Below are 112,152 nucleotides of genomic sequence, written 5' to 3'. Positions count from 1 at the left end.
CGTCAGGGGCTGTGCGCGACAGCTTGATCTTGCCTTCGAGAACGACGTAGAGCCGGTCACCGGTCTCGTTCTCACTGAACAGGGTCTGTCCCTTGGACAGCTGAACCTCGGTGATGCTCGTGCGCAGCGCGGCGGCGCTCTCGCGGTCGAGCGCGGCGAACAGGGGGGCCTTGCCCAGCACGTCTTCGGTGTTCACTCTGCCTCCTCAGCAGCCATTGTGACCTACCCCACTGCAGAGGTCAGGAGTGACCCATGCGAAAAGGCTCAAGGGGACGCCACCTGCTGGTCGCCACGAAGTTCCCTGGACGGAGTTTACGGACTGAACCCCCTGAAGCGTTACTCAAAGGATCGTTTCCCCGGCACGAAGCCGCTGGCCATACGCTTGCGGGATGGAGACCCGGCTGGCGCTGGTACGGCGGGCGCGACGGATGAACAGGATCCTCGCCGAGACCTACCCCGACGCGCACTGTGAGCTCGACTTCACCAACCCCCTCGAGTTGCTGGTCGCCACGATCCTGTCGGCCCAGTGCACCGACAAGCGCGTCAACATGGTCACCCCCACGCTGTTCGCGAAATACCCCACCGTCGAGGACTACGCGGCGGCCGACCCCTCCGAGATGGAGGGGATCATCAAGTCCACGGGCTTCTTCAGGGCCAAGACCAACAGCATCATCGGCATGGCCCAGGCGGTCTCCGCCAAGCACGGCGGTGTGGTGCCGCGCCGCCTCGCCGACCTGGTCGCCCTGCCGGGCGTGGGCCGCAAGACCGCCAACGTGGTGCTCGGCAACGCCTTCGGCGTGCCAGGGCTCACCGTCGACACGCACTTCCAGCGCCTGGTCCGTCGCTTCGGCTGGACAGACGAGACCGACCCCGTGAAGATCGAGCGGGTGGTGGGTGAGCTGATACCCAAGCGCGAGTGGACCGTCTTCTCCCACAGGGTGATCTGGCACGGCAGGCGCATCTGCCACGCCCGCACCCCCGCCTGCGGGGTGTGCCCGCTGGCGGCGCTGTGCCCCTCGTACGGCACCGGCCCCACCGAGGCGGCCAAGGCGGCCAAGCTCGTCAGGCCGGGCCCCTTCTCGTAGTGATACTCGTAGGTGTCATGGCCGGGCGCGGGAAGCCCGGAGAGGCGCGAGGTGTTGGAGTCTGATGTGACCGACGTCCCCGAATGGCTGGACAGGCTGGCCGCCCGAGCCGTCCACACCCCCGTCCCCCACGGTCTGCGCCCGCCCGCGCGCGGCGGCAGGCCGGCCGCGGTGCTGATGCTGTTCGGCGAGGGGCCCGACGGCCCCGACCTGCTCCTCATCCAGCGCAGCTCCCGGGGCCGCAGGCACGCGGGGCAGCCTGCCTTCCCCGGTGGCGGCGTCGACCCCGAGGACGACGGGCACGTGGGCGCGGCGCTGAGGGAGGCGGCGGAGGAGACGGGGATCGACCCCGCGGGGGTCAAGGTGCTCTGCACGCTCCCCGAGCTGTTCGTCTGGCACAGCGACAACAGGGTCACCCCCGTCATCGGCTGGTGGCACACCCCTGTCGCGGTCTACGCCGCGGCTCCCGACGAGGTCGATTCGGTGGAGCGGGTGCCGATCGCCGAGCTGGTCGACCCTGCCAACAGGATCGTCCTGCGCACTCCGACAGGACACAGGGGCCCAGCCTTCAAGGTGCGCGGGCTCCTCGTGTGGGGGTTCACCGCGATGGTGCTCGACGCGGTGCTGCGCGAGGGCGGCCTGGAGCGCCCCTGGGACACAGACAGGGTGGAGGACCTACCGCCCGACGTCCTCGACCTGGCTGCCCGTGGCTAGCGCGAGCCCGAGCGTCGCCCAGTCGGCCACGTCGTCGTCGCTGTCGCGCATGAGCGCGCGAAGGGCCGCGAGCCCCGCGGCGTCGGGTGGACGGCCGCAGACGTTGGGCAGCGCGTAGGCGGCGCCGTACCTCACCCTGGCGTCCTGGTGGGCCGACAGCTCGATCACCGAGGGCAGCGAGCGAGGGTCGCCGAGATGGCCGAAGGCGATCAGCACGGAGAAGAGCACCATGGCGTCGTCCTCGCTTGCGGCGAGGAAGCGCAGCACCGGCAGCGCCCTGTCCTTGAAGGTGGTCAGCTGGCCCATGATGTCGATGCCCAGCAGTCGCTCGGAGACCTGCTGGCCTGCGCACAGCCGTCTGGCCTCGGTGAAGGTCTCCAGATCGCCCCGCTCCTGTAGCGTGGAGATCACCTGCCAGCGGACGGGGCCGCCTGGATCGGTGTCGCCGAGTGCCGCCTCGATGAGATCGCGCATCATTTACAGGGTATTTCCGCCTCCGGGCCGGTCGTAGCGGAAGACGCGCACGCTTGACCGTCCCGGTGGATACCTTTGAATCGTGCGCGGTGATCTGCTCGACCTCATACTGATCGGCCTCGTGATCGCCTTCGGCATCTCGGGCTACCGCCAGGGTTTCATCATCGGCGCCCTCAGTTTCGTCGGGTTCATCGGCGGGGCCCTGCTCGGGGTCGTCATCGCGCCGCCGATCGCCAAGGCCGTGGTCGAGGGGGAGACCGAGCAGGCGCTGCTGGCCATCGTCATCGTCTTCCTCGCCGCCACCGTCGGCCAGTTCGCCTCCTCCACCGTCGGCGCGGTGGTCCGCTCCCACGTCACGTGGGAGCCGGCCAGGGTCGCCGACGCGGTCGGCGGCACGTTCGCCAGCGCGCTGTCGGTGCTGGTCATCGCCTGGCTCATCGGCTCGCTCGTCGTCTCGGCCCCCTTCCCCGTGCTCAGCACCCAGGTCAAGGACTCCTTGCTGCTCAACGCCGTCGACGAGATGGTGCCCGACGCCACACGCGAGTGGCAGCGGCCGTTCAAGGAGTTCATCGACAGGTCGGAGTTCCCTCCCGTCTTCGACGCGATCGCCAACGGGCCCTTCGTCGACGTGCCGCCGCCCGCGCCGCGCAGCCAGCTGCAGGGGCCCAAGCTGCAGCGGGCCCAGCGGGCCATCGTCAAGGTCCAGGGCACCGCGCCGAGCTGCAGCAAGCGCATCGAGGGCACCGGCTTCGTCTACGAGGTCGACCGCATCATGACCAACGCGCATGTCGTCGCGGGCGTCACCAGAGACCTGCGCGTCACCACCCAGGACAACAGGTCGCTCGAGGCCGAGGTCGTGGTCTACAACCCCAAGCGCGACATCGCCATCCTCTACGTGCCGAACCTCGGCATCAGGCCGCTCGCCTTCGACGGCACCGCGGAGAAGAACGACAACGCGATCATCGCGGGCTTCCCCAAGGGCCAGGGCTTCACCGCCGAGGGCGCGCGCATCAGGGTCAAGCAGAACGCCAAGGGCCCCGACATCTACCGCAGCAGCGAGGTCGAGCGCGAGGTCTACGCGATCCGCGGCAAGGTGCTCCCCGGCAACTCGGGCGGCCCGCTGCTGACGGTCGACGGCAACGTGTTCGGCGTCATCTTCGCCGCGGCCACCAACCAGGCCGAGACCGGCTACGTGCTGACGGCGGCCGAGGTCAGGCCCGACGCCGTCAAGGGCAAGAACGACACGACCCCGGCCGACACCATGGACTGCGACTAGCTACAGCGCGGCGGCGACGGCGTCGATCGCCGCCCCTGGGTCGCTGTCCTCCCGCAGCGCCAGCGCCACCCCCGCCATCTCCTCGTACGGCGTGCCGTACCTCTGGATCCCGGCGGCGCCCCGGGCGAGCAGCGTGAGCGCGCCTCGCCCGTTGCCCCGCTGCAGGTGGGTGAGGCCCACGCAGATCTGCGCGAGCCCCTGCCACAGCTCCCGCTCCTGCTCGGGGGCGCACTTCCACCTGCCCTCGAAGACCTCGTGCGCGTGGAAGGGCCTGTGGTCGCGCAGGAAGGCCATGGCGTCGGTCATGGCCTGCTCGGCGCTGGGCGCGTAGTCGTCGGGGACGCGCTCGACGCCCTCGGCGCCGTGCGGGAGCGGCCTGCCGTACTCGTCGCGCGGCCTGGCGTTGCGCGGGCGGCCCTGGGGGTCCCTGTCCCTCATCGGTCTGGCTCGGGGTCGGCCAGCCACGACAGCAGCTCGGCGTCGAACACCTCGGGCGCCTCCTCGTGCGGGAAGTGCCCCGTGCCCTCGAGCAGCCGCCACCGGTAGGGCGCGGCCACGTAGCGGCTGGAGCCCTGCGCGGTGCGCGGCAGGATGCACCGGTCGAGCGCGCCGTGCAGCTGCAGGGTGGGCGCCTCGACCTCGGTGCGCATGGCGCGGGCGTAGCGCAGGCCGTCGGGACGCACCTGGGAGCGGGCGAACCAGCGGTGATACTCCAGCGCGCAGTGGGCGACGGTGGGGATGCCGAAGGCCTCACGGTAGACGTGCGCGGTGTCCTGCTCGGGCCAGCCGGGCCGCGACCAGTCGTCGAGCAGCTGCCCGACCAGCTTGCCGTCGTCGCGCGTCAGGCGCCGCTCGGGCAGGAACGGCAGCTGGAAGCCGAAGGTGTAGCCGCTGGCCCTGAGCTGGCCGAACGGGTCGGTCAGCAGCGCGCCGCGCAGGCGCAGCGGGTGCGGCGCCGACACCGCGACCAGGCGGTGCACGGTCTTGGGGTCGGTCACGGCCATCGTCCAGGCCAGCAGCCCGCCCCAGTCGTGGCCGACGACGATCGCGCCCGTCTCGCCGAGCGCGCGGATCAGGCCCGTGGCGTCGCCCGCCAGCGTGGGCAGGTCGTAGCCGCGCGGCGGCTTGTCGCTGCCGCCGTAACCGCGCAGGTCGACGGCGACGGCGCGGTAGCCGGCCTCGGGCAGGCTCGCCAGCTGGTGCCGCCACGTCCACCAGAACTGGGGGAAGCCGTGCAGCAGCAGGACGAGCGGCCCTTCACCCGCTTCCACGATGTGGAAGCGGGTGCCGCCGGCGTGGATGCTGCGATGCGTCCACGGCCCGTCCAGGTGGACGAAGCTCTCGTCAGGCATCGGGTTTCACCAGCTCGCCCTCTGGTGTGGCGATCTCCTTCAGGCCCTTCAGCGACCTGGTCGTACGCTTCATCGCCGCCAGCCCCTTCAGCCTGCGAGTCCCCAGGAAGACCAGCAGGGCCGCGACCAGCAGGTAGAACACTGTCACGATCGTGAAAGCCAGCCACTGGGGCAGGCCGACCTCCACGAGCACGTACGCGATCGCGAAGGAGGCCAGGATCAGGCACAGGTGGGCCATGAAGGCCGCCGCCGCGAACAGCCCCGCGGCGGTGCCGACCCGCTTGGCGTCGAACCTGAGCTCGGCCTTGGCCAGCTCGATCTCCGAGCGGACCAGCGTGGAGATGTGGTTGCTCGCCTGGGCGACGAGCGCACCAAGGGATTCTTCCTCGGAAGTCTGCGGCATGAACGTCTCCTATCGGGGCCAGGTGCCCGTGTCAAACATCATCCAGTCCATTGCGACGCTTACGCACCCGGACGTGCAGGAGAACCGCCGCCAACATCGAGGCCGCGAGGCTGGCCGCGAGGACTCCCGTCGTCACGGCGGTGGCCCTCTCCTGATCAGCGCCGAACGCTAGGTCGCCGATGAGCAGCGACACCGTGAATCCGATGCCGCCGAGCGCCGAGACCGCCGCCATGTCCCTCCAGTGCAACTCCTCCGACAGCCGGGCCAGGCCGAGCCGTACCGCGAGCCACGCGCCGCCGAACACTCCCAGGAACTTACCGATGACCAGTCCGGCCATCACCCCCAGGACTACCCGATCACTGAAGATCACGCTCAGGCTGTCGCCGTCCAGCCGCACACCGGCCGACAGGAACGCGAAGACCGGCACCGCGAAACCCGCTGAGATCGGCCTGACGTAGTGGTCGGCGCGTTCGGCGGGGGAGCTGTCCTCGTCCGCGTTGGTCGTGACCCTGGTCAGCAGGCCGAGCGCGACGCCGGCCACCGTCGCGTGCACGCCGCTGACCTCGACGAAGTACCAGGCGAGTACGGCGAGCGGCAGGTAGACCCACAGGCTTCTGACCCCCCTGCGCTGGAGCAGGCCGTAGAGCGCGATCAGGGCCGCGCCGACGAGCAGCATGACCATATCGAGGTGATCGGTGTAGAAGAGCGCGATGATCGTGATCGCGCCCAGGTCGTCGACGACGGCGCAGGTGAGCAGGAAGGCCCTCAGCGCCGCGGGCATCGCGCTGGCGGTCACGGCCAGCACGGCCAGGGCGAAGGCGATGTCGGTGGCCGTCGGGATGGCCCAGCCCCTGCCCGCGTCCTCGGCGCCCCAGCTGACGGCCAGGTAGACCAGGGCGGGAACGACCATGCCCGCGATGGCGGCGATGATCGGGAGCGCGGCCTTGCGCAGGTTGGAGAGCTCGCCGTGGACGAACTCCTCCTTCACCTCCAGGCCCGCGACGAAGAAGAAGATCGTCAGCAGGCCGTTCTGGGCCCACTTGTAGAGCTCCAGGTTCAGATGGAGGCTCTCGGGGCCGAACCCGGCGGTGCGGAGGGCCTCGTAGGAGTCGATCGAGACGTTGGCCCAGACGAGGGCGGCCATGGTGGCGAGCAGCATGACGATGCCGCCGATGGTCTCCGTGCGCAGCGCCTCGGCCAGGGTGCGGGCGTAACGGACGGTCGGTCGGAGCGGCCATACTTCGGCGGCTCGGCGCACGGTGATCCCCCTTGGTGTACGGATACGTCGATCGTTCCCCCGCCGACCAGACTTCCCGGCACACCTGCGCGAGATCCTACCCAGACGCCTCCTCACACCACCGACCGCACCCGTACCTACCCATTCCCGGCATTCCCCGGACCGCCCCGGGCTCCGCCGTCCCCCGCGTCTTCGAAGGACCTCAGCCCGGCTTGCCGTACCTGCGGTTTTGAAGGACCTCAGCCACGTCCGCACCGGTGGCGCCCGCCGGCGGGCACCGGCCCCTTGCGGACCTCTCCTGGCATGCCGAAGGGCCGGAGGAAACCCCCGGCCCTTCGGATGGAGCTCGTCAGTCGTCGGACTTCGCGCTGGGCAGCTTCTCGGAGATGAGGTTCATCACCGTGCTGTCGGCCAGCGTGGTGACGTCGCCCACGCTCCGGTTCTCCGCCACGTCACGCAGCAACCGCCGCATGATCTTCCCCGACCGCGTCTTCGGCAGCTCGGGAACGACCAGGATCTGGCGCGGCTTCGCGATGGGGCCGAGCGCCTTCGCCACGTGGTTGCGCAGCTCGGTGGCGATGTCCGCGCCCTCCTCCGCGCTGCCGCGCAGGATCACGAAGGACACGATCGCCTGTCCCGTCACCGGGTCGGTGGCGCCCACGACGGCCGCCTCTGCGACCTTCGGGTGCGAGACGAGCGCCGACTCCACCTCGGTGGTCGAGATGTTGTGGCCGGAGACGAGCATGACGTCGTCGACGCGGCCGAGCAGCCACAGGTCGCCGTCCTCGTCCCTCTTGGCGCCGTCGCCGGGGAAGTACATCCCCTCGAAACGGGACCAGTAGGTGTCGATGTAGCGCTGGTCGTCGCCCCAGATCGTGCGCAGCATCGACGGCCAAGGGTCGCGGACCACGAGGAAGCCGCCGCCGCCGTTCGGCACGCTGTTGCCCTGGTCGTCGACGACGTCCGCGGTGATGCCCGGCAGCGGGCGCATCGCCGCGCCGGGCTTGGCCGCGGTGACGCCGGGCAGCGGGCTGATCATGATGGCGCCGGTCTCGGTCTGCCACCAGGTGTCCACGACCGGGCAGCGCTCGCCGCCGATGTGCTCGCGGTACCAGACGTACGCCTCGGGGTTGATCGGCTCGCCGACCGAGCCGAGGATGCGCAGGGACGACATGTCGAACTTCGCGGGGATGTCGTCGCCCCACTTCATGAACGTGCGGATCGCGGTGGGCGCGGTGTAAAGGATCGTGACCTTGTACTTCTGGACGATCTCCCAGAACCGGCCGCGGTGCGGGGTGTCGGGCGTGCCCTCGTAGATGACGCTGGTCGCGCCGTTGGCGAGCGGGCCGTAGACGATGTACGAGTGCCCCGTCACCCAGCCGATGTCGGCGGTGCACCAGTAGATGTCGCTGTCGGGCTTGAGGTCGAAGACCGCGTCATGGGTCCACGCGGTCTGGGTCAGGTAGCCGCCGCCGGTGTGCAGGATGCCCTTCGGCTTCCCCGTGGTGCCGCTGGTGTAGAGGATGTAGAGCGGGTCCTCGGCGTCGTGCGGCTGCGCCTCGTGCTGGTCGCTCTGGCGCTCGACCACGTCGTGCCACCACACGTCGCGCTCCTGGGCCGAGACCTCCTGCCCTGTCCTGCGGACGACGAGCACGTGCTCGACGCCGGGCGTCTGCGCGACGGCCTCGTCCACCGTGGGCTTGAGCGCGGAAGGCGCGCCGCGACGGTAGCCGCCGTCGGCGGTGATGACCAGCTTGGCGTCGGCGTCCTCGATGCGGCTCTGCAACGCGGCGGCGGAGAAGCCGCCGAACACCACCGAGTGGATCGCGCCGATGCGGGCGCAGGCCAGCATCGAGATCGGCAGCTCGGGAATCATCGGCATGTAGATCGCCACGCGGTCGCCCTTGCCGACACCCAGCTCGGTGAGCGCGTTGGCGGCCTTGTTGACCTCGCGCTGGAGGTCGGCATAGGTGAGCGTACGGCTGTCGGCCTCGGGCTCGCCCTCCCAGAAGTAGGCGACCTTGTCGCCGTTGCCCGCCTCGACGTGCCTGTCGACGCAGTTGTAGGCGATGTTGAGCCGGCCGCCGACGAACCACTTGGCGAACGGCGCGTTCCACTCCAGAGTGGTGTCCCAACGCTTGGCCCAGGCCAGCCGGTCCGCCGCGCGCTCCCAGAACGCCAGGCGGTCCGCCTCGGCCTCGGTGTAGGCGGCGGCGGTCACGTTCGCAGCCGCGGCCAGGGCCGCCGGTGGTTCGAACCGGCGGTTCTCCTGCAACAGGTTCGACAGCGCCTGAGGCTCGGTGCCAGGGGTCTCCGGGGCCACTTCATGCTCCTTCATATGGCCAGATTGAGTCTTGCTGTCCCACTTCACCAGGCCACCCGGGCTCACCACAAGAGGTCTAGACAGGTCTGTACCAACCGTCCCCCGCTGACCTGAAGTGCTGACAACTGCTATTAAACCGTTGTAATCCTGAAATCCCACAAATATGGAACGGACCAATTGGGCCCCGTCCTAAAAGAGGGCTACCGGCCGGTAAGGTCGGAACCTGTGAGTGACCCATTGGCTGTCATTGCCGGACTTCCTGGAGTGCCAGAAGCGGTCGAAGAGGCGCGTGAGGCCGTCGACCGCCTGTACCGGCATCGCGTGCTGCGCCGCCGCAGCCCCGAGGTGTCGGCCGAGGCCGCGCTGCGCGGGGCGCGCGCGTCGGCCGCGCTGGCGGGGGACGACGTCCCCCTCGACGCCCTGCGCAGGGGAGAGGTCTCCTCGCCCGTGGTCCAGGGCGCCCTTCGCGCCTCGGCCGAGCTGGGAAGACTCGGCTCCACGTGGCGGAGCACCCCCAGGCAGGTGCTGGCGAGGGTGCACACGCTGGCCGCCGTGGGCCTGGCCGACGAAGCCGACATCGGACGGCCTCGCACGGGCGCCGCCGCGGCCGACCCTCTCGCGCTCGGCCCCGCTCCTACGGCCGAGCAGACCGCCGCTCGCATGGACGCGCTGTTCACGCTGGTCACCGGCCAGACGAAGGCGCCCGCGCTGGTGCTCGCCGCCGTCGTGCACGCCGAACTCGCCGTGCTGCGTCCCTTCGGGATCGCCGACGGCGTCGTCGCGAGGGCGGCCGAGCGTCTCACGCTCGTGGAGTACGGCCTCGACCCCAAGTCGCTGGTCCCGATCGAGGTGGGCCACCTGGAGCTTCCTTACGCCGAGGGGCTGCGGGCATATCTGCAGGGCACAGGCGAGGGGGTCGCGGCCTGGGTACGGCAGTGTGCCTCGGCGGTGACACTCGGGGTCAGGGAGACGATCGCCATCTGCGAGGCCATGCAGCGGGCATAGCGGACGGCGTCCCAGAAAATGAGACGCCGTCTGCCGGCACGTCACACCGGGTTACCAAGCGTGCACCTGTATTCGTCGGACCGGGTCAAGCCCGTCTCGACGCGCCTCCCGCGGCTGGTCGCGCGTGGGTGCCCGGCTGACGTACCCGGACAAGTAAGTCCGTGACACCTTTCTACGTCTGTTTCGGCCTCATGGGAACCCCTCTGTCCAAGACCTTTACCCCGGCCCCGTGATCACTCAGAGTGAGCTAGCGGTCGGTAGTCGTGCAACTACGCACCAAAAAAACTAGCGAAAATTAGAGATTGCTCCTCGACGAAACTCGAGTTGATCGGGCAGCATACGTGGGTATCGCCCGAAACTGGAGTGACTGTGCACGGGATAGCTTTGCAAGTCCCTTGCCATGCTCTGGTTAAGTGATGAAAGCTTTCTTCTGAAACGGGCCCGGCTCTACCCCCCCGGAGCCGGACCGGTCAGGCGACCCCCGCTCTCCCCCCCGGCGGGGGTCGCCGCTTTTTATCCACAGAACCTCGTTCGGTAGCTCGCGCCGGTCGGCCCCTCCCCCATGCTGTGCCTCCACCCCCGAGGAGGCAGCAATGACCCGACCTCTGGCCATCACCGACGACGGCGACCTGCTCGACGATCTGGTGCGCGTCGCCGCGGCCGCAGGCTCCCAGCTCGACGTCGCCCACGCACCCGCCCTCGCGCGCCCCTACTGGTCGCACGCGCCGATCGTGGTGGTCGGCGACGACCTGGCCGACGCCGTGGCCGCCTCAGGGCCGCCGGGCAGACCGAAGGTCTTCCTGGCCACCAGGCAGGGCGGCGATCCCGACAGCTGGCGGCGATGCGTCGCGGTGGGCGCCCAAGGCATGGTCGAGCTGCCCGAGGGGGAGTTGCGGCTGGTCGAGGAGTTCGCCGACGCGCTGGAGCCGTTCCCGAGGGCAGGGGTCGTGGTCGGCGTCGTGGGCGGCAACGGAGGCGCGGGCGCCAGCCTGCTGTCGGCCTGCCTCGCGCTGTCGGCCTCGCGGCGCAAGCTCCGCACGCTGCTGGTCGACGCCGACCCCCTCGGCGGCGGCATCGACGTCCTGCTCGGGCAGGAGGAGGCCAAGGGCGCCAGATGGGCCGACTTCGTCTCGCGCGAAGGGCGGGTGAGCTCGGCGGCGCTGCAGGCCGCGCTTCCCGCCTTCGGCGAGCTGACCGTCCTCGCCTTCCACAGGGGCCAGGTGGAGGCGATCCCGCCGGAAGCCATGCGCTCGGTGCTCGAGGCGGGCAGACGCGGCTTCGACCTCGTGGTCGTCGACCTGCCCCGTCACCTCGACGCCGCCGCGGCCGAGGCGCTGAGCCGCGCCTCTTCCACGCTCCTGCTGGTCACCGCCGACGTCCGGGGCGTCCTGGCCGCGGCCCAGGTGCTCGGCGAGGTCCGCCGCCACACGGGCGCGGTCGGCATGGTCCTGAGGCCGGGGGTGCTGGAGGAGGCGGTCGTCGCCACCTCGCTCGACCTGCCCTGCGCCGGCCACCTCGCCGACCAGCCGCGCCTGGCCACCGCGCTCAACAAGGGCGACCTGACCCTCATCGACCGCCGCTCGGTGCTCGGCCACTTCTGCGCCACGCTCCTGACCGACCTCATGGCCGCATGAACGGCGTCTCCAAGGAGCTGGTCGAGGCGGTCAGGGTGAGGCTGGCGCGGGCGGGCGTGGAGCCGAGCGCCGCCCAGGTCGCGGTCGCACTCAGGGCGGAGAAATCGGTGTACGGCGACGCCGAGATCCTGGCCGTGGCCCGCGCCCTGTGCGCCGACCTCATCGGCGCCGGGCCGCTCGAACCGCTGCTGGCAGCGCCCGACGTCACCGACGTCCTGGTCAACGGGCCGCGCGAGGTGTGGATCGACGACGGGCGCGGGCTGCGCCGCACCACGGTCACCTTCCCTGACGACGGCGCGGTCCGCCGCCTGGCACAGCGCCTCGCCGCCTCGGCGGGCCGCCGGCTCGACGACGCCTCCCCGCACGTCGACGCGCGGCTGGCCGGTGGGGTGCGCCTGCACGCCGTCCTGCCGCCCATCGCCTCGGAGGGCACGTGCGTGTCGCTGCGGCTGCCGCCCCGCCGTACGTTCACGCTCCCCGACCTGGTCGCCGCGGGCACCGTCCCTCCCGAGGCGGTCGCCGTCCTGTCCGCCGTGGTCGAGGCCAGGCTGGCCTTCCTCGTCACCGGCGGCACGGGCACCGGCAAGACCACCCTGCTGAGCGCCCTGCTCTCCCTGGCCGACCAGGGCGAGCGCCTCCTCCTCGTCGAAGACTCCGCCGAGCTGCGCCCGCTCCACCCCCACGTGGTCCGGCTGGAGACCCGCCCCGCCAACCTGGAGGGCGCCGGTGGCGTCGGCCTCCGCGGCCTCGTACGGCAGGCGCTGCGCATGCGGCCCGACCGGCTGGTGGTGGGGGAGGTCCGAGGCGCGGAGGTCGTCGACCTCCTGGCCGCCCTGAACACGGGACACGAGGGCGGCTGCGGCACCCTCCACGCCAATACCGCGGCCGACGTGCCTCCCCGGCTCGAGGCGCTGGCGTGCGCGGCGGGCCTCAGCCGTGAGGCGGTCCACAGCCAGCTGGCCGCGGCGCTCGACGTGGTGGTCCATCTGTCGCGGCGGCGCTCCGACGGCAGACGGCTGGTCTCGGAGGTGTGCCTGCTGTCACGGAGCGCTTCGGGGTTCGTGGAGGCGGAGTCGGCGCTGACGTTCGACCAGGACGGCCGCGCGCGAAGAGGCCCCGGCTACACAGCCCTCCTCGCCCGCACCTCCCTGTCACCGGAGCGGTGACGTGCAGGTCGCCCTGGGATCTGTCCGCTGTGTCCCTCGGCTGGTTTGGCGGGGGCGCCTGGGCTGGCTGAGGCGCGTTGCCTGGCTGGTGCAGCGGACCGCCCGAGCTGGCTGAGGCGGGCTGCCGGGCTGGTGCGGCGGGCCGTCCGAGTTCTCAGTCCCCCCGTGCGCGGCAAGACCCTCGTCGAAGATTGGAAGCAAGTCGTTGACCGTGATCGCCGCACTGTGCGCCGCGCTCGCCTGCTGGCTGTGGACCGGGCCCACCCACGCCGACCTCCGCCTCGACCGCCTGTTCGGCGCTGCGACGCCACGGCGGTGGCCTTCCCTGTGGGAGAGCGTCAGACGCCCCTCCGCCGCACGCAGGGCCGAGGCGTGGCGCGTGGCCTCGATCGAGCTGTGTCAGGCGCTCTCCGCCGAGCTGGCGGCCGGCCGTACGGCGGGGGAGGCGCTCACCCGCGCCCTCGACGCCGTCGAGCTTCCCGACCCTCTGCGGCCCCTGGCGGCCGCGGCCCGAGACGGTGGCGACGTGGCCGCCGCCCTCCGTGAGGTGGCGCCCGCCCAGGGCGGCGAGGGATTACTGCGGCTGGCGGCGTGTTGGGAGGTCAGCGTGTCGGTCGGCGCGGGACTGTCCGGCCTGGTCGACAGGGTCGGCGTCGCGCTGCGTGCCGCGCAGGCGCACAGAGGTGAGGTGTCGGCCCAGCTCGCGGGGCCCAGAGCAACGGCCAGGATGCTCGCGGCGCTGCCCGCCCTCGGCCTCCTCATGGCGGCGGGGCTGGGGATGAACCCCGTCGGATTCCTGTTCGGCAGCCTGCCGGGGCTGGCCTGCCTGGTCGTCGGCGTGGCACTCGACGCCTGTGGGCTGTGGTGGACCCACCGGATGTCGTCCAGGGCGGAGGCCGCATGATCATGACTCTGGCCACCGTCGCCTGTGCCTTCATGGCGACCTGGCTGTGGTTTCCCCCGGGCGGACCCGCTGAACGACTCGCCGCCCTGCGTCCACCTGGAGGACCGCCGCGCGTGCCCTCCGCCGGTGCGGAGGAGTGGTTTCCTCCGCGTGCCGTCCACGGGGCTCGTCTCGACCGGCGGTCGCTCCTGCCTGGCGCGTGCGCGGCGCTCGTCGTGTTCGTGCTGGTGAGCGGCGTCGCCGGCATGGTGGCGGGGCCTGTCATCGGGGTGGTGGTCACCGTACTCGTCCACAGGAAGGCCGTCGGGCCCCACCTGCGCCCCGACCGTGAGCGCATCGCCGCCGACCTGCCCTTCGCCACGGACCTCATGGTCGCCTGCCTCCAGGCGGGGCAACCCGTCAGCGCGGCGACCGAGATCGCCGCCGTCGCGATCGGCGGACCCCTCGGACAGCGCCTCACCTGGGTCAGCGGCCAGCTCCGTCTGGGGGCCGATCCCGAGCCGGTGTGGATGGTGCTGGCGCGAGAGCCGTCCATGGGGGCGCTGGCGCGGGCCATGTCGCGTGCCGCGCAGAGCGGGGCTCCTGTCGCGGACGTGCTCACCCGCCTCGCCGACGACGCCCGCCAGGCGTCCAGGATGGCGTCGCTGGCAGCGGCCCGCCGGGTGGGCGTCCAGGCCGTGGCGCCGCTGGGGCTGTGCTTCCTGCCCGCGTTCGTGCTGCTGGGGATCATCCCTGTGGTGGCAGGCCTGGCCAGCGGCGTCCTGATCCCTTAGGGGCCGACTCACCCTCGGGAGACGGAGCATCGGCCGTTACCCGGCCCATCGGGTATGCGGCGCGCGACCGGCCTGCCGAGCTTCGCCATCTCCCCCTCCCACGCTGGTCCTCCCTCCCACGTGCAGGCGATACGGCGTGCCTCGCAGGCTCGCCGCGTCCTGTGCAGGCGATCTGGCGTGCCTCGGAGGCTCGCCGCGTCCCGTGTAGGCGCTGCGGCTCGCCGTGCCCTGGTGTAGTTATCCACAACCCGTTATCCACAGCCCCAGTCGCCCCGTCGCCTCCGTCCACAGAACCCCGCTCGGACCCGCCCCCACCCCACCCCCTCCGAGAACCTGATCCCCCACCCCGGACACCGTCCGGTCCCACCCCTCGGAGGCACTGATGCGCAAGCCGTTCCTCATCACGCCCGTCGTCCGGCTCCGGCGCGCCGTGTCGACCTGGTGGACCAGCCGCACCGCAGCGGCTGCCCGCCTGGGCCTCGACCGCGGCATGTCCACCGCCGAGTACGCCGTCGGCACCATCGCCGCATGCGGGTTCGCCGCGCTGCTCTTCAAGGTCGTCACGAGTTCCGAAGTCCAGGAAATGCTCACCACGTTGGTCAACCGCGCTTTGAACACCGCAGGCTGAACCCCTCTCGACACGTCCGGTTCCTTGCACTCGTCGCGCGGTCTCGCGGGCTGGCAGCTGTACATCCCGGCCCTGGAGCCGCCGTACCTCCAGCCCCGAGCCGCCGCCCGCCCCGCCTCCGTACGGCCCAGCCCCGGAGATCGCTGTACGGCCAGCCCCCGAGATCGCTGTACGGGCTCGACCTCAGACCGCCGCGCACAAAGCCCCGAGATCGCCGCCCGGACCCCGAGATCGCCGTACTCCCACCCCGAAGCCCTTCACGCAGCCCGCTTCCAGGCCGCCGTCGGCCCAGCCCCAAGCCCACAGTTGCTCCCGCACCGCGATACGCCCGACCCCAGAACCACAGCCGAAACCATCCACAGCCCTGCTACTCCAAGACCCCATCCACAGCTGAAGCACACAGCCACTCGCAATCCCCACAGCCCGACTCCGGTACCCACAGAGGACTCGGAGACCACAATCCGCCCTCAGATCCACAGCTGAGGCCACACCCACAGCTGGGACCGAGATCCCACAGCCCGACTCCAAGCCTCGCAAAGGACTCGGAGACCACAATCCGCCCTCAGATCCACAGCTGAAGCCACACCCTCAGCCGGGACCCAGATCCACAACCTGATTCCGGAGGCCCACGGCTTGAGGATGAGATCACAGCGCACCTAGATCCACAGCTGAAGCCAGATTCAAGCCCGGCCTCCTAGACCACAGCCCGGCTGCGAGACCGCTGCTTGTGCAGCCCTGAGACGACGCGTCCCCTATGACGAAACGGTCGCATGATCACATGGCACTCCCGCCAGAAGCCTCGAAGCCGCGTTCGCCTGCGCGCCCACGCCCCAAGGGGACGCGGGCTTCGAGAGGCTCGGTCACGGCAGAGACCGCCGCCGTGCTGCCCGCCCTCATGGTCGTACTCGCTGCGGCTTTGTGGGCGGTCACGGTGGTCAACGCCCATCTCCGGTGCGTGGACGCCGCACGTGCAGGCGCCCGAGCCGCCGCCCGAGGCGAACCCATCGCCAAGGTCCAAGAGCTCACCAGAACGGTTGCCCCGCCAGGCGCCCAGGTGGACGTCAGGCGAGGAGCAGACATGACCCGCGTCCAGGTGACCACTCACATCAAGCCCTCATGGGCCTCCGCCTTACCGCCCATCGAAGTCAAAGCCGCAGCCAGCTCCGTCACCGAACCCGGCACCCTCGCGCCCCCAGGCGTCTCCTCGCCCCTCGACCTCGATGCAGCCCAACCCCCAACGCCCCACAGCCCGTAGCACCACCTCCCACTGCGCTGCCTGCGTCTTGAAAGTCGCCAACCTTCCTGATCTTGACCAGCTGCCAAGAGGCGCCCACCTATCAGGGCGGCTCACTTCACCTCTCGAAAGTTGGACGTCGATGAACCTGAAGGCCCACCCTCAGCGGGGCCCCATGGCAGCGGACAGAGGCTCGGCAACGCTGTGGTGCGTGGCACTCTCGGGATTGCTGCTGGCGATCGCGACGACCTTCGCGATCGTCGGAGCGGCACGAGTCGCGCATCACCGTGCGCAGAGCGCCGCGGACCTCAGCGTCCTCGTCGCCGCACGATGGGCCCTCGCCGCTCCCACGGAGGCGTGCGCACGGGCATCCCGTCTGGCGGCTGAGAACGGTGCCCAGCTCGTCCGCTGCACCCTCACCGATGCCGTGGCTGACCTCACGGTCTCTGTCGGCCTCTCACTCCCCGCCCTCGGCGATCGAGTGGTTCTCGCCCGCGCCCGAGCCGGACCGGCCCATGGCAACCCAGATGTTCCGCAAGAGCCAGTGCCGTAGTGAGTCCTATCGGAGGCGTGGCTCTCGACGGGTTGCCGAGACCGAGAGTCTTGCTGAGCTTCACCCATCGGACGTAGAAGCTCGCTCACTGGCGTCGGATGGAGAAGCTCAGCCACCGACATGGCTCGGCCACCCATGTGGGTGGAGAGGCTCGGCCACTCGCATTGGACGGAGAGGCTCACTGACATGGCTCGGGCACTCATTTCGGGTGGAGGGGCTGGTGACTCGCATCGGGTGGAGAAGTTCGGCTGTGGCTGTCGTTTACAGGAAGAACAGGTAGGCCGCGGCATCGCGGGCCAGGAGGAAGCCGACGATGCCAAAAGCCCAGCTCACAGCCGATGCCGAGTGCTTGCTCATCCATGCCCGCAGCCGTTCCAGCTTCGGCTCCAGCCAGCCTCTGGCGACGGTTCGCAGGCCGAGCAGTACGAGGGGAGGCATGATCATGATGGCGACATAGGCCGCGAGCAGAGGGAGCCACTGCGCCGTGGACAGGTTCGACGTGGTCATGATGCCGATCGCGGCGAGGTAGGGAACCATCGTCGCGACCTCGAGCAGCCCGGCGGTCAGCCCCAGCAGCACCATCACCCGCGGGCCGCCCAGGCGGGGCTCGAAACGTCGCTCTGGCTTGCCGAGCTTCTGTCTCCGCTTGGGGTCGAAGCGGAAGCTCAGCGCGAACAGCCCCACGCCGAGCGCGAGCTGGACCCAGTAGGCGGTACGGCTGTGCAGGAGCTCGCCGAAGTTCTCCATCAGCGTGGACAACCCCAGCATGAGCGCGACACCGACGAGGAAGTAGAAGATCGCCACGGTCGCGAGATAGATGAGGAACCGGGACACCTGCGACCGCTCGGAAGAGAGCAGGAGGTAGATGGGGATTCCGAGGGTGCCGAAGCTCGTGCTGTCGACTACCGCGAGGGCGGCGAGGGTGAGCAGCAAGCCGATTGTCATGATTCCAGCCTGCTGGCAGGGAGCAGGCCCTGCCTCCTTCTGCAGATCCAACCCGGCGTACATCTTTGTGCGCATCCGGGTGAGCCCCAGCGGATCTCGGCGGCCCGGACGGCGCCGCCGCGCAGGTGTCGTGAGGTGGGTGGAAATGAGGTGCGGTGGGTCTGACGGGTGAGCAGGATGGCGGCGTGAATGTGGTGTTGCCGCCTCAGTCCGTGCTCGACGCCTTCGGCGTTGCAGGGACACCCGTGCCGCTTCCCGGTGGGGAGGGACGGAGCGTTCGGGTGGGCGGGGCTGTCTTCAAGCCTGTGGACGACCCTGAGGAAGCCGAATGGTGTGCGAGCGTCATGGCCGGGTTTCAAGGGGACGGGGTGCGGGTGCCGCGTCCGCTGCGGTCCGAGCTGGGTGGGTTTGTGGTGGACGGCTGGGCGGCCGCCGAGTTCGTTGAGGGCAAGCCTGGTCCTTGCGGGCGGTGGCCGGAGGTGCTCGCGGCCTGTAAGGGCTTTCACGAGGCCCTTGGCGGGGTCGAGAGGCCGGGTTTTCTGGAGCGGCGTACGCATCCGTGGGCGGTGTCCGACCGTGTGGCGTGGGGTGCGGCGACGATGGTCGAGCCGATGCCCGGACTGGGTGGGTTGTTGGACAGGTTGATCGCGCTGAGACGTCCGCTGCACGCACGATGTCAGGTGATTCATGGGGATCTTGCGGGAAACGTACTGTTCGCGGATGGCGCCGACCCTGTGGTGATCGATTTCTCGCCCTACTGGCGGCCCCCGGCGTACGGCGAGGCGGTCGCGGTGGTGGACGGGCTGCTGTGGTGGGAGGCGGGGCGGGACGTCGTCGAGCTGGCCGGCCGAGGAGACGACTTCGCCCAGCTGCTCGTGCGTGCGCTCATCTTCAGGTCGGTCACGTTGGACGAGCTCTGTCGCCGGGAGGGGCGGGAGATTCCCCCGGCGGAGGCGGAACGGTTCACCGCGGTGGCCGACCTGATCGCGGCGTTGTGAGCCCGCTGCCACATCACGCGACGGCTGGAGGTGTTGAGAGGCGCCAAGGGGGCGGGTGTCGAGACTGGCGGCTCAGGAGGGAGCTGTACGACGGGCTCGGCGCCACGCTGCCAGCGTCAGATGACGATCGACGAGGCGCGTCTCGCGGGCGGCTCAGGGAGGGGCGCCGGCGGTTGATCGGTATGGACTTCCCGCGCTGCTCGATGGTCGCCGGCGCGAGGGATGGAGTGGCGCCCGTGGGGCTTGTGGGGCTAGGTCGCAATCGAGTCACGACTTCTTGGACTGCGTGTCCAAGAGTAGGAAATCTCACATAAGGTCGCGCTTACTTCGGTCCATGCCGTCTGGTGTGGAGGTCTGGGATACTGCGGGCCTTTGTCGCTAGGCTGCACGACACCGTCGAGGTCGACGGGTCGGATTCGAGGAACTGGCACTTCCGGTCGCCGTGCGGTCGCTCGTCGGGGGCGAGGGGTCGGGCGGTGCGAGGCTCTCGATGAAGGGGAAGCGTCGTGACGGCAGTTCGCAGGCTGATGGCCGCAGGCGTGGTGATGCCGATCGTGATCGGGGTCGCGGTGTTCGGCGTGGCGACCCCGGCGCATGCGCGAGCGGATATCGACATGCCGGCGCGGGTGACCACCAACGCGCCGGTCACGATCCAGGGCACGGTCGACTTCGCGTTCGACGCCATTCTCTACGTCGACGGCGCCGAGGTCGCGAAGGGCAACCAGCGCGTCACCTACACATGGAACCCCGCCGAGCACGCCAACGGCAGCTACCAGGTACGGCTGGTCCAGAAGGGCAAGCTGCTCGGCTCGAAGTGGGACGAGAGCACCTCGACGCTGCGCCAGGCCATCCCCGCCGAGCCGCCCTCGGGCGTGTCCGCCGCGCTGCAGGGCGGGGACAAGATCTTGGTGACGTGGAGCAAGGGTTCGGAGCCCGATCTGCAGTCGTACGAGATCTCGACCAGCCAGTCGGGTTCGGTCGGTCAGGTGTCGGCGGGTAGCGCCTGCTCGGGCGGCTCCTGCAAGGCGACGCTCGCCGTACCGGCCAAGGCCGCGGGGCAGCAGGTCGGCTTCACGGTCAAGGCGTTCAGGAGCGACGGTGAGGGCGGGATGCTCGGCTCGGGCAACTCGGACGTCGCCTACGTGAAGGTCCCAGCCCCGCCTCCCGCGGCCACGCAGCCCAAGGCGGCGCAGAGCAAGCAGCCGCAGGGACAGACCGCCGCCACCCAGAAGAAGGTGGAGCCGCTGCCGTCGATACCGCCGAAGAAGCGGGTCACCCCGACGGTCAAGCCGCCGCAGTCCGCGCCGAAGAGCGTGGGCAAGCTCCCCGCTCTCCCCGAGTCGGCGACGGACGACAACGGCGAGTACCGCCTGCCCAAGGCCAAGCCGGGCACGGACACAGGGACAGGGTCGGAGACGAAGAAGTCCGACGACGAGGCGCTCGTTCCCTCGGGCGACGACGATTCCGGCAAGGACGACACGAAGGACGACACGGCCGAGGCCGTCGACACCAGCGTCAAGGCGCAGTCGTCGGAGTCGCCGATCGGCAACATCGGGCAGTACGGCATCTACGTCGCGGGCGGGCTCCTCCTGCTGTTGCTGGCGGCGCACGGCGGGGCATGGGCGCGCAGGCGCGCGCTCGCCACAGCGGGCGGTACGGCAGGGCCCACCTCGCCCTCCCCGCAGGAAGCGCCGCAGCCTGGCGACAGCATCCCGCCCACGGCCGCCGCGCCTCGCCGTCCCGCCGTGGTGCTGGCCGTGGCGAAGACGCGCAAGCCCCAGCCCCAGCCCCCGTCTCAGCCCCCGTCTCAGCCGCACGTCCCCGAGCAGGTCGCCCCTGAGGCAGCGGGTGTGCGCCTGCCGATGTACATGAGCGCGCAGGATGTCGCCGAGGCCCCCGTACGGCCGGAGCCGATCAGGCTCGCGCTGCCCAGCTCGGCGGTGACCACGGTGGCGCCCGATCCCGGTCCCACGCCCGTACGGCCGGCGGCGGTAAGGATCGAGGACCGCTGGGACGACTACCTGCCACCCGCCCCGCGCTCCATGGAGGACAGCGGGTTCTGGGAGCGGCCCCAGCCGGGCGCGGGGGACTTCTGGGCCTCCGACGATGACGACGCCGCCTACGTGGGACGGCGGCACCTGGGCGGCGAGAGCTGACGCTCTCCCCCCAGCGGCTCGGGGAGGGCACGCCCACCTCTCGGGGCGCGGCGAGCGGGTCTCCTCCGGCGTGCCAGACGGGCCAGATGGGACGGCGGCGCCTGGGACAGCGAGAGCCGGCCTCTTCCGTGGCAGAAGACTCGAACGCCGGAACGCCGGAACGCCGGCCGGAACGCCGGAACGCCGGCCGGAACGCCGGAAGGTTGGGAAGGCGGGAGTCGGAGTCTAAGCCTCCAAGAGCGTGTAACCCGGAGAGTCGAAACCGCTGCAGGGAGCAGAAACCCCAGGACGTGGAACTCCGGAGGAGCGGGGATGCCATGGGACCTCGGAGGGGCTGGGACCCCCGAGGGCTCTGGAGGGGCCGGAAACCTCTGAGGAGGCTATTCCGAACTGGAGCGCCCTGGAGGGTCGTAAGTCCCGACGACGTGGAGCCCCGGAGATTCCAGGGACCCTCAGTGGGGCCGGGACCCTGGAGGACGTGGGTTCCGGAGGAGGGGAGATTGCAGGGACCCTCAGAGGTTCGGGACCCCCGAGGAAGCGGGTTCCGGAGGAGCGTGAGGTCCCAGGCGCTCTCTGAGGATCGGGCCTGGCACAGGCTCTGGATTTTGGGGCCGGAGTCCCTGAGGAGCGGGACTCCGAAACTGGAGCGCCCTGGAGGGTCGTAAGCCCCGGGGACATGAGGTTTCGGAGGAGCGGGGAAGCCAAGGACCCCGAAGGCCGGGCTTTCGCAGGGCCGGGGCCGAGGAGGCGCGGTTCTAGGCGACGCGTACCGGGGCGAGCAGGGTGTCGAGGAGGCGGATGGCGCCTGCCTTGTCGAGGGGCTCGTTGCCGTTGCCGCACTTGGGTGACTGGATGCACGAAGGGCAGCCGCGCTCGCACTCGCACGACGCGATGGCCTCCCTGGTGGCGGTGAGCCAGTCTGTGGCGCGTGCGTAGCCGCGCTCGGCGAATCCCGCCCCGCCCTCGTGCCCGTCGTAGACGAAGACCGTCAGCAGCCCCGTGTCGGCGTGGAGCTCGGTGGAGACGCCGCCGATGTCCCAGCGGTCGCAGGTGGCGAACAGGGGGAGCAGGCCGATGGAGGCGTGCTCGGCGGCGTGCGCGGCCCCGCCGAGGTCGATGCCGTCCTCGGCGAGGGCTGCGACCTCGGAGGCCGGGAGCGTCCACCAGACCGCGCGGGTGCGCAGTGTGCGCGGGGGCAGGTCGAGGGGCTCGTCGCCGAGCATCTCCCCGGTCTGGACACGGCGCTTGAGGTAGGAGACGACCTGGCGCGTGACCTCGACCTCGCCGAAGGTGAGGCAGGCCGTACCGAGCTGGTGGGAACGGATCGAGGACAGCACGGAGATCTCCGTGACATCCCTGGCGAAGGTGCTGTAGTCGGGCTCGGAGGCGGAGACGAGAGCGACGCCCGCCTCCAGGTCGAGCAGCTCGACGAGGAAGGTCTCGCCCTGGTGCAGGTAGACGGCGCCGGTGTGGACGGTGGTGTGCGCGGAAGGCTCGTCGACCGTGCCGAGCAGGCGTCCCGTGGCCGACTCGACGACCTGGACGGGCGCGCCGCCCGAGCCGCGGATGTCGGCCAGGTCGGTGGCGCGCTCGCGGCGGGTCCAGAAGTAGCCGGTCGGACGGCGGCGCAGCATGCCCTGCTCGACGAGGTCGTCGGCGAGCGCCTGGGCGGTGGGGCCGAACAGGGGCAGGTCGTCGTCGGCGAGCGGGATCTCGGCGGCGGCCGCGCAGAGGTGCGGGCCGAGGACGTAGGGGTTGTCGGGGTCGAGCACGATCGCCTCCACCGGACGTCCGAACAGCGCCTCCGGATGGTGGACGAGGTAGGTGTCGAGGGGGTCGTCGCGGGCGACGAGGACGGCGAGGGCGTCCTTGCCCGAGCGGCCCGCCCTGCCCGCCTGCTGCCAGAGGGAGGCCCTGGTGCCCGGCCATCCGGCGATGAGGACGGCGTCGAGGCCGGAGACGTCGACGCCGAGTTCCAGGGCGTTGGTGGTGGCCAGGCCGAGCAGTTCGCCGCTGCGGAGCGACCTCTCCAGATGTCTGCGGTCCTCGGAGAGGTATCCGGCCCGGTAGGCGGCCACCCTGCTGGGGAGATCGGCCAGGGCGACGGACCCGCTCGACTCTTTCGGAAGGTCGAGAGCGTTATCCGGTGATTCCAGCGAGGACGGGCGGGTCAGCGTCTCGGAGGGGCCGAGAGGTTCCTGGATGGCGGGCGTCTCCGCGCGGGGAGAGGGGAGGGTCTGCGAAGGTTCGTGCGGCTTCGGGTTCGACCGTGAGTCCAGGTGAGGGAAGTGGCGGGGCAGGCTGAAGGCGACGTCCTCCAGCCTGGCCCGCGCCGTCAGCGCCACCGTCTCCGCCCCCCGCCTGGACCGGACGAACGCCAGCGTTCGCACCTCCGCCAGCACCAGGTCAGCCAGCAGATCCGCCGTCTCGGCCGTGGCCGTGCGCCGCAGAGGAGCCCCGCCCTCGCCCCGCAGATCCGTGAGGGGAGGCTCCCAAAGCGCGAAGGTGGTAGAACCCTTGGGAGAGGCGTCCGAGGTCACCTCGTCCATCTCAAGCCCGGTCAGCCGCGTGCCGAACGCCGCGGGCTCGCTGGCCGTGGCCGAGGCGAGCACGAAGACCGGCGCCGCGCCGTACCGCGAGCAGACCCTGCGCAGCCGCCGCAGGATCTGGGCGACGTGGGAGCCGAAGACCCCGCGGTAGCCGTGGCACTCGTCCACGACCACGATCCGCAGCCGCCTGAAGAACGACGACCAGCGCGCGTGCTGGGGGAGCAGGGCGCGGTGCAGCATGTCGGGGTTGGTCAGGACGTAGTTGGCGTGTTGCCGCACCCAGGCGCGCTCCTCGAAGGGCGTGTCGCCGTCGAAGGTGGCCGCCCGCACCTGGGTGATGCGCAGCTCACGCAGTCCGCGCAGCTGGTCGGCGGCCAGCGCCTTGGTCGGTGTGAGATAGAGGACGGTGCCGCCCTCTAGGGCGGAGGTGACGGCGGGAACGAGGTAGGCGAGCGACTTCCCCGACGCCGTGCCTGTGGAAATGATCACGTTTCGGCCACGTCTGGCCAGTTCTGCCGCTTCGTATTGGTGCGACCACAGTCCGGAGATTCCTCGGTTCGCCAAGCGCGTAATCAGAAGCTCGCTGACCCAGTCCGGCCATCGCACTTGACCCGCCTGACGTGCGGGAACATGCTCCACATGGGTCACGCGCTCATGGCGTGCGGGAACGCCGAGCAGGTGCTGGAGGAGTGGACCGACTCGGTGCGGGGAGGAAGCGGAGGAACTCACTGGTTTCCAGTCTGACATCCATGGGCAAAGTGGCCGGGAATCGTGATTTCGTATAGACACAAGCAGCGACCGTGGTTGAATGCCGCGCGTCGGGGTCGGGCAGTTCCAGACTGCCAGGCTCGCAAGGGTACTTTCGCAGGCGAGGCGCTGGAGGATCTGTGGATCTGAAGTTGGATCACCACCAGGACGATCGACTCACCATCGTTGAGGTCGAGGGTGAGATTGATGTCTACACCGCGCCTAGGTTGCGTGAGCTTCTGATCGACCTGGTCAACAAGGGTAGCTACCACCTTCTCGTCAACATGGAGAAGGTCGACTTCCTCGACTCGACCGGTCTGGGCGTACTGGTCGGCGGGCTCAAGAGGGTCCGCGCGCACGACGGCTCCCTCGAGCTGGTGTGCACGCAGGAGCGCATTCTGAAGATCTTCCGGATCACCGGACTGACCAAGGTCTTCGGGATCTACGCTTCGGTCGACGAGGCCAAGGAAGCTCACGGCCGAGACAAGTAGTCATGGCTACCGTCGAGCTGACGTTCAGCGCTCTCCCCGCGCACGTGCGCACGGCGCGGCTGGTCGCCACGGCGATCGCGCGGCGCACCGGCGTGGAGGAGTCGCTCCTGGACGAGGTCAGGCTCGCAGTCGGTGAGGCTTGCTCCCGGGCGGTCGAGGCGCATCGCGCCCACTGCCCGGGGGAGCCGATCCGCATCGAGCTCAAGGACGATTCGGGGCGGTTCGAGGTCACGGTCAGCGACCTGGCTCCGAGTGACGAGATCAAACAGGAACAGCCCCTCGATCTGGGGGCGCTGTCCGACTCCTTCATGTCGGGCTTCGGAATAGCGGTGATCGCCGGCCTGGCCGACGACGTCGAGGTGTTCCCCAGCCCCAAGGGCATGCGCATCCGCATGAGCTGGCCGGCCGCTCCCAACGGCCACGTCATCTAGCCGCTCCCGCGGGTCCACACCCACCATCACGTACGGCAAGCGCACCCGGCCCCACCCGATGCGCTGGGCCGGCGTCTCTCCAGGGAGACGCCCCTCCAGCGCGCGGGGCCGGGCGCCGTCACGCGCGAGACGATTGGATCGATCCGAGTTTCGGTCCATCAATAAAGCGCACAAGGCGGTGCCCGAAACTTAGGGGAAATTCTTCCCTGTCAATACCAAATCGGCCCACTGTCAGGGACTTAGTGGACACGCCGATAATTGCCCACCCTCAGAGCCTTCATATCCGCGGAACCCCTGCGTAGACTCCCGGCACCGGCCAAGGTGATCCGGCACAACAGCGGGACTCAACCGGAAGCGGCAGCCCATAACCCGGACGCCGCTGGCACCGCCCGCCGAACATCGCAGCGCCGTCCGGGCAGGACGTACCCGTCTTGCCGAGGAGAACGGATGTCTAGGCTCTATCTGGCCGCCGAGCCAGCCTCTGCGCTGTCCCTGAGCGGAAGCAATCTCACCATCGTGGTCGTGGTCGCGGCCGTGGCCCTCATCGCGCTGGCCGTGGCCGGTGGTCTCGTGCGCGAGGTCCTTGCCGCCGACCAGGGCACCGAACGCATGCAGAACATCGCGCGCGCCGTACAGGAAGGCGCGGCGGCGTATCTCACCCGTCAATTCAGGACTCTCGCGATATTCGTGATCCTGATCCCTATCGTGCTGTGGTTCCTTCCAGGAACGACCGATGTGAAGATCGGGCGTTCTCTCTTCTTCGTCGTCGGCGCGGGTTTCTCCGCGTTGACCGGTTTCATGGGCATGTGGCTTGCCGTACGCGGAAATGTCCGCGTGGCCGCCGCGGCCCGTACGGCAGGTGAGAAGAAGGCGATGCGCATCGCCTTCCGCACCGGTGGTGTGGCAGGCATGTTCACCGTCGGCCTCGGCCTGCTGGGCGCGGCGGTCGTCGTCCTGCTCTACCAGGGCGACGCGCCGGGCGTGCTCGAGGGCTTCGGCTTCGGCGCGGCTCTGCTCGCGATGTTCATGCGAGTGGGCGGCGGCATCTTCACCAAGGCCGCCGACGTCGGCGCCGACCTGGTCGGAAAGGTCGAGCAGGGCATCCCGGAGGATGACCCGCGCAACCCCGCCACCATCGCCGACAACGTGGGCGACAACGTCGGCGACTGCGCCGGCATGGCGGCCGACCTGTTCGAGTCCTACGCGGTCATGCTGGTGGCCAGCCTCATCCTGGGCAAGGTCGCCTTCGGCGAGCAGGGGCTCATCTTCCCGCTCATCGTTCCCATGATCGGTGTTCTCACCGCCATCATCGGCATCTTCATCACCGGTCTGCGCGACAAGGACCGCAACGGCATGGCGGCCATCAACCGCAGCTTCTTCATCTCGGCCGCGATCTCCGCGGTCCTGGTGGCGGGCGCGGCGTTCTGGTACCTGCCCGCCACCTTCGGCGAGCTGTCGGGCGCGGTCGTGCAGTCCGACGCCAACCCGCGGATCATCGCGATCGGGGCGGTGCTGATCGGCCTGGTGCTGGCCAGCGCGATCCAGATCCTCACCGGCTACTTCACCGAGACCACCAGGCGCCCGGTGAAGGAGATCGGCGAGAGCTCTCTCACCGGTCCCGCGACCGTCATCCTGGCCGGCATCAGCGTCGGCCTCGAGTCGGCGGTCTACTCGGCGCTGATCATCGGTGGGGCGGTCTACGGCGCGTTCCTGCTCGGCTTCGGGAACGTGACGATCGCGCTGTTCGCTGTCGCACTGGCGGGCACCGGCCTGCTGACCACCGTCGGTGTCATCGTCTCCATGGACACCTTCGGCCCCGTCTCCGACAACGCGCAGGGCATCGCGGAGATGTCAGGCGACGTCGACGGCGAGGGCGCCAGGGTTCTGACGAGCCTCGACGCGGTCGGCAACACCACCAAGGCCATCACCAAGGGCATCGCGATCGCCACGGCCGTGCTGGCGGCGACCGCGCTGTTCGGCGCCTTCCGCACCTCGGTCGAGGCCGAACTGGCGGCGGCCAGTCAGTCGGTGAAGGACGCGCTGGGCGCGTTCAGCACCTTCAACTTGGGCGTCGACCAGCCGAACGTGCTCGTCGGCCTGATCATCGGCGCCGCGGTGGTGTTCCTGTTCTCCGGCCTGGCGATCATGGCGGTCGGCAGGGCGGCCATGCGCGTGGTGTTCGAGGTCCGCGACCAGTTCCGCAGGAACCCGGGCATCATGGACGGCACCGTCAAGCCCGAGTACGGCCGCGTGGTCGACATCTGCACCCGCGACTCGCTGCGCGAGCTGGCCACTCCAGGCCTGCTCGCGGTCATGACGCCGATCGCGGTCGGGTTCGCCCTGGGATACGCGCCGCTGGGCGCCTTCCTGGCGGGCGCGATCGCCTGCGGCACCCTGATGGCCGTCTTCCTCGCCAACTCCGGTGGCGCGTGGGACAACGCCAAGAAGCTGGTCGAGGACGGTCACCACGGCGGCAAGGGCTCCGAGGCCCACGCCGCCACGGTCATCGGCGACACCGTGGGTGACCCGTTCAAGGACACCGCCGGCCCTGCCATCAACCCGCTGATCAAGGTGATGAACCTGGTCGCGCTGCTCATCGCGCCCGCCGTGGTGGTCTACGCGAGCAACGCCCCGGTCCGCATCGGCATCACCGCCGTCGCGGTGGGCGTCGTGGTCGTCGCGATCGTCATCTCCAAGCGTCGCTCGGTGAGCATCACGCCCGCCGAGGACAGGGAGCACGCGCCGGTCGCACCCTGACCGGTACCCGCACCACGTGACGGCCCGCGCCACTCCGGCGCGGGCCGTTCGCGCGCCAGGGCGAATCCCCCGAAATCGGAGAGCATCTCGAAGCGCGGGATCCTGTCCTCAGAAGCGAAGGCCCTTCGAATCAACAGGGTCCTTTGACGCGGAGGGTTCTCCGATACGCAGGGGTCTCCGATACGCAGGGGTCTCCGACGGGCGGGGTCTCCGATACGCGGGGTTCTTCGACGCGCAGGGTTCTCCGATGTGGAGGGTTCTTCGATGCGCGGGGTTCTTCGACGCGCGGGATCCTCCGATGTGGAGGGTTCTTCGAAGTGCGGGGTTGTCCGATGCGCAGGGCCCTTCGAAACGCAGGATCCTTCGAAACGCGGGGTTCTCGGAGAGGGCGGCTTCTCGAAGGCGCCGGTGGTGACCGGGTTCACCGGCCGTGGCGGTCCCCCTGCACGTCGGTCCATCGTGAAACCGAGGCTGGTGGTCCCCGCGCGGCGGTGGTTCCGTAAGGGGCTCAGGGTGGTGCTGTTAAAGGCCGGGAGCGGTCTTCAGGGGTTGGCTGTGTGTCGACTGTCGGAAACGTCGCCCGCGAAGGAGCCCGGTGGGTCCTGATGGGAGACTGGACGGCATGGGAGAGCAGCCTCAAAACTCCGGCGCCAAGACGCTGGTGATCATCTTGGTGGCCATGCTGGCGATCCTCGGGCTGATCGCCGGACTGGCCATCTGGGCGTCGAGCGGAGGCTGAGCGATGCGCACGCTGATCGTGCTGCGGCACGCCAAAGCCGCCCATGTCCCCGGCCTCGCCGACAAGGAGCGTCCCCTCACCGACAGGGGAGAGCGCGACGCGGTCCGCGTGGGCGAGGAGATCAAGGCGCTCGGGCTCGCCCCGGAGCTGGTCCTGTGCTCGCCGGCGCGACGCACCACCAGGACGGCCGAGCTGGCCTTCCCCACCGTGGAGACCAGCTACGAGCGCGACATCTACGAGGCCTACCCCGAAGAGCTCTACGAGCTGGTCCGCAGGCTCGACCCCGACGTGGAGACGCTCGTGCTGTGCGGGCACAACCCCGGTGTGCAGGAGCTGGCGCTCAGCCTGGTGGGCGGCGAGCTGTCCTTCCGTCCTGGCGCGTTCGCGGTGGTGGAGGTCGACTCTCCCTGGGTAGACCTCTGGCCAGGGGAGGGACGCCTGGTCACGCACTGGGATCCCAAAGGAGCGTAGGAGCTCGGGCGGAGAGAGCGAGGGACGAAGCCGACGTAGCCCGAGCGGACGCGACCATGGGACCCGCGCGTAGGGGCTCAGGCGGGCGCGGCCATCGGCACGGTATGTAGCAGCTGAACCGGGGGGATTCAGATGCGAGGGGCTTTCGCCGCGCTGCGCGACGGCTTCTCGCTGCCGGCCAGGCCGCCGTGGTCCTACGGCGTGCTGTGCGGCACGGCCGTGGCGCTCCCGCTCGGGCTCGGCGCGCTGGCAGGAGCCCCGCACGTGGGCGCGATCGTCGCCCTGGGCGCCTACTACACGGCGTTCGGCGACACGTACGGCCAGCCGTACGGAGAGCGGGCCAAGACGCTGTTCCGCGCCGTCCCGCTGGTGATGCTGGGCTTCTGGGTGGGCGCGGTGCTGGCGCTGAGCCCGTGGGTCGCGGTGGCGGGCATCGGGCTCGTGGCGGCCATGGGCGCGCAGTGGAAGGTGATCGGGACCCCGCCGGTGCTCGCCGCGATCTCGGGGTTCTACGCGGGGCTGCCGCCCGGGTTCGGGCCCGCGCTGCAGATGGGGCTCGGCGGGGTGCTGTTCTGCGCGCTGGCCCTCGCGCTGTGGCCGTTCCGCCGGCTTCACCCGCTCAGGCGGGCGCTGTCGGAGGCCGCGGCGGCCATGGCCGCCATGCTGGACGGCCTCGCCGTACCGGAGGAGGAGTGGACGGAACTGCGCGAGGAGGGGTCACGGGCGCTCGAAGCGGCGACCACCGCCATCGCGGCCTTCAACAGCTCGGAGGAGAGCGACCGCTCGCCCGACAGGTACGCCGACACGCTGGCCAGGATCTTCCACGAGAGCGTCGCTCTGCGCTCCCTGCGCGCGCAGACGATCGAGGCGGGGGTCCAGCAGCAGGGGCTCGACGAGGCGGTCGGCAAGCTGTCCACGGCGCTGCGCGAGTCGGCGGAGCAGGAGAGCGTCGTCGCGGTGCCCGGCGCGCTGGCCGCGGTGGCCGACTTCGCCGAGCGCGTGACGGCCTTGCGCGGTCAGGCCTCACCCGTGCAGATGGCGCTGCTCGGCCAGGTGCGCAGGTGCATGGACAGGATCGCGGTCGCGGTGCGGTCGGTGGCGCTGCGGTCGTCCGAGGGGGTGCGGGTGCCTGCCAGGCTGCCGCAGCTGACCTGGCGGACGCCCTCGTTCGAGGGCGGCGTCGCGCACGCGGCGCGGGTCGGCATCGCCGTGGCCGTCTCGATGGCGCTGCTGGTCAACGTGCACGATCACTTCGGCAGGTGGATGGTCTTCACGGTGCTCATCGGCCTGCGCCCCACCTACGGCGACACGTTCGACAGAGTGGTGCTCAGGGTGGCGGGCACCATCGTCGGCTCCACTGCGGCCGCGTTCCTGCTGGCGGCGGTGCCGGGGCGGGGCACGCTGGTGGCGGTCGTGTGGATCTTCGCGACGCTGGGTTTCGCGCTGCGCGAGGTCAGCTACGCCTACTGGTCCACCTTCGCCACGCCGCTCGCGCTCATGCTGATGGATTTCTCCATCCAGCTGAACTGGAACGCGGCGGGCGCCAGGGTGGCGCTCACCGTGGCGGGCGGGGTGCTCGCGGTGCTGGCCGCGCGGCTGCTGTGGCCGAGAGGCGAGGCGGGCAAGGTGTGCGATCTGGTGGTCGACCTGCTGCGCGAGCACGCGCGCATGGTGCGGACGCTCGTGGACCGCGACCTCGACAGCCTGCCCGACCGTACGGAGGTGGCCGGCCAGGCGGCGGAGAAGCTGTCGGAGTCGCTCGACACGCTGGAGAAGGAGCCCGGGGGTCAGGCGCCCGAGGAGCTGAGGCAGGCCGTCACCGACGCCCGCAGGCTGCGCGACGACACGATCCTGCTGGCGGCCGTCATGCGGGGGGCTCCCGAGGGGACGGACGCGACCGTGGCCATCCTCGACGCCGTGGCCGACAGGATGGAGGCGGTGGCCGAGGCCGTCAGTCAGGACAAGGCGCCGCCGGAGGCCGACGAGCTCGACGCCGGCCTGGCCGACATGGCCAGCCGCGTCGACACGCTCGTGGAGGAGGCCGAAGGCGGGCAGACGACCTCGGTCAGGCGCGAGCTGCGGCACGCGGTCGCCGCGCATCCCGCGCTGCGCACGCTGACCGCCGACGCGCTGCGCCTGACGGATGACGTCACGCGATGAAGGAGTCCTCGGCGTCCGCGGCCTCGATCTCGTCTCGGGAGATGCCGAGCAGATAGAGGATCGAGTCGAGGTAGGGGGTGTTGACGGCGGTGTCGGCGGCCTGCCGTACGACGGGTTTGGCGTTGAAGGCCACGCCCAGGCCCGCGGTGGCGATCATGTCGAGGTCGTTGGCGCCGTCGCCGATGGCGACGGTCTGGCTGATGGGGATGCCCGCCTCGCGGGCGAACCGCTCGAGGGCGCGGGCCTTGCCCGGACGGTCGACGATCTCGCCGACGACCCTGCCGGTCAGCTTGCCGTCGACGACCTCCAGGGTGTTGGCGGCCGAGTAGTCGATGCCGAGGTCGGTCACCAGGGCGTCGGTGATCTGGGTGAAGCCGCCGCTGACGATCGCGAACTTGTAGTCGAGGCGCTTGAGCGTGCGCACCAGCGTGCGGGCGCCGGGGGTGAGCACGACCTCGTCGCGGACCTTCGCGAAGATCTCCTGCGGGAGGCCCTCCAGCAGCTTGACCCTGCGGCGCAGCGACTCGGCGAAGTCGAGCTCGCCGCGCATGGCCTCCTCGGTGACCTTGGCCACCTCGTCGAGACAGCCGGCGTGGGCCGCGAGCAGCTCGATGACCTCGCCCTGGATCAGCGTGGAGTCGACGTCCATGACGATCAGGCGCTTGGCCCTGCGCGACAGGCCGGTGCGCTGCACGGCCACGTCGACCTGCTGGGCGGCCGCCTCGGCGGCCAGCTCCACCCTCAGCGCGTCGGGGTCCGCGCCGGAGACCGACAGCTCGATGCAGGTCACGGGCCACTGGGCGATGCGGTCGATGCGGTCGATGTTCGCTCCGGCCGCGGCGATGCGCCCGGCGATCCCGCCGATCGCGGCGGGCGACAGGGCGGTGCCCAGCACGCTCACGGACAGGCGTCCGCGGCGGCGCTTCTCCTTGGTCATGGAGCCGGTGGCGAGGTCGACCTCCATGCCGAGGTCTTCGGCCACCCGCTCGACGGCGGTCCACAGGGCGCCGATCGTGCCTCCGGTGCCCGTGGAGGGGCCTCCGGTGTAGGCGACGAGGACGCCGAGCGTGAGGCGGCCGCGGATGACGACCTGCTCGATGTCGGCCACGGTCACGGGGAAGGTCGCCAGCACGGAGAAGAGCCGCGAGGTGACGCCAGGGCGGTCAGGCCCGGTGAAGGTGATCAGGAGCGTGCGCTGGTCCACACCGGTCACGCTACTGGCACCGGCACGGTGGTCGGCGTCGAGGTTCACCATTCGGACGACTGACCTTGGGCGTGTGGCCATCATGGGCTGCCTTCATAGGACCATGCACCGCTACACCGTGGGACTGGCCCGCACGCCCGCCGATCTGCAGGCCGCCCAGCGCCTGCGCTACCGCGTGTTCGCCGAGGAGCTCGGCGCGCGGCTCGACTCGCCCGTCACGGGACTCGACGCCGACTCCTTCGACGCCTACTGCGACCACCTGCTCGTCCGCGCGGGCGACGAGGTGGTCGGCACCTACCGGCTGCTGCCTCCAGGGCGCAAGGACCGACTCTACTCCGACACCGAGTTCGACGCCTCGGCGCTCGATCCCCTCCGCCCCGATCTCGTCGAGGTGGGCAGGTCGTGCGTGCATCCCGACCACCGCAGGGGCGCGGTCATCGGGCTGATGTGGGCGGGCATCGCCAGGTACATGAGCGAGGGCGGGTACGGCTGGCTGGCGGGCTGCTGCTCGGTGCCCCTGGCCGACGCCGCGCACATCGTGGAGCGGGTGCCGTTCGGGCCGGCGGAGTACCGCGTCAAGCCCCTGGCCCCGTGGGTGGACCTCGAACCGGCTCCCTCCCACGCTTTCGTGATGCCGCCGCTGTTGCGCGGCTACCTCAGGCTGGGCGCGTGGATCTGCGGCGAGCCCGCCCATGACGCGGCCTTCGGCTGCGCCGACTTCCTGGTGCTGCTGTCGATGGCCCAGGTCGACCGGCGCTACCTGCGTCACTTCCTCGGGGCGTCGGCATGAGCCCGTGGTTCCCCTCCTCGCCCTGCACCACCGCCCGGTGCGTGGACGTGCCCATGCGCGCGGCGGGCCCGCTCCGCAGGGCGCTGCGCGCGCTGGCCGCCGTGCTGGTGGTGCTGGCGGGCGTCCTCGTGGCCCGTCTGACCTGGGGTACGGCACGGCGGCGCGTCACGGCGCTGTGGTCAAGGGCGCTGCTCAGGGCGCTCGGGGTCAGGGTGGAGGTGCGGCAGGGGTTCGCGTTCTTCGCGGGCGCCGCAGGCGCCGCCTCTTCGGGAGCCCCCGGCCCCGGCGCGCCAGAGCCCGAGGCGCGGCTGGTCGTCGCCAACCACATCTCCTGGCTCGACCCGCTGGTGGTCGCCGCCACGATGCCGTGCAGGCTGGTGGCCAAGCGCGAGGTCGGTTCGTGGCCGGTCGTGCGCGGCCTGGCCGGCGGAGCCGGGGCGCTTCCCATCGCCCGTGACTCGCTGCACGGGCTGCCGGGCGCGGTGGCGAGCATCGCCGACGTCCTGCGGTCGGGTGAGAGCGTCGCCGCCTTCCCCGAGGGCACGACCTGGTGCGGCCGCGGCAGCGGGACCTTCAAGCCCGCCGTGTTCCAGGCCGCGCTGGACGCGGGTGCGCGCGTCACTCCGGTCGCCCTGGTCTACAGGGAGTCCTCGGGACCCCGCACCACCGCCCCCGCGTACGTCGGGGACGACACGCTCGTGGCGTCCCTTCTCAGGGTGATCGCGGTGCGGCGGCTGGTGGTCGAGGTCACCGTGCTGCCCCCGGTCACCGCCTCGAGCCGCAGGGAGCTCGCCGACCTGGCCGAGGCGGCGGTCGCCTCCGCCACCGGCCGTCTTCCCGCGCTCCGCCCGGCCCTCGTCACCTCCGCGTGAACAGGGGGCGAGACGGCGAAGCGCCCGCTCTCGTCACCGCGAGAGCGGGCGCCTCAAGAAGTCCGCGTCAGCGAACGACCTTCGTGGAGGCCTGCTTGACGAAGCCGAAGCCCGGGACGCCGAGCCTGTCGAGCTCCTCCTTGCTGAGGTTCTCCATGCCGGTCTGGACGTTGTAGGACACGACGCCGAGGATGGCCTTCTGCGTTCCCTTGGCGCTCTTGGTCAGCCGCGCGTCGAAGATCATGGCGACGGACTCGCCCTTCTTCACCGTGGCGGGCAGCACGCAGAACAGGTCACGCTTGATCAGCTCGCACTGGGTGCCTTCGACGCTGGTCCTGTAGCTGATCTTCTTCAGGTCGACGCCCTTGGGGAAGAGCCCGCCGACGAACCAGGTGCCTCCGGTCGCCTCGTGGGGGCCGGTGTTGACCGCCGTGATCGAGTAGCGCACCTTGCCGCCGGCCTTGGCCTTCTTGGTGGCGGTGAGCTTGACGTCGAAGACGGAGAAGGGGTCTTCGGCGCTCTTCACGGCCGCCGCGGCGACCGGCGCGGCCGGTGCGGCGGAGACCGGGGCGGCACTGAAGACCAGGGCGCCCGCCACCGGGGCAGCGAGCATGAAAGAAGCGATGCGGCGCATTCACGTCTCCGATGAGGAAGGGGAGCGAGGATGCCCAAAGTAATGAGCCCCCGTTTTAAGACCGGAGCTTTTTATCACGTTTGACCAGGAAAGATCTACCTTTTATTGGAAATGAGGAGATGCGAGTCGCCGAATTCATGCCATAGGTAGCCCTCTCGCAACGCCGCGTCATAGGACCTCGCCACCGTTCTCTCGCCCGCGATGGCCGTGAGCATCATCAGGTGGCTGGAGCGCGGCTCGTGCAGTCCCGTGATGATCCCGGTGACCGCCTTCACCCCTGGAGCGGGCGTCACGATGTGCGTGGTCCAGCCCGAGGCGGCACGTACCTGGCCCTCGGCGTCCACCGCCGTCTCCAGTGCGCGGACGACGGTCGTGCCCGAGGCGACGACCCTGCCGCCCTCCGAGCGGGTGAGGTTGACCAGCCGGGCGGTCGCCTCGGGGACGGCGAAGCGCTCCGCGTAGGGAGGCTCGTCCTTCTCGGGGGAGGCGACCCCTGTGTGCAGGGTGATCGGCGCGATCCTGATGCCGCGGGAGACCAGCTCGGTCACCAGCGAGGCGGTGAAGGGCCGTCCCGCGCTCGGCATCTCCGCGCTGCCGCGCACCGTGGCGAACACCGTCTGGTAGTCGGCCAGCGGCCAGTCACGGTCGACGTAGGAGTAGCGGATCGGCACGCCGTACCTCATCAGGTAGCTCTCCACGTCGCGGTCGAGAGAGGCTCGCCACAGGCGCGGCGTCTCCCTCGACAGCAGCCGCAGCGTCGCGCCTCCCGGCAGGGGCAGCCACTCGCCCTCGGCGCCGCCCGCGTACGGCTCCAGCGTCGGACGGCGTAGCTCCACCAGCCAGGTGCCGTCCTCGCGGGCGGTGGAGAAGTGGACCGACAGCCTGTCGAGCCTGACGGCGGCGGGCAGGGTGGCGGAGTTGTTGACCACGATCAGGTCGCCGGGGGACAGCAGCGAGGGCAGGTCCGCGAAGGTGCGGTGGAGGTCGCTCTCGGCGTCGGACACCAGCAGCCGTACGGCGTCGCGGGCCACGCCCCTCGCCTCGGGTGGCTCGTGCGCCGAGAGCGAGTCCGGCAGCACGAACGTGCTCACGGTCATTGCAGGCTCACCCGCCCGCTCGCGGGGCGGCTCCTGATGAGGTCGTGCAGTGCCGTGGCGACGGCGGCGGGGTCGGTCGCCTCCGCGGCCTCGGCGGCGCCCACCGCGTCGGCGAGCATGCGGGTGTTCATCTCACCCGGATCGACCCACCAGACCGCCACGTCGGGCTCCTCGGCGGCCAGGACGTTCGACAGCTGGTCCAGGGCGGCCTTCGTCGCGCCGTACCCACCCCAGCCCTCGTAGGCGCCGGTGGCGGCGTCCGAGGTGATGTTGACCACCGCGCCTCGTCGGCGGCGGAGCGCGGGCAGGGTCTCCTGCGTCAGCGCGAGCGGCGCGGTCACGTTGGTCGCGAGCAGGGCGGCGAAGGTGTCGAGCGGGTAGTCGGCCAGCGGCGGCAGCGGCGTGGTGCCCAGGTCGCTGGCGTTGTTGACCAGCAGGTCCAGCTCGGGCGCCGCGCGGGCCAGCCTGGCCCGGTGCGCGGGGTCCGCCACGTCACCCGCGATGGCCGTGGCGCCGAGTTCGGCCGCGGCCTTCTCCAGCTCGTCGGCGCCCCTGGCCGTCAGGACGAGCTCCCAGCCCGCGCCTGACAGCGATCGGGCCAATGCCAGGCCCAGTCCACGGGAGGCGCCGGTGATGAGTGCGGTGTTCGTCATGGCTCGACGGTAGAAAGCGCGGAGCCTCGTGGCATCGGGCCCGCGACCTAGGCCGTGGTGGGCACTTCGGCCTAGGACCGTAGGCTGAGGCTCGTGAGCCCCGAATCCGACATCCTGCGCGCGGTGAGTTCGGCCGTCCTGGCCGTCACGCGTCACCTGTCGGTGCGCGAGGTCCTGCAGGTCATCGTCCGCTCGGCCCAGCAGCTGCTCAACGCCAGATACGCGGCGCTCGGCGTGCCCGACGAGGACGGCTCGTTCGGCGAGTTCGTCGCCGAGGGCATCACCGACAAGCAGTGGGAAGCCATCGGCCCGCTGCCCCGCCAGCATGGCATGCTCGGCGCGATGCTCCGCGAGGGGATCCCCGTCCGCCTGCCCGACCTGCCGAAGGACCCCCGTTTCGAGTACTGGCCGAAGGCGCACCCCGTCATGCACGACTTCCTCGGCGTGCCCATCCTCGACGGCGAGCAGGTGCTCGGCATCATCTTCCTGGCCAACAAGAAGGTGCCTGGCGGGTTCACCGAGGAGGACGAGAAGCTGCTGACGATGTTCGCCGCGCACGCCGCGCTCGCGCTGACCAACGCCCGCCTCTACGAGAGGGGGCGCGAGCTGGCCATGCTCGAGGAGCGCAACAGGATGGCGCGCGAGCTGCACGACGCCGTCACCCAGAAGCTGTTCTCGCTGCGGCTGACCGCGCAGGCCGCCAACTCGCTGCTGCAGGTGGACCCCGCCAGGGCCGCCGTCGAGCTCGAACGCGTGCAGCGCCTGGCCGGAGAGGCGCTGGCCGAGCTGCGCGCGGTGATCGTGGAGCTCCGTCCCGCCGAGCTCGACAGGCACGGGCTGGCCGAGACGCTCCGCAAGCACGTGCGGCTGCTCGACAGGCTGCAGCCCTGCGAGGTGGCCTTCGAGGGCGACGAGCTGCCGGCCGTACCCTCCGAGGTGGAGGTCGCGGTCCTGCGCGTGGCGCAGGAGGCGCTGCACAACGCGCTGCGCCACTCCGACGCGGAGCGCGTCTCGGTGCGGCTCTCGCACACGTCGGGCAAGCTGGTGCTCGTGGTGCGCGACGAAGGCGTCGGTTTCGACGACACAGGGCAGGTGCGGGGGCTCGGGCTGGTGTCGATGGCCGACCGCGCCGAGACGGTCGGCGGAGTGGTAACCGTCTCCTCCGAGCCGGGCAAGGGGACGACGGTGCGCATGGAGGTGGGCGTGTGATCCAGGTGCTGATCGCCGACGATCACCCGGTCGTCCGGCAGGGCCTGCGGACCTTCCTCGACCTGCAGGACGACATCACGGTCGTCGGCGAGGCCGCGGACGGCGCGGAGGCCGTCGCGCTGGTCGAGAAGCTGCGACCCGACGTGCTGCTCCTCGACCTCAAGATGCCGGTGCTCGACGGGCTCGGCGCGCTGGACCGGCTGAACGGCGGCCCGACCAGGGTGCTGGTGCTGACCTCGGTGAGCGACAGGTCCGACGTGGGGCCGGCGATGCGGGCCGGCGCCGCGGGCTTCCTCTACAAGGACGTCGACCCCAACGCGCTGGTCCAGGCGGTGCGGGCGGTGCACGGCGGGCAGGTGCTGCTGGCGCAGGAGGCGGCCTCGGCGATGCTGACCGCCGAGGCCCCGCCGGTGCCGCTGACGGACAGGGAGCGGGAGGTGCTGAGGCTGATCGCGGCGGGACGGTCGAACAAGGAGATCGCCAGGGACCTCTCCGTGGCGGAGAAGACCGTGAAGACCCACGTGTCGAACGTGCTGATGAAGCTGGGCGTCCAGGACCGCACCCAGGCCGCCCTCTACGCCGTCCGCCACGGCCTGGGCTGACCTCCGTCCTCCGGGGTCGCCCCCGCGGGCACGGCCGCGCGGGCCGGTGGGACGATCCGTCAGCCGGTGGCGGGGCGGCGGGCGTACACCTCGATCTCGATCTTCATGCGGGGGTCGGCCAGGCCGCACACGAGCATCGTGGCGGCCGGACGGATCTCGCCGAAGCAGCGGCGCAGGGCAGGCCAGCACGGCTCGAAGTCCTCCCTGTCGGGCAGCAGGTACCGCACCCTCACGACGTCGGCGAACGAGCTGCCCGCCTCCGCCAGGGCCGCGCCGATGTTGCGCAGGCACTGCTCGGCCTGCTCGACCACGTCGTCGGAGATCGTCATCGTCGCGTAGTCGAAGCCGGTGGTTCCCGACACGTGGACCCAGTCGCCGTCCACGACCGCCCTGGCGTAACCGATCTCCTCCTCGAAAGTGGAGCCGCTCAGGATCGCACGTCGCTCTGTCATGAGGCGAAGCTAGACGACCTGGGGTTATACGTCTAATACAGGATTTCGTATGAAGTGATATCTCTGGGCGTATGGATCGGCCCGAGCTCGCGCTCCAGCAGTTGTACGCCTTCGCCGTCCTCGCAGAGGAGCTGCACTTCGGAAGGGCCGCCGAACGGCTGGGCATCGCGCAGCCCCCGCTCAGCCAGCAGATCAGGCGGCTGGAGCAGAAGGTCGGCCACGCCCTGTTCGACCGGGGATCGGGCGGGGTCGTCCTGACGCCCGCGGGGCACGAGCTCCTGCCCGCCGCCCTGCACGCGCTGGACGAGGTCGCGGGCGGGCTGCGAGCGGCGAGGCGCATCGGCGACGGGCTGGCCGGTCGCATCAGGATCGGCTTCGCGGCCTCGCTCGCGCTGACCGTCCTGCCTGGGATCCTGCGGGCCTACCGCGAGCGCTATCCCGAGGTGGAGATGGAGATCCGCGAGATGACGACGGCGCCGCAGGTGGCCGCGCTGCGCGAGCGCGCGATCGACGTGGGGCTCCTGCGGGAGCCGCCGGGCGAACAGGGCCTGGCGATGGAGCCGATCCTTGCCGAGCGGTTCGTCGCCGTGCTGCCTGCAGGACATCGCCTCGCGGCTCAGCGCGTCGTGCCCGTCGCCGCGCTGGCGGAGGAGCCGTTCGTGCTGCTGCCCCGCGCCGCGGGGCCGACCGTCCACGATCGCATCCTGGACGTGTGCCGCGAGGCGGGGTTCGAGCCGCGCGTCGGCCAGCACGCGGTGGAGTGGCAGACGGTCTCGGCGCTAGTCGAGGCGGGGCTCGGCGTCTCCCTCGCTCCCGCGAGCATTCGCAGGATCAGACTCAGCGGCGTGGTCCACCGCAGGATCGACCCGGACACCGCGCGCACCGTCGTCGCGATGTGCTGGCGTGAGGGCGAGGGGAACCCGCTGGTCACCCGCTTTCTCGAAGCCGCACGCGGCGGAGCCCGCAGGTGAGAGGCTGTACGCACCTCAGCCCCGCACCGGGTGGTGCCGGGGCTGAGGGTCAGGCGGTGCCGATCAGGTGTCCTTCTTCTCGTTCCGCTCGACGTAGGTGTTCGACGGCGGGTTCCACTTGGGCTGCGGAGGGGGCGGCGGGGGCGTGTAGGTGCTGCCCGTACGGCGCTTCTGCGGCCAGACGATCTTCGTCGCGGTGTTCTTCATGAACAGGTGGCCCTTGAGCCCGAGGCGGCCGAGCTCCTCCTGGTCGAGGTTCTCCGCACCGGTCGGCAGGTCGTAGGCGACCACGCCGACCTTGGCCTTGGCCAGGCCCTTGGTGTTCTTCTTCAGCGTCAGCTGAAAGTTCAGCCAGGTGGTGCCGCCGACGGGCACCTGGTACCTCGGCATGCACAGGAAGATCTGGCCCTGCCACACGCACTTGGTGCCCTTGGGCCCGCCCCACTTCAGCGTCGGCACGACTCCCTTGGGCAGGAAGCCGCCCACCCCGAAGTAATCGGCGTCGTAGGGCCCGAGATTCTTGGCCTTGATGTAATACGTGATCTTGCCGCCGCGCTTGGTGGCCTTCGTGTACTTGACGCTCACCTTGAACTTGGAGAACGGGTCCTTCGTGGCGGCGGCCACCACAGGGCTGGTCGTCGCGGGCGCGACCGCCGCCACGGCCGGCGCTGCGGCGGCCAGCGGGACCAATGGTGTGATCAGGCCAAGGCCCAAGAACATGCCGAACTGTCGGCGCATGGTGCGGCTCCCCCTAACGGAACTGGAAATCCCCCATTCTCTAGTCGATTATGCCTAGGGTAAAGATTCCGCAAAGAGTGATGATCTATCGTGATATCGCGTTGCTTGCGTGCCTTGCGCTGGGCCGGTCACTCTTGCGGCGGGGGAATCGCACAAGGGGGAGGCTGCAGGTGCCGGACAAGCACCCGTTACAGCCCGGGGACCCGGCTGAGCTGGGCCAGTACCGGCTGCTCGGACGGCTGGGCAAAGGCGCGCAGGGGATCGTCTACAAGGCCCAGGGCCCTGACGGGGAACTGGTCGCGATCAAGCTGCTGAACACCAGGCTGGACAAGCCGGGCATCGACGCCGAGCGCTTCATGCGGGAGGTGGCGGCCGCACGGCGGGTCGCGCAGTTCTGCACCGCGCAGGTGCTCGGCGCCAACATGGACGGCGAGCTGCCGTACATCGTCAGCGAGCTGGTCGAGGGCGTCTCGCTCCAGCGCGTGGTGCAGACGGACGGCCCCCGCTCGGGCGGAGCCCTCTACCGGCTGGCCGTGGGCACGGTCACCGCTCTGGCCGCCATCCACCGCGCCGGCATCGTGCACCGCGACTTCAAGCCGAGCAACGTGCTGCTGGGCCCCGACGGCCCCCGCGTGATCGACTTCGGCATCGCCAGGGCGCTCGACTCCTCGATGACGCTCAGCAGCGGAGTCGTGGGGACGCCCGCCTACATGTCGCCCGAGCAGATCTCGGGCGAGCGCGTCGGCCCCGCGAGCGACCTGTTCAGCTGGGCGCTGACGATGACGTTCGCGGCCACAGGGGCGCCCGCGTTCGGCCAGGACAGCCTCCCCGCGGTCATCTACAGGGTCATCAACGACGAGCCCGACCTGTCGGCCTTCCCCGATAGCCTGCGGCCGCTCGTGCAGGCCTGCCTGAGCAAGCGGGCAGAGGAGCGGCCCTCGGCGGCCGAGGCGCTGTTCTCGCTGCTGGAGAACCAGGGCGCGGTGGCCGAGCTGGACGCCGAGGTGGCGATGAGCACGGGCTCGCAGGTGGCGTCGGTCGACGAGCGGCCGCCGGGCGTGCTCGACTCGCTGCCGGACGGCTGGGCCGGCCCCGCCGACTCCGGCCAGAACCGCTGGGCCGTCCCGTCCTCGCCGCCCCACCCGAACCCCGGCAGGTCGAACCCGAACCACTCGAACCCAGGGGGATGGGCGAGTCCCTCGGAGTCGCAGCCGAGCGGGTGGGTCAGCCCCTCGGGGATGCCCGCGAACGCCTACATCCCGCCGCAGGCCCCCGCGCAGCCGTACCGGTCGCCGCAGGGCCACCTGCCGCCTCAGCAGCCGTCTCCGCAGTCTCAGACCCCCCAGTCACCACCTCCACCCGCCGCGGCCCCGCACGCCTCGGCTCCGCACGGCCCGGGCGCGCAGGGGGCCGTGCCCCCGGGGGTGGCGCCTCTCCCGTCCGCCTCCCCTGAAGGGGCGGGGCGGTCCGACGCGGGCGCGGGCCGGCCGTACGGCGGGCAAGGGCAGTACCCGCTGGGCGCCTACCCGCCCCCGAGTGCGCCGCGCGACAACGACAACGACGCGTTCTTCAGGGACACCAGGCCCGAGGAGAAGCGGGCGGAGGACAAGGCGCGGCGGCGCAGGGCCGGTATGGTCGGCGGCGCGCTGCTGCTGGCCCTGGCTCTCGCGGCGGGTGTGCTGATCTTCGCCCCGAGAGCCTTCGAGGGCGGGCAGGACCCCACGCGGACCACGCTCGCGGGCGACACCACCTCGCTCTCGCCGACGGCCACGCCCTCGACCTCCGTCTCCCCGTCGGTCTCGGCCTCTGTCTCCCCCTCGGTCTCGGTCTCCGGCTCACCGCAGCCGAGCGGGTCGCCCTTCCCGACGGTCACGCCGACCGCGCCGCCCCAGGAGGCCGTGCTACCGGTCCTGGGCGAGCAGGAAGGCAAGTCGATGGCCGGTCACAGCAAGGCGATCCAGTCGCTGTCCGGGATCAGGATCGGCGGCGCTCAGCGGTTCGTGTCCGGCGGCCAGGACGGCGTGCTGCGGATCTGGGACCCGGTCAAGCGCACCACGGTCGCCAAGCTGCGCGGCCACGACAACGACGTCTACGCGGTCGCCTGCGTGACCGTCGGCAGCACGCCGATGGCCGTGTCCGGCGGCTACGACCACACCGTGCGCCTGTGGAACCTGAAGACCCGCAAGGGGACGGTCCTCGGCAGGCACCCGATCGCGGTCTTCGCCGTCGCCGTCGGCAAGGTGGGCGGAAAGTACGTCGCGGTGACCGGCGACGGTGACGGCATGCTGCGCTTCTGGGACCTGAAGAAGCGCAGGCAGCTCGGCTCGGTCAAGGCGCACAACAGGGACATCAACTGGCTGAGCGTCGGCCGCGTCGGCGACCGTCCCGTGGTGGTCTCGGCCAGCGAGGACGAGACCCTGCGAGTGTGGGATCTTTCCAAGCGCAAGGCGTACGGCAAGCCCTACAAGGGGCACAGCAAGGCGGTGTTCTCGGTCGCGGTCGGCCAGGTCGACGGCAAGGCCGTGGTGGCGTCGGGCGGCAAGGACGAGAAGGTCCGCCTCTGGGACCCGAAGACCGGGCGCTCGGTCGGCAAGGCCATGTCGGGGCACACCAGCAACGTCTACTCGCTGTCGTTCGGATCGGTCGGCGGCAAGGCGGTGCTGGCCTCGGGCAGCACCGACGGCACGATCCGCCTGTGGGACCCCGAGACCAGGAAGGCCCTCGGCGGCAAGGTGAAGGCGCACACGGGCGGGGTGTACGCGGTCGCCGTCGCCACGGTGGGTGACTCGCCCGCCGTGGTGTCGGCGGGCAAGGACAAGCGCATCAGGATCTGGCGCTTCGACTCGCCCTCGCCGTGACGCGTGCCGCGTCACGGCGCCCGGCCGCGCGCGCTCGAGGAGCGTCTCCCTGGAGGGAGGGCGGCCGGTGACGGGGGTGGGGCCGTGGGGGCCTGCCGTACGGCTCAGCGCGGCTCGAAGATCGCGTGGTGGGCGGAGACCAGCGCGCGGCGGACGGCGGAGTCGAGGGTGCGCAGCGCGACCGACCTGGTGGCGATCTGGCTCGCGGTGAGACCGCGGTCGTCGGCAGCCAGGAGCGCGGCCGACAGCCTGGAGGCCAGCGTCGACACGCGGTGCGCGCGCGCCGGATAGCCGGGAGCCAGCGCGCCGTTCACGCGCTCGAGCCGTCCGGGATGGCCCTGCAGCGGCCCTCCTACCTCGGCCAGCGCCTCGGTGGCCGCCAGCATCGAGGTGGTCAGCTCGCGCTCGGCCTCCGCCAGCGACGGCAGGTCGGCCCTCGGCGGCCCCGACTCGTGCACCGCGAACAGCACCCCCGCGTAGGACGAGCCCCGCAGGTCGGGGGAGGGCAGCAGCCCGAGAGTCCGGTCCCCGAGCACCGCGATCACCGCCTCCCCCGCCTCCAGCGCGGCCGCGTTGAACGCGGGCGGACCCGACAGGCCGAGCGGATCTCCTGGAGCGGGCAGCGCGAGGCGCAACTCGCTGAGCCCGTCGACCCTGAGTTCGGCGAGGTACCTCCGCAGCGGAAGCGACCCCACAAGAGCGGGGCCCGACAGCTTCTCGACCTGGTCGACTGCCTCGTCCAGGCCGACGTGACCTGACAGCCAGGCGTTGCCCCACGCGACGAGCGGCGGTGAGATAGGCGATTCAGCGCGCACCGGTCCACGATATGCGCTCGCCCTGCAATAGGTTTGTCCCGAGCGTTCCAAAGGGAGGGATCAGCGATGGGTGGTCAGGTGCTGCGGCTCCAGGACGTCGGCGTCCGGCGTGATGGGGCGGCCCTGATACGCGGCATCGACTGGGAGGTCAACGAGGACGAGCGCTGGGTCGTGATCGGGCCCAACGGCGCGGGAAAGACGACGCTGCTGCAGGTCGCCGCCACGTTGCTGTTCCCCAGCGAGGGCGTGGTCGAGGTGCTCGGCGAACGGATAGGCCAGACCGACGTGTTCGACCTGCGTCCGCGCATCGGCCTGGCCAGCTCGGCGCTGGCCGAGAAGGTGCCGCAGGACGAGAAGGTCATCGACCTGGTGCTGACCGCGTCCTACGCGATCCTCGGCCGCTGGACCGAGGAGTACGACTCCCACGACGTCACCAGGGCGGTCGAGCTGATCGACATGATGGGCGTCGCCCACCTGATCAGGCGGCGCTTCGGCACCCTGTCCGAGGGCGAGCGCAAGCGGGTGCAGATCGCCAGGGCCCTCATGCCCGACCCGGAGCTGCTCCTGCTCGACGAGCCCGCGGCGGGCCTCGACCTCGGCGGGCGCGAAGACCTGGTGCGGCGGCTGTCGACGCTCGCCTACGACCACCGCTCGCCCACCATGGTGCTGGTCACGCACCACGTGGAGGAGGTCCCGAACGGCTTCACCCACGCGCTGCTGCTGCGCCACGGCTCGGCCGTCGCCCAGGGGCCGATCGAGGACGTGATGACGGCCGAGAACCTCTCGCGCACGTTCGGGGTGCCGCTGGTCCTCGAACGCAACGGTCAGGGACGTTGGTACGCCAGACCTCAATAGCAATTCACGGCTGTCAAAAGGGAAAACCAAATATCATCTTCGTGGTCGGGACCTTTCGACTCGCGGAGTGTTGCCATGGGCACCGAACAGCTGATCGTCGCTCTTGTCGTGGTCGCTGTGGTGGGGTTCGCCCTGGCGAGGACCATCCGGATCATCCCTCAGGCCACCGCGGCCATCATCGAGCGGCTCGGGCGCTACCACCGCACGCTGACGCCGGGGCTGAACCTCGTCGTGCCGTTCATCGACCGCATCAAAGAGATGATCGACCTGCGCGAGCAGGTCGTGTCGTTTCCCCCGCAGCCGGTCATCACCTCCGACAACCTCGTGGTCTCCATCGACACCGTCATCTACTTCCAGGTGACCAATCCGAAGGCGGCCACCTACGAGATCGCCAACTTCCTGGTCGGCGTCGAGCAGCTGACGGTGACCACCCTGCGCAACGTGGTCGGCGGCATGGACCTGGAGCGCACGCTGACCTCGCGCGAGGAGATCAACACCGAGCTGCGCGGCGTGCTGGACGAGGCCACCGGCAAGTGGGGGATCAGGGTCAACCGCGTCGAGCTGAAGGCCATCGACCCGCCCGCCTCCATCCAGGACTCGATGGAGAAGCAGATGCGGGCCGACCGTGACAAGCGCGCCGCCGTGCTCACGGCCGAGGGGCAGAAGCAGGCGGCGATCCTGACCGCCGAGGGGGAGAAGACGGCGGCGGTGCTGCGGGCGAGGGGAGAGGCCGAGGCGGCGGTGCTGCGCGCCCAGGCCGAGGCGGAGGCGGCGGCCATGCGGGCCAAGGGGCAGGCCGACGCGATCGGGATGGTGTTCAAGGCCATCCACGAGGGCAACCCCGACCAGCGGCTGCTGGCCTACCAGTACCTGCAGATGCTGCCCGAGCTGGCCAAGGGCGACGCGAACAAGCTGTGGATCGTGCCGTCGGAGATGGGGCGCGTGCTGGAGAACCTAGGCGGGCTGTTCGGAGGCGACAAGGACGGCGGCAACGGCAAGGAGAGCTGACCCCTCCTGGCGTCCGCGCCCACCTGACACCCCTCCGCGTGCCCTTCCGAGGAACTCCGCCGTCTGTGGGCGCCTCCGCGAGCCTCGCTGCGACCCCGGGGACGAGCAGGGTAGGACGGGGCTCTAGGCTCGGGCGACAGTGCATACGGAATACGAAAGGGGCAGGTCTTGACGCCGTGGGAGGCGGTCGCGGTCTGCGCGGCCGGAGTCGCAGCAGGGGCCATCAACGCGGTCGTCGGGTCGGGCTCGCTGATCACCTTCCCCACTCTGGTGGCCGTAGGCGTCGACCCCGTGACCGCCAACGTCTCCAACAACATCGGCCTGGTCCCCGGCTCCTTCACCGGCGCGTACGGCTACCGCGCCGAGCTCAAGGGCCAGCGTGACCGCCTCGTCAGGATGGGCATGGGGTCGGCGCTCGGCTCCCTGCTGGGCGGACTGCTCCTGCTCGTGCTCGACCCCGACGTGTTCCACATCGTGGTGCCGATCCTGATCGCGCTCGCCTGCGTGCTGGTCGTGGTCCAGCCGAAGCTGAACGGCTGGCTGGCCGCGCGCAGGCAGCACGCCCACCCCGACGGCGGCCCGTGGCTGTGGCTCGGCGTGTTCGGCGCGGGTGTCTACGGCGGCTACTTCGGCGCCGCCCAGGGTGTCCTGCTCATCGGCCTGCTCGGCAGCTTCCTCGACGACGGCCTGCAGCGCGTCAACGCCGCCAAGAACGTGCTGTCGCTCATCGTCAACGCCACCGCCGCCGTGCTGTTCGTGATCATCGCGCCCATCGACTGGTGGGCGGTGCTGATGGTGGCTCTCGGCGCCACGCTGGGCGGTTTCCTGGGCGCGAAGGTGGGACGCAGGCTGCCCGCTCCGATCCTGCGGGGCTTCATCGTCTGCGTCGGTATCGCCGCGATAATCAAACTGGTGTACGGATAAATCCACAGCTCAATGGGTATAAATCATGCTATGAAGGGTGATCGGGTCGAGATCGTGATCGACGCGGGAGGCACTCCGCGAACCTACGAAGTGATCGCCACGAAAGCCGGACGGCGGGTCGAAGTGGCCAACCGGCGCGGCCTGGTAGAAGTCAGCGAGGTGACACGAAGCGGCACGGCCGTACGCACCGCGCGCTTCATGTCCAGCCGGATCCTCGCTCTGGTCGAACACCCGGCCGATCAGCCCCGCCCCGCGGGTCAGCGGAAGTCCGCCGCCTGATCGGCCTCGCACTCCCGCGGTGACCTCGCGGGCCGTCCTGTCAGCCGCTCGACGGTGTCGGTGACCCTGCAGCCGAACGAGGTTCAGGTCAGGGGCCGCACCTGGATGGTGCCGTCGCGCCGTACGCGGGTCTCGAAGGTGGGGGCCGGCGCGGTGGCGGGGCCGTGCTTGACGCTGCCGTCGGCGATCCTGAACGTGCTGCCGTGCCAGGGGCAGACCACGCAGGGTTCGCCGTTCTCGATCACCAGTCGTCCCTGGTGCAGCGGGCCGGCCAGGTGCGAGCAGCGGTCGGCGAGCACGCTCACGCCGCCGCCGTGCCTGAGCACGAAGAGCTGGATGTAACCGAGCCTGCGGGTCACGGGACGCCCCTCGGGCAGGTCCTTGATCGGGCACAGATCGTGCCAGCCGAGCGGCACCAGGTGGGCGACCTGCTCGGCGTGGTTGGCGCCCGCCGCCTGCCGGTAGGCCATGTGGCCGCCGAGGTAGCCGCCGACCGCCGCGGCGCCGAGGCCCAGCATGGCAAGCGCCTTGCCGCCGCCCTGCCGTCCGGCCATGCGGAGCAGCAACGAGCCGGAGAACAGGCCGAGGGCGGTGAGGTTGGTGACCATGTGGACGAAGCCCACCCGCTGTTGCTCGCGGTGGAGTGACGACCAGTCGGTGAGCCCCGCCGCCGCCGTCGGCACGGCGCCCGCCACCCCTGCGGCCAGAAGCGCCTTCGACGCCTTCGGGTCGGCGTTCACGAGGTCGAGCACGGCGACCGACACCCAGCAGCCGAGCGTGACCGTGGCCAGTGGCGGGTGCAGCGGTTTGCCGGTGGGCACCCCGTGCAACCAGTCGCGGAGCCTGCCCGGCCCGATCGTCTCCCGTACGGCTTTGGCCAGCACTCTGATCGGCCGATCCATCGCCCTGCTCTTCTCGAGCTTGTCGGCGAGGTCGACCGGTCCTGCCAGCCTGACTTTCTCCTTCACGACCAAACCCCTACCCCGGTGGTAAGGGGATCACTCGGACAGATGCCCCCGGCTGACCGAGAGGTCGATCAACTCGTTGGCGTAGACGCCGAGTGACTCCGAGCCATCCTCGATGATCTTCACCTTCTCGCGGACCTGGCCTGCCGTCACCTTGAACAGCGGCCAGGTGCCGCCCTCGGTGTGGTGGTTGGCCAGGATCGGGGCGAACCTGTCGAGGGCCTTGGCGAAGCGCGCCTCGACCGTCTCGCGGGCCTCGAACTCCTCCCACAGCTCCCTGAAGAGCACGGCCTGGTCGGAGGGGAGCAGGGCGAAGATCCGGTCGGCGGCGGCGCGCTCGGCGTCGATCTGCGCGGCCACCGCGACAGGGTCGTAGATGAAGGTGTCGCCCGCGTCGATCTCGACGAGGTCGTGGACGAGCAGCATGGCGACCACCCGCTGGATGTCGGTCCCCTGCGGCGCGTGCTCGGCGAGGATCATCGCCAGCAGGCCGACGTACCACGAGTGCTCGGCGTCGTTCTCACGGCGTGATCCGTCCATGAGGCTGTTGCGGCGGATCACCCGCTTCAGCTTGTCGATCTCCACTGCGAAGGCGATCTGGGCGTTCAGTCGGTCCTCTTCTTGCGTGGTAGTCACGCGCGACACCCTATTAATGTCCGACGTGTCCGGTCGACCGCAACGATCACAGGGAGGCAATCGTCACCGGAACGCCGTTGAACACGGCGTTGCCGGAAGGTATGTCGATCGCTGAGTCATCGGTCAGGACGTTCGCGCTGACTCCCGCGTGCTCGGCCGCGACGGCCTGCGCGCTGCCCGCGTGGCCCCATCCGTGCGGCAGGCTCACCACGCCCGGCATGATCGTGTCCGTCGGCTCCAGCGTCACCGTGAGCCGTCCGGTCGCCGACGTGATCACCGCCTCCTGCTCCAGGCCCAGTCTGGCGACGTCGGCGGGGTTGATCTGCAGCGTGCACCTGTTGCTGCCGCCGACCAGCGTGCCGACGTTGTGCATCCAGCTGTTGTTCGAGCGCAGGTGGCGCCTGCCGATCAGCACCATCTCGGGCGGCGCCTGCTCGAGCCGCTCCCTCAGCCGTTCGACGTCCTCCATGAGCTGCGGGGGCGCCAGCTCGACCAGACCGGAGGCGGTACGCAGGATCCCCGGCAGCCGTGGCTCCAGCGCGCCGAGGTCGAGCCCGTGCGGGTTCTCACGCAGTTTCTCCAGCGACAGCCCGTACGGCCCGAGCTTCAGCATCATGTCGAGCCTGCGCTCGGCCCCCGTCTCTCCGGTGAGCTGGAGCTCCACTCCGGCCTTCTGGAGCGTCTGGTCGATGATGAACTCGTCCAGATCGCCTTCGAGCCCCGAGGCGATCATCGCGAGCCGCGCCATGATCTCCGACTCCGACGGCCGCTCGCCGAGAGGCAGGGCGGGCGGCGAGTAGCGCGTGTAGTTGCGCACCGCGAAGCCCAGCAGCGCGAAGTCGTAGTGGCCCGACTGCAGCACCCTCGGCGGCGGCAGGATCACGTTCGCGTGCCTGGTCGTCTCGTTGAGGTAGGGATCGACGCTGACCATGAAGTCGAGCTGCCCGAACGCCTCGTCCAGCCTGGACCCGTTCGGCGCCGACAGCACGGGGTTGCCCGCCACCGTCACCAGGAAGCGCACCTGACCTTCGCCCGGCGTCTCGATCTCGTCGGCCAGCGTCGCCACCGGCAGCTCGCCGTTGGCCTCGGGCAGGCCGCGCACGCGGCTCTTCCACCTGCCGGTCGTGTACGGCCTGCGGCTCCTCGGCGGTTCGGTGGCCGGCTTGGGGAACATCGCGCCGCCCGGCCTGTCGAGGTTGCCGGTGAGCGTGTTGAGCACGTCGACCAGCCACTGGGCCAGCGTCCCGAACTCCTGTGTGCAGGTGCCGATCCTGGCGTACACCGCCGCCGTGGGCGCCGCCGCCAGCTCGCGGGCCAGCCTGACGATCGTCTCCTCCGGCACGCCCGTACGGCGGGCGACCACCTCGGGCGGGAAGTGCTTGGCCGCCTCCCTGACCTCCTCGAGGCCGTTGACCTCGAGAGAGACGCTGGTGAGCTGCTCGGCGAAGAGCGTGTGCACCAGCCCGAAGAGCAGGTAGGCGTCGCTGCCCGGCCGTACGAACACGTGCTCGTCGGCCTGGGCGGCGGTCCTGGTGCGCCGCGGGTCCACCACGACGACCTTCCCTCCGCGCCTCCTGATCGCCTTGAGCCTGCCGGGGAAGTCGGGCGCGGTGCACAGCGAGCCGTTGGACTCCAGCGGGTTGGCGCCGAGCATCAGCAGGTAGTCGGTCCTGTCGAGATCGGGAACGGGGATGTGCAGTGGGTGGCCGAACATCAGCCCGCTGGCCACGTGCTTGGGCATCTGGTCGGCGGTGCTGGCCGAGAAGACATTGCGGGTGCCGAGCGCCCTGATCAGCGGCGCGGTGTAGAGCGCACCCGCCATCGTGTGCGCCCCAGGGTTGCCCAGGTAGACGGCGATCGTCTGCCTGTCCCCGACCCCTTCGAGCGCGCGGGCGACCGTGGCGAACGCCTCGTCCCACGACACCTCCCGCCACTGGTCGCCCTCCCTGACCAGCGGCTTGCTCAGCCGGTCGGGGTCCTCGTCGAGATGGCCGAGGCTGGCGCCCTTGGGACAGATGAAGCCCTTGCTGAAAGGGTCGTCCTTGTCGCCTCTGACGCCGGTGACGTGGCCGCCGTCGTCGAGCGTGAGCGTCAGGCCGCAGACGGCCTCGCAGAGAGGGCAGGTGCGGTGCACGGTCGTCATCGCTGCTCCTGAGTTCGTCATCCGAACTCATCTTGTCCCGTACGGCGGGCGGTGGGAAGGCCCCAATGTCTGGCTTTCTCCGCCACGGGTCAGGGGACGCCCGTCCGCCGTGGAGCGTCCCCGGTGCGTGGCCTGAGGGGGTCAGGCCGGGATGAGCAGCGCGGGCGCTCTGTCGGGTGGCTCCTCGGTCTCGGCGCGGGTGGACTTCAGCGAGACCCAGCCGCTCCTGCCGTACAGTCTTTCGACGCCCGGCGCGACCGCGCCCTCGGTCTGCTCCCTGCGGATGATCTCGACGATCACCAGGTGGGCCCATCTGCGGTGCTTGTGGATCCTGACGTCCCGCGCGAAGCAGGCCGCCTCGATCTCGCCCGCGAAGGCCTCGAAGTCCTCCGCGCAGATGCCCGCTCTGGTGAGAACCAGCGCCTTCTCCCCACGGGCCGTCGGCGTGATCCACAGGATGAGCGGAATCCTGCCCGCCCTGGTGTGCATGGTCGTCTCCAGGCAGAGCCGCTGCAGCCGGTGCCTGGAGGTCACGCACCAGGCGTGCGCGACGATCCAGTTGCGGCCGACACGGGTCACAGCAGGCACCGAGACCGCGCTGGTGAGCGCGATGAAGGGCGCCCATCGCCCGCCGCCGAGGGCGGCGAGCAGCACCAGCGCCAGTCCCGCGGTCAGCAGGAGCTCGGTGCGCATCCGCCAGAGCCTGGCGAGAGAGCCGGAGCGCCCGGCCGCCGGCAGGTCGCCGACCGCCGGGTAGATCTGGTGCCGAGGATTACGGGACATCTCACGACACCTCCTCTGGGATGAGGGAGGCGCGCAACACCCTGAGCTGGTCGAATCGCGGGTCGCGGTAGGAGCGGGTGCCGAATCGCGTGCGGGCGACGGTCCAGCCGCGCCGGTGCGCGAACTCGTCGTACTCCATGCAGATCTCGCGATCCGTCCACGCGACGAGTTCCCGGATCCGGGACTTGATTCGACCGAGTCCCTTGGTACCTTGTGAGTACAACATAGAAGACCCCTTTCGCGGCATTTCTGAGGTGGACTTCTGGGCCGGACCGGGCGCTGAAGAGCTCGGCCGTCACCGGGTGGCAGCCCGATCGCGTGACGGCTGGAGACCAGCGTCGGTCCGGCTTTGTGCTGAGTTCCTTTCGGCGGACCTGCATATCTGAACGGCGCCGTTGCCGGAAGGGGGCGGCCCAGGCGGCCGCGCTTGAGCGTCTGCGGAAGGCCCGAGTGCGCATCGTCATCTCGCCTTCCTGAGCCTGATCGTCCCTCCGTGACCTGGCCCCGGCAATAGTCTGGCGGGAGAAAATTCAAATTTCTTCGCAATTCCCGCTGGGACATGCGCCGCATGAGTACCTGCAACTTGCACGCGAAATGTCAGAGGCCGCTGGGGCTCCGGGTAAACCATCGCGAGCCCACCCCCTGACCGCTGGGCTTTTGCTTGCCCCCACCGTCTCTCCATGTCAGCCTTGAGGCAAGCCTTCGTGCGAGTCTCCGTGCAACTTGCAGTGTAAGATTGGCCGAACGGCCCAGGAATTCGGGGCTCAAACGGTTCTTCTCCGTTACACCTTCATTTCCGGTGAGGAGAGTGGACGGTGCCACCAGAGCAGGGCAGCCCCACGGTGCGCAGGCTCAAGCTCGGTCAGGAGCTCCGCCAACTGCGCGAGCGCAGGGGCCTGACGGGCGCGAGAGCGGCCAAGGAGCTCGGCTGGTCACCCAGCAAGGTGAGCCGCATCGAAGCCGCCAAGACCAAGCCGAGCCACGACGACGTCCAGGCCTTCGCGAAGCTCTACAAGTGCGATGACGGGAAACTCGACGAGCTGCTCGGGCTTCTGGTGGATGCATATCAGCGGGGCTGGTGGGAGGATTACGAAGGCACCCTGCCCGGGGGATACACCAGACTGCTCGGGCTGGAGGCGGAGGCCACGTCCCAACAGAACTGGGAACCCCAGGTTGTGCCTGGCCTTTTGCAGACCGAGGACTATGCGCGGGAAGTGATCCTGGCCTCCCGTGGCATCGTGCGTATCACGCACAGTGGTGTCCGAAGCCGGGTCGAAGCCCGGCTCGACAGGCAGCAGCGTGTCCTGCATCGAGCTGATCCATGCATCCTGCACATCATCCTGGACGAGTCGGCGTTGATGCGGCGTTTCGGCGAGCCCTCGGTCATGCGTGCGCAGATGGAGCATCTGATTCAGCTCTCCGTGCTGCCGCACGTATCTGTGCAGGTGCTGCCGCTGGAATCACTCCATCCGGTCAACACCGGCGCCTTCATCCACCTGAAGTTCGCGGCTTTCGACGATGTTGTATATCTGGAGCAGCTGTACAACCCACGCTTCGTCGAAGACCTCGAGATGGTGGCTGGATACGAGACAGCCTTCGACCACATCAGGTCCGAAGCGCTTGACGAGAACGAGTCCCGCGTGCTCATCCAGCGAAAGGCAATGATGTGGGGAAGGTGACGACGAAGCCTTCACAGGGGCAATGGCGCCCCTTTTACCCATTTGGGGAGAAAATGCACATCGACACCACCAGGGCGGCCTGGCAGAAGAGTAGCTTCTGCAACGGCGCTTCCACCTGCGTCGAGGTTGCCAACCTCGCCGACGGCAGCGTCGCGCTCAGGGACAGCAAGGTGCAGGACGGTCCCGTCCTGGTCTTCACTCCGGGCGAGTGGGCCGCTTTCACCGCCGGGGTTCGTGACGGCGAGTTCGACCTCGCCACGCTTACCGCGAGCGCGTGAAGAACGGCCCTGGCAGGTTGCTGACACAACCCACAGGGCCGCTCCACTTCAGCCCGCCCGGTAAGAGCACCGCGGAAGCTGCGCACATCATGGCACACGCCTGGAGCGGCGCCTCCTGGCCCACATCAACACGCCGACCAGCGCGATCGCCCGAGGTCTTGGCGCACTCCGCGCAGGTGGCGGCGTGGCCTTCCAGACACTGTCGAGGATCGCGGCGAACCTGGCATGACGCTTGTTCTTCGCTACTCATGGCCCCACGATGACCAGAAAAGCTGCCGCCGAGGAAGGCGCGAGCGTCTCCAGCCGAGAGGGCAGGGAAGGCCGGAGCTCGGCGGCGCGAAGCCTTGTGGAGCTCTCCCCATGGGTCACCACACCCCCGGGACTCGAATCATTCACGTCCTGGCGGGGGAGACCTTTGCCTTGACGAGGAAGAGTGAGCTCAATCCGGCCAGTACGGCGAGCGCCGCCAACGCGACGGCCGTCCCGAAGGAGGCCTGGCCTGTCTGGCCCTGCATGAGGGAGATGAACAGCGTGCCGACCGTGGCCACGCCGATCACCTGGCCGAGCTGCATCACCGTGAGCAGCGCGCCGCTCGCGTCGGCGGCGTAGGCGCTCTCGACCTGCTGGGTGGCCAGGTTGGTCACGGCGATCTGCACGCCGAGCCCCGCGCCGATCAGCGCGCTCAGGACCGCGTACGGCACGCCGCCCCCCGAAGCGGCCGCCAGCCCGAGGTAGGCCGGCGCGGCCACGACGTACCCGACGGGCACCAGCGAGCGCTGGAAGCGCTGGGGAAGCTTGGGCCAGGCCAGCCCGACCAACGCGAAGGCCACCGCGCACGGCACCAGCATCAGTCCGGACATCAGCGGGCTCAGGTGCAGTTCCCCCTGCAGGTGCAGCGCCGAGGTGAACAGGAATGCGCCCCAGGTGGCCGGGCCGAACAGCAGCACCGCGAGACCCGGCCGCATGCCGGGCGCCCGCAGCACTCTCGCGTCCACCAGCGGCCTGCCGCCCCGCGCCGTCACCCATCGCTCCACCTGGACGAACACGGCGAACATCACCAGGCTGAGCGCCATCGAGGCCCAGCCCCACAACGGCCAGCCGAGATCGCGGCCGAGCACCAGCGGCACGATGAACAGCAGGACCGCGGCCGACAGCGTGACCAGCCCCAGCGGGTCGAGGCCGGCCCTGCCGCCGCCCTGGTCGGCGGGCAGCACCCGTAGCCCCGCGAGGAGAAGGAGCGCTCCAACGGGCACGAGCACCAGGAAGACGATCCGCCAGCCTGCCCCGAAGCCGAGCAGGATGCCGCCGAGCGCCTGCCCGACCACGATGCCGCCGCTCACGACGGCCGACCAGAGGCCGAGCGCCCTGCCTCTGGCCTCACCCTGGTAGTTGTGCTGGATCAGGGTCAGCACCTGCGGCATCATCAGGGCGGCTCCCGCGCCCTGAGCGAAGCGGAAGGCGACCAGCCAGCCCGTGGAGGGCGCGAGTCCGCAGCCAAGCGTGGTCAGAGTGAAGAGGGCCAGGCCGGTCAGGAAGGCGTTGCGATAGCCGAACAGGTCGCCGACACGGGCACCGGTGATCAACAGGACGGCATAGGTGATGGTGTAGCCGGCGACGATCATCTGCAGTCCCGCGCCCGAGGAGTGCAGGTCGGCCTCGATCGTCGGAGTGGCGACGTTCACGATGTTGACGTTCAGGACGGCGAGGAACTGGCCGAGAAGGACGATCGCAAGGAGCAGGCCGCCGCTCCTGGTCGTGGACTTCTCGACGGGCGGAGCTTGGATCATGCTTCCACAGTGGTAGAAAGTAGATACTAGTAAAAAGAGTCCCTTTATCCCGGTATTGGCGGCACCTGGATGAGTAAAAGGCGTGACGACCTGGCGGCATTCCTGCGCACCAGGCGTGAGCGGGTCACGCCCGAGATGGTGGGGCTGCCGCCCGGCACCCGCAGGCGTACGCCAGGGCTGCGCAGGGAGGAGGTCGCCCAGCTCGCCGGGGTCGGGGTGACCTGGTACACCTGGCTGGAGCAGGGACGGCCGATCAACGTCAGCCTCCAGGTGCTCGACTCCATCGCCCGCACCCTCATGCTCGACGCCGCCGAGCGTCACCAGCTCCACCTGCTGGCCGGGCACGCAGAAGCGGCGCCCACACCCGATGGTGATCTCGTCACCCCGTCGATGCAGGTGATCATCGATCAGCTCAGCCCGCTGCCCGCCGCCTACAGCAACAGCCGCCACGACGTCCTGGCGTGGAACCCCGCCTACGCCGCCCTCTTCCCCGAGCTGGTCAGCGCGCCTGTCGAGGAGCGCAACTCGCTCTGGCAGTGCTTCGTCCACCGCGAGTGGCGCACCGCGCTGGTCAACAGGGAGCAGGAGCTCCACGGCAGCGTCGCCGTCTTCCGCGGCGCCTACACCCGTCACGCCGACGACCCGTGCTGGCGCGACTTCGTGAAGCGGCTGTCGGCGGCCAGCCCCGAGTTCGCCGCGCTGTGGGCCACCCACGACGTGGCCGATCCCCGCTCGCGCGCCAAGACCTTCAACAACGAGGTGGTGGGGGAGCTGCGCTTCACGAGCGCGATGTTCAACTGCGCCTCGGCGCCGGAGACCCGCATGACTGTCTACACCCCCGTCGACGAGGCGACACGCTCGGCCGTGGTGTGGCTCACCGCGCACAGTGAGCGTGCCCATGGCATGCTCGGTGCCTGAAAATCAGGAGGGCAGATGAGACCGAGCCACGCCGTCACCGCCGTGGGGGTCGCGATAGCGCTGACCGCTTGTTCGGCGGCGAAATCGGATCAGGCGGCAGACGTGGCCGAGAAGCCGACGATCGCCCCGAGCCTTCCCGAGGAGCCGGAGCGCCGGCCGTACACCATCTCCTTCGGCGGTGACGTGCACTTCGAGGGCGTGCTGCGGAGCAGGCTCGCCAACCCGCGCACCGCGCTCGGCCCGATCGCCAAGGTGCTGAAGGCGTCGGACCTCGCGATGATCAACCTGGAGACCGCGATCACGACCGGCGGCACGCCGGCGCCCGGCAAGCAGTACACCTTCCGCGCCCCCGCCACCGCCTTCACCGCGCTCAAGGCGGCGGGCGTTGACGTGGTCTCCATGGCCAACAACCACGGCATGGACTACATGGAGAGCGGTCTGGCCGACTCCATGGCCGCGATCAAGCGCTCGAAGTTCCCCGTCGTGGGCATCGGCAGGAACGAGACCGAGGCGTACAAGCCCTACCGCGTCACGCTCAACGGCAACCGCGTGTCGATCATCGGGGCCACCCAGGTGCTCGACGCGGAGTTCATCCAGTCGTGGAGCGCCGCCGGTTCCAAGGGCGGGCTGGCCTCCGCCAAGAACGAGGACAGGCTCATCAGGGCGGTACGGCAGGCCCGCAAGTCCTCCGACACGGTGATCGTGCACCTGCACTGGGGCACGGAGATGCAGAAGTGCCCCAACCCCGCCCAGCGCTCCCTCGCCCCCAAACTGGTCAAGGCGGGCGCGGACGTCATCGTCGGCGGCCACGCGCACATCCTGCTCGGCAGCGGCTACCTGGGCAACGCCTACGTCAACTACGGCATGGGCAACTTCGTCTTCTACAACTGGGGACCCGAGACGGGCAGGACAGGCGTGCTCACGCTGACCATCGACGGCCGCAAGGTGCTGAAGAACAAGTGGACCCCCGCCACGATCCAGGGCGGCGTCCCGGTCCCGCTCACCGGCGCGGCCAGGACCCAGGCCGTCACCAACTGGAAGAGCCTGCGTTCCTGCACGGGCCTGGCCGCCAGCCCCGAGGACAGCTAATCTTTGGACTGTGCGTCTAATAGCCTCGGGCGAGGTACGGCTGGCGGTCTACGAGCAGGGCGACCCCGCCAGCCCGACGATCGTGCTGCTGCACGGATACCCCGACGACCACCGCGTGTGGGACCAGGTCGCCGACCTGCTCCAGGACCGCTTCCACATCGTCCGCTACGACGTGAGGGGGTCGGGCGGGTCCTCGGCGCCGCGCGCGGTCGGCGACTACCGGCTCGACAGGCTGGCGGCCGACATGGACGCCGTGCTCGACGCCGTCGGCAAGCCCAAGGTCCACCTCGCCGCCCACGACTGGGGCTCCATCCAGGGGTGGTACTTCGCCGGCAGGAGCGACAAACTCGCCTCCTTCACCTCGCTCGGCGGTCCTGGGCTCGACCAGGCCGCCGCCTTCTTCCGTCAGGCGGGTCCCCTCAGGGCGGCGGGGCAGCTGCTGCGCTCGTGGTACATCGGCGCCTTCCAGCTGCCGGTGCTCCCCGAACTGGTCATGGCGCCCCTGGCCCGCGCGCTGGGCGCCACCGCCGCCGACGCCCGCAACGGGCTCAAGCTCTACCGGGCCAACATGGCCGGCAGGCTGCGCCGTCCTGGTGACCCGCACGTGAACGTGCCCGTCCAGCTGATCGAGAGCACGCGCGACCGCTACGTCTCCCCCTGGCTGCTCGCCTCCCTCGGCCAGTGGGCGCCGAAGTTCAGGCACAGGAGGATCGTCGCCGACCACTGGGCGCAGCGCTCGCAGCCGGGGACGGTCGCCGAACTGATCGCCGAGTTCGCCGACTGGACGACCGGCGGGTGAGCCGCATTGCACGTCTTTCTACAATCAGCCTTTTCCAGGGACGGGGCGGCCGATTGGAGGCAAGATGAAGACCGTGTCCTCCTTGCCGGTTGACGAAGACGGCACCGAGCCCACCCCGCTCCGCCGTCAGCCCACGCAGCGCCGTAGCGCCCGCAGGGTCGAGCGCATGCTCGACGCGTGTGCCCACCTGCTCGACGACGTCGGTTACGAGGCGCTGTCCACCACGCGCATCGCTGAGCGGGCAGGGGTGGCCATCGGGTCGGTCTACCAGTTCTTCCCCGACAAACGCGCCATCACCCAGGAGGTGACCAGGCGCAACGTGGAGCTGTTCGTCTCCAGGGTGGGCGCCCGCTTCCTCGACGAGGACTACCGAGGGTGGTGGGAGGCGGTCGACGCGATCATCGACGAGTACGTCGACATGCACAGGAGCGTGCCGGGCTTCAAGAGCCTCCACTTCGGCGACGTCGTCGACCTCAACCTGCTCGACTCCGACTCCGAGAACAACATGGTGATCGCCGGCCGGCTGCGCGGTCTGCTGCTCGAGGAGTACGGCCTGGCCGACAGCGAGGAGCTCGACGTGGCCGTGCTGGTCGCCGTCGAGGCGGGCGACGCCGTGCTCAAGCTGGCCTTCCGCCGCGACCCCAAGGGTGAGCCCGAGATCGTGGCGGCGGCCAAGCAGCTGATCAGGTCGTTCCTGTCGCGCAGGCTCAATCCTCGACGGCAGCGTCAGCAGGCGTGATCGGCTTCGGATTCCACTCCGGCGCGGGCACCACCGGCTGGTCCTGCCTGGGCCAGCGGTGCCTGGGCGACGTGGGTGTCTCGGGCGCGGGCACGAAGGCCGCCGGCACAGGTTCTCGCTCGGGCTTCGTCCTGGTCTCCCCGCCGGGCCCGCACGGGCGGGGCAGCGAGATCTTGGCCACCTTGGTCGCCAGCCGTTGATGGAGCGCCGAGACCCGCTGTTCGGCCGCCTCCACGGCATCGAGTCTCGCGGAGAAATATCCGGCGGCGCCCGGGATCACGGCGGACAACACCGCGGCACAGGCGATCGTGAAGGTCAATTGCTTGGACATGCCGAGCCCCTTCCGCCCCTGATGACGTGTGCCGTATATGCCCAAGGTCCTGTGCGGATACGCGGAGAGTAATGGGGTTTGCACGAATCGTTGCCGAAGCCGTGCCCGGCCGGTGATGCGCATTGTCCAGGCAAAAGCCGGTGCGGCTCGATAGTCTCGCGGTGTGGCGCATGTGACCCGTGAGCACCTTGATCGCTTGCTTGAGCAGGCCCTACTGGCGGACGACCACGGATCGCTGGCCAGGCAGCTCGACGAGCTCGCCGTCGCCTATTCGTCGGGCGACGTCTCCCGCGCGGCCATCCTCGCGCTGGCCGCCGACGAGTGGAGGCAGGCCGGCCAACCGGCCCGGGCGTTGGAGTGCTTCCAGCGCGCGGTCGACGACGGAGGCGAGTCCGGCATCGACCCCAGAGCGGGCATCGCCGACACGCTCTTCGAGCTCGACAGGCCAGGCGAGGCCAGAGAGATCATCGAGACACTCAGAGTCGAGGGCACCGCCACCCCGGCGACGGCGCACAACATCGCCGAGACCCTCGTGGCATACGGCGACCTGCAGGGCGGGCTCGAGTGGGCCACCCAGGCGGTGCTCACCTGCGCCGAGGACGATCCCGAGCACGTCGCCCTGCTGCGCACGCGTTACCGCATCAGGCTCGACCTCGGCCTGCCGGAGGACGAGCTCGACTCGCTGATCTCCTGACACGTGAAGGGCCGGCCCCCAGGGGGCGCGGCCCTTCAGCTATGTGGAGCCGCGGGACGGAGGCGCGCCGCGTCCCGCGGATGTGCTGGGCCACTCAGCCCAGGTCGAGTTCCTCCGCCAGCCCGTCGGCCCCTTCGCCGTTCGTCACCGACAGGGGCAGCACCTGCGCGCCGCGCCTCTCCACCAACTCCCCGACCTTCGCCGTCACCTCGTTGATCGGCGGGGTCAGGTTGATGGGGGCCGTCATGCCCGTCACCCCTGCCGCGTCGGGCATGGCCATCTCGGGCGCGACGGCCCCTGACACCTCTGAGACCTCGTTCACTTCGGCCACCTCGGCGACCTGGGCCACCTCGGCCCGCCCGCCCAACTCGCCCAGCCTGGACCCGTCGTCCACGGCCTCCGTGCTCGGCAGCGTCGGCAGTCCCGGCAGGTCGGGCGTCAGCGACAGCTTGGAAGCCTCCACGATCCCCTTCTTCCCCGGTACGCCCGAGGGGAGGGAGGGCAGTCCCGCTCCGGCGGCGACGCCGCCCGTGTCGGCGAGGCTCAGCACCGCGGTGGTGCGCGACAGTCCGGGCAGTCCCGCCGCCTTGGCCAGGCGCTCGGCCGACATCGACAGGCCCGAGCCCCTGGGCGCGGTCATGGCCGTCCTGGCGGCCCTCGCGCGCAGCCCGGCCGTCTCCTCGCAGACCGCCGCCACGGTCGTGCGGTCGAGCAGAACGACCTTCTCGTCACAGATCTCGGCCGACGCGGGCGTCGCTGCAAGCCAGCTCGCCCCCGTCGCCAGCACGGCCACCGCAAGGACGCTCCGAATGCCCCGTGATGCGTTGTACATGCACGTTCCCCCTTGATCGTGTTCGGTGATCCGACGAATGACGAAGCTAGTCACGGGGGCGCGGCGGTCGGCGTGGCTTGGGGCAACGGTGGCGAAGTCCTTAGGGATCGCGACGCGCGTCCAGAACATCTCGTAACACTCACGTGCGGCGAGGCCGATTACGTATAGCTTCAGCAAAGAGTGGATGGTCCGCAATCGGGGGGATTCCGCAGTGTCGCCGGTCGTCCTCACGCATGCCGCGACCGCTCCACGCCGGATGAGCGATCTGGTGGCGGCCGTGCTGCGCGACATGGAGGATCTCGCCGTGCGCCGCTTCCCCCAGTGGTTACCGGGAGCCGAGCAGATCTCGGGGCCAGGCGGCGCAGGCGTGCGCGCCGTGCGGATGCTGGCCGTACGGCTGGCGGCGGGTGACAGGCACTTCGGTCCGTTCCTCGCCGACCTCGCCGAGGCGGCGCTCCGCGGCCGCCCCTGTACGGCCCGCCTGCCCGCCGAGGTGCGCGCGGCGGGGCTGGGCAGGGTGCTCGGCACGGGATCGACCATCGCGGTGACCCCGCCACGGGGGATGAGCGCGAGCGAGGCGGAGGTGCTCGCGGCCGGGTGCCGGTGGCTGGAACGGTGGAGCGGCCTCCACGTCCTGTGCCGCCTCCAGGAGCCGCCCCCCGCGCCACCGAACCCGCCGGCCGCCCGTCCAGAGCCGCCGGCCGCCCGTCCAGAGCCGCGGGCCGCCCGTCCAGGGCTGCCTGTCGCCCTTCTCAGGCCATCGCCCGCCTGTCCAGAGCCGCCGGTCGTGTCCCCAGGGACGCGCGTCGCGCTGCCGGGGGCGTCTCCCGCGCTTCCGGAGGCGCGGGTGGGCCGGGGGAGGCCGCACCACGCGAGCAGGGCGGAGCAGCGCCTGGAGAGCGTGCTGGCGGCGTGCGCGTGGGCGGTGGACAGGGAGTGGAACCAGGGCTATCACGCCCACCCCCTCACCAACCCCATCAGGCCGGATCTGCTCTGGCGCGAGGCCCGCGTGATCGTGGAGATCGACGACGACAGCCACCTGCGACCGGAGAAGTTCGCGGCCGACCGGCAGCGCGACGTGCGGCTGCAGCGGGACGGATTCGTGGTGCTGCGCTTCACCAGCCACGCCGTCCTGTCGGACCCCTGGTCCGTGGCCCGCGAGATCGAGGACTTCGTCAAGAGAGGCAAGCGATGAAACTGTCAGCCGTAGAGACGGCGGCCATGATCGTGCTCATGGTCGAGGGTGACGAGGTGCTCAACTCCGACCTCGCCAAGCAGCACGGGATCAAGCTGACCCCCAAGCACAGGGCGAACCTGAACGAGCTGAAGCTGGTGGAGACCCGTCCGCATGGCAGAACCATGATCCACGTGCTGACCGACAGGGGATGGGCGCGGCTGGCCGACGAGTTCCGCGAGGGGGTGGCCGCCTCGCCGGGGGCGACGGGTGGCGCGCTGAGGTCTCTGGCCTCGGGGGTCGCGCGTTTCATGGAGCGCACCGATCACCGCCTGGGCGACCTGTTCGAGCCTGAGCCGCCCGTCGAGGCCGCCGAACGCCCGGAGACCGCCGAAGCTCCCGGAGGCTCCCGAGCCGTCCAAGAAGCCACCGGCGTCGCCGAAGCCCTCGGAGGCGCCCGAGCCACGGGAGCCATCCGAGGCGCCCGAGCCGCCGGAGGCGTCGAGGGGGTCGAGGGCAGGGTGCGCGGGGCCTACACCGAGCTGGCTCGCGAGCCGGGCGGCTGGGTGAGCCTGACCGACCTGCGCAGGCGCCTGAGCGAGCTGCCGAGGGACGTGATGGACGACGCGCTGCGCAGCCTCAACAGGCAGCCCGACGTCGTCATGGTGCCCGAGGACAACCAGAAGGCGCTGAGGGCGGAGGATCGTGAGGCCGCGCTGGTCATCAGCGACCAGCACAAGCACTACCTCGCGATCGGCGTGCGATGAAGGAGTGGGAAGCGCTCGGCGCGCTCAGGCTCAACGCCGTCCACGCCCCCGACGACGTGTGGCGGCCCTCGCCGTACCACGTGGAGAGTCTGCACTCGACGGCAGCGCTGGACATCCGCAGAGGGCTGGCGGAGGCCAAGGAGAGCGTGGACGCCAGCCCGATCGGCGTGGTGATCCAGGGGCAGCGGGGCACGGGCAAGACCCACCTGCTGGGCTGGGCCCGCGAGCACGCCCAGCGTGAGGGCGGCTACTTCTTCCTGGTCGGCCTCCTGGACGCCAGGAACTTCTGGGACAGCATCGTGATCGCGATGCTCGACAGCCTGTGGCGTCCGGCCGAGGAGGGCCAGTCGCAGCTGCGGCTGCTGCTCAACAGGCTGGCGGCGCTGGCGGACGTGCCGAGGATGGTACGCAGGGCCGTCGACGGCAGGCGTCCGCTGGACGGCGAGGCGCTGGACCTGTTCGTGGGCGCGCTGCGCCGCAAGGGCGGCGTGGTCCTCAGGGACGCGCACGACACGGCGAGGGCGCTCGTGCTGCTGGCCTCCGACGACCTGGCGGCCCAGGACGTCGGGCAGGCCTACCTGTCGTCCATCCCCGACGAGGGACAGGGCAGGGAGTGGGGGCTGACCAAGGGGTACAGGTCGCCCCAGGAGGTGGTGCGCGACCTGTCGAGGCTGCTCGCGCTGACCGGACCCTCGGTGATCGCCGTCGACCAGGTCGACGCGCTGGTGGCGCAGTCGACGTCCAGGCTCGACGACGGGCAGGGCGCGGTGATCGAGCAGGTCGCAGGAGGGCTGATGGCCCTGCGCGACGTCACCAGACGGACGGTGACCGTCCTGTCGTGCCTGCCGCACACCTGGATGATGATCCGCGAGCAGGCGACCGCCACCGTCCGTGACAGGTTCAGGGAACCTGCCACGCTCAGGGTGCTGAAGGACCCGCAGACCGCGCGGGCCATCGTGGAGCGACGCTTCGCGGCGGGGTTCGGGCGGGTGGACTTCGAGCCGCCGTACCCGACGTGGCCGGTGAGGGAGGACGCCTTCGACAGCGCGGTGGGCCTGACACCACGGCAGATCCTCATCAAGATCGACAATCACGTGCGCACCTGCCTCGCGGACGGCGAGATCAGGGAGCTCGACCGGCTGGACGAACCGGGCGGCGGCGGGGGTGAGGGAGAGGCCCCGCCGCCGGGGTCGGGGCCCACGGGGCTGGCCGCTCTCGACGCCCGCTTCGCGTTCCTGAGGGACGGCGCGGACGTGGGACCCGCCACCGAGCCGGAGACCGAGGACGCCGTCATGCCCGGCCTGCTGTCGGCGGGGCTCTCGGCGTGGATGGCGGGCAGAGGGGACGCGGCGCACCGCTACGCCCAGGACCCTCCGCCGAGCAGCAAGCCGCCCCTGCACGCCCGCCTCCGGCTGACGCTGGACGAGGCGACCGAGGACGAGGTGCACTGGTGCTTCAGGGGCATCGCCAGCGCCAACGCCGTCGCGGCGCTCCACAGGCTCAGGGCGGCGTGCGTCTCGGCGGGACTGCGGGCCGAGGTGCCGAAGCGGCGGCTGTACGTGCTGCGGAACCAGGCATGGTCGAACGGGCCCAGGACCACTGAGGCGCTGGCCGCGTTCGAGGCGGCGGGCGGCAGAGTGCTGCGCGTGGAGGAGTCGGACCTGAAGGTCCTGGCCGCACTGCGGGAACTGCTCGAAGAGGAGCCCGCCCACCTGCAGGAGTGGCTGGCGTCACGGCGGCCGGCCGAGGACGTGAAGCTGCTGGTCGAGGCGCTGAGCCGGCCGCCGGCGGGGGGGCAGGAAGCCGGCCCGGAGGCCGACGAGATCCTGGAGAGCGCCAGGCTCGCTGAGCCCGCCCGGAGCATCGAGGAGACCGGTGGGGCCGGCGCCGCCGACGATCCCGACGCCACGGGGCCCATCGCCCTCCCCCCGGCCGCGACCTCCGCCCCCGAGCAGAGCGCGGAGGAGGCGCAGGCCCGGCCCGTGGACGGTGAGCTCGGGCCGTACCTGGTGCTGGGCAGGACGGCGCACGAAGGCGAGCAGGTGCGGATCCCGGTGGCGGCGCTGAGGAAGCACACGGCGATCTTCGCGGGATCGGGGTCGGGCAAGACGGTGCTGATCCGCAGGCTGGTCGAGGAGTGCGCGCTGCAGGGCGTCTCCTCGATCGTCCTCGACCCGAACAACGACCTGTCCAGGCTGGGCACGCCGTGGCCCGAGGCGCCGTCCACGTGGCAGGAGGGCGACAGGGAGCGGGCCGAGGAGTACCTGGCCGGCACCGACGTCGTGGTCTGGACGCCGGGCAAGCAGGCGGGCCGCCCTCTCGCCTTCCAGCCGCTGCCCGACCTCGGCGCTCTCGTGGACGATCCCGACGAGTTCGGCCAGGCCCTGGACGCCGCCGTGGCCGCGCTCGCGCCGAAGGCCAAGATCGACGGCGCGACCGCCAAGGCGCTGCAGTCGCAGGCGGTGCTGCGGGAGGCGACCAGGCACCACGCCAGGCGCGGCGGCACGGGGCTGGGCGGGTTGATCGCGCTGCTGTCGGACCTGCCCGACGGCGTCAGCGACCTGGCCAACGCCGCCAAACTGGCCGCCGACGTCGCGCAGAACCTGCGAGCCGCCGTGATCATGGATCCGCTGTTCGGCGGGAACGGCACGCCTGTGGACCCCGGCTTGCTGCTCACGCCCGAGCCTGGGCGAAGGGCCAGAGTGTCGGTGATCAACCTGGCCGGGCTGCCCTCCGAGGAGCAGCGGCAGAGCTTCGTCAACCAGCTCCAGCTCGGCCTGTTCTCCTGGATCAGGCGCCACCCCGCAGGAGACAGGCCGCTCGGCGGGCTCCTGGTCATGGACGAGGCGCAGACGTTCGCCCCCAACGGCAGGAACACCGCCGCCACTGCGAGCACGCTGATGCTCGCCTCCCAGGCCAGGAAGTACGGCCTGGGCCTGGTCTTCGCCACCCAGGCGCCGAAGGGCCTGCACAACCACATCCCGGGCAATGCGGCCACGCAGTTCTTCGGCCTGCTGAACGCCCCGATCCAGATCGCCGCGGCCACGGACATGGCCAGGGCCAAGGGCGGCCGCGTGTCGGACATCGGGCGGCTGAGGGCCGGCCAGTTCTACATGGCGGCCGAGGGGACGGGCTTGCACCAGATCAGGGTGCCGATGTGCCTCACCCACCACCCCGACTCCGCCCCCACCGCCGAAGAGGTGCTGGCGCTCGCCAACGGGAGACGCTGAAGCCCCGGACGGGAGCCCGGGGCTTCGCGGGAGTCAGGCGCGGCCGACCGTCAGCTGGTCGTCGCCGAGGTCGACCAGGACGGTGTCGCCGTCGACCACCTCGCCCGACAGGACCGCCTTGGCGAGCTGGTCGCCGATGGCCGACTGCACCAGACGGCGCAGCGGGCGGGCGCCGTACATCGGGTCGTAGCCGGTGATCGCCAGCCAGTCGCGCGCGGCAGGGGTGACGTCGAGCGTCAGCCGCCGGTCGGCCAGGCGCTGGGCCAGACGGTCCACCTGCAGATCGACGATCCTGGTCAGCTCCTCGGTGCCCAGGGCGTCGAAGAGGATGACGTCGTCGAGCCTGTTGAGGAACTCGGGCTTGAACGACGAGCGCACCGCCGCCAGCACCGCGTCGCGCTTGGCGCCGTTCTCCAGCTTCGGGTCGACGAGATACTGCGAGCCGATGTTGGAGGTGAGGATCAGGATCGTGTTGCGGAAGTCGACCGTACGGCCCTGGCCGTCGGTCAGCCTGCCGTCGTCGAGCACCTGGAGCAGGATGTCGAAGACCTCGGGGTGGGCCTTCTCGACCTCGTCGAGCAGCACGACGGTGTAGGGACGGCGCCGCACGGCCTCGGTGAGCTGGCCGCCCTCCTCGTAGCCGATGTATCCGGGAGGCGCGCCGACCAGGCGGGCGACGCTGTGCTTCTCGGAGTACTCGGACATGTCGATGCGGGTCATCGCCCGCTCGTCGTCGAACAGGAACTCCGCCAGCGCCTTGGCCAGCTCGGTCTTGCCGACGCCGGTCGGCCCGAGGAACAGGAAGCTGCCCGTCGGCCTGTCGGGGTCGGAGATGCCGGCGCGGCTGCGCCGTACGGCGTCGGAGACCGCCTGGACGGCCTCGCGCTGACCGATGAGGCGCGTGCCCAGCTCCTCCTCCATGCGCAGCAGCTTGGCGGTCTCGGCCTCGAGCAGACGTCCTGCGGGGATGCCCGTCCACGAGGAGATGACCTCGGCGATGTCGTCGGAGCCGACCTCCTCCTTGACCATCTGCTGCTCGGGGGTCTCCTGGGCGGCGGTCTCGAGCTCCTTCTCCAGCCGCGGCACCTCGTCGTAGAGCAGCCTGGAGGCCTCGGCGTAGTTGCCGTCGCGCTGGAAGCGCTCGGCCGACCCGCGCACCTCGTCGAGCTGCTTCTTCAGGTCGCCGACCCTGTTGAGGCCCGCCTTCTCCTTCTGCCACCTGGCCACGAGGGCGTTGAGCTCCTCCTGGCGGTCGGCCAGCTCGGCGCGCAGCCGCCCGAGACGCTGGACGGAGGCCTCGTCGGTCTCCTTGGCCAGCGCCAACTCCTCCATCTTCATCCTGTCGACGTTGCGCTGGAGCTGGTCGATCTCGACGGGGCGCGAGTCGATCTCCATGCGCAGCCGCGACGCCGCCTCGTCGACCAGGTCGATGGCCTTGTCGGGCAGGAAGCGGTTGGTGATGTAGCGGTCGGAGAGGGCCGCGGCGGCGACCAGCGCGCTGTCGGCGATCTGCACCTGGTGGTGGGCCTCGTAGCGGCCCTTCAGCCCGCGCAGGATCGCGATCGTGTCCTCGACCGAGGGCTCGCCCACGTAGACCTGCTGGAAGCGCCGCTCCAGCGCGGGGTCCTTCTCGATGCGCTCGCGGTACTCGTCGAGCGTGGTCGCGCCGATCATGCGCAGCTCGCCGCGGGCCAGCATGGGCTTGAGCATGTTGCCCGCGTCCATCGCGCCCTCGGCGGCGCCCGCGCCGACCATGGTGTGCAGCTCGTCGATGAAGGTGACGATCTGCCCGTTGCTCTCCTTGATCTCGGAGAGCACGGCCTTGAGCCGCTCCTCGAACTCGCCGCGGTACTTGGCACCCGCCACCATCGCGCTGAGGTCGAGCGAGATCAGCTTCTTGTTGCGCAGCGACTCGGGCACGTCGCCGGCCACGATGCGCTGGGCCAGGCCCTCGACGACGGCGGTCTTGCCCACGCCAGGCTCGCCGATCAGCACCGGGTTGTTCTTGGTGCGGCGCGACAGCACCTGCACCACGCGCCTGATCTCGGAGTCGCGCCCGATGACGGGGTCGAGCTTGCCGCTGCGGGCGTGCTCGGTCAGGTCGACGCCGTACTTCTCCAGCGCCTGGTAGGTGTCCTCGGGTGTCTCGCTGGTGACCCGGGCGTGCCCGCGCACCTGCTCGAAGGCGTCGAGCAGCGCCTGTGGCGTGGCCCCCGCGTCCTTCAGCAGGCTCGCCATCTCACCGCCGTCGGTCGCGAGGCCGACCAGCAGGTGCTCGGTCGAGACGTACTCGTCCTCGAGCCGCTTGGCCCGCTGCGCGGCGGTGTTGATCACGGTGAGGAGTTGGCGCGAGCTGGACGGCGCGCTCACCGTGGCGCCCTGCGCCTTGGGCAGCCCGGCCAGCGTGGTCTCGACCTTCGCCCGCAGCGCCTTCCAGTCGGCTCCCACCGCTTCGAGCAGGGGTACGGCGGTGCCGCCTGTCTGGGAGAGGAGGGCGGAGAGCAGGTGCGCGGTCGCGATCTCGGGATTTCCCTCAGCGGCGGCCCGTCGCATCGCGACTGACAGCGCTTCCTGGCTCTTCTGGGTGAGCTTGTAGTCCATATGTTCAGGCCCCCGGTGGCAGCTCGTATCGGATCAGAGCTTTGACCATGGACATCTCGGCCCTGAGGCGGTGAACCTCCTCACGCAGCCTCAGCGCCTCGTTCTCCAGCTCAAGGATCCGCTTGATGCCGGCGAGGTTGATGCCCTCCTCCTGGGAGAGGCGCTGCACCTCGCGCAGCTGGATGATGTCTCGCATCGAGTAGAGGCGGCCGCGCCCCGCCGTACGGCCTGGGCACACCAGTCCGAGACGGTCGTACTGCCTGAGGGTCTGCGGGTGCAGACCGGACAGCTGGGCGGCCACGGAGATGACGTAGACGGGTGTTTCATCGGAAAGGTTGAAGTAGTTGGCGTCCATCGGCCTACTCGCTTCTGGCCCGTTGGATGAGGTCGGCCCTCGGGTCCTCACTCGCGGTGGCGGTGCGGAACTCCGTGAGCAACTCGCGTGACTTGTCGTCGAGCTGCTTGGGGACGAGCACCTCCACCGTGGCGAGCAGGTCGCCCTTGGTGCCGTCCTTGCGCGCGGCCCCCCTGCCGCGAACCCTGAAGGTGCGGCCGTTGGGCGTGCCCGCGGGGATGCGCAGAGTGACGGGAAGGCCCTTGAGGACAGGAACCTTGATCTCCGCGCCGAGCGCCGCCTCGGTGAAGGTGACGGGCACGGTGATGGTCAGGTTGTCGCCCGACCGCCCGAACACCGCGTGCGGCTTCACATGGGTCTGGATGTAGAGGTCTCCCGCGGGGCCGCCGTTCTCGCCAGGCGCTCCCTTGCCCTTGAGCTTGACCCGCTGGCCGTCGGCCACCCCCGCGGGGATGCGCGCCTGGATCGTGCGGGTGCTCTTGGCCCTGCCGCTTCCGTCGCACACGGGGCAGGGGTCGTCGACGAGGAGACCGCGGCCCTTGCAGTCGCGGCACGGCTCGGAGAAGGCGAAGTTGCCCAGGTTGCGGCTGGCCGCTCCGGTGCCCTCACAGGTGGGGCAGACCCTCGGGGTCGTGCCCGCCTTGGCGCCCGTGCCGCTACAGGCATTGCACGCCGACGACGTGGTCAGCCTGAGCGAGACGGTGTGGCCCTCGACGGCCTCGGTGAAGGACAGCGTGACCTCGGACTCGATGTCCTGGCCGCGCCTCGGCCTGGTCGTCGCGCCCGTGGTGCGGGCGCCCGTGCCGCCGCCTCTGTTGAACAGCCCCCCGAAGAGGTCGCCGATGCGGTCGCTGGTGCTCCCGCCCTGCTGGCCCGTGCCGCCGAACAGGTCGCCGAAGTCGAAAGGAAACCCGCCGCTGCCGCCACCCGGCCTCGGGGCGCCCACGCCCGAGCCGAACAGCGTGCGCGCCTCGTCGTACTCCTTGCGCCGCTTGGAGTCGGAGAGCACGTCGTTGGCCTCGGAGATCTCCTTGAACCTGGCCTCCTTGGCGGCGTCACCCTGATTGGCGTCGGGGTGGTACTGCCTGGCCAGCTTCCGGTAGGCCTTCTTGATCTCGTCGGCGGTGGCGGTCTTGGGCACACCAAGGACGGCGTAGTAGTCCTTTTCCAAGTAGTCCTTGGTGCTCATCTATGCGTCCTTTCGGGGGATGTTCTTAGTCTTCGTCAGACGCGGCAGGGGCGTCCTCGGGCTCGGCCACCGCGACCCGTGCGGGACGCAGCACCCGATCGCCGATGCGGTAGCCGGGCTGCAGCACCTCGATGGCGGTCGGCTCGGTCACCTCCGAGGAGTAGCTGTGCATCAGCGCCTCGTGCACCGTCGGGTCGAAGGGGTCGCCCTTCTGCCCGAACGAGGTCAGCCCCAGCTTGGTGACCGCGGCCTCCAGCGACTCGGCGACCTTGGCGAAACCGCCGTTCAGCTCGCCGTGGTCGCGGGCCCTGCCGATGTCGTCGAGGACCGGTAGCAGCTCGGAGAGGGCGCCTGCGACGGCCTGCTCGCGTACCGCGATCCTGTCCCGCTCGACCCGCCTGCGGTAGTTGGTGTACTCCGCCTGCAGGCGCTGGAGGTCGGCGGTGCGCTCGGCCAGCAGCTGAGCGTCACCACCCTCCGCCACGGGGGCAGCGGCCTTGGGCTGCTGCTCGTCCGCGGCGGACCTCGCCTGACCCGTCTCCGGGTCGATCTTGCGGTTGTCGCGGATCACTGGCTCCGTCTCGGGCCCGTTATCGCGCGGGTCAGACATCGTCACTGGTCCTTCTTGGGCTGGTCTTCGTCCACGATCTCGGCTTCGACGACGTCGTCGTCGCCGTCCGCCTTGGCCTGCGCGGTGGTGTCGTCACCCTCGGGGGCGGCGCCCGCCTGCTGGTTCTGGGCGTAGATCGCCGAGCCCATCTTCTGGCTGACGGTGGCGAGCTTCTCGGCCGAGTTGCGGATCGTGTCGGTGTCGGTGCCCTCCAGAGCCTTCTTCAGCTCCGCGAGCGCGTCGTTCACCTCAGTCTTGATCTCGCCGGGAACCTTGTCGTCGTTCTCGCGGAGGAACTTCTCCGTCTGGTAGGCGAGACCGTCCGCGTTGTTGCGGACCTCCGCCTCCTCACGGCGCTTCTTGTCCTCCTCGGCGTACGACTCGGCCTCGCGCATCATGCGCTCGATGTCGTCCTTCGGCAGCGCGGAGCCGCCGGTGATCGTCATCGTCTGCTCCTTGCCGGTGCCGAGGTCCTTGGCGGAGACGTTGACGATGCCGTTCGCGTCGATGTCGAAGGTGACCTCGATCTGCGGGATGCCGCGCGGAGCCGGGGCGATGCCCGTCAGCTCGAACGTGGCCAGCTTCTTGTTGTAAGAAGCGATCTCGCGCTCGCCCTGGTAGACCTGGATCTGCACCGACGGCTGGTTGTCCTCGGCCGTGGTGAAGACCTCGGAGCGCTTGGTCGGGATCGTGGTGTTGCGCTCGATGATCTTGGTGAAGATGCCGCCCTTGGTCTCGATGCCCAGCGACAGCGGGGTCACGTCGAGCAGCAGGACGTCCTTGACCTCACCCTTGAGCACGCCCGCCTGCAGGGCGGCGCCGATGGCGACGACCTCGTCGGGGTTGACGCCCTTGTTGGGCTCCTTGCCGCCGGTGAGCTCCTTGACCAGCTCGGAGACGGCGGGCATACGGGTCGAGCCGCCGACGAGCACGACGTGCGCGATGTCGGAGACCTTGATGCCGGCGTCCTTGATGACCTGGTGGAACGGGCCCTTGGTCCGCTCGAGCAGGTCGGCCGTCAGGCGCTGGAACTCCGAACGGGTGAGCTTCTCGTCCAGGTGCAGCGGGCCCTCGGAGGAGGCCGTGATGTAGGGCAGGTTGATGTTGGTCTCGGACTGGCTGGACAGCTCGATCTTGGCCTTCTCCGCGGCCTCACGCAGGCGCTGGAGGGCCATCTTGTCCTTGGCCAGGTCGACGCCGTGGGCGTTCTGGAAGCGCTTGACGAGCTCGTCGACGACGCGCTGGTCCCAGTCGTCGCCACCGAGGTGGTTGTCGCCCGAGGTCGCCTTCACCTCGACGAAGCCGTGGCCGTCCTCCTGGCCGACGTCGAGCAGGGACACGTCGAAGGTGCCGCCGCCGAGGTCGAAGACGAGGATCGTCTGGTCCTGGTCCTTGTCGAGACCGTAGGCCAGCGCCGCCGCGGTCGGCTCGTTGATGATGCGGAGCACGTTGAGGCCCGCGATCGTGCCGGCCTCCTTGGTGGCCTGGCGCTGGGAGTCGTTGAAGTAGGCCGGGACGGTGATCACCGCGTCGGTGATCTTCTCGCCCAGGTAGGCCTCGGCGTCCTGCTTGAGCTTCTGCAGGACGAAGGCGCTGATCTGCTGCGGGGAGAACTTCTTGCCGTCGATCTCCTGGGACCAGTTGGTGCCCATCTCGCGCTTGACCGAGCGAATCGTCCGGTCCACGTTGGTGACGGCCTGGCGCTTGGCCACTTCGCCCACCAGGACCTCGCCGTTCTTCGCGAAGGCGACCACGGACGGCGTGGTCCTGGAGCCCTGCGCGTTCGCGATGACAGTGGGCTCACCGCCCTCGAGGATCGAGACGACGGAGTTGGTCGTCCCCAGGTCGATACCTACCGCACGTGCCATGAGTACGTCCTTGTAGTCAAAGTTGAGCTGATGAGGCTCAACCTATGAACGGCCGGATGGTTTGTCAAACGAGTTGAGCCTACCCGACTCAACCCCGATCCTCGTGAAAGCATTCCGGGCTTTCGGGAAAAAACGGGTGACTCACATCCCGAACGAGGCGTGGTGCCATGACAGTTCCCCCTTCGACCGCGCAGGACGCGACCACCTGGATGGAACGGACCTTCGACGAACACTGGCCCGAGGTGCACCGGTACATCGCCCGCAGGCTCTCCTCCGACGTCGCCGACGACCTGGCGGCAGAGGTGTTCCTGGTGGCCGTCCGCGGCGGCTACGACCCGTCCAGAGGCGAGATCAGGCCGTGGCTGTACGGCATCGCCACCAACCTGGTGGCGAAGCACCGCCGTGCCGAGGTCAGGCGATGGAAGGCGCTCGGCCGTACCGCCGAGCCGAGAGCGGAGAGCCACGAGGACACGACGCTCGCGCGCGTCGCGGCAGGGGCGCTGACCGGCAGGCTGGCGGGGGCGCTGGCCGGGCTCAAGCGCGGCGACCGCGACGTGGTCTTACTGATCGCCCTGGCGGGCCTCACCCACGCGGAGGTGGCCGAAGCCCTCGGCATCCCCTACGGAACCGTCGCGTCCCGGCTGAACAGGGCGCGCAAGCAACTGCGGAAGACACTCGGCGACCTGGAGGATCACGATGGATGAGATCACGCTGCTCTCGCAGTCGCTGCCTGACGCGCCGCCGCCGTCGGCGGAGGCCACCGCCAGGGCCAGGGCGAGCGTCCTGGCGGCGGAGCGGGCTTCCACCCCGGCGCGGAAGCCGGCACGTGATCGGCGCGGCAGCCGGTGGAGCTGGGGCTGGACGGTCGGCGCGGCCCTGGCCACGGCGACGGTCATCACGACCGTGATCGTGCTGGTGTCGACCATGGCCCCGGTCGCCGCTCCGGTCTTGGCACGCCCCACGGGCATCGACCTCCTGCTGCAGGCGGCGGAGAACGCGTCGAGGCAGCCGCCGGCGGACGGGGCCTACTGGCGCAGGACGCAGATCGGCGGAGGGCTCCTGCGCACCGGCGAGCCGCCGTACACGCTGCGGGCGGAGGAGTCGACCGAGCTCTGGCAGCCGCGGGATCCGGCCACCCCCGGCATGATGGAGAGGAGGACGCGCTCGGTGAGGCCCGCCTCGCCGCAGGACGAGCAGGCGTGGCGCGCGGCGGGCGCGCCCGAGCGGGTGCGGAACATCTGCCCCTCCGGAGCGGGCTCCTGCGCGTCCGTCAAGGTCAGCGCCGTGCCGACGGACTGCTCCTACCGGTGGACGCGGGATGGTCGTGTGCCCGAATACGGAGTCGGGAAGTTCACCGTCGAAGATCTGCGGAAGCTGCCCGACGACCCCGACCGGTTGCGCGAGGCGCTGAGGCCGTACCACCGGACCTGGTACGACAACGGTTTCACGCAGAGCTTCGAGGATTTCCTCCCGTCCACGGCCTCGCTGCTGTGGATGCCGATCGAGCCTGGGACCAGAGCCGCGCTGCTGCGGATGCTCGCGACGCTACCGGGCACCAAGGTGCACGGTGAGACGGTGGACCCGCTGGGCAGGCCGGGGATCTCCGTGTCGTTCGACGACGCGCGCGGGACGGTGTCGTTCGGGAAGGAGGAGGTCGAGATCCAGGGTCGCACCGTCATCGACCTGGCGACCGGGGCGCCGCTCGCCGACCTGGACCTCGCCGTCGACACGGGCAGGATCATGGGTTACGAGGCGCTCGAGAGCGCGCGGTGGACCGACTCGGCGCCCCAGGAGCCGAGCAACTGCAAGAAGTTGAAGTGACGCCCTGGCCTTTTGGGCCGTGCCTGGTACCTCTCGCCAACCCCCCGGTTGCGCGTTGTAGCCAAGCCCTTCCTTTCTGCTGGTAGCTCCCGGGGCTCTGCTGGTAGCCGTGATCGCCAGCGTCGGCATCGACGCGGGCGAGGCGATCCGCATCGTGCAGGCGGCTCTGACGTCCGGCTCGGCAGCACCGGCCTCGTCATGACGGCGACCCGGCCGCGGGTCACGTCGCCGGGCGCACGACGCCGGCGTGGCGGCCGATGTCCGCCGTATTCCAGCGGGGCCCCCTTCCAGGGTGGGAACGACTCTCCCCTCCTTTTTCTGAAGGACGGTGCCAACCTTTCGGCGCGCCGGCGGCGTCTGGAGATTGACCGATTTGAGGAGAGACGTTGGATCGCAATGCCAGCTTCCGGGCGTTCGTCGATGCTCACCAACGCCCGTTGATGCGCCTGGCATATCTGCTGACCGGTGAGGTACACCTCGCCGAGGATCTCCTGCAGAGTGTGCTGGTCCGGATGATCGGGCGATGGCCGAGATTACGCCACATCGACAGGCCGGAGGCGTACGCCCGCAAGGCCCTGGTGAACCAGTACATCTCATGGCGGCGGCGGCGTGTCACCGGCGAGGTGCCGAGCGCGGAGCCGCCCGAGCGGGCCTATTCGCCGGAGGACTCCACCGTCCTGCGGATCGTGCTGCGCCAGGCGCTCATGCGGCTCACTCCCAAGCAGCGCGCGGTGATCGTGCTGCGCTTCTACGAGGACCGCACCGAACGCGACGTCGCCGACCTGATGGGGTGCTCGGTCGGCACCGTGAAGAGCCAGACGCATCACGCCCTGGCCCGGCTGCGCACGCTGGCGCCGGAACTGGCGCCCAACCTCCCTGCGCTGGAGGATCCCGCTCACATGAAGGAGGCGCGCCGATGACCTGGCTGGGAGACGCCCTCGGGCGCATCGCGGACGACATGCCGGACCGGGACCTGGGCGCCCGGGCGATCGAGATCCACCAGCGCAGGCGGCGCAACCTCATATCGCTCACTGCGGCGGCCGTGGTCGTCGTCACGGTGCTCGCCGCCACCGTCGGCGTCCGGGCGCTGCTCGGCCCGCCACAAGAGACCGCCGTTCCGGTGAGCCCGCCCGAGCAGACCACGATCAGAGTCGGGGTGGTGCCGAGCGCGGCGTCGGCGCCGCTGTACCTGGCGAACGCCAAGGGATACTTCGAGCAGGAGGGGCTGACGGTGGAGCCGCAAGTGCTCGTCAGCGTCGCCCATGCCATGCCCCTGGTGAGCAGGGGTGACCTGGACCTCGGGCAGACCGACTACTACATGACGTTCGTGGCGGCCGAGCGGGGCATACCGCTCAAGATCGTCGGAAGCCTCTACCAGGCACAACCGGGGACCACCGGCCTCGTGGTCAGGGCCAGGTCCGCGATCAGGTCGGTGGCCGACCTCAAGGGCAAGAAGATCGGCGTCCCCTACCTGGGGAGCATCGAGGCGTTCGCGCTGCAGGCCACGCTGGAGCGCGCCGGCCTGGGGATGAGCGACGTCAAGCTGGTCGAGACTCCCCTGCCCGAACTGATCACCGGGATGGAGAAGGGCCGGTTCGCGGCGGCTCTGCTGGTCGAGCCGTTCGTCACCCAGGGCGTCGCGGAGAGGCGCACGCGGCTGTTGGCGGACCCGATGACCGGGAACTTCGCGGGGCTGCACACGGCGGGGTGGATGGCCACCGACGACTGGGTCCGGCGCAATCCGGCCACGCTGGCCGCGTTCCGGCGCGCGCTCGCCAAGGCACACCGTCTGATCGCGAGCGACCCCGGGCAGGTCGAGGCGATCCTGCCGTACTACATCAGGACCACCAAGCCGACGGCCGTGAAGATCAAGCAAGGCGCGTATCCCGCCACGCCGGACATGAGGGAGCTGCGGCGGCTGGCGGACCTGGCGCGCGAGAAGAAGTGGCTCAAGAGCCCGCTCGATCCGCAGGACGTCGTCGTGCCCTCCGGGTAGTCGCATGGGACCGGGGAGGCAGCCCTGAGGTCCCCCAGGCCGGGGGAGATTATTCCGCTGGTCCGATGTGGCGCGGATGGCTCCTGAGGCATCTTCGATCTTGATGGGAAGCCGAACGTGGCGAGCCGGCCCACCACCACTTCACGATCGAGTCAGGCGATTTCCTCCTTGCCGTCCTCGACCACGAACTCACCGACGCCGGTGGTGCCGAACGCGGCACTGCTCAGGGTGACCGCGAGTGCGCCCCCGCCGCCGTTGAGCACCTCGGATTCGGTGATCCGGTAGGTGGCCGGTACCGCGCCGTCGGCGAACAGGCGCTTGCCTTCACCGACGACCACGGGGACCTGAAGCAGGCGGTAGACGTCGACCAGGCCGGCGTCGTGCAGGCTGCGCACGAGCCGCCAGCTGCCGTGCACCTGAAGCTCACCACCCGGCTGCTCCTTGAGCTTGCGCACCTGCTCGACCACGTCGCCGCCCCGCAGCACCGTGGTGTTCCCCCAGGCCGCGTCTGCGTCAGACAGCGTGTTGCTGACGACGTATTTCGGCCAGTTGTTGAGGGCGGTGGCCACGATGTTGCCGGGGTCGGTCACCTGCGACCAGTAGGTGCGCATCATCTCGAAGGTGGAACGGCCCAGCAGGATGGCGCCGGCCTTCTTGAACCACTCGCCGATGGGCGCGAGCTGGCCCTCCATGCTCTGCGGCACCAGCCAGCCGCCTCGCTCGAAGCCGTTGTCACGGTCCTCCTCGAACCCGCCCGGCCCTTGCATGACGCCGTCGAGGCTGATCATGGTGTGAACGCTGAGTTCCATGGTGTTTCTCCTTGGCGCTGTCGCTGTTGGTTCGACAGTGCCCGCAGAGCCTTACGGTTTCCTCGCCAAAAGCTTCAGGGCGGCCTTAAGTCGGCTGGTTACGGTGGTGTTGAGACGGCCCTGACGCCGTTCGAGCTGGCACAAAGGCACTGAACCCCGCCGCACCACCTGACCGGCTACACCCGGTCACGGCCCGGCATGTCCACGAAACCCCAACGCGAAGATCAGAGGGAGGCCTTCGAGGCCGGCTTCCAGTCCTGGACGAGCAGCCCGAGCAGCACCTGGTCCAGGAACTCGCCCATCACCCAGGCCGAGGAGCGCAGCACGCCCTCGCGGACGAAGCCGTTGCGCTCGGCGGAGCGCAGCATCGCGGCGTTGTCCGACAGCGTCTCGATCTGCAGCCGCTGCAGGCCGCGCACGACGAAACCGTAGTGGCACAGCACCGCGACCACGTCGGTGCCGTAGCCCTTGCCGCGGGCCGACGGCAGCAGCCCCAGCCCGATGTGCGCGGACCGGTTGTGGTTGTCGATGCCCCACAGCGTCGCGGTGCCGACCAGCGTGCCGCCGTCCAGCTCCACGACCGAGAACGGGACGTGCCCCTGCTCCGTGTCGTCCACCACGAGCCGCGGGTCCTTCGAGCCGGGTGTGATCGGCCGCCACGGCCGGCCTTCGGCCCGCGAGCCGTTGACCACGTCGTCGTAGAGCTCGGTCAGCAGGATCGGAATGTCGTCCTCGTACCGAGCCCTGAGCCCGACTTTGTCACCTCTCAGCATGCAAGTTTCCTATCCGACCGGGCTGTCCGGCGGCAAACCAAGTCCATCCTGACCGGCGCTCTCCACCGAGTCCGCAGACAGGCACGCCGTGCCTCATTCGCCCCAATCCGCTATGCGGCGATACATCACCCGAGCTGTGGGATGCGGCATTTCGCGAAGATCGGAGGTTGATAGACAAGCTAACAGCCCTGGCCGGCGCTGGTGGTGATCTATCGCGCACAGTCGAGGACCGGCGGCGGGACCCGGCATGGTCGGCACCCTGCATCCCGTCTTGATCGGTGCCGCGAGGACGAATAGCCTGATCGCCGTGCTGCCGGAAGGTGGGGCCGAGGCGATCGCGTCACGCGAGAGCTCCGACCACGACGAGCTGCTCGACCACGCCGCCATGGAGTTTGGGACCGACTGACGATGAGCGCGGAAGAGGATTTCAAGCAGGTCGGCGCCGAGCTGGCCGACCTGGGTGTACGGATCTCCAGCATGATGGGGAGTCCCGCGCTCAAAGACCAGGCGGGGAAGGTGTTCGCGAGCCTGCAGCGCGACGGCGCGATGGTGTTCCGGCTGGTCAGGGACACCCCCGAACACGCATCCGCGCTCCAGCTGGCCGGGGCGTCCCTGTTCGACCCCTCGGGGCGGGGCAGGGCGATAAAGGACTGGGTGGTCGTGCCCCACTCCTCGGCCGAGAAATGGACGGATCTGGCCGAGGCCGCCCTCAGCCGCCCACGCTGATCAGTAGGCCACGTCGACGGTGGGGCGGTGGGCGCCCTCGGCGGCCACCCACCAGCCGGCGGCGTTCCTGACCTCTCAGGTCAGTACACCTAGCGTTGCTTGCCGCCGTCGACGATCTTGCGCTTGCCGATCGGGGCCTTCAGCTTGACCGTCGTCGTCTTCTGAATGGCCATCATGATGCAGGAGACGTCCTTGGCCTTGGCGGCCGTGCCCTCGTAGAGGGTGATGGTCACCCGCCGGGAGGTCTCCTTCACCTTGACCCTGTCGAGCACCGTGCACGGCTCGACGCCCGACCACCAGACGAGCTTGACCTTGCGGCCACGGTCGAAGGCCTTGGCGCCGGTGAAGGGCACCTTGCGCGTGTTGACGGTGTCGCCCACAGGCTTGACCGCCTTGGGCGGCGGCGTCGGGGACTGCGAGGGAGTGGTGATCACCGGCTGGGCGGTGACGGACTTGTGGGGGACCGTGTGGCTGGCGGCGCCGGTGGCGGCCGCGCCACAGCTCGCGGTCAGCATCAGGCATCCGGCCAGCAGGGCTGTTCTACGCATATCCCTAAGACGGATCCGGGGAGGGCCGGGTTCACGCCATGCCGTGGCCGCATCGGCGCGGGGTCGGTGATCGAGGAGCTTCGGAGGTCTAGGCTGGATATGTGCTGCGTCACGTCCTTCTTGCCGCCTCGCGAAGTAAGCGCGCCGAGCGCGTGGTGTCCTCGTCTCCTCTGACCAGACAGGTGGTCAGGCGCTACGTGGCCGACGACGTCGGCGCCGTGGTGCGCGACCTGACCGACAGGGGCCTGCTCGTCACGGTCGACCACCTGGGCGAGGAGGTCGCCGACAGGACCCAGGCCGACCACGAGGTGCGCGCCTGCCTCGCGATGCTGGAACGCCTGCCCGAGGGGGCCGACCTCTCGGTCAAGCTGACGGCGCTGGGCCTGCGCCTGTCGGAGCAGCTGGCCCTCGACAACGCCGCGTCGGTCTGCGAGGCGGCGGCGGGCAGGGGCCTCACGGTCACCCTCGACGCCGAGGAGTACGACACCGTCGAGGCCCAGATGTCGATCCACTCCACGCTGCGCAAGGAGCACTCGGAGGTCGGCGTGGTCGTGCAGGCCTATCTGCGCGACGCCGTCGAGCGCTGCAAGAAGCTTGAAGGCTCCAGGGTGCGGCTGTGCAAGGGCGCGTACAGCGCGCCGGAGGCGCTGGCCCACTCCTCGGCCAGGGAGATCGACCGCAGTTACGTCCGCTGCCTCAAGGTGCTCATGGAGGGCGCCGGCTACCCGATGGTCGCCACGCACGATCCCCGCCTGATCGAGATCGCCTCGGCGCTGGCGGTGCTCCACGGACGCGACTCCACGGCCTTCGAGTACCAGATGCTGTACGGCGTGCGCCCCGCCGAGCAGGAGCGCCTGGCCGGGCTCGGCGCCAGGATGCGGGTGTACGTGCCCTACGGCGACGACTGGTACGCCTACCTCATGCGCCGCCTGGCCGAACGCCCCGCCAACCTGGCCTTCTTCCTCCGCTCTCTCGTGTCACGCGGCTAGCCGGCCGGTGGGATCCCCGCGCGGTCGTTTCGGCAGCCTGGGTAGGCTTCCCGCATGATTGCGATTCTGGGAACCGGCAAGATGGGCGAGGCCCTTCTGTCGGGGCTGCTGCGGGCCGGGTTCAAGCCGGGCGACATCCTGGCCACCGCGCGCAGGGACGAGCGGGCCCAGGCGCTGCGCGAGACCTACGGGGTGCGGACGGTGTCCAACTCCGAGGCGGCCAAGACCGCCGACACGCTGATCCTGGCGGTGAAGCCGCAGGACATGGCCGCGCTGCTGGCCGAGATCGCCCCGTACGTGCCCGCCGACCGCCTGGTCATCTCGGCGGCGGCCGGCATCACGACCGCCTTCGTCGAGCAGCGGCTCGGTGTGGACGTGCCGGTGGTCAGGGTCATGTCGAACACGCCGATCAGGTTCGACGAGGCGATGAGCGTCATCTCGGCCGGCGCGCACGCGGGCGAGGAGCACCTCCAGCTCACCGAGAACCTGCTGAAGCCGGTGGGCAAGGTGCTGCGGATCCCCGAGTCGCAGCAGGACGCCGCGACGGCGCTGTCGGGCAGCGGGCCGGCCTACTTCTTCTACCTCGTCGAGGCGATGGTCGACGCGGGCATCCTGCTCGGCATGCCGCGCGCGGCGGCGCTGGACATGGTGACGCAGTCCATCGTGGGCGCGGCGATCATGCTGCGCGACTCGGGGGAGCACCCGGTGATCCTCCGCGAGGCGGTCACCTCGCCGGGCGGCACGACGATCGCGGCGATCGCCGAGCTGGAGCGTCACAGCGTGCGCGCGGCCTTCCTGGCCGCCATCGAGGCCGCCCGCGACAGGGGACGCGAACTGGCCTCCGGCTGACCCCGTGCCCGGACCCCACCCGCGGTGAGAGGGGTCCGTCAGGCGGCCGCCTGACCCTGCCTTTACCCTAGGCCGGGTGACGGTCCGTCGCGGGTTACCCCCGCTGCTCGTCCTGTTGGCGGTGACCGGCTGCACGGCCGACGAGCCGCCCGCCTACCAGCTCGCCGAGGTGAAGCGCGCCCCGGTCACCGAGGTCGTCGAGGCGCCTGCCACGATCGGCGCCAGAGCCACCGCGACCCTGCGCGCCTCCGCCCAGGGCACGGTCGGCAAGCTCTACGTACGCGACGGCGAGAAGGTCGCCAAGGGCCAGATCCTGGCCAGGATCCGCTCCCCGCAGGCGGTCAGCCAGCTGAGCCAGGCGCGCGGCGCGGCCAGGCCCCCCGCCACGCCGGCCGCGCCGAGGCTCAGCGTGGCGGCCTTCGACACCAGCGCCTTCGACCGCAAGGTGCTCGGACACTTCGCCAGGGCCAGGTCCGAGGCGCGCAAGGTCGAGGACAAGGCCGCGCGCAGGCAGCTGCTGTCGGCCATCTCGCTGGCCGAGACCCAGCACAGGGCGCAGAAGCAGGCGCTCTCCCAGATCACGGCCTCGCTCAACCGCACGATCAGCGGCTTCACCAGCCAGCTGACCAGCGGGCTCACCTCGTCCATGTCGTCGCTGCAGGCGGCCTCGCGCACGCAGGCCAAGGCGGCGGTCAAGGCGGCGGAGTCGACAGTGAAGGGGCTCACGATCAAGGCGCCCTTCGGCGGCGTCGTCACGCTCGGCCGTCCCTCCGGCGGCGGCGGGTCCAGCGGGCTGAGCGGGCTGCTCGGGCAGATCCCCGGCGCCTCCGCCGCGCAGCTGCCCGCCGTACCGTCGGGAGGGTCGTCGGGCGGCGGCTCTCCTGTGGCGACCGGGGTGCCGGTGTCGGCGGGCGACCCGATCGTCACCGTCACCGACGTCTCCAGGCTGACGCTCTCCGCCGACGTCGACGAGACCGACGTGCTGCTGGTCAAGCCGGAGACCCGCGCGGAGGTCGAGCTCGACGCCGTGCCAGGCGCCACCTACACCGCCAGGGTGACCGGCGTCGGCGTCCAGCCCATGCAGGCCAGCACCGGAGGCGTCAGCTATCCGGTGCAGCTCGCGCTCGGCTCCGGCGTCTACGACGACGGATCCAAGGCGCCCACCCCCAAGCCGGGCATGAGCGCGGTCACCAGGCTCACCGTCCGCGAGGCGCAGGACGCCGTCGCGGTGCCCGCCTCCGCGGTCGTCTCCAGCGGGCGCGAGAGCGTGGTCTGGGTCTCGGCCGACGGTACGGCCCAGCGCCGCGTGGTCAAGCTCGGCGCCCAGGGCGAGGCCGTGGTCGAGGTGGTGAGCGGGCTGACGGTGGGCGAGCGCGTCGTGGTCAAGGGCGCCGACGCCGTACGGCAGGGCCAGCGGCTGTCATGAGCGCGGCCCTCGAGGCGGTCGACCTCAAGCGCTCCTACCAGCTCGAAGGCGTGTCGGTCGAGGCGCTGCGCGGGGTGAGCCTGCGGATCGAGCCCGGTGAGTTCGTGGCGATCATCGGGCCTTCGGGTTCGGGCAAGTCGACGTTGATGCACCTGCTCGGCTGCCTCGACCGTCCCACGGCGGGAGCGCTGCGCGTTAACGGGGTGGAGATGTCGGGGCTGTCCGACACCTCGCTGGCCGAGCTGCGCAACAGGACGATCGGCTTCGTCTTCCAGTCGTTCCACCTGCTGGGCCGTACGTCGGCGCTGGACAACGTGGCGCTGCCGCTGGTCTACAGGGGCACCGGCAAGACCGAGCGGCGCGACAGGGCGCGCAGGGCGCTGGAGGCGGTCGGGCTCGGGCACAGGCTCGACCACAGGCCCTCGCAGATGTCGGGCGGCGAGCAGCAGCGGGTGGCGATCGCCAGGGCGCTGGTGGGCGAGCCCTCGGTGCTGCTGGCCGACGAGCCGACGGGGAACCTCGACACCCGCAACGGCGACGAGGTGATGGCCATCCTCGACAGGCTGAACGCCGAGAGCGGGGTGGCGATCGTCCTGGTCACCCACGAGCCGGAGGTCGCCGCCCACGCGCGCCGCCAGATCCACGTGCGCGACGGCCTGATCGAGCTCGACACCGCGCTCGGGGATCGTGCGCGGGACGAGGGCGGGGCCAGGTGAGGGGGCGCGAGGCGTTCTTCATGGCGCTGGAGGCCCTGCGGGTCAACCGCCTGCGCAGCGTGCTCACCATGCTCGGCGTGATCATCGGCGTCCTGGCCGTGGTGATCCTCGTGGCGATCGGATCGGGCGCGAAGAACGCCATCGAACGTGAGATCTCCGGCCTCGGCAGCAACATCATCCTCGTCGTCCCCGGCCAGCTCAGCGTCGGCGCGGCCCCGACCCAGAGCAGGTTGAACCTGTCCGACGCCGCGTTCGTCCGCCGCGTGGTGGGCGACCCTTCCAAGGTGACCGTCTCCGTCCAGTCGGGCGAGACCGTGCGAGTGGGCAGGACGGAGGCGTTCGTCACGATCGTCGGGACCGACGAGAATCTGCCCAACATCTTCCAGCGTCCTCTCGACAGGGGCCGCTACCTGACCGAGACCGACGTCGACACCCGCCGCAGGGTGACGGTGCTCGGCGCGGAGGTGGCCGACCAGCTCTTCGGCGACGTCGACCCGGTCGGCAGGCAGATCACCGTCTCGGGGGCCCGCTTCCGCGTGGTCGGCGTCTACACGACGGTCGGCGCGACCTTCGGCGTGGCCCGCGACAAGGAGGTCCACGTCCCCGTCACCACCGCTCAGCGGCTGATCGGCGCCGACAGGATCAACGGCATCGCGGTCGGCGCCTCGGGTCCCGACGAGATCGAGCCGCTCCAGCAGAAGGTGGTCGCCGCGCTGAGCGAGCGCTATCCGGGCGAGCGCTTCTCCGCCGTCACCCAGACCCAGCTGCTGGGCACGATCGGCAGCGTCCTCGGCATGCTCACCGGCGTGCTCGCCGCCATCGCGGGCATCTCCCTGCTGGTCGGCGGCGTCGGCGTCTCCAACATCATGCTCGTCAGCGTGCGCGAGCGCACACGGGAGATCGGCCTGCGCAAGGCGCTCGGCGCCCGACAGCGCGACGTCCTGACCCAGTTCCTCATCGAGGCCGTGCTGCTGACCACCATCGGCGGCCTCCTCGGCATCCTGCTGGGCGTGGGGGGGCGCGCTGGCCATCCAGGCGGTCACCCCTGTGCCCGCCGCCATCACCTGGTGGTCGATCGCGCTGGCCTTCGGCGTCTCGGTGGCCGTCGGCGTCTTCTTCGGCGTCGCCCCCGCCCGCAGGGCCGGCCGTCTCGACCCCGTCGTCGCCCTGCGCGCGGAGTAGGTCAGGTGACCGTCCTGCGGGCGGGGGTGGCGTGGTCGTCAGGGCCGGATGACGCGCGGGTGTTTCGCCCCTGTCACCGGCGCTGCGGTAACGTCGGCCCATGAGCGAGTCGGTGCGAGTCGTCTGGGACGACGCCCTCACTGCCTATGACTTCGGCCCAGGACACCCCCTCGCTCCCGTCAGGGTCGAGCTGACCATGGCGCTCGCGCGCGAACTGGGCGTTCTCGACAGGACCGAGGTGGTCGGCTGCGCGCCCGCCACGGACGACGAGCTGGCGCTGGTCCACAAGCGCGACTACATCGAGGCCGTCAAGCGGGTCTCCGTCGACGGCAGGCCCGACCTGGCCGCGGGGCTCGGCACCTCCGACAACCCCGCCTTCGCGGGCGTACACGAGGCCTCCGCGCTGATCGCGGGGGCGTCGCTGGCCGCCGCCCGCTCGGTCTGGGAGGGTACGGCCGAGCACGCCGTCAACGTCGCCGGCGGTCTGCACCACGCCATGGCCAACACGGCCAGCGGCTTCTGCGTCTACAACGACCCCGCCGTGGCGATCGCCTGGCTGCTGGCCCAGGGCGCGTCGAAGATCGCCTATGTCGACGTGGACGTCCACCACGGCGACGGCGTCCAGGCCCTCTTCTACGACGATCCGCGCGTGCTGACGATCAGCCTCCACGAGAGCCCCCGCACGCTGTTCCCCGGCACGGGCTGGCCCGAGGAGACGGGCGCCGACGGCAGCGCGGTCAACGTGGCGCTGCCCGCCGGATGCGGCGACGAGGGTTGGCTGCGCGCCTTCGGCGCGATCGTGCCGCCGCTGCTGAGGGAGTTCGAGCCGCAGATCCTGGTCACCCAGCACGGCTGCGACAGTCACGCGCTCGACCCGCTGGCCCACCTCATGCTCAGCCTCGACGGCCAGCGCACCGCCTACGAGGCCCTGCACCGCCTCGCTCACGAGACAGCGGGCGGCCGATGGATCGCCACAGGGGGCGGCGGCTACGAGCTCGTCCAGGTGGTTCCCAGGGCGTGGACGCACCTCATCGCGGAGGTGTCAGGCCACCCGATCGCCCCTTCGACGCCGACGGGCCCCGCCTGGCAGGCGCTGGTGCGCGAGCGCACGGGAGAGGCGCCGCCGCTCACCATGACCGATGGCCGCACGCCCGAGGTCAGCGACCTGTCGGGCGGCTACGACCCCGCCGACGCCGTCGACCGCGCGATCATGGCGACCAGGAACGCGGTCTTCCCCTCGCACGGCCTGGACCCGCTGCCGTAGCCAGGCCGGTGTGGCCGGGCACGCGCCCAGGCGCTTGAGCTCGCGCCAGACGGAGACGGTTCTCTCGGTCTTCTCTCGGCGTTTTCATGGCCGCGAACAAAGGCGGAAGCCGTGGTCCGAGGAAAGGCCGGCGTGCGGACCGAGAAAGCAGGCGAGGAAATGCGGCCGGCCTTTCGGCTCCGTCCGGCGGGTGCGCGGTCCGCGCAGGCCCCGGGTGATGGGGCGAGGAAGGGCCCTCGGTGTAGGAGCCCCAGGAGGGCGGTTCAGGAATTTCACGGTATGAGAGGTGGTTTGGACCATTCAAGGAGCGCGTAGGCTCCGGTGAGTGAAAAGGAGAGGTAAGTGCTGAGCCGCGACGAACTCCGCGAGCACCTGATCCGCACGCGCATCGCCGGAGATGTCGCGACCAGTCGCGAGAACAACCTCGATCACTATCGGTCGGTCGCCAACCGCGATCCCTACTTCCTCTTCGGCCTGACCAGCCTCCAGAACTGGTCATACCGCGACGTCCTGGCCCAGATGGCCAAGTCGGCCGGCGTCGTCGCCGATCCTGGTCACCGTGACGGCCAGGACACCATCGACCCCGACAGGACGATCGACGCGCTCGACCTCATGGCCGACAGGATCGCCTCCGCTCTGACCAAGCCCTCGCCCCGCATCCTCTTCGCCACGGGACATCCCACCGGGCTGCTCGCCGTCCACCTGCCGTTGGCGGCGGCGGTGGTGGCGAGGGGCGCGACGCTGCTGACGCCCGCCGAGGACTGGACCTACTGGGGCGCCGGATTCGGCAGGAAGCGCAAGATCCGCTATCTCGGCGACGTGGCGATGCTCGACGACAGGGGCGGCTTCGTCCACACCCACGACTCCGCGCCCATGGAGGCGATGCTCGCCGAGCTCGGTGACGATCGCCCCGACCTCGTCGTCGCCGATCACGGCTGGGCCGGCGCGGCAGGTGAGGCGGGCATCCCGACCGTCGGATTCGCCGACAGCAACGACCCCGCGCTCTTCCTCGGCGAGGCCGAGGGCAAGATCGATGTGGTGGTTCCTCTTGATGACAACGTGCTACCGCGCTATTACGCACCGTTGACAGAGCGGCTCGTCACACGTGTCTCACGTGCCCTTTGAGTCGAATTCGGCCCTCCCTATACCGTCTTTTCGCGCCTGCATTCCAAGAGGCTCGTCGTCCCTTTGCCAACTTTTGAGGGGGGCTGGGCGACTCTTATGTGTACGAAGTTGGACGGTTCCAACGTCCAGGCGAGGGGCTCTGCCCGGCTGCTGGCCAGCAAGTTCGCTGGTTCGGCTGACAGGTGGCTCCGATAACTGAGAAAATAGGGGGTTTGCGCACTCGGAGTCCCGACTTACGCTGACGGCAGTACACGTGCGTGAGCAATGGCACCAGTGGGGATAACCCGGAAACACGTGCGGAAGAGGCGTCCGATGGGTGCAGGCGAAAGACCTCTCAGCGAGGTGAAGTTCCTGACGGTGGCGGAAGTGGCCACGGTCATGCGGGTGTCCAAGATGACGGTGTACCGACTGGTGCACTCGGGCGAGTTGCCGGCCATCCGAGTCGGCCGGTCGTTCCGAGTGCCCGAGCAGGCGGTGCACGACTACCTGAGGGAGGCCTACATCGAGGCTGGATAAGCCCTGATGCCGGTCCCTCTGCGGTGAGACACCCGCCTGCCGTCCAGGCGGGCGGGACGGGCCGCAGGGTCCATTCGAGGTAGCGGTGTGATCGGTGGTCACATCGCGAATGCTGGCGCGGGTCACCCCCAGGGGGCGATCTACCGTGGATCGCCGGTAGTCTGTTGACCCGGTGTGCGCTCGCACATCGGTTCAGCCTTGCTATCAGTAACCTGGGGGTCCCGTGGGCTCTGTCATCAAAAAGCGCCGCAAGCGGATGGCCAAGAAGAAGCACCGCAAGCTGCTGAAGAAGACCCGCATCCAGCGGCGTAACAAGAAGTAGACGCAGTCTGTGAGGCGCCGATGACCCACACCGTGCTTGTCACCGGGGTCTCGCGCCACATCGGCGCCCGGGTGGCGAGCGTTCTCGCGGCAGACCCGGGCATCAGCCGCGTCATCGGAGTGGACACCGTGCCGCCCCCCTCTCTGACCAGAGAAGGCGGCATCTCCCTCGGCCGGACGGAGTTCGTCCGGGTGGATCTACGCAGCCCCGACATCGCTCAGGTGATCGCGGCTGCGGACATCGACATCGTTGTGCACATGAGTCTCGTCAGCGCTCCCTCCCGGAGCGCGGGCAGGGCCTCCATGAAGGAGCACAACGTGATCGGCACCATGCAGTTGCTGGGTGCCTGTCAGCGGTCGGCGACAGTTCGTCGCGTGGTGGTTCGTTCCACCACCGCGATCTACGGTTCGTCGCCGATGGATCCCGCGGTGTTCACCGAGGACGTCGAACCTCACGACAGCCCGTCCCACGGCTATGCCAAGGACGCGGCCGAGGTCGAAGGCTATGTCCGGGGCTTCGCGCGCCGCCGCCCCGACTTGACGGTGTCGATGCTGCGCTTCGCCAACTTCATGGGCCCCGGCGTCGACTCACCGCTGACGCGCTACTTCAGCCAGCCCGTCCTGCCGACGGTGTTCGGTTTCGACCCTCGCCTGCAGTACGTCCATGAGGACGACGCGGTCGAGGTGCTGCGGCGGATGGCGCTGGAGGACCACCCCGGCACGTACAACGTGGCCGGGGACGGCGTGCTGCTGCTGTCGCAGTGCGCCAGGAGAGCGGGAGCCCTGGCCCTTCCGCTGTTCTCGCCTGCCTTCCGCCTGCTCGGTGAGGCGGCCCGCAGCGCGGGCCTGGTCGACTTCTCGCCCGAGCAGCTGCGCCTGCTGTGCCACGGCAGGGCGGTCGACTGCTCCAAGCTCTTCGCCGAGCTGGACTGGAAGCCGAAGTTCACCACCGCGGCGGCCTTCGACGACTTCCTGCGTTCCAGGAAAGGTGTCATGACATGAGCGCCTCTCCCGAAGAGCGCAGGGTGATTCCCATCACCGAGGCGCCCTCCTACTCCGCGCCCGAAGACTCCCTCGCGAACCTGCTGGCCTTCGTCCGCCGCCGCATCGCCGGCGAGTACGAGGTCGACGAGTTCGGCTACGACGCCGAGCTCACCGACAAGGTGCTGCTCGAGCTCATCAGGCCTCTCTACAGGCACTGGTTCCGCGTCGAGACTCTCGCCCTCGGCAACATCCCCTCCGACAGCGGCGCCCTGATCGTCGCCAACCACTCGGGCACGCTGCCTGTCGACGCGCTGATGATGCAGGTGGCCGTGCACGACGAGGCGGGCCGCGCGCTGCGTCTGCTCGGCGCCGACCTGGTCTACAAGCTGCCGGTCCTAGGCCACCTCTCGCGCAAGACGGGGCACACGCTGGCCTGCCGCGACGACGCCGACAGGCTGCTGCGCAAGGGTGAGCTCGTCGGCGTCTTCCCCGAGGGGTTCAAGGGGGTCGGCAAGCCGTTCTCCGAGCGATACCGGCTGCAGCGCTTCGGCAGGGGCGGCTTCGTCGCCTCGGCCATCCGCGCGGGCGTGCCCATCGTGCCGACGGCCATCGTCGGGGCCGAGGAGATCTACCCGAAGATCGGCGACCTGCGCCATCTGGCGCGCGTGCTGGGCCTGCCGTACCTGCCGATCACGCCGTTCTTCCCGTTGCTGGGGCCGCTCGGCCTGGTGCCGCTGCCGTCCAAGTGGATGATCGAGTTCGGCGAGCCGATCCGCACCGACAGCTACGACGCCTCCGCGGCCGACGACCCGATGCTCGTCTTCGAGCTCACCGACCACGTGCGCGAGTCCGTGCAGCAACTGCTCACGTCCCTTCGCCTGCGTCGCGGGCACGCCTTCTTCTGACCTGCCGTACGGCACGGCGTGAACCCGGATCCCCGCTGAGGGAGAGATGTGGGGGACCACGTTGATGCCTTCGAAGGGGGCGGCCTGTTGACCGCGCCAACCCACGTCAGAGTCAGGGACGACGAGCTGATCCGAAGTTCCCTGATCGACCCCGAGCAGTTCGCCGAGCTGTTCGACCGCTATTCGGCGATGCTCTACCGCTACGTCTCCAAACGTCTGGGGCCCGAACCGGCCGAGGACCTGGTCGGTGAGACGTTCCTGATCGCGTTCGCGAAGCGCAAGAGCTACGACCCCTCCTACACGGACGCGAGACCGTGGCTGTTCGGGATCGTCACCAAGCTCCTGTCGCGCCATCACCGCAGTGAGGCGGCCCGGTACAGGGCGCTGCTGCGCGCCCCGCACGACGGGGTGTCGGAGTCGCACGTGGAGCGCGTCGTGACGGGGGTGACGGCGCGGGCCGCCAGGCCGCTGCTGGCCGCCGCCCTCGCCGCGCTGCCCGCCAGAGACAGGGACGTGCTGCTGCTGGTCGCCTGGGGCGACCTGTCCTACGAGGAGGTCGCGCGGGCGCTGTCCATCCCCGTCGGGACCGTGCGCTCCCGGCTGAACAGGGCCCGCAAGAAGGTGCGCGCGGCCCTCGGCGACACCAACCCGATGAACGAGGAGGAGTGACCATGGACGATCTGAGGATGCTCCGCGACCTCGGGCACGAGCTGCAGCACGAGCCGCCCGCGTCGCTGGCCCGCCAGCGCGACCGTTACAGGGCCTCGCCCCGCCGCAGGTTCAGGCTGGGCGGCTGGCCGGTGCTGGGGCTGGCCGCCGCCGCCACGGCGGCCGCGGTCGCCGTGCCGATGGTGCTGGTCGGCGGCCAGCAGACGCTGGCGGGCCGTACGGTGCCCGCGCCGGCGGGGGCTCGCCCCGCCAAGGCGAACCAGGCGCTCAACGTGCTGCTCATCGGTTCCGACACCCGCCACGGGGAGGGCAACGCCAGGTACGGCCCGTACAGCTCGAGGGTCGACTCGGGAGCAAGGGCCGACACACTGATCCTGCTGCACCTGTCGGCCGACGGGAAGTCGGCGGCGGCCGTGAACGTCCCGCGCGACTCCATGGTGAAGGTCCCGGCCTGCGGCGGACAGCGGGGCGGGGTGATGATGATCAATGGCACGCTCAACCAGGGCGGTCTCCAGTGCACGTGGAAGGCCATGGAGAGCCTCACCCGCCTCAGGATCGACCACGCCGTCCAGGTCGACTTCGCCGGGTTCAAGAAGCTGGTCGACGCGGTCGGGACAGTCCGCGTGGAGGTGCCGGAACCGATCGACGACCCCAAGTCGAAGCTGAAGCTTCCCGCGGGCGTCAACGAGCTCAACGGGGAGCAGGCGCTCGGCTACTTCAGGCTGCGCGCCTACGGCCACGGCAGCGACCTGGAGCGCATCGAGCGACAGCAGGAACTGCTCACCTCCCTCGTGCGGAAGCTCGGGAGCGATCCCACGCGCATCGGCGCTTTCATCGAGGTCGCGAACGAGTCGGTCGTCACCGACGAGGGGCTGGGGGTGGAGGAGATGTCCGCCATCGCGAGGGGCATGGCGGATGCCAAGATCTCCTTTCACATCGTGCCCATCGTCCCGGACCCCCGCGACCGCAACCGGGTCGTGTGGAAGCAGCCCGACGCCGATCGGCTGTTCGGGAAGCTCGCCGACGACCAGCCTATTGGACGATAAGTCCAGCAAAGGTTATCGTCGGCGGCATGACAGCGTGGAAGGTCGCCGCGGGGGTGCTGGCAGGTGTGGCCATCGGGGCCGCGGCACGCCTGCGGAGGGCCCCTGTGCCCCAGCCGCTGCGCGGGCGGGCTCTGACCGTCACCACCCCCGACGGCGTACGGCTGGCCGTCGAGGTGGACGAGCCAGAGTCGCCCGCCTGCGCCGTGGTGTTCGCCCACGGCTGGGTGCTCAACCGCCACTCGTGGCACTTCCAGCGGGAGGCGCTGGCGGGCAGGGCCATGCTCGTCTCCTACGACCAGCGAGGCCACGGCGACTCGACCGCGGGTCCTCCCGACTGCTGCACGATCGAGCAGCTCGGCGAGGACCTGCACGTCGTGATCTCCTCCGTGGTGCCGCCCGGGTTGCCCGTGGTGGTGGTCGGGCACTCGATGGGCGGGATGACGGTGATGGGGCTGGCCGCCGCCCGTCCCGAGCTGTTCGGCTCGCGCGTCGTCGGCGCGGCGTTGGTCAGCACGTCGTCCGGGCGGCTGGCCGAGAGCACGTACGGCCTGCCCGGGCTGTTCGGCAGGCTCGCGCCGAGGGTGACCCCACGCGTCATGGGCGCGCTCAGGGACCCACTGATCACCCCTGTCACCACGCTGCCCCTGACCCGCTACATGGCCTTCGGCCCCAGGGCCGAGCACCTCCGCTTCGTCAACCGCATGGTCGCGGCCACGCCCGCCGCGGTGATGGCGGGCTTCTTCCACGGCATGGCCGTCCACGACAAGCTGGCGGCGCTGTCCGCGCTCGGCGAGGTGCCCACAGTGGTCATGGTCGGCGAGCACGACCGCCTCACCCCGCTCGCCCACAGCCACAGGATCGCCGAGGCGCTGCCGTCCGCCCGGCTGGTCGTGGTGCGGGGGGCGGGGCACATGCTGGCGCTGGAGCGGCCCTCGGTGGTCAGCGCCGAACTCTCCTCGCTGCTGGAACGGTGCAGGCAGGGAGGCTGAGAGCCTGGAGCCGCGGCCCGACGGCGGCCCCGGCCGGTCAGGTGGAGCGGTAGTGGCGGCGGAGGGCGATGCCGGCGGCGATGCCGCCCGCAACCGCGCCCAGCCCCGCCGCGATCGGCAGCGCGGTCAGCGTGGCCTTGCGCCCCGTGCGGTAGTCGCGGATCGGCCACCCGTGCTTCTTCGCGTGCTCGCGCAGCTCCGAATCGGGGTTGATCGCCACCGCGTGCCCGACGAGCGAGAGCATCGGCAGGTCGTTGGCCGAGTCGCTGTAGGCGGTGCAACGGGTCAGGTCGAGGCCCTCACGTCGGGCCAGCGCGCGCACCGCCTCCGCCTTGGCGGGGCCGTGCAGCAGGTCGCCGACCAGGCTGCCGGTGTAGACCCCGTCGCGCGACTCGGCGACGGTGCCGAGCGCGCCGGTCAGCCCGAGCCGCTGCGCGATGACCCTCGCCAGCTCGACGGGGGTGGCGGTGACCAGCCAGACGCGCTGCCCCGCGTCGAGGTGGGACTGGGCGAGGGCGCGGGTGCCGGACCAGATGCGGTCGGACATCTCCTCGTCGTAGATCTCCTCGCCGAGCCGTACGACGTCCTCGACCTTGCTGCCGGCGACGAACGCGAGAGCCGTCTCCCTCGCCACCGCGATGTGCTCGGGGTTCTCGTTGCCGCGCAGGCGGAAGACCGCCTGGCCGACGGCGAACTTCATCAGGTCGGACGAGGTGAACATGCCGCGGGTGGCAAGGCCCCTCGCGAAGTGGTAGATGGACGCGCCGCGCATCATCGTGTTGTCCACGTCGAAGAAGGCGGCGGCCTGGAGGTCGGGATCGGCGGGGAGCGTGGCCACGGCGGCGGCTGCCGCCACCTCTCCGGCCATCTCCGCCTCGGTCGCACGTTGCCGTCGAAGTAGCCGCCTCATAGCCTGACAGCTTAACCGGCACACGTTACCGAAGCCCGCGCTCCGCGTCGTACGTGCGGCTAGCCAGGCGGCAGTCTGAGGCCGTCGATGTAGTCGAGGTAGCCGCTGGCCTGCTCCTGATCCACGTCGTTGAGCCGCTCCAGCATGGGATCGACCGCCTTGTGCTGCTCCTCGACGAATTGGTTGATCTTCTCCTGGTCGCGGGGGGCGGCTCTGTCCATCCGCTCCATGGCCGAGCGCGTGCTCTCCTCCATCTCCTGGAGGGTGGCGCCGACGTGCGGGCCGCCCCCGCCCGCGTCGAGCAGCGCCCTGAGCTCCTCCGCCCGCTGCGCGGCGGCCTCCAGTTCGCCACCGGCCTTGTCGGGGTTGAGCTCGCTGATCGCGCCCTCGGCCGCCCGCTTGAGCGGGTAGAGCATGTCGCCAGGCACCGACCTGGAGGTCACCATGACGGACAGCACCATCACCATCGCCATGCCCGCAGACAGGGCGGGGGTCAGCCATCGTCGCTGCCACAGCCCCTGCCTTCGCCGTTGGCCGCGCCGTTCGGGAACGGGCGCGGCGAAGGACTCGGCCATGAGGGTCTCGCGCAGCCTCGCTCTGAACGCCGGATCGGGACCCGGGCCCAGCGGGAGGTTGTCCCCCAGGTCGGTGAGTTGGCGCAGAAGGTCATCATGGCGCCGTTGCCGCGACCTACCCATGAACGCTCCCTGCCGCCCCCGGATGGTGATCTGTTGGTGATACTTGCCTAACGACCTGCCGCCGGGTGAGGTTACGCCAGATCGGGCTTGAGGGCCCTGGCCAGCGATCGAATCGCACGGAACTGCAGCGCTTTGATCGCTCCACTCTTCTTCCCCATGATCAGTGCGGTCTCCGCGAGTGACAGGCCGTGCAAGAACCTCAGCACCACGCACTCCTGCTGCTCGGGATTGAGATCCCTGACGGCTCGCAGTACGCGGTCGTTGATGATCGCCGTGACGACGGCGTTCTCCGGGATGTGCGCCCCTTCGAGCGGCACGTCCAGCACCTCGGCGGTCGAGACCTCCAGGCGGTACCTGCCTGACTTGAAATGGTCGGCGACCAGGTTCCGCGCGATGGTCACGAGCCACGCGCCGAAGTCACGGCCCTGCCAGGTGAAGTCTCCGATCCGGCGAAGAGCGCGGAGGAAGGTCTCGCTGGTGAGATCCTCGGCGAGAGGATGGGAGCCGACCCTGAAGTAGATGTAGCGGTAGACGAGGTCCAGATAGCGGTCGTAGAGCGTTCCGAAGGCGTCGCTGTCGCCGGCTTTCGCCCGCAGGACCAGCGCGCGCAGCTCACCGCACTCCGCCTCCTGAGCGTCTTCGCGCACGGCAAGCTCGCTCGTCCGTGCTCCTCCAACGGCCGCTGGAGGAAGTAGCCCGGCGAACGACCACGATTCAGGCATCCGGTATCCCTAGGGGTAAGGGGTGCGGCGTGCTCGAACACTCTAGAAATCAACTGGAAATTCCACAATCCACACTGGGCACGGCATGACTACCTGTAACCGGCGGATACCGTGTGGACCAACCAGCTTCCCTCTTCGGCTACCGGTTGGGAGGTGATGTCCGGCAGCATTGGGGGCACCATGGAACTCCTCGTCGCAGTGATCGCGTTCGCCGGCGCTCTGCTCGCAGGGATCGCCGCGTACGCCCTGGTGCGCCGCCTCCAGGAAGAGCGCGAAGGCTGGTTGATCGCCTGGACGGTCGCGGCGGTCGCGCTGTGCGTGTCACTGGCTGTGATCGGCCTGGGCGGCGTCACGTCGTTCGGCGCCCTTACCTTCAGGCTCTACCAGATGTTCGGCGCCCTGCTCGCTCCGCTCTGGCTGGCCATCGGCCTGATCCAGCTGCTCGCCGAGAAGGGCAGGGCGAGCTTCGCCACCTGGCTGCTCGGCAGCGCCGTCACCATCGTCGCCACCTACATCATCATCCTCGACCCGATCCTCGGAGAGGCGAAGTTCGAGCAGGAGACGCTGCCTTCGGCCGGCCACTGGGGCCTGGTGGCGAGCTCCGTCCTGACGGGCGTGCACGCCCTGGTCGGGCTGGCCATGCTGGGCTGCCTGGTCGTGGCGGGCCTGCGCTGGCGCAGCGGCGACGAGTACGACACCGACAACATGCACGCCGCCCTGGTGATCGGGCCCAGCGGCATCGCTCTCGTGGGCGCCGTGCGCTTCAGCGTGCCGGCCGTCTTCACCGTCGCGCTGCTCCTGGTCGCCGCCGCCGCTGTCTGGTACACCGTGCTGCGCCCGCTCGCGCCCTACGACGACGATGAGGACGAGATCGAGGACGAGCAGTGGGACACGCGCCCGTCGGGGCGCAGGGCCGTTCAGGAGCCCGCCCAGGCGCCTGCCCAGGCGCCCGCCGTCCAGCCCCGCAGGTCGGGTCTGGGTGATCTGGTGGCCGAGTACCGAGCCGGCGAGCAGGAGATCGACTACGCCGCCCGCATGTCGCCCCCCTCCGACGCCTTCTCCGCCGGCCCCGCCACCGGCTACGTCATGTCCGCCGACGGCGCCGACGCGCCCCTGCCCCACAACAGCCCGGCCCAGAGCCGGCACGGCGGGCCGCAGAGCAACGGCTTCCACACGGGGGCCCACCAGGCCGTGGGCCCGCAGACAGGCCCCCACGGCGTCCCGCAACCGCAGGCTCCCCAGGTGGCGCCCGAGACCGGCATGTTCGGCGTGCCCGAGGGCCTGGCGACCTCCCACGGCTACGGCAGAGGCCCCAGAGACGCCGCGAGGGAGCCCGAGTACGGCATGCCGGGCACCGGCTCGCTCTACCCCGGCGCGGAGATCTACCCGGGCACCGACAACCGCCCCGGCGCGGAGCACCCCCTCTTCGGCGGCAACACGGGTGCCCAGACCGTGCCCGCCCCCGTCGGCTCCTCCCGCCCCTCGCCGAACATCTACGGCCTGCTGACCGTGTTCACGATCATGGACGGCTCCGGCGACGCCTTCGACAGGCTGGCGGAGGAGACCGTCGACGCCGTACGGCGAGGCGAGCCCGACACGCTGATCTACGCCTGCCACGCGGTGAAGTCGGCCCCGCTGCAGCGCATCGTCTACGAGCTCTACCGCGACGAGGTCGCCTACGTCGACCACCAGCGCCAGCCGCACGTGGAGCGCTTCCTCACCGAACGCCAGTCGATGGTGCTCGCCACCAACGTCATCGAGCTCAACGTCAACGCCGCGAAGGTGGTGCCGCTCCCGACGGCCTTCCAGCTGTGAGCGGGTCCGCCGTACGGAGGGTCAGCCGGTCAGGGCCGCGCGCAGGCGCGCCTCGGAGACCTTCCAGAAGTCGTGCTGCACGCCGTCGACCAGTGTGACGGGAATCATCTCCCAGTACTTCTCGGTCAGTTCGGGCGAGGAGTTGATGTCGATCTCCTCCCACGGCACCCCCAGCTCGCCCGCCACCCTGGAGATGATGGCGCGGGCGTCGTCGCAGAGATGGCAGCCGGGCTTGCCCAGCAATGTGATCTGGTGCATGCCCCCACGATAGCCACGACTTTGTGCGTCGGTTCACAAAGGGATTAGTCTGAAAGACGGCCACAATACCGATCGCGCAAGTTCCAAGGAGCCCCGGCACGTGATGCGTCAGTCCCAACCGCGTGACCGCGGCATCCCTGAGGCGACGGTGGCCAGACTGCCGTTGTACCTGCGGGCGCTCAACGGGATGGCCGAGCGAGGCGTCGCCACGGTGAGCTCAGAGGACCTGGCGACCGCGGCGGGCGTCAACTCCGCCAAGCTCCGCAAGGACCTGTCGCACCTCGGCTCGTACGGCACCCGCGGCGTGGGGTATGACGTGGAGTACCTCGTCTACCAGATCTCCCGCGAGCTCGGCCTGACCCAGGACTGGGCTGTCGCCATCGTCGGAGTCGGTAACCTCGGCCGCGCCCTGGCCAACTACGGCGGCTTCGTCTCCCGCGGGTTCAGGGTCGCCGCGCTGCTCGACGCCGACCCCGAAATCGTGGGCGACGACATAGCGGGGTTGAATGTTGAGCACATCGACGAGCTGGAAGCCGTCATCAAGAGGCGCGGGGTCTCGATCGTCGTGCTGGCCACCCCAGCGGCCGCGGCACAGGAGTTGTGCGACCGGGTGATCGCGGCCGGAGTGACGAGCATCCTGAACTTCGCCCCCGTCGTGCTTTCGGTGCCTGACACTGTCGATGTCCGTAAGGTCGACCTATCGATCGAGCTGCAGATCCTTGCGTTCCACGAGCAGCGCAAAACGGATCGGATGAGTGGGGGGCCACTTATGGCCGTGGACAGCCAGTGAGCGTTCTTGTTATCGGGCTCAGCCACCGGAGCGCTCCGGTGGCTCTGTTGGAGCGCGTGTCGGTCTCCGGGGACGCGCTGGTCAAGCTGCTGCACGACGTGCACACCGAGGTGAACGTCGCCGAGGCCATGGTGGTCTCGACCTGCAACAGGGTCGAGGTCTACACCGCGGTCGACCGCTTCCACCCGGCGCTGACCTCGATCACCAACCTGCTCGCCGTGCACTCGGGCGTGCCGGTGGAGGAGCTGACGCCGCACCTGTACGTGCACTACGAGGACCGCGCGGTCGAGCACATCTTCTCCGTCGCCGCGGGCCTGGAGTCCATGGTCGTCGGTGAGGGCCAGATTCTCGGGCAGACCCGGCAGGCGCTCAGGCTGGCGCAGGAGCACGGCACTGTCGGCGCGACCCTGAACGAGCTGGCCCAGCAGGCGCTGAGGGTCGGCAAGCGCGCCCACGCCGAGACCGGCATCGACCGCGCGGGCGCGTCGCTGGTCACCGCGGGCCTCTCGTTCGCCGGCGAGCTGACCGGCAGGCGGGCGCTGGTGGTGGGCGCGGGCGCGATGAGCGGCCTGGCCGTCGCCACGCTGGCGCGCGCGGGCGTCACCGACGTCGTGGTCGCCAACCGCACCTTCGACAAGGCCGTACGGCTGGCCGAGACCGTCGGCGGCAGGGCGGTCGAGCTGTCCGAGGTCCAGCGGGAGCTGCAGGACGCCGAGCTCGTCATCTCCTGCACGGGCGCGGGCCACCACACGATCACGCCGGAGATGCTGGGCGGCCCCGTCTTCCTGCTCGACCTGGCGCTCCCTCACGACATCGACCCCTCGGTCAGGGAGCTGCCCGGCGTCACCCTCGTCGACCTGGAGACCATCAGGGAGTCGGGCGTGGGGGCGGCCGAGAGCGGCCCCGTGAACGCCGTGAGAGCGCTGGTGGCCGAGGAGCTCGACACGTTCCTTTCGGCCGAGCGCGCGGCGCGTGTCACCCCGACCGTCGTGGCGCTGCGAAGCAAGGCCGCCGAGGTGGTCGAGGCCGAGCTCGGCAGGCTGACGATGCGCCTGCCCGAGCTCGAGGGCAGGGCCCGCGACGAGGTGGAGCAGACCGTGAGGCGTGTGGTGGACAAACTGCTCCACGAGCCGACTGTGCGTGTCAAGCGGCTCGCCACCTCACCGGCGGGCGATCATTATGCGGAAGCGCTGCGTGAGCTGTTCGATCTGGATCCGAAGAAGCCTGAGGCCGTGAGGAGGGTGGACCTGTGAAGCTGGGAACCCGTCGAAGCCTCATGGCGACGACCCAGTCGCAGATGATCGCCGATCTCTACACGGCGAAGACCGGCAGGGAGATCGAGCTGGTCGGCATCACGACGTTCGGCGACGTGACCAAGGCCCAGCTGTCGCAGCTCGGCGGCACGGGCGTGTTCGTCAGCGCGCTGCGCGACAAGCTGGTCGAGGGTGAGATCGACTTCGCCGTCCACTCGCTGAAGGACCTGCCGACCAAGCAGGATCCTCGCTTCACGCTGGCCGCGCTTCCCGAGCGCCACGACGTGCGCGACGCGCTGGTGGGCAGGACGAAGTTCGCCGACCTCGCCCCTGGCGCGAAGGTGGGCACAGGGTCGCCGCGCCGCATCGCGATGCTGCGCGCGCTGCGCCAGGACCTCGACTACGTGCCGATCCGTGGCAACGCCGACACCCGCATCGGCAGGGTCACCTCGGGCGAGCTCGACGCCGTCGTTCTGGCCGCCGCCGGCCTGACCCGCATCGGCAGGCAGGGAGAAATCTCCCAAATCTTCGAAGTCGAAGAGCTGCTGCCCGCACCTGGGCAGGGCGCTTTGGCCGTAGAGTGCCTTTCGACCCGGTCTGACCTGGTCGACTTCCTCAGCGTGCTCGACGACCCGCGGACCCGTTCCGCGGTGACGGCCGAGCGCGCGGTGCTGTCCGCTCTCGAGGCGGGATGCTCGGCCCCGGTCGGCGCCTTCGCCCTCGATGACGGGCACACGCTGAACCTGACCGCAGTGGTCGTCTCGCTCGACGGCCGCGAAGCGGTGCGCAAGTCCGCCGCCGGTTCTCCTTCGGAGGCCATGGAGCTGGGCCGTGATCTCGCGGCCGCCATGATCGCCGAGGGGGCCGACAGATTGATGGGGGAGCAATCCCATTGAGCTCCGATAGTCCAACCTCCGCTTTCGTCGCCTTCGTGGGCGCGGGTCCAGGCGACGCGGGCCTCCTTACGCTGCGCGGCGCCGAGCTGCTGGGCAGGGCCGACGCCGTCGTGCTCGACCAGGAGGCCTTCGAGCCGCTGCTCAAGCACTGCAAGGAGGGCGTCGAGGTCGTCCAGGGCGACTTCGTGAGGCGTGCCAAGGCCGGCCAGCTCGTCGTGCGCCTGTGCGAGGGCGACCCGATGCTGTTCTCCTCGATCACCGAGGAGGTCGCGGCCTGCACCGCCGCGGAGGTGGACTTCGAGATCGTGCCGGGCGTGCCGCCCGCCACGGCCGTGCTCACGTACGCCGGCATCCCTCCCGCCTCCGACGTGCCCGAGTTCAGGATCGTCGACGCCGCGCAGGAGCAGGACTGGGCCTCCCACGCCGCCTGCCCCGGCACGCTGGTCATCTACAACGGCATCGAGCAGGCCGTCGCCATCGGCAAGGCGCTGATCTCGCACGGCAAGCCCGACGCCACGCCCGTCGCCGTCAGCAGCGCGGGCACCACGACCGAGCAGTACACGGTCGCCACCACCCTCGCCAGGCTGCAGCCCGACCTCAAGCACGCGGGGTTCACCGAGCCCGCGCTGATCGTGGTCGGCGAGGCGGTCGGCCTGCGCGACCAGCTGTCGTGGTTCGAGACCAAGCCGCTGTTCGGCTGGCGGGTGCTCGTGCCGCGCACCAAGGAGCAGGCCGCGGGCCTGTCGGAGCAGCTGCGCTCCTACGGCGCGGTGCCCGAGGAGGTCCCGACCATCTCGGTCGAGCCTCCGCGCACTCCCCAGCAGATGGACCGCGCCATCAAGGGCCTGGTCACAGGGCGCTACGAGTGGGTCGCCTTCACCAGCGCCAACGCCGTCAAGGCGGTGCGGGAGAAGTTCGAGGAGTACGGTCTCGACGCCCGCGCCTTCGCGGGGCTGAAGGTCGCGGCCGTGGGCGACGCCACCTCGCAGGCGCTGGTCGAGTTCGGTGTGAAGCCCGACCTGCTTCCCACCGGCGAGCAGTCGTCCGAGGGCCTGGTCGCCGAGTGGCCGCCCTACGACTCGATGCTCGACCCGATCAACAGGGTGCTGCTCCCACGCGCCGACATCTCCACCGACACGCTGGTCGCGGGCCTGACCGAGCTGGGCTGGGAGTGCGACGACGTCACGGCCTACAGGACCGTGCGCGCCGCTCCTCCGCCCGCGCCGATCCGTGAGGCGATCAAGGGCGGCGGCTTCGACGCGGTGCTGTTCACCTCGTCCTCCACGGTCCGCAACCTGGTCGGCATCGCGGGCAAGCCGCACAACGTCACGGTGATCGCGGTCATCGGCCCGCAGACCGCCAAGACGGCCGAGGAGTTCGGGCTGCGCGTCGACGTCATGGCCGACAAACCTTCCGCTTCCGCCTTGGCCGCCGCGCTGGCCGAGTACGGTCGTAAGCAGAGGCAGGCGGCGCTGGAGGCGGGCGACATCCCGCGCAGGCCGTCGCAGAACCGCAGGGGCGCGCGCAGGCGCACCAAGTAGGGGGACCCCCATGACCGCTGAGTTTCCGGCCGCCCGTCCGCGGCGGCTTCGCCGTACGCCCGCCATGCGGCGGATGGTGACGAGCACGCGGCTGCACCCGGCTGAGCTGATCATGCCGGCGTTCGTCAAGGAGGGCATCGCCGAGCCGCAGCAGGTCGGCTCGATGCCGGGTGTCGTCCAGCACACCCGCGACTCGCTGCGCAAGGCCGTCCACGAGGCCGCGGAGGCCGGGGTGGGCGGCGTCATGCTGTTCGGCATCCCCGCGGTCAAGGACTCCCACGGCAGCGCGGCCGACGACCCCGAGGGCATCACCCAGCGGGCGCTGCGCGACGTGGTGGCCGAGGTGGGCGACGCGCTGGTGGTCATGGCGGACACCTGCCTCGACGAGGTCACCGACCACGGGCACTGCGGCATCCTCACCCCCGAAGGGGAGGTCGACAACGACGCCACGCTCGAGCGCTACGTCTCCATGGCCGTCGCGCAGGCCCGCGCGGGCTCCCAGATGGTCTCGCCGAGCGGCATGATGGACGGCCAGGTCGGCGCGATCAGGGCCGGTCTCGACGCGGCCGGCTTCTCACAGGTGCCGATCATGGCCTACGCGGCGAAGTTCACCTCCGCCTTCTACGGGCCCTTCCGCGACGCGGTCGAGACGCCCAAGGACTTCGGCGACCGCAAGGCCTACCAGCAGGATCCCGCGGGCCCCCGCGGCGAGGCCCTGCGCGAGGTACGGCTCGACCTCGCCGAGGGCGCCGACATCGTCATGGTCAAGCCCGCTCTCCTCTGCCTCGACATCCTGCGCGAGGTCCGCGACACGGTCGAGGTGCCGGTCGCCGCCTACCAGATCAGCGGCGAGTACGCGATGATCGAGGCCGCGGCCGCCAACGGCTGGATCGACCGCGACAGGGCGATCATGGAGTCGCTGGTCGCGATCCGACGCGCCGGGGCGGACCTGATTCTCACGTACTGGGCGACGGAAGTGGCCCGCCGAATCTGAGCGTGGGGGGTTTCCCGTCGGGTCATGGGACCTATGCGTTAGAGTGCGAGGACAAGTGCTGGTGTGTCCCTTGTGAAGCCTTGTCTTGTGCCCGGGGACCCTTCTTAGGCACGGGACTCGAACGGGAGACACCAATGGTGGGGGTACCACTCGCTCGGCGTACCAAAAAGAGGACGCGCCCGACGCGCATCGACACCGTCCTGCAGTACGCCGCCCTGGGGTGGGCCAGCGTGCCCGGCGCCCATCCACTGCGCCGAGGGGCACGCGCCTGTTCCTGTGACCGCATCGGCTGTCCCGACCCCGGAGCGCATCCCCTCTCGCCCGCGTGGAGCCTGCAGGCCACGACGGACACCGCCCTGCTCACGCGCTGGTGGCAGCGCGAGCCCGAAGCCAACGTGATTCTCCCCACAGGGCGGGTGTTCGACGTCTTCGACGTACCGCTGACCGCGGGCCTCAGCGCGCTGGCCCGCATGGACGCCGCAGACTTCCCCTCAGGCCCGGTCGCCTCCAACGGTGACCGGGTGCTGTTTTATGTGGCCACCAGAGGCAACCCCGAGGACGAGGACGAGTGGTGGTCCTGCAGCCTCGACGTCGCCCCCACCACGATCGACGACACGCCGGGGCTGCGCTGGCACTGCCGCGACAGCTTCGTCCTGGCGCCGCCGTCCACGCTGCCGACCGGTCAGCCGGTCTCCTGGCTGCGGGCCCCCGACGGCCGCCCGCTGCCCGACCCGCTGCGTCTGCTCGACTGGCTGGTCTGAGCGCGCGCGGCCTCCTGAGGGGGCGCCCCGTGCGGCCCGTAGGCTGGAAGGCGTGAGCCGTACACAGAACTCAGAGGAACTCTTCGAGCGCGCCCGCGCGATCGTCCCCGGCGGTGTCAACTCTCCCGTCAGGGCCTTCGGCGCCGTAGGGGGGACGCCCCGCTTCATGGCCGAGGGCCAGGGCCCCTACATCACCGACGTCGACGGCAACCGCTACGTGGACCTGGTCTGCTCGTGGGGCCCGATGATCCTGGGCCACCGCCACCCCTCCGTCGTGGCGGCCGTGTCCGAGGCGCTGTCCCACGGCCTGTCGTACGGCACCGCCACCCCCGGCGAGGTCGAGCTGGCCGAGGAGATCGTGGCCAGGATCGCCCCCGTGGAGAAGGTGCGCCTGGTCAGCTCGGGCACCGAGGCGACGATGAGCGCCGTACGGCTGGCCCGCGGCTTCACGGGCCGCTCCAAGATCATCAAGTTCGCCGGCTGCTACCACGGCCACGTCGACGCGCTGTTGGCCTCGGCCGGCTCGGGCGTGGTGACCTTCGGGCTGCCGGACACGCCGGGCGTCACGGGAGCGGCCGCCGCCGACACCATCGTCCTGCCGTACAACGACCTGGCGGCGGTGGAGGAGGCCTTCCGCACCGCCGAGGTCGCCTGCGTGATCACCGAGGCGTGCCCCGCCAACATGGGCGTGGTGCCGCCGCTGCCCGGCTTCAACCAGCGGCTGAAGGAGCTGTGCGCGGCCAACGGCGCCCTGCTCATCGTCGACGAGGTGCTGACGGGCTTCAGGGTGTCGGGCGCGGGCTGGTACGGCCTCGACCCCGTGGAGGCCGACCTCATGACGTTCGGCAAGGTCATGGGTGGCGGGCTGCCCGCCGCGGCCTTCGGCGGACGGGCCGACGTGATGGCGAGCCTGGCCCCCGAGGGCCCCGTCTACCAGGCGGGAACGCTGTCGGGCAACCCGCTGGCCACCGCGGCGGGGCTGGCGACGCTGCGCGGTCTCGACCAGGACGCCTACGCCAGGGTCGACGCGGCGGCCTCGGCCGTCTCGGCCGCAGCCTCGCAGGCGCTGGCCGCGGAGGGTGTCCCGCACCGGCTGCAGAGCGCGGGCAGCCTCTTCTCGATCTTCTTCACCGACCGGGAGGTGACCGACTTCGCCGCCGCGCAGACGCAGAACACCAAGGCCTACACCGCCTTCTTCCACGCGATGCTGGACCAGGGCGTCTACCTGCCGCCCTCGGCGTACGAGGCGTGGTTCCTGTCGGCCTCGCACGACGAGGAGGCCGTCGGGCTGATCGTCGAGGCCCTGCCCGCCGCGGCCAAGGCCGCCGCCTCTGCCGCGTAGCCTCGGGCGGCTCGGGGCCTGGTGCCCGCGTAGAGGGCTCCGGCGACGATGAGAACTCCGGCCAGCAGCTTCACCAAGGAGATGCTCTCGCCCGTCACCAGCGCCGCCGACGACAGGCCGAAGACGGGGATGAGCAGCGTGTACGGCGCGACCGTCGACGCGTCGTACCGCTTCAGCAGCCATCCCCACACCCCGAAGCCGCCCAGCGTCGAGATGAACGCCACGTAGACCAGCGAGGCCACCCCCTCCCACGCGAAGGTCAGGTGCGGCACGCCCTCCACTGCCAGTGACAGCAGCAGGAGGGGAGGGGCCGACAGCGCGCTCACCCACACCATGAAGCGCAGCGAGTCGGGCGGCGCGGCCTTGCGCTGGATGACGGTGCCGAGGCCCCAGGAGGCCGCCGCGCCGACGCACAGCAGGAAGGCGCCGACGGGACCGCCCGCGCCGAAGTCGAAGGCCACGATGGCCAGTCCCGCGAAGGCGACGGCGAGCCCCACGATCCTGCGCGTCCCCGGACGCTCACCGAGCACCACCGCCGCGAAGACCACGACGAACAGCGCCTGGGTCTGCAGCACCAGCGAGGAGAGGCCCGGCGGCATGCCTGCGCGCATGCCGACCAGGAGCAAGCCGAACTGTCCCACCCCGACGGCCGCGGCCACGCCGACTATCCACCGCCATGCCACGCCGGGCCGCCCGACGAACAGCAGCGCGGGGAAGGCGGCGAGGGCGAAGCGGAGCGCCGCGTAGAGCAGGGGAGGGAAGTGCTGGAGCCCGATCTCCATGACGACGAAGTTGAACCCCCAGACCGCGGCCAGTCCGATGGCGAGCAGGACGTGCTTGAGACGCATCCGACCATGCTCACCAGACAAGACACTTGAGCACAAGCAATACTTTCTTACGCCAAAGGTTTAGTATGGCTACATGCTCGACCTGAACCGGCTGAAGGCGCTGCACGCCGTCCACGTCTACGGGTCGGTGGGCGCCGCCGCCGACGCGCTCATGGTCACGCCTTCGGCGGTCTCCCAGCAGCTCGCCAAGCTCGAACGCGAGACCGGCGCCACGCTGCTCGAACGCAACGGCAGGGGAGTGAAGCTCACCGACGCGGCGGGCCTGCTCGCCGAGCACGCGGAGAAGATCCTCGCCCTGGTGGAGACCGCCGAGGCCGACTTCGAGGCGCTGCGAGGGGCCGTCGTCGGCAGGCTCAACGTCGGCGCGTTCCCCACCGCCGCCAGGGGGCTGATGCCGCAGGCGCTGACGCTGCTCAAGCAGCGCCACCCCGATCTCGAGGTGCATCTGACCGAGCGGGAGCCAGAGCGCCAGATCAGGGAGGTCTCGCGCGGCGAGCTCGACCTGGTCGTCGTCCAGGACTGGCTCAACAGGCCCATCGCGGTGCCCGAGGGGCTGTCCAGGGCGACGCTGCTCGACGACATCGCCGACGTCGCACTGCCCTCGACGCACCATCTGGCCGGGCGCAAGGAGATCGCGCTGGCCGAGCTGAGCGGCGACAGGTGGGTCAGCTCCTCGCCGGGCACGATCTGCCACGACTGGCTGGTCTTCACCCTGCGCAGCGCCGAGCTGGAGCCGGAGATCACCTGCATGGCCGACGAGTACCCGACCCAGCTCGCGCTGGTCGCGGCGGGGCTGGGCTGCGCGATCGTGCCGAGGCTCGGCAGGGCCTACATCCCCGAGGGCGTGCGGATGGTGCCGATCATGCCGCGACAGACGCGGCGCATCTACGCGCTGTGGCGCACCGACGCCGCCCGCAGGCCGGCCATCCGCGCCGCGGTCGAGGCCCTGGTGCACGGCAGCAAGGAGCTGGAGACGGGCTGGATCAGCTGATCGCGATCGCGACCATCCCGCCGAGGATGACCCCCGCGGCCAGCAGCCTGCGCCGCAGGTCGCCCTCGGCCAGCAACCGCCCTCCCATCACCACCGCGATCAGCACGCTCACCTCCCGCATGGGCGCGACCACGCTCACCGGCGCCAGCCTGAAGGCGAACAGCGCCAGCAGGTACGACAGCGGCACCAGCACGGCCGCCCCGAGCACCCTCGGCCAGTGCTCACGCCACACCTCGGCGACCAGGCGCCGCCTGCCGCCGCCCACGAACGGCGTGATCGCCAGCATCCTGAACATCTCGCCGAGATAGATCAGCGCCATCGGCGCGACCGCGAACTCCTTCACCATCTGGGCGTCCCAGACCGTGTACCCGGCGATGAACAGGCCCGTCATCAGCCCGAACAGCAGCCCCTTGACGTCTCCAGCGCCGCCACCGCTGAGCAGGAACACCCCGATGCCCACCAGCAGGATCCCCGCGACGCCGAGATGCGTGGGGTGCTCGCCGAGGAACAGCACGGCGACGGCGCTGGCCAGCATCGGGCCCGTGCCCCTCGCCACCGGGTAGACCACCGACAGGTCGCCGTGGCGGTAGCCGCGCTGGAGCAGCACGAAGTAGGCCAGGTGCAGCGACGCGCTCACACAGATCAGCGGCACCGCCCGCCACGACGGCATGGCGCCGGAGACCAGAGCCGCGGGCGTCCACAACACGGTCGAGGCGGCGGCGACCAGCCACAGGAACACCACGGCGTCGGCCTTGGCCGCCTGCTTGCTCAACAGGTTCCACCCTGCGTGGGAGACGGCAGCGACCAGGACCAGGGCGAGTGCGAGGGGGTTCACACGTCCACTTTCGCAGGCCGCCCGACCCCAGCGGATAGGGTGGGGCCACCATGGCTGAGACCACCGTCGTTCACCTCCTGCGGCACGGAGAAGTGCACAACCCGAAGGGCATCCTGTACGGCAGGCTGCCCGGATACCACCTGTCCGAGACGGGCCTCCAGATGGCCGAGACGGTCGCCAAGGCCGTGGCCGACCGTGACATCGTCGGCCTCTACAGCTCACCTCTCGAGCGCGCCAAGGAGACCGCCGCGCCGCTGGCCGACAAGCTCGGCCTCGAGGTCGCGATCGACGAGCGGCTGATCGAGGCGGGCAACATCCTGGAGGGCAGGCCCATCGCCCGCCTGGTCAGGAGCCCGCGCAACTACCGACACTTCTGGCATCCGGGGCGGCCGTCGTGGGGCGAGCCGTACACCGAGGTGGTGGCGCGCATGCGGTCCATGGTCGACACCGCCCGCGCGGCGAGCCGAGGGCACGAGGCGGTGCTGGTCAGCCACCAGCTGCCGATCTGGATGATCAGGGTGGCGGCCGAGGGCCGCAGGCTCTGGCACGATCCGCGTCGCCGCCAGTGCGCGCTCGCCAGCCTGACCACCTTCACCTTCGAGGGCGACCGGCTCGTCAGCATCGGCTACAGCGAGCCCGCCGCGGCGCTACTCAAGGGCGGCCCCAGCGTCCCGGGCGCGTGACCCCGCGGGTAGAGTGACAAGCTCTACCGGCTGTAGTACAAGGAGATCCTTCTCCCGTGCGCGCGAAACCACACGCCCTCGCCCTCGTGGCCCTGTTCGCCGTCTCCGGATGCGCGGGTAACGTCGGTGGCCAGCCGCAGGCGGGCGACACCAGGTTCGTCGCGGGCGACGGCAAGGTCACCGTCTTCCCCGCCGCCGACCGCAAGGCCGCGCCGGTGGTCGAGGGCGCGACGCTCGACGGCGCAAGGGCCTCCGTCGCCGCGCACAAGGGCAAGGTCGTCGTCCTCAACTTCTGGGCCTCGTGGTGCGGTCCCTGCAGGGCGGAGGCGCCGGTGCTCAAGGACATCTACGCCAAGACCAAGGCCGGCGGCGTGGAGTTCATCGGCATCGACTTCAAGGACCGCCAGGCCGACGCGCTGGCCTTCGAGCGCACCGAGCAGCCCGGCTACCCCAGCATCTTCGACCAGCCAGGCAAGGTGGCGCTCTCCTTCCAGGGCACGGTGCCGCCCGCCGCGATCCCCTCCACGTTGATCATCGACGAGCAGGGCAGGGTAGCGGCCAGGGCGCTCGGCGCCGTCAAGTACAACGACCTGCTCAAGGCCGTGACCCAGGTGCGCGATGAGTGACGTCGTCGCCTCGGGGTCGTTGCTGCTCGCCGTCCCGATCGCGGTGCTGGCGGGGCTGGTGTCGTTCCTGTCCCCCTGCGTGCTCCCGCTGGTCCCCGGCTACCTGTCGTACGTGACAGGCATGAGCGCCGACCCCAAGCGCGGCAGGCTCGTGCTCGGCACCGGCCTGTTCGTCCTCGGCTTCGCGGTGGTGTTCGTCGCGGGAGGCGCGCTGTTCGGCGGCCTCGGCTCGGCCCTGTACGGCAGCGCCGACCTGATCACCAGGATCGTCGGCGTCCTGACGATCGTCCTCGGCCTGTCCTTCATGGGCGTGATCCCCATGCTCATGCGCGACGTGCGCATCCACAGGGTCCCGAGCGCGGGCCTGGCGGGCGCGCCCCTGCTCGGCGTGGTGTTCGGCCTTGGCTGGACCCCCTGCATCGGCCCCACCCTCGCCGTCGTGCTCTCGCTCGGCTACAACGAGGGCAGCGCCGCCAGGGGCGCCTTCCTCGCCGTCGCCTACGCCGCGGGGCTCGGCCTGCCGTTCGTGATCGCCGCCCTCGCCTACAGCAAGGCGCTGCGCACCTTCCGCGCCATCCGCAAGCATTCGCAGCTCATCACCAGGATCGGCGGCGGCATGCTGGTCGCCGTCGGAGTGCTGCTCGTCACCGGAGTCTGGGGGCAGATCATCGCTGGCATGCAGACGTGGATCGGCGGATTCGAGCCGGTGATCTGATGACGGTCGACGAGCTCCAGAAGGAGACGCCCAAACCCGCGAAGCTCGGCTTCGTGGGGTGGCTGCGCTGGTTCTGGCGCACGCTCACCTCGATGAAGACCGCGCTGGTGCTGCTGTTCCTGTTCGCGCTGGCCTCCATCCCCGGCTCGCTGGTGCCGCAGCGCTCGGTCGAGCCCGACAAGGTCGCGCTGATCTACCAGAACGACCCGGCGCTGGCCGAGTGGTACGACCGCTTCTACCTCTTCGACGTCTTCACCGCCCCCTGGTTCGCGGCCATCTACCTGCTGCTGTTCGTCTCGCTGATCGGCTGCGTCCTCCCTCGTACCGGCACCTACCTGAAGGAGCTGCGCCGCAAGCCGCCCACGGCGCCGAAGAACCTTTCGCGCCTGCCATACCACGCGAGGGCCGAAGGCGAGCTCGACGTGGAGGAGGCGGCCCGCAGGCTGCGCAAGCTGCGCTTCAGGGTGGCCACGGGGCCGGGCTGGGTGTCGGCGGAGAAGGGCTACCTGCGCGAGACCGGCAACCTGCTCTTCCATGTGGCGCTGCTCGGGCTGCTGGTGGCGGTCGGGATGGGCTCCCTGTTCGGCTACCGCGGCAACGTGCTGGTCGTCGAGGGCGACGGGTTCGCCAACACCGTCGCCGCCTACGACCGCTACATGCCCGGCAGCAGGGTCTCGGCCGAGTCGCTCGAGCCGTTCTCCTTCACGCTGAAGGACTTCCAGGCCAGCTACCAGCTCGGCGGGGACAAGCGGGGCCAGGAGCTCGACTACACCGCCAAGCTCTCGGTCAACGACTCGCCCCAGTCGCCCGCCCGCGACTACGACCTCAAGGTCAACGAGCCGCTGGAGATCGACGGCACCCAGACCTACCTGATCGGCCACGGCTACGCGCCGGTGTTCAGGGTGACCGACGGCAAGGGGCAGATCGCCTTCGACGGCCCCGTGCCGTGCCTCATCGAGAGCAAGCCGACGCTCACCTCCGGCTGCGTCGTCAAGGTGCCCGACGCCCAGCCCGAGCAGCTGGGCTTCCTGCTGCAGTTCCTGCCGACCAGCGTGCAGCTCACCGACGGCAGCCACGTCTCGGCCTTCCCCGGCCAGCTGAACCCGCAGGCGAAGATCGTCGGGGCCTTCTCCGGCGATCTCGGGGTGCGCTCGGGCAAGCCGCAGTCGGTCTACCAGCTGGCGCCCGACGACGTCATGAAGAAGCTGAAGCCCCTGGCCATGGGGTCGAAGGCGCCGCCGCCCCTGGCGGTCGGGCAGTCCTTCGACCTGCCGGAGAAGCTGGGGAAGATCGAGTTCACCGGTGTGAAGGAGTGGATGACGCTCCAGATCGCTCACGACCCTGGACGCATGCCGGCACTGCTGGCCTCTGCGCTCGCGACCGTCGCCCTGGTGATGTCGCTCATGATCCGCCGCCGCCGCGTGTTCGTCCGGATCACGGACGGCGCGGTCGACGTGGGCGGTCTGACGCGCACCGAGGGGTCGGGCACGGGCTTCGGCGAAGAGTTCGCCGACATCGTCAAGGCCCTATCCGCAGGAGAGAAGGATGTCCGCTGAGCAACTCGCAGGACTGAGCGACGACCTCGTCCTCGGAGCCGTCCTGCTGTACCTGGCCGCGATGATCGGGTTCGCGCTGGAGCTGGCCTTCGGCCGCGCCCGCACGAACACCGGCGCCACCGCGCTCACCGTCACCGAGCCGGGCGTCAAGGAGAGCGTCGCCGCAGGCTCCTCCATGGCCGCGGGCTCCTCCGCGGCCGCCCGCCCGTCAGGGGGGAGCGGCGAAGGGGCCGAGGCGGGGGCCACTGCGGTCGTCAGCCCGCCGGAGCCGCCGTCGTGGGCCCCGAGGGCCGGCACGGCCGGCCTCGTGTTCGGCTGGGTGGGCCTGGCGGCCAACCTCGGCTCCGTCGTCACCCGCGGGCTGGCCGTCGGCCGCTGGCCGTGGGGCAACATGTACGAGTTCGTGGTGGCCATCTGCCTCGCGGCGGTGGCGGCCTTCCTCGTCACGCAGCTGCGCAGCAACGTCCGCTTCCTCGGCGCCTTCGTCATGGTGACGGCCGCGCTCGGTCTCGGCTTCGCCGTCATCTGGCTCCACGTGCAGGCAGGGCCCGTCGTGCCCGCGCTGAACTCGTACTGGATCGCCATCCACGTCTCGGCCGCCGTCATCGCCAGCGGCCTGTTCACGGTGGCGGGCGTCTCCGGCATCCTCTACCTGGTCCGCCGCGAGGGCTTCTCGCGCCTGCCCACCAGGACCGACCTGGAGAGGGTCGCCCACAGGGCGATCGTGCTCGCCTTCCCCGTGTGGACCTTCGCCGTCATCGCCGGCGCCCTGTGGGCCGACAAGGCGTGGGGCCGCTACTGGGGCTGGGACCCCAAGGAGATCTGGGCGTTCATCACCTGGATCGTCTACGCCGGCTACCTGCACGCCCGCGCCACGGCGGGATGGAAGGGCCGCGCCGCGACCATCGTCCAGCTGGTGGCCTTCGCCTGCCTGCTGTTCAACCTGGTGGGCGTCAACATCTTCCTCGGCGGCCTGCACAGCTACGCCGACGTCGGCGGCTGAGCGGCCGCTCTCTCCACCGAGTACGGCAGGCGGTGACCGGGGCCACCCCGGTCACCGCCTGCCGTCCGTCCTCCACGCGTGCTCCAGCGGGACTTCGCGCCCCGCCGTCACGTGGAGGCTAGTCGTCGTCGCGCATGCGCCGATCGAGGTCGCGCAGGAAGTCGGGGTCGTCGTCGGGGCCGCGGGGCGGCTCGGCCACGTCCATGATCGAACGGCCGGGCATGCGCAGCGGACGGGAGCTCAAAGGACGGCCGAGCAGTAGCCAGAAGACGCTGCCGACCAGGGGCACGAGGACGATGACGAGGACCCAGAGAATCTTCGGCAGGTTCCTGGTCTCCTTCTCCGGGGTCGTGATGACGTCGAACAAGGAGTAGAGCCAGAAGGCCAGCACCGCCAGGCCGAGAAGCACGCTAGGCATGCCCGCACTGTAGGCCATGGAACGTGTGATCGTGTCGCCGAGCTGCCCCATTTCGGATGACTCGGGAAGATCGACGTCGTACGGTGGAGTCTGGTTCCCGGCAGTTCGATCAAGGAGTCGCCGGCCGGCGACCGCGGGTCTCGGGCGCGGCGGGCTCCAGGGTCGTGGAGAGGTGCGATGGCCTTTTCTGACGATGGGCGGTCAGGCGAC

110 protein-coding genes and 1 pseudogene (1 of these 111 only partly in view) are annotated in these 112,152 nt (G+C 70.2%); 72 read left to right on the top strand and 39 right to left on the bottom strand.

The genetic code is table 11. From position 1 onward, the window contains the following. Window positions 1–196, bottom strand: the 5' portion of a protein-coding gene (locus ABFX55_RS34855) for a Crp/Fnr family transcriptional regulator (protein WP_183652337.1). 485 nt of this gene lie to the left of the window's left edge; only the first 196 of its 681 coding nucleotides appear in the window; its start codon is at window positions 194–196; its stop codon lies beyond the left edge, outside the window. Between the two features lie 193 nt (window positions 197–389). Between ABFX55_RS34855 and nth the strand changes: the two genes are divergently transcribed. Then, a complete protein-coding gene (gene nth / locus ABFX55_RS34850) occupies window positions 390–1,085 on the top strand; it encodes an endonuclease III (protein WP_183652335.1) in 696 nt (231 codons plus the stop codon). Between the two features lie 66 nt (window positions 1,086–1,151). Next, on the top strand, window positions 1,152–1,799 hold the full coding sequence (locus ABFX55_RS34845) for an NUDIX hydrolase (RefSeq protein WP_346126998.1): 648 nt from the start codon (window positions 1,152–1,154) through the stop codon (window positions 1,797–1,799). On the opposite strand, the gene ABFX55_RS34840 is transcribed toward ABFX55_RS34845, so the two are convergent. After that, entirely contained in the window at window positions 1,761–2,273 is a 513-nt protein-coding gene (locus tag ABFX55_RS34840) for a HEAT repeat domain-containing protein (protein WP_346126997.1), read from the bottom strand. The two genes, ABFX55_RS34845 and ABFX55_RS34840, sit on opposite strands and share 39 nt — an antisense overlap. Before the next feature lie 82 nt (window positions 2,274–2,355). Here ABFX55_RS34840 and ABFX55_RS34835 point away from each other — a divergent pair, with 82 nt between their 5' ends. Beyond that, complete coding sequence (locus tag ABFX55_RS34835) at window positions 2,356–3,549, top strand: MarP family serine protease (protein WP_346126995.1); 1,194 nt, start codon at window positions 2,356–2,358, stop codon at window positions 3,547–3,549. On the opposite strand, the gene ABFX55_RS34830 is transcribed toward ABFX55_RS34835, so the two are convergent. The 5 genes from ABFX55_RS34830 to acs all read right to left on the bottom strand — a co-directional run bounded on the left by ABFX55_RS34830 (window position 3,550) and on the right by acs (window position 8,879). Beyond that, window positions 3,550–3,987, bottom strand: a complete 438-nt coding sequence (locus ABFX55_RS34830) for a DUF309 domain-containing protein (protein ID WP_346126993.1) — start codon at window positions 3,985–3,987, stop codon at window positions 3,550–3,552. After that, entirely contained in the window at window positions 3,984–4,901 is a 918-nt protein-coding gene (locus tag ABFX55_RS34825; RefSeq protein ID WP_346126991.1) for an alpha/beta fold hydrolase, read from the bottom strand. The genes ABFX55_RS34830 and ABFX55_RS34825 overlap by 4 nt, the downstream gene beginning before the upstream one ends. After that, a complete protein-coding gene (locus tag ABFX55_RS34820; protein WP_183652319.1) occupies window positions 4,894–5,304 on the bottom strand; it encodes a phage holin family protein in 411 nt (136 codons plus the stop codon). The genes ABFX55_RS34825 and ABFX55_RS34820 overlap by 8 nt, the downstream gene beginning before the upstream one ends. 31 nt (window positions 5,305–5,335) lie before the next feature. Beyond that, complete coding sequence (nhaA, locus tag ABFX55_RS34815) at window positions 5,336–6,562, bottom strand: Na+/H+ antiporter NhaA (protein ID WP_346126989.1); 1,227 nt, start codon at window positions 6,560–6,562, stop codon at window positions 5,336–5,338. 328 nt (window positions 6,563–6,890) lie between these two features. Further along, entirely contained in the window at window positions 6,891–8,879 is a 1,989-nt protein-coding gene (gene acs, locus ABFX55_RS34810) for an acetate--CoA ligase (RefSeq protein WP_346126988.1), read from the bottom strand. A 210-nt stretch (window positions 8,880–9,089) separates the two neighbouring features. On the opposite strand from acs, the gene ABFX55_RS34805 reads away from it, so the two are divergent. The 8 genes from ABFX55_RS34805 (at window position 9,090) to ABFX55_RS50035 (ending at window position 16,761) form a co-directional block, all read left to right on the top strand. Next, entirely contained in the window at window positions 9,090–9,869 is a 780-nt protein-coding gene (locus ABFX55_RS34805) for a Fic family protein (RefSeq protein WP_346126987.1), read from the top strand. 593 nt (window positions 9,870–10,462) lie between these two features. Then, complete coding sequence (gene ssd / locus ABFX55_RS34800; protein ID WP_346126985.1) at window positions 10,463–11,503, top strand: septum site-determining protein Ssd; 1,041 nt, start codon at window positions 10,463–10,465, stop codon at window positions 11,501–11,503. Continuing rightward, window positions 11,500–12,669, top strand: a complete 1,170-nt coding sequence (locus ABFX55_RS34795) for a TadA family conjugal transfer-associated ATPase (protein ID WP_346126984.1) — start codon at window positions 11,500–11,502, stop codon at window positions 12,667–12,669. Before ssd ends, ABFX55_RS34795 begins: the two co-directional genes overlap by 4 nt. Window positions 12,670–12,880: 211 nt before the next feature. Continuing rightward, the gene (locus ABFX55_RS34790; RefSeq protein WP_346126982.1) at window positions 12,881–13,573 is read left to right on the top strand and encodes a type II secretion system F family protein; all 693 of its coding nucleotides are present in this window, start codon (window positions 12,881–12,883) and stop codon (window positions 13,571–13,573) included. After that, a complete protein-coding gene (locus ABFX55_RS34785; RefSeq protein ID WP_346126981.1) occupies window positions 13,570–14,346 on the top strand; it encodes a type II secretion system F family protein in 777 nt (258 codons plus the stop codon). The genes ABFX55_RS34790 and ABFX55_RS34785 overlap by 4 nt, the downstream gene beginning before the upstream one ends. 382 nt (window positions 14,347–14,728) lie before the next feature. Next, window positions 14,729–14,974, top strand: coding sequence for a DUF4244 domain-containing protein (locus tag ABFX55_RS34780; RefSeq protein ID WP_346126980.1), 246 nt, complete (start codon window positions 14,729–14,731; stop codon window positions 14,972–14,974). 754 nt (window positions 14,975–15,728) lie between these two features. Beyond that, on the top strand, window positions 15,729–16,229 hold the full coding sequence (locus ABFX55_RS34775) for a TadE family type IV pilus minor pilin (RefSeq protein WP_346126979.1): 501 nt from the start codon (window positions 15,729–15,731) through the stop codon (window positions 16,227–16,229). Beyond that, window positions 16,195–16,761: an Rv3654c family TadE-like protein gene (locus tag ABFX55_RS50035; RefSeq protein ID WP_428834777.1), complete on the top strand. Its 567-nt coding sequence runs from the start codon at window positions 16,195–16,197 to the stop codon at window positions 16,759–16,761. The genes ABFX55_RS34775 and ABFX55_RS50035 overlap by 35 nt, the downstream gene beginning before the upstream one ends. A gap of 261 nt (window positions 16,762–17,022) precedes the next feature. Here the strand turns inward: ABFX55_RS50035 and ABFX55_RS34770 are convergent, their stop codons facing one another. Further along, window positions 17,023–17,706, bottom strand: a complete 684-nt coding sequence (locus ABFX55_RS34770; protein ID WP_346126977.1) for a GAP family protein — start codon at window positions 17,704–17,706, stop codon at window positions 17,023–17,025. A 155-nt stretch (window positions 17,707–17,861) separates the two neighbouring features. Between ABFX55_RS34770 and ABFX55_RS34765 the strand changes: the two genes are divergently transcribed. Then, entirely contained in the window at window positions 17,862–18,704 is an 843-nt protein-coding gene (locus tag ABFX55_RS34765; RefSeq protein WP_346126976.1) for a TIGR02569 family protein, read from the top strand. A 506-nt stretch (window positions 18,705–19,210) separates the two neighbouring features. Next, window positions 19,211–20,860, top strand: a complete 1,650-nt coding sequence (locus tag ABFX55_RS34760; protein WP_346126975.1) for a hypothetical protein — start codon at window positions 19,211–19,213, stop codon at window positions 20,858–20,860. A gap of 755 nt (window positions 20,861–21,615) precedes the next feature. Here the strand turns inward: ABFX55_RS34760 and ABFX55_RS34755 are convergent. After that, window positions 21,616–23,898 (bottom strand): DEAD/DEAH box helicase, encoded by a 2,283-nt coding sequence (locus tag ABFX55_RS34755; RefSeq protein ID WP_379479013.1) that lies wholly within the window; start codon window positions 23,896–23,898, stop codon window positions 21,616–21,618. 398 nt (window positions 23,899–24,296) lie between these two features. Between ABFX55_RS34755 and ABFX55_RS34750 the strand changes: the two genes are divergently transcribed. From ABFX55_RS34750 to ABFX55_RS34730, 5 genes are all read left to right on the top strand, one after another. Beyond that, on the top strand, window positions 24,297–24,647 hold the full coding sequence (locus ABFX55_RS34750) for an STAS domain-containing protein (RefSeq protein WP_183652283.1): 351 nt from the start codon (window positions 24,297–24,299) through the stop codon (window positions 24,645–24,647). 2 nt (window positions 24,648–24,649) lie between these two features. After that, window positions 24,650–25,078 (top strand): ATP-binding protein, encoded by a 429-nt coding sequence (locus ABFX55_RS34745; RefSeq protein WP_183652280.1) that lies wholly within the window; start codon window positions 24,650–24,652, stop codon window positions 25,076–25,078. Between the two features lie 447 nt (window positions 25,079–25,525). Then, complete coding sequence (locus ABFX55_RS34740; RefSeq protein WP_346126971.1) at window positions 25,526–27,835, top strand: sodium-translocating pyrophosphatase; 2,310 nt, start codon at window positions 25,526–25,528, stop codon at window positions 27,833–27,835. A gap of 742 nt (window positions 27,836–28,577) precedes the next feature. Beyond that, window positions 28,578–29,045: a SixA phosphatase family protein gene (locus tag ABFX55_RS34735; RefSeq protein WP_346126969.1), complete on the top strand. Its 468-nt coding sequence runs from the start codon at window positions 28,578–28,580 to the stop codon at window positions 29,043–29,045. Window positions 29,046–29,177: 132 nt separating this feature from the next. After that, window positions 29,178–31,205 carry an FUSC family protein gene (locus ABFX55_RS34730; RefSeq protein WP_346126967.1) on the top strand — a complete coding sequence of 676 codons (2,028 nt, stop codon included), beginning with the start codon at window positions 29,178–29,180 and terminating at the stop codon, window positions 31,203–31,205. On the opposite strand, the gene serB is transcribed toward ABFX55_RS34730, so the two are convergent. Then, window positions 31,195–32,409 carry a phosphoserine phosphatase SerB gene (serB, locus tag ABFX55_RS34725; protein ID WP_346126966.1) on the bottom strand — a complete coding sequence of 405 codons (1,215 nt, stop codon included), beginning with the start codon at window positions 32,407–32,409 and terminating at the stop codon, window positions 31,195–31,197. The two genes, ABFX55_RS34730 and serB, sit on opposite strands and share 11 nt — an antisense overlap. Window positions 32,410–32,512: 103 nt before the next feature. Here serB and ABFX55_RS34720 point away from each other — a divergent pair, with 103 nt between their 5' ends. Both ABFX55_RS34720 and ABFX55_RS34715 read left to right on the top strand, forming a co-directional pair. Continuing rightward, window positions 32,513–33,199 carry a GNAT family N-acetyltransferase gene (locus ABFX55_RS34720; RefSeq protein ID WP_346126964.1) on the top strand — a complete coding sequence of 229 codons (687 nt, stop codon included), beginning with the start codon at window positions 32,513–32,515 and terminating at the stop codon, window positions 33,197–33,199. Further along, window positions 33,196–34,071 (top strand): lysophospholipid acyltransferase family protein, encoded by an 876-nt coding sequence (locus ABFX55_RS34715; protein WP_346126962.1) that lies wholly within the window; start codon window positions 33,196–33,198, stop codon window positions 34,069–34,071. The genes ABFX55_RS34720 and ABFX55_RS34715 overlap by 4 nt, the downstream gene beginning before the upstream one ends. Window positions 34,072–34,138: 67 nt before the next feature. Here ABFX55_RS34715 and ABFX55_RS34710 read toward each other — a convergent pair whose 3' ends face one another. From ABFX55_RS34710 to ABFX55_RS34700, 3 genes are all read right to left on the bottom strand, one after another. Then, on the bottom strand, window positions 34,139–34,684 hold the full coding sequence (locus tag ABFX55_RS34710) for a hypothetical protein (RefSeq protein WP_346126960.1): 546 nt from the start codon (window positions 34,682–34,684) through the stop codon (window positions 34,139–34,141). Window positions 34,685–34,800: 116 nt separating this feature from the next. Continuing rightward, on the bottom strand, window positions 34,801–35,802 hold the full coding sequence (locus ABFX55_RS34705; RefSeq protein ID WP_346126958.1) for an S-adenosylmethionine:tRNA ribosyltransferase-isomerase: 1,002 nt from the start codon (window positions 35,800–35,802) through the stop codon (window positions 34,801–34,803). Then, the gene (locus ABFX55_RS34700; RefSeq protein ID WP_346126956.1) at window positions 35,799–36,455 is read right to left on the bottom strand and encodes an SDR family NAD(P)-dependent oxidoreductase; all 657 of its coding nucleotides are present in this window, start codon (window positions 36,453–36,455) and stop codon (window positions 35,799–35,801) included. The genes ABFX55_RS34705 and ABFX55_RS34700 overlap by 4 nt, the downstream gene beginning before the upstream one ends. Window positions 36,456–36,548: 93 nt before the next feature. Between ABFX55_RS34700 and ABFX55_RS34695 the strand changes: the two genes are divergently transcribed. After that, on the top strand, window positions 36,549–37,664 hold the full coding sequence (locus tag ABFX55_RS34695) for a GAF domain-containing sensor histidine kinase (protein ID WP_346126954.1): 1,116 nt from the start codon (window positions 36,549–36,551) through the stop codon (window positions 37,662–37,664). After that, the gene (locus ABFX55_RS34690) at window positions 37,661–38,266 is read left to right on the top strand and encodes a response regulator (protein WP_346126952.1); all 606 of its coding nucleotides are present in this window, start codon (window positions 37,661–37,663) and stop codon (window positions 38,264–38,266) included. Before ABFX55_RS34695 ends, ABFX55_RS34690 begins: the two co-directional genes overlap by 4 nt. Before the next feature lie 59 nt (window positions 38,267–38,325). On the opposite strand, the gene ABFX55_RS34685 is transcribed toward ABFX55_RS34690, so the two are convergent. After that, window positions 38,326–38,718 (bottom strand): RidA family protein, encoded by a 393-nt coding sequence (locus ABFX55_RS34685; RefSeq protein ID WP_346126950.1) that lies wholly within the window; start codon window positions 38,716–38,718, stop codon window positions 38,326–38,328. A 71-nt stretch (window positions 38,719–38,789) separates the two neighbouring features. Here ABFX55_RS34685 and ABFX55_RS34680 point away from each other — a divergent pair, with 71 nt between their 5' ends. Then, window positions 38,790–39,689 (top strand): LysR family transcriptional regulator, encoded by a 900-nt coding sequence (locus tag ABFX55_RS34680; protein ID WP_346126948.1) that lies wholly within the window; start codon window positions 38,790–38,792, stop codon window positions 39,687–39,689. A 63-nt stretch (window positions 39,690–39,752) separates the two neighbouring features. Here ABFX55_RS34680 and ABFX55_RS34675 read toward each other — a convergent pair whose 3' ends face one another. Continuing rightward, window positions 39,753–40,427: a hypothetical protein gene (locus ABFX55_RS34675; protein ID WP_183652249.1), complete on the bottom strand. Its 675-nt coding sequence runs from the start codon at window positions 40,425–40,427 to the stop codon at window positions 39,753–39,755. Between the two features lie 170 nt (window positions 40,428–40,597). Here ABFX55_RS34675 and ABFX55_RS34670 point away from each other — a divergent pair, with 170 nt between their 5' ends. Then, entirely contained in the window at window positions 40,598–43,285 is a 2,688-nt protein-coding gene (locus ABFX55_RS34670; protein ID WP_346126946.1) for a protein kinase domain-containing protein, read from the top strand. Window positions 43,286–43,389: 104 nt separating this feature from the next. On the opposite strand, the gene ABFX55_RS34665 is transcribed toward ABFX55_RS34670, so the two are convergent. Further along, on the bottom strand, window positions 43,390–44,100 hold the full coding sequence (locus ABFX55_RS34665) for a hypothetical protein (protein WP_346126945.1): 711 nt from the start codon (window positions 44,098–44,100) through the stop codon (window positions 43,390–43,392). A 66-nt stretch (window positions 44,101–44,166) separates the two neighbouring features. On the opposite strand from ABFX55_RS34665, the gene ABFX55_RS34660 reads away from it, so the two are divergent. From ABFX55_RS34660 to ABFX55_RS34645, 4 genes are all read left to right on the top strand, one after another. Continuing rightward, window positions 44,167–44,955: an ABC transporter ATP-binding protein gene (locus ABFX55_RS34660; protein ID WP_346126944.1), complete on the top strand. Its 789-nt coding sequence runs from the start codon at window positions 44,167–44,169 to the stop codon at window positions 44,953–44,955. Between the two features lie 75 nt (window positions 44,956–45,030). Then, a complete protein-coding gene (locus ABFX55_RS34655; RefSeq protein ID WP_346126942.1) occupies window positions 45,031–45,963 on the top strand; it encodes an SPFH domain-containing protein in 933 nt (310 codons plus the stop codon). A gap of 168 nt (window positions 45,964–46,131) precedes the next feature. Next, entirely contained in the window at window positions 46,132–46,887 is a 756-nt protein-coding gene (locus tag ABFX55_RS34650) for a sulfite exporter TauE/SafE family protein (RefSeq protein ID WP_346126941.1), read from the top strand. A 30-nt stretch (window positions 46,888–46,917) separates the two neighbouring features. Beyond that, window positions 46,918–47,166: a hypothetical protein gene (locus ABFX55_RS34645; protein WP_183652231.1), complete on the top strand. Its 249-nt coding sequence runs from the start codon at window positions 46,918–46,920 to the stop codon at window positions 47,164–47,166. 83 nt (window positions 47,167–47,249) lie between these two features. Here ABFX55_RS34645 and ABFX55_RS34640 read toward each other — a convergent pair whose 3' ends face one another. The 5 genes from ABFX55_RS34640 to ABFX55_RS34620 form a co-directional block, all read right to left on the bottom strand. After that, the gene (locus ABFX55_RS34640) at window positions 47,250–48,134 is read right to left on the bottom strand and encodes a Rieske (2Fe-2S) protein (RefSeq protein ID WP_346126940.1); all 885 of its coding nucleotides are present in this window, start codon (window positions 48,132–48,134) and stop codon (window positions 47,250–47,252) included. Between the two features lie 30 nt (window positions 48,135–48,164). Then, complete coding sequence (locus ABFX55_RS34635) at window positions 48,165–48,767, bottom strand: HD domain-containing protein (protein ID WP_346126938.1); 603 nt, start codon at window positions 48,765–48,767, stop codon at window positions 48,165–48,167. Between the two features lie 46 nt (window positions 48,768–48,813). Then, the gene (locus tag ABFX55_RS34630; protein ID WP_346126937.1) at window positions 48,814–50,910 is read right to left on the bottom strand and encodes a molybdopterin-dependent oxidoreductase; all 2,097 of its coding nucleotides are present in this window, start codon (window positions 50,908–50,910) and stop codon (window positions 48,814–48,816) included. Window positions 50,911–51,051: 141 nt separating this feature from the next. Further along, on the bottom strand, window positions 51,052–51,693 hold the full coding sequence (locus ABFX55_RS34625; RefSeq protein ID WP_346126935.1) for a hypothetical protein: 642 nt from the start codon (window positions 51,691–51,693) through the stop codon (window positions 51,052–51,054). Between the two features lies 1 nt (window position 51,694). Further along, window positions 51,695–51,832: a hypothetical protein gene (locus ABFX55_RS34620; RefSeq protein ID WP_346126934.1), complete on the bottom strand. Its 138-nt coding sequence runs from the start codon at window positions 51,830–51,832 to the stop codon at window positions 51,695–51,697. A gap of 676 nt (window positions 51,833–52,508) precedes the next feature. On the opposite strand from ABFX55_RS34620, the gene ABFX55_RS34615 reads away from it, so the two are divergent. Together ABFX55_RS34615 and ABFX55_RS34610 are read left to right on the top strand one after the other, a co-directional pair. Then, on the top strand, window positions 52,509–53,372 hold the full coding sequence (locus ABFX55_RS34615; protein WP_346126933.1) for a helix-turn-helix domain-containing protein: 864 nt from the start codon (window positions 52,509–52,511) through the stop codon (window positions 53,370–53,372). A gap of 53 nt (window positions 53,373–53,425) precedes the next feature. After that, a complete protein-coding gene (locus tag ABFX55_RS34610; protein ID WP_183652212.1) occupies window positions 53,426–53,650 on the top strand; it encodes a DUF397 domain-containing protein in 225 nt (74 codons plus the stop codon). Between the two features lie 392 nt (window positions 53,651–54,042). On the opposite strand, the gene ABFX55_RS34605 is transcribed toward ABFX55_RS34610, so the two are convergent. Further along, entirely contained in the window at window positions 54,043–55,437 is a 1,395-nt protein-coding gene (locus tag ABFX55_RS34605; RefSeq protein WP_346126931.1) for an MFS transporter, read from the bottom strand. Window positions 55,438–55,506: 69 nt separating this feature from the next. Between ABFX55_RS34605 and ABFX55_RS34600 the strand changes: the two genes are divergently transcribed. The 4 genes from ABFX55_RS34600 to ABFX55_RS34585 all read left to right on the top strand — a co-directional run bounded on the left by ABFX55_RS34600 (window position 55,507) and on the right by ABFX55_RS34585 (window position 58,982). Further along, a complete protein-coding gene (locus ABFX55_RS34600) occupies window positions 55,507–56,355 on the top strand; it encodes a helix-turn-helix transcriptional regulator (RefSeq protein WP_346126930.1) in 849 nt (282 codons plus the stop codon). A gap of 15 nt (window positions 56,356–56,370) precedes the next feature. Further along, window positions 56,371–57,444, top strand: coding sequence for a CapA family protein (locus tag ABFX55_RS34595; protein WP_346126929.1), 1,074 nt, complete (start codon window positions 56,371–56,373; stop codon window positions 57,442–57,444). A gap of 10 nt (window positions 57,445–57,454) precedes the next feature. Next, window positions 57,455–58,243: an alpha/beta fold hydrolase gene (locus tag ABFX55_RS34590; RefSeq protein WP_346126927.1), complete on the top strand. Its 789-nt coding sequence runs from the start codon at window positions 57,455–57,457 to the stop codon at window positions 58,241–58,243. Window positions 58,244–58,316: 73 nt separating this feature from the next. Beyond that, complete coding sequence (locus ABFX55_RS34585; RefSeq protein ID WP_376773294.1) at window positions 58,317–58,982, top strand: TetR/AcrR family transcriptional regulator; 666 nt, start codon at window positions 58,317–58,319, stop codon at window positions 58,980–58,982. On the opposite strand, the gene ABFX55_RS34580 is transcribed toward ABFX55_RS34585, so the two are convergent. Beyond that, complete coding sequence (locus ABFX55_RS34580) at window positions 58,951–59,313, bottom strand: hypothetical protein (protein ID WP_346126926.1); 363 nt, start codon at window positions 59,311–59,313, stop codon at window positions 58,951–58,953. The genes ABFX55_RS34585 and ABFX55_RS34580 overlap by 32 nt on opposite strands. A 196-nt stretch (window positions 59,314–59,509) precedes the next feature. Between ABFX55_RS34580 and ABFX55_RS34575 the strand changes: the two genes are divergently transcribed. After that, on the top strand, window positions 59,510–60,007 hold the full coding sequence (locus ABFX55_RS34575) for a tetratricopeptide repeat protein (protein ID WP_346126924.1): 498 nt from the start codon (window positions 59,510–59,512) through the stop codon (window positions 60,005–60,007). A gap of 94 nt (window positions 60,008–60,101) precedes the next feature. Here ABFX55_RS34575 and ABFX55_RS34570 read toward each other — a convergent pair whose 3' ends face one another. After that, the gene (locus ABFX55_RS34570) at window positions 60,102–60,800 is read right to left on the bottom strand and encodes a hypothetical protein (RefSeq protein WP_346126922.1); all 699 of its coding nucleotides are present in this window, start codon (window positions 60,798–60,800) and stop codon (window positions 60,102–60,104) included. A 250-nt stretch (window positions 60,801–61,050) separates the two neighbouring features. On the opposite strand from ABFX55_RS34570, the gene ABFX55_RS34565 reads away from it, so the two are divergent. From ABFX55_RS34565 to ABFX55_RS34555, 3 genes are read left to right on the top strand one after another with little or no spacing between them, the layout of a single operon-like run. Next, window positions 61,051–62,034 (top strand): endonuclease domain-containing protein, encoded by a 984-nt coding sequence (locus tag ABFX55_RS34565; RefSeq protein ID WP_346126921.1) that lies wholly within the window; start codon window positions 61,051–61,053, stop codon window positions 62,032–62,034. Further along, window positions 62,031–62,780 (top strand): hypothetical protein, encoded by a 750-nt coding sequence (locus ABFX55_RS34560; RefSeq protein ID WP_346126919.1) that lies wholly within the window; start codon window positions 62,031–62,033, stop codon window positions 62,778–62,780. Before ABFX55_RS34565 ends, ABFX55_RS34560 begins: the two co-directional genes overlap by 4 nt. Then, the gene (locus ABFX55_RS34555; RefSeq protein ID WP_346126917.1) at window positions 62,777–66,010 is read left to right on the top strand and encodes a helicase HerA domain-containing protein; all 3,234 of its coding nucleotides are present in this window, start codon (window positions 62,777–62,779) and stop codon (window positions 66,008–66,010) included. Before ABFX55_RS34560 ends, ABFX55_RS34555 begins: the two co-directional genes overlap by 4 nt. A 33-nt stretch (window positions 66,011–66,043) precedes the next feature. Here the strand turns inward: ABFX55_RS34555 and clpB are convergent, their stop codons facing one another. The 5 genes from clpB to dnaK are packed head-to-tail and all read right to left on the bottom strand — an operon-like array spanning window position 66,044 to window position 72,633. Then, window positions 66,044–68,611 carry an ATP-dependent chaperone ClpB gene (clpB, locus tag ABFX55_RS34550; protein WP_346126915.1) on the bottom strand — a complete coding sequence of 856 codons (2,568 nt, stop codon included), beginning with the start codon at window positions 68,609–68,611 and terminating at the stop codon, window positions 66,044–66,046. Between the two features lie 4 nt (window positions 68,612–68,615). Then, window positions 68,616–68,966 carry a heat shock protein transcriptional repressor HspR gene (locus tag ABFX55_RS34545; RefSeq protein WP_183652180.1) on the bottom strand — a complete coding sequence of 117 codons (351 nt, stop codon included), beginning with the start codon at window positions 68,964–68,966 and terminating at the stop codon, window positions 68,616–68,618. A gap of 4 nt (window positions 68,967–68,970) precedes the next feature. Then, window positions 68,971–70,155, bottom strand: coding sequence for a molecular chaperone DnaJ (dnaJ, locus tag ABFX55_RS34540; protein ID WP_346126913.1), 1,185 nt, complete (start codon window positions 70,153–70,155; stop codon window positions 68,971–68,973). Between the two features lie 25 nt (window positions 70,156–70,180). Beyond that, window positions 70,181–70,765, bottom strand: coding sequence for a nucleotide exchange factor GrpE (gene grpE / locus ABFX55_RS34535; protein WP_183652174.1), 585 nt, complete (start codon window positions 70,763–70,765; stop codon window positions 70,181–70,183). A gap of 2 nt (window positions 70,766–70,767) precedes the next feature. Beyond that, window positions 70,768–72,633, bottom strand: coding sequence for a molecular chaperone DnaK (gene dnaK, locus ABFX55_RS34530; protein WP_346126911.1), 1,866 nt, complete (start codon window positions 72,631–72,633; stop codon window positions 70,768–70,770). A gap of 167 nt (window positions 72,634–72,800) precedes the next feature. On the opposite strand from dnaK, the gene ABFX55_RS34525 reads away from it, so the two are divergent. The 4 genes from ABFX55_RS34525 to ABFX55_RS34510 all read left to right on the top strand — a co-directional run bounded on the left by ABFX55_RS34525 (window position 72,801) and on the right by ABFX55_RS34510 (window position 76,450). Further along, complete coding sequence (locus ABFX55_RS34525; protein WP_346126910.1) at window positions 72,801–73,337, top strand: RNA polymerase sigma factor; 537 nt, start codon at window positions 72,801–72,803, stop codon at window positions 73,335–73,337. Then, a complete protein-coding gene (locus ABFX55_RS34520) occupies window positions 73,330–74,454 on the top strand; it encodes a CU044_5270 family protein (RefSeq protein WP_346126909.1) in 1,125 nt (374 codons plus the stop codon). Before ABFX55_RS34525 ends, ABFX55_RS34520 begins: the two co-directional genes overlap by 8 nt. 386 nt (window positions 74,455–74,840) lie before the next feature. Beyond that, entirely contained in the window at window positions 74,841–75,374 is a 534-nt protein-coding gene (locus ABFX55_RS34515; protein WP_346126907.1) for a SigE family RNA polymerase sigma factor, read from the top strand. Beyond that, window positions 75,371–76,450, top strand: a complete 1,080-nt coding sequence (locus ABFX55_RS34510) for an ABC transporter substrate-binding protein (protein WP_346126906.1) — start codon at window positions 75,371–75,373, stop codon at window positions 76,448–76,450. The genes ABFX55_RS34515 and ABFX55_RS34510 overlap by 4 nt, the downstream gene beginning before the upstream one ends. Before the next feature lie 152 nt (window positions 76,451–76,602). Here ABFX55_RS34510 and ABFX55_RS34505 read toward each other — a convergent pair whose 3' ends face one another. Together ABFX55_RS34505 and ABFX55_RS34500 are read right to left on the bottom strand one after the other, a co-directional pair. After that, window positions 76,603–77,259: a dihydrofolate reductase family protein gene (locus ABFX55_RS34505; protein ID WP_346126905.1), complete on the bottom strand. Its 657-nt coding sequence runs from the start codon at window positions 77,257–77,259 to the stop codon at window positions 76,603–76,605. Between the two features lie 224 nt (window positions 77,260–77,483). Beyond that, window positions 77,484–78,032 (bottom strand): GNAT family N-acetyltransferase, encoded by a 549-nt coding sequence (locus ABFX55_RS34500; RefSeq protein ID WP_346126903.1) that lies wholly within the window; start codon window positions 78,030–78,032, stop codon window positions 77,484–77,486. 247 nt (window positions 78,033–78,279) lie between these two features. On the opposite strand from ABFX55_RS34500, the gene ABFX55_RS34495 reads away from it, so the two are divergent. Together ABFX55_RS34495 and ABFX55_RS34490 are read left to right on the top strand one after the other, a co-directional pair. Then, on the top strand, window positions 78,280–78,438 hold the full coding sequence (locus ABFX55_RS34495) for a hypothetical protein (RefSeq protein ID WP_428834776.1): 159 nt from the start codon (window positions 78,280–78,282) through the stop codon (window positions 78,436–78,438). Window positions 78,439–78,440: 2 nt separating this feature from the next. After that, window positions 78,441–78,758 carry a hypothetical protein gene (locus ABFX55_RS34490; protein WP_346126902.1) on the top strand — a complete coding sequence of 106 codons (318 nt, stop codon included), beginning with the start codon at window positions 78,441–78,443 and terminating at the stop codon, window positions 78,756–78,758. Between the two features lie 89 nt (window positions 78,759–78,847). Here the strand turns inward: ABFX55_RS34490 and ABFX55_RS34485 are convergent, their stop codons facing one another. Next, window positions 78,848–79,306, bottom strand: a complete 459-nt coding sequence (locus ABFX55_RS34485) for a hypothetical protein (RefSeq protein WP_346126900.1) — start codon at window positions 79,304–79,306, stop codon at window positions 78,848–78,850. Between the two features lie 101 nt (window positions 79,307–79,407). Here ABFX55_RS34485 and ABFX55_RS34480 point away from each other — a divergent pair, with 101 nt between their 5' ends. The 14 genes from ABFX55_RS34480 to ABFX55_RS34415 all read left to right on the top strand — a co-directional run bounded on the left by ABFX55_RS34480 (window position 79,408) and on the right by ABFX55_RS34415 (window position 92,287). Next, entirely contained in the window at window positions 79,408–80,295 is an 888-nt protein-coding gene (locus ABFX55_RS34480) for a proline dehydrogenase family protein (RefSeq protein WP_346126898.1), read from the top strand. A 54-nt stretch (window positions 80,296–80,349) separates the two neighbouring features. After that, complete coding sequence (gene proC, locus ABFX55_RS34475) at window positions 80,350–81,144, top strand: pyrroline-5-carboxylate reductase (protein WP_346126896.1); 795 nt, start codon at window positions 80,350–80,352, stop codon at window positions 81,142–81,144. Between the two features lie 76 nt (window positions 81,145–81,220). Then, window positions 81,221–82,570 carry an efflux RND transporter periplasmic adaptor subunit gene (locus tag ABFX55_RS34470; protein WP_346126894.1) on the top strand — a complete coding sequence of 450 codons (1,350 nt, stop codon included), beginning with the start codon at window positions 81,221–81,223 and terminating at the stop codon, window positions 82,568–82,570. Next, the gene (locus ABFX55_RS34465; RefSeq protein ID WP_346126893.1) at window positions 82,567–83,286 is read left to right on the top strand and encodes an ABC transporter ATP-binding protein; all 720 of its coding nucleotides are present in this window, start codon (window positions 82,567–82,569) and stop codon (window positions 83,284–83,286) included. The genes ABFX55_RS34470 and ABFX55_RS34465 overlap by 4 nt, the downstream gene beginning before the upstream one ends. Then, window positions 83,283–84,572 carry an ABC transporter permease gene (locus ABFX55_RS34460; protein WP_346126892.1) on the top strand — a complete coding sequence of 430 codons (1,290 nt, stop codon included), beginning with the start codon at window positions 83,283–83,285 and terminating at the stop codon, window positions 84,570–84,572. Before ABFX55_RS34465 ends, ABFX55_RS34460 begins: the two co-directional genes overlap by 4 nt. Then, complete coding sequence (locus ABFX55_RS34455) at window positions 84,569–85,732, top strand: acetoin utilization protein AcuC (RefSeq protein ID WP_346126891.1); 1,164 nt, start codon at window positions 84,569–84,571, stop codon at window positions 85,730–85,732. Before ABFX55_RS34460 ends, ABFX55_RS34455 begins: the two co-directional genes overlap by 4 nt. Before the next feature lie 342 nt (window positions 85,733–86,074). After that, on the top strand, window positions 86,075–86,857 hold the full coding sequence (locus ABFX55_RS34450; protein ID WP_346126889.1) for a phosphatase: 783 nt from the start codon (window positions 86,075–86,077) through the stop codon (window positions 86,855–86,857). A 312-nt stretch (window positions 86,858–87,169) separates the two neighbouring features. Then, window positions 87,170–87,373: a helix-turn-helix domain-containing protein gene (locus tag ABFX55_RS34445; protein ID WP_026214222.1), complete on the top strand. Its 204-nt coding sequence runs from the start codon at window positions 87,170–87,172 to the stop codon at window positions 87,371–87,373. 223 nt (window positions 87,374–87,596) lie between these two features. Next, window positions 87,597–87,695 carry a 30S ribosomal protein bS22 gene (locus ABFX55_RS34440; protein ID WP_018654693.1) on the top strand — a complete coding sequence of 33 codons (99 nt, stop codon included), beginning with the start codon at window positions 87,597–87,599 and terminating at the stop codon, window positions 87,693–87,695. 20 nt (window positions 87,696–87,715) lie between these two features. After that, window positions 87,716–88,696: an NAD-dependent epimerase/dehydratase family protein gene (locus ABFX55_RS34435; RefSeq protein ID WP_346126887.1), complete on the top strand. Its 981-nt coding sequence runs from the start codon at window positions 87,716–87,718 to the stop codon at window positions 88,694–88,696. Continuing rightward, a complete protein-coding gene (locus ABFX55_RS34430) occupies window positions 88,693–89,583 on the top strand; it encodes a lysophospholipid acyltransferase family protein (protein ID WP_346126885.1) in 891 nt (296 codons plus the stop codon). Before ABFX55_RS34435 ends, ABFX55_RS34430 begins: the two co-directional genes overlap by 4 nt. 87 nt (window positions 89,584–89,670) lie before the next feature. Continuing rightward, a complete protein-coding gene (locus ABFX55_RS34425) occupies window positions 89,671–90,252 on the top strand; it encodes an RNA polymerase sigma factor (protein ID WP_346126884.1) in 582 nt (193 codons plus the stop codon). Window positions 90,253–90,254: 2 nt separating this feature from the next. Beyond that, entirely contained in the window at window positions 90,255–91,298 is a 1,044-nt protein-coding gene (locus ABFX55_RS34420; RefSeq protein WP_346126882.1) for an LCP family protein, read from the top strand. Between the two features lie 26 nt (window positions 91,299–91,324). Beyond that, complete coding sequence (locus ABFX55_RS34415) at window positions 91,325–92,287, top strand: alpha/beta fold hydrolase (protein ID WP_346126880.1); 963 nt, start codon at window positions 91,325–91,327, stop codon at window positions 92,285–92,287. Between the two features lie 37 nt (window positions 92,288–92,324). Here ABFX55_RS34415 and ABFX55_RS34410 read toward each other — a convergent pair whose 3' ends face one another. From ABFX55_RS34410 to ABFX55_RS34400, 3 genes are all read right to left on the bottom strand, one after another. Then, entirely contained in the window at window positions 92,325–93,197 is an 873-nt protein-coding gene (locus ABFX55_RS34410; protein WP_183652132.1) for an HAD family hydrolase, read from the bottom strand. Between the two features lie 59 nt (window positions 93,198–93,256). Next, window positions 93,257–93,895 (bottom strand): DUF5667 domain-containing protein, encoded by a 639-nt coding sequence (locus ABFX55_RS34405; RefSeq protein WP_346126878.1) that lies wholly within the window; start codon window positions 93,893–93,895, stop codon window positions 93,257–93,259. Window positions 93,896–93,966: 71 nt separating this feature from the next. Next, complete coding sequence (locus ABFX55_RS34400) at window positions 93,967–94,617, bottom strand: sigma-70 family RNA polymerase sigma factor (RefSeq protein WP_183652126.1); 651 nt, start codon at window positions 94,615–94,617, stop codon at window positions 93,967–93,969. A gap of 180 nt (window positions 94,618–94,797) precedes the next feature. Between ABFX55_RS34400 and ABFX55_RS34395 the strand changes: the two genes are divergently transcribed. Beyond that, entirely contained in the window at window positions 94,798–96,432 is a 1,635-nt protein-coding gene (locus tag ABFX55_RS34395; protein WP_346126876.1) for an antibiotic biosynthesis monooxygenase, read from the top strand. Window positions 96,433–96,453: 21 nt separating this feature from the next. Here ABFX55_RS34395 and ABFX55_RS34390 read toward each other — a convergent pair whose 3' ends face one another. Beyond that, the gene (locus tag ABFX55_RS34390; RefSeq protein ID WP_183652120.1) at window positions 96,454–96,690 is read right to left on the bottom strand and encodes a glutaredoxin family protein; all 237 of its coding nucleotides are present in this window, start codon (window positions 96,688–96,690) and stop codon (window positions 96,454–96,456) included. A gap of 103 nt (window positions 96,691–96,793) precedes the next feature. Between ABFX55_RS34390 and ABFX55_RS34385 the strand changes: the two genes are divergently transcribed. From ABFX55_RS34385 to hemL, 7 genes are all read left to right on the top strand, one after another. After that, window positions 96,794–97,480 carry a redox-sensing transcriptional repressor Rex gene (locus ABFX55_RS34385; protein WP_183660269.1) on the top strand — a complete coding sequence of 229 codons (687 nt, stop codon included), beginning with the start codon at window positions 96,794–96,796 and terminating at the stop codon, window positions 97,478–97,480. Further along, on the top strand, window positions 97,477–98,733 hold the full coding sequence (locus tag ABFX55_RS34380) for a glutamyl-tRNA reductase (protein WP_346126874.1): 1,257 nt from the start codon (window positions 97,477–97,479) through the stop codon (window positions 98,731–98,733). The genes ABFX55_RS34385 and ABFX55_RS34380 overlap by 4 nt, the downstream gene beginning before the upstream one ends. Beyond that, a complete protein-coding gene (gene hemC / locus ABFX55_RS34375) occupies window positions 98,730–99,629 on the top strand; it encodes a hydroxymethylbilane synthase (protein WP_346126872.1) in 900 nt (299 codons plus the stop codon). Before ABFX55_RS34380 ends, hemC begins: the two co-directional genes overlap by 4 nt. Before the next feature lie 35 nt (window positions 99,630–99,664). Further along, entirely contained in the window at window positions 99,665–101,170 is a 1,506-nt protein-coding gene (locus ABFX55_RS34370) for a bifunctional uroporphyrinogen-III C-methyltransferase/uroporphyrinogen-III synthase (protein WP_346126871.1), read from the top strand. Window positions 101,171–101,180: 10 nt separating this feature from the next. Further along, on the top strand, window positions 101,181–102,164 hold the full coding sequence (hemB, locus tag ABFX55_RS34365; RefSeq protein WP_346126869.1) for a porphobilinogen synthase: 984 nt from the start codon (window positions 101,181–101,183) through the stop codon (window positions 102,162–102,164). Between the two features lie 134 nt (window positions 102,165–102,298). Next, complete coding sequence (locus ABFX55_RS34360; RefSeq protein ID WP_346126867.1) at window positions 102,299–102,925, top strand: bifunctional DNA primase/polymerase; 627 nt, start codon at window positions 102,299–102,301, stop codon at window positions 102,923–102,925. 52 nt (window positions 102,926–102,977) lie between these two features. Continuing rightward, window positions 102,978–104,267 (top strand): glutamate-1-semialdehyde 2,1-aminomutase, encoded by a 1,290-nt coding sequence (hemL, locus tag ABFX55_RS34355; RefSeq protein ID WP_346126865.1) that lies wholly within the window; start codon window positions 102,978–102,980, stop codon window positions 104,265–104,267. 41 nt (window positions 104,268–104,308) lie between these two features. Here hemL and ABFX55_RS34350 read toward each other — a convergent pair. Then, window positions 104,309–105,115 (bottom strand): annotated as a pseudogene (locus ABFX55_RS34350) (EamA family transporter); the annotation flags it as partial. 73 nt (window positions 105,116–105,188) lie between these two features. Here ABFX55_RS34350 and ABFX55_RS34345 point away from each other — a divergent pair. Next, window positions 105,189–106,106, top strand: a complete 918-nt coding sequence (locus tag ABFX55_RS34345) for a LysR family transcriptional regulator (protein ID WP_346126863.1) — start codon at window positions 105,189–105,191, stop codon at window positions 106,104–106,106. On the opposite strand, the gene ABFX55_RS34340 is transcribed toward ABFX55_RS34345, so the two are convergent. Then, window positions 106,099–106,941, bottom strand: a complete 843-nt coding sequence (locus ABFX55_RS34340) for an EamA family transporter (protein ID WP_346126861.1) — start codon at window positions 106,939–106,941, stop codon at window positions 106,099–106,101. The genes ABFX55_RS34345 and ABFX55_RS34340 overlap by 8 nt on opposite strands. 50 nt (window positions 106,942–106,991) lie before the next feature. Between ABFX55_RS34340 and ABFX55_RS34335 the strand changes: the two genes are divergently transcribed. Genes ABFX55_RS34335 through ccsB form a run of 5 tightly spaced genes read left to right on the top strand, consistent with a single transcriptional unit; the run spans window position 106,992 to window position 111,524 of the window. Then, a complete protein-coding gene (locus ABFX55_RS34335) occupies window positions 106,992–107,624 on the top strand; it encodes a histidine phosphatase family protein (RefSeq protein ID WP_346126860.1) in 633 nt (210 codons plus the stop codon). A 56-nt stretch (window positions 107,625–107,680) separates the two neighbouring features. After that, a complete protein-coding gene (locus tag ABFX55_RS34330; protein WP_346126858.1) occupies window positions 107,681–108,250 on the top strand; it encodes a TlpA family protein disulfide reductase in 570 nt (189 codons plus the stop codon). Next, the gene (locus tag ABFX55_RS34325; RefSeq protein ID WP_346126856.1) at window positions 108,243–108,965 is read left to right on the top strand and encodes a cytochrome c biogenesis CcdA family protein; all 723 of its coding nucleotides are present in this window, start codon (window positions 108,243–108,245) and stop codon (window positions 108,963–108,965) included. Before ABFX55_RS34330 ends, ABFX55_RS34325 begins: the two co-directional genes overlap by 8 nt. Then, on the top strand, window positions 108,965–110,521 hold the full coding sequence (resB, locus tag ABFX55_RS34320) for a cytochrome c biogenesis protein ResB (RefSeq protein ID WP_346126855.1): 1,557 nt from the start codon (window positions 108,965–108,967) through the stop codon (window positions 110,519–110,521). Before ABFX55_RS34325 ends, resB begins: the two co-directional genes overlap by 1 nt. Beyond that, window positions 110,511–111,524 (top strand): c-type cytochrome biogenesis protein CcsB, encoded by a 1,014-nt coding sequence (ccsB, locus tag ABFX55_RS34315; protein ID WP_346126853.1) that lies wholly within the window; start codon window positions 110,511–110,513, stop codon window positions 111,522–111,524. Before resB ends, ccsB begins: the two co-directional genes overlap by 11 nt. A gap of 118 nt (window positions 111,525–111,642) precedes the next feature. On the opposite strand, the gene ABFX55_RS34310 is transcribed toward ccsB, so the two are convergent. After that, on the bottom strand, window positions 111,643–111,942 hold the full coding sequence (locus tag ABFX55_RS34310) for a PLDc N-terminal domain-containing protein (protein WP_346126851.1): 300 nt from the start codon (window positions 111,940–111,942) through the stop codon (window positions 111,643–111,645). Window positions 111,943–112,152 lie beyond the last annotated feature (210 nt).

It is taken from the genome of Nonomuraea roseola, from assembly GCF_039535395.1.
Taxonomy (GTDB): Bacteria; Actinomycetota; Actinomycetes; order Streptosporangiales; family Streptosporangiaceae; genus Nonomuraea; species Nonomuraea roseola.
Note: the sequence above shows the minus strand (reverse complement) of the source record. Positions and strands in the feature narration are given on the sequence as shown.

Coding starts and splice junctions, on each gene's coding strand:
- nth (WP_183652335.1), top strand. CDS start 390: ATGGAGACCCGGCTGGCGCTGGTACGGCGGGCGCGACGGATGAACAGG.
- ABFX55_RS34840 (WP_346126997.1), bottom strand. CDS start 2,273: ATGCGCGATCTCATCGAGGCGGCACTCGGCGACACCGATCCAGGCGGC.
- ABFX55_RS34830 (WP_346126993.1), bottom strand. CDS start 3,987: ATGAGGGACAGGGACCCCCAGGGCCGCCCGCGCAACGCCAGGCCGCGC.
- ABFX55_RS34825 (WP_346126991.1), bottom strand. CDS start 4,901: ATGCCTGACGAGAGCTTCGTCCACCTGGACGGGCCGTGGACGCATCGC.
- ABFX55_RS34820 (WP_183652319.1), bottom strand. CDS start 5,304: ATGCCGCAGACTTCCGAGGAAGAATCCCTTGGTGCGCTCGTCGCCCAG.
- acs (WP_346126988.1), bottom strand. CDS start 8,879: ATGAAGGAGCATGAAGTGGCCCCGGAGACCCCTGGCACCGAGCCTCAG.
- ssd (WP_346126985.1), top strand. CDS start 10,463: ATGACCCGACCTCTGGCCATCACCGACGACGGCGACCTGCTCGACGAT.
- ABFX55_RS34795 (WP_346126984.1), top strand. CDS start 11,500: ATGAACGGCGTCTCCAAGGAGCTGGTCGAGGCGGTCAGGGTGAGGCTG.
- ABFX55_RS34785 (WP_346126981.1), top strand. CDS start 13,570: ATGATCATGACTCTGGCCACCGTCGCCTGTGCCTTCATGGCGACCTGG.
- ABFX55_RS34780 (WP_346126980.1), top strand. CDS start 14,729: ATGCGCAAGCCGTTCCTCATCACGCCCGTCGTCCGGCTCCGGCGCGCC.
- ABFX55_RS34775 (WP_346126979.1), top strand. CDS start 15,729: ATGACGAAACGGTCGCATGATCACATGGCACTCCCGCCAGAAGCCTCG.
- ABFX55_RS50035 (WP_428834777.1), top strand. CDS start 16,195: ATGCAGCCCAACCCCCAACGCCCCACAGCCCGTAGCACCACCTCCCAC.
- ABFX55_RS34770 (WP_346126977.1), bottom strand. CDS start 17,706: ATGACAATCGGCTTGCTGCTCACCCTCGCCGCCCTCGCGGTAGTCGAC.
- ABFX55_RS34745 (WP_183652280.1), top strand. CDS start 24,650: ATGGCTACCGTCGAGCTGACGTTCAGCGCTCTCCCCGCGCACGTGCGC.
- ABFX55_RS34740 (WP_346126971.1), top strand. CDS start 25,526: ATGTCTAGGCTCTATCTGGCCGCCGAGCCAGCCTCTGCGCTGTCCCTG.
- ABFX55_RS34735 (WP_346126969.1), top strand. CDS start 28,578: ATGCGCACGCTGATCGTGCTGCGGCACGCCAAAGCCGCCCATGTCCCC.
- ABFX55_RS34730 (WP_346126967.1), top strand. CDS start 29,178: ATGCGAGGGGCTTTCGCCGCGCTGCGCGACGGCTTCTCGCTGCCGGCC.
- ABFX55_RS34720 (WP_346126964.1), top strand. CDS start 32,513: ATGCACCGCTACACCGTGGGACTGGCCCGCACGCCCGCCGATCTGCAG.
- ABFX55_RS34715 (WP_346126962.1), top strand. CDS start 33,196: ATGAGCCCGTGGTTCCCCTCCTCGCCCTGCACCACCGCCCGGTGCGTG.
- ABFX55_RS34710 (WP_346126960.1), bottom strand. CDS start 34,684: ATGCTCGCTGCCCCGGTGGCGGGCGCCCTGGTCTTCAGTGCCGCCCCG.
- ABFX55_RS34705 (WP_346126958.1), bottom strand. CDS start 35,802: ATGACCGTGAGCACGTTCGTGCTGCCGGACTCGCTCTCGGCGCACGAG.
- ABFX55_RS34700 (WP_346126956.1), bottom strand. CDS start 36,455: ATGACGAACACCGCACTCATCACCGGCGCCTCCCGTGGACTGGGCCTG.
- ABFX55_RS34685 (WP_346126950.1), bottom strand. CDS start 38,718: ATGACAGAGCGACGTGCGATCCTGAGCGGCTCCACTTTCGAGGAGGAG.
- ABFX55_RS34680 (WP_346126948.1), top strand. CDS start 38,790: ATGGATCGGCCCGAGCTCGCGCTCCAGCAGTTGTACGCCTTCGCCGTC.
- ABFX55_RS34675 (WP_183652249.1), bottom strand. CDS start 40,427: ATGCGCCGACAGTTCGGCATGTTCTTGGGCCTTGGCCTGATCACACCA.
- ABFX55_RS34660 (WP_346126944.1), top strand. CDS start 44,167: ATGGGTGGTCAGGTGCTGCGGCTCCAGGACGTCGGCGTCCGGCGTGAT.
- ABFX55_RS34655 (WP_346126942.1), top strand. CDS start 45,031: ATGGGCACCGAACAGCTGATCGTCGCTCTTGTCGTGGTCGCTGTGGTG.
- ABFX55_RS34645 (WP_183652231.1), top strand. CDS start 46,918: ATGAAGGGTGATCGGGTCGAGATCGTGATCGACGCGGGAGGCACTCCG.
- ABFX55_RS34630 (WP_346126937.1), bottom strand. CDS start 50,910: ATGACGACCGTGCACCGCACCTGCCCTCTCTGCGAGGCCGTCTGCGGC.
- ABFX55_RS34625 (WP_346126935.1), bottom strand. CDS start 51,693: ATGTCCCGTAATCCTCGGCACCAGATCTACCCGGCGGTCGGCGACCTG.
- ABFX55_RS34620 (WP_346126934.1), bottom strand. CDS start 51,832: ATGGAGTACGACGAGTTCGCGCACCGGCGCGGCTGGACCGTCGCCCGC.
- ABFX55_RS34610 (WP_183652212.1), top strand. CDS start 53,426: ATGCACATCGACACCACCAGGGCGGCCTGGCAGAAGAGTAGCTTCTGC.
- ABFX55_RS34605 (WP_346126931.1), bottom strand. CDS start 55,437: ATGATCCAAGCTCCGCCCGTCGAGAAGTCCACGACCAGGAGCGGCGGC.
- ABFX55_RS34600 (WP_346126930.1), top strand. CDS start 55,507: ATGAGTAAAAGGCGTGACGACCTGGCGGCATTCCTGCGCACCAGGCGT.
- ABFX55_RS34595 (WP_346126929.1), top strand. CDS start 56,371: ATGAGACCGAGCCACGCCGTCACCGCCGTGGGGGTCGCGATAGCGCTG.
- ABFX55_RS34580 (WP_346126926.1), bottom strand. CDS start 59,313: ATGTCCAAGCAATTGACCTTCACGATCGCCTGTGCCGCGGTGTTGTCC.
- ABFX55_RS34560 (WP_346126919.1), top strand. CDS start 62,031: ATGAAACTGTCAGCCGTAGAGACGGCGGCCATGATCGTGCTCATGGTC.
- ABFX55_RS34555 (WP_346126917.1), top strand. CDS start 62,777: ATGAAGGAGTGGGAAGCGCTCGGCGCGCTCAGGCTCAACGCCGTCCAC.
- clpB (WP_346126915.1), bottom strand. CDS start 68,611: ATGGACTACAAGCTCACCCAGAAGAGCCAGGAAGCGCTGTCAGTCGCG.
- ABFX55_RS34545 (WP_183652180.1), bottom strand. CDS start 68,966: ATGGACGCCAACTACTTCAACCTTTCCGATGAAACACCCGTCTACGTC.
- dnaJ (WP_346126913.1), bottom strand. CDS start 70,155: ATGAGCACCAAGGACTACTTGGAAAAGGACTACTACGCCGTCCTTGGT.
- grpE (WP_183652174.1), bottom strand. CDS start 70,765: ATGTCTGACCCGCGCGATAACGGGCCCGAGACGGAGCCAGTGATCCGC.
- dnaK (WP_346126911.1), bottom strand. CDS start 72,633: ATGGCACGTGCGGTAGGTATCGACCTGGGGACGACCAACTCCGTCGTC.
- ABFX55_RS34525 (WP_346126910.1), top strand. CDS start 72,801: ATGACAGTTCCCCCTTCGACCGCGCAGGACGCGACCACCTGGATGGAA.
- ABFX55_RS34520 (WP_346126909.1), top strand. CDS start 73,330: ATGGATGAGATCACGCTGCTCTCGCAGTCGCTGCCTGACGCGCCGCCG.
- ABFX55_RS34510 (WP_346126906.1), top strand. CDS start 75,371: ATGACCTGGCTGGGAGACGCCCTCGGGCGCATCGCGGACGACATGCCG.
- ABFX55_RS34505 (WP_346126905.1), bottom strand. CDS start 77,259: ATGGAACTCAGCGTTCACACCATGATCAGCCTCGACGGCGTCATGCAA.
- ABFX55_RS34500 (WP_346126903.1), bottom strand. CDS start 78,032: ATGCTGAGAGGTGACAAAGTCGGGCTCAGGGCTCGGTACGAGGACGAC.
- ABFX55_RS34495 (WP_428834776.1), top strand. CDS start 78,280: ATGGTCGGCACCCTGCATCCCGTCTTGATCGGTGCCGCGAGGACGAAT.
- ABFX55_RS34490 (WP_346126902.1), top strand. CDS start 78,441: ATGAGCGCGGAAGAGGATTTCAAGCAGGTCGGCGCCGAGCTGGCCGAC.
- ABFX55_RS34485 (WP_346126900.1), bottom strand. CDS start 79,306: ATGCGTAGAACAGCCCTGCTGGCCGGATGCCTGATGCTGACCGCGAGC.
- proC (WP_346126896.1), top strand. CDS start 80,350: ATGATTGCGATTCTGGGAACCGGCAAGATGGGCGAGGCCCTTCTGTCG.
- ABFX55_RS34465 (WP_346126893.1), top strand. CDS start 82,567: ATGAGCGCGGCCCTCGAGGCGGTCGACCTCAAGCGCTCCTACCAGCTC.
- ABFX55_RS34455 (WP_346126891.1), top strand. CDS start 84,569: ATGAGCGAGTCGGTGCGAGTCGTCTGGGACGACGCCCTCACTGCCTAT.
- ABFX55_RS34445 (WP_026214222.1), top strand. CDS start 87,170: ATGGGTGCAGGCGAAAGACCTCTCAGCGAGGTGAAGTTCCTGACGGTG.
- ABFX55_RS34435 (WP_346126887.1), top strand. CDS start 87,716: ATGACCCACACCGTGCTTGTCACCGGGGTCTCGCGCCACATCGGCGCC.
- ABFX55_RS34430 (WP_346126885.1), top strand. CDS start 88,693: ATGAGCGCCTCTCCCGAAGAGCGCAGGGTGATTCCCATCACCGAGGCG.
- ABFX55_RS34420 (WP_346126882.1), top strand. CDS start 90,255: ATGGACGATCTGAGGATGCTCCGCGACCTCGGGCACGAGCTGCAGCAC.
- ABFX55_RS34415 (WP_346126880.1), top strand. CDS start 91,325: ATGACAGCGTGGAAGGTCGCCGCGGGGGTGCTGGCAGGTGTGGCCATC.
- ABFX55_RS34410 (WP_183652132.1), bottom strand. CDS start 93,197: ATGAGGCGGCTACTTCGACGGCAACGTGCGACCGAGGCGGAGATGGCC.
- ABFX55_RS34405 (WP_346126878.1), bottom strand. CDS start 93,895: ATGGGTAGGTCGCGGCAACGGCGCCATGATGACCTTCTGCGCCAACTC.
- ABFX55_RS34400 (WP_183652126.1), bottom strand. CDS start 94,617: ATGCCTGAATCGTGGTCGTTCGCCGGGCTACTTCCTCCAGCGGCCGTT.
- ABFX55_RS34395 (WP_346126876.1), top strand. CDS start 94,798: ATGGAACTCCTCGTCGCAGTGATCGCGTTCGCCGGCGCTCTGCTCGCA.
- ABFX55_RS34390 (WP_183652120.1), bottom strand. CDS start 96,690: ATGCACCAGATCACATTGCTGGGCAAGCCCGGCTGCCATCTCTGCGAC.
- ABFX55_RS34385 (WP_183660269.1), top strand. CDS start 96,794: ATGCGTCAGTCCCAACCGCGTGACCGCGGCATCCCTGAGGCGACGGTG.
- hemB (WP_346126869.1), top strand. CDS start 101,181: ATGACCGCTGAGTTTCCGGCCGCCCGTCCGCGGCGGCTTCGCCGTACG.
- ABFX55_RS34360 (WP_346126867.1), top strand. CDS start 102,299: ATGGTGGGGGTACCACTCGCTCGGCGTACCAAAAAGAGGACGCGCCCG.
- ABFX55_RS34345 (WP_346126863.1), top strand. CDS start 105,189: ATGCTCGACCTGAACCGGCTGAAGGCGCTGCACGCCGTCCACGTCTAC.
- ABFX55_RS34335 (WP_346126860.1), top strand. CDS start 106,992: ATGGCTGAGACCACCGTCGTTCACCTCCTGCGGCACGGAGAAGTGCAC.
- ABFX55_RS34325 (WP_346126856.1), top strand. CDS start 108,243: ATGAGTGACGTCGTCGCCTCGGGGTCGTTGCTGCTCGCCGTCCCGATC.
- resB (WP_346126855.1), top strand. CDS start 108,965: ATGACGGTCGACGAGCTCCAGAAGGAGACGCCCAAACCCGCGAAGCTC.
- ccsB (WP_346126853.1), top strand. CDS start 110,511: ATGTCCGCTGAGCAACTCGCAGGACTGAGCGACGACCTCGTCCTCGGA.
- ABFX55_RS34310 (WP_346126851.1), bottom strand. CDS start 111,942: ATGCCTAGCGTGCTTCTCGGCCTGGCGGTGCTGGCCTTCTGGCTCTAC.